Origin of the sequence: Terrimonas alba (assembly GCF_042434975.1) — a bacterium.
GTDB lineage: Bacteria > Bacteroidota > Bacteroidia > Chitinophagales > Chitinophagaceae > Terrimonas_B > Terrimonas_B alba.
Genome location: NZ_JBHMQM010000002.1, coordinates 518453 through 633795, shown reverse-complemented (window position 1 = coordinate 633795; position 115343 = coordinate 518453). Strand labels below are relative to the sequence as shown.

Here is a 115343-nt window from a genome sequence, read left to right as displayed (position 1 = left end):
TCACTTACTTCATAACCATCTTTATATTTTTTAGGAATACCGGCCCAAACGAAAAGACCAACCTGCCCACGGGAGTATTGGCAGTGTAATAGATCCAGCAATTCAAAAACCTTCTCTCTTCTTTCCCGATAAATAGCATTCACTTCATCCTGCCACTCTTTGCCCAATGCAAGTGCTTTTGCTGCTGCCAATTGTACCGGTAAAAACATCCCGCTATCCATATTGCTTTTGAACCGGAGCACTTCTTCAATCCTTTCTTTAGCACCGCAAAGCATACCTACCCGCCAGCCCGCCATATTATGGCTTTTACTTAAAGAGTTTAATTCGATTACCCATTCTTTAGCTCCCTCGATGCTTAATAAACTCAATGGATTATCATTCAAAATGAAGCTATAAGGATTATCATGAACAATAAGTATCTTATGTCTTTTGGCAAAAGCAATAATTTTCTCAAACAACTCTCTTGAAGACGCCTGGCCGGTTGGCATTTGCGGGTAGTTGACAAACATGAGTTTCACCTTTTTCAATCTCTTCTCATCCAGCTTGTCGAAATCAGGCTCGTAGCTATTTTTTTCTCTTAGTTTATAATCAACACATTTACCACCCGCTAATTTTACAGCACTTGTATAAGTCGGATAACCGGGATTAGGCACCAATACTTCATCACCCTTGTCGAGATAGGTCATGCAGATATGCATGATGCCTTCTTTACTACCAATCAGTGGCAATACTTCGGTATCAGGATTCAGTTCCACGTTATACCACCGCTGATACCATTCGCTTATCGCTTTTCTCAACACCGGCGAGCCTTTATAACCCTGGTACGCATGTACATTTGGCTTTGCCGCTTCTTCCTGTAATACTTTGATAACCTCCGGATGTGGTGGCAGATCGGGGCTGCCAATGCCAAGGTTAATGATATTCTTCCCGGCCTTGTTGAGTTCGTCAATTTCTCTCAGCTTTTGCGAAAAATAGTATTCGCCAATTCCTTCTAATCGTTTACTGGTTTGCATATCTTCTTAAATATCTTTTTACATGCCGCTCCTCCGGAGCTTTATACAATTATTACTTTTTCTCTTCCTATTAACATGCCGCCCTTTTGGGGCTCTCCTTCAAATCAATTAATCCACCCAAATCAAGGTTCAGACAGTTTTTCCTCTCTTATAAACACCATATATTTTCAATGCTTCCGTCAGTGGCTTCAGGCTCTCAATCACTTTTTCAAATTGCGCTGCCGAATCAAATTCCATATCCGCATGAAAGCTGTATTTAAAATCACTACCTGGTATCGGAAAACTTTGCAGCTTGCTTAAATTGATTCCGCCTTCTGCAATCTTCGTCAGCACTTTTGCAAGACTACCTCTCGAGTGATCGGTATGAAAATTTACCGAAGCCTTGTCTGCACCTTCCACTGGTTGCGCCGCATCTTCCCGCTGCAACACCAAAAACCTGGTGTAATTATTTTTCATCGTATGGATATTCGGGGCGATCACATCCAGTTCAAATAACTCCGCGGCAAGTTTGCTGGCAATGGCTGCGATATGTTTGCTTTTGTGCTGGTGAATATGTTTGGCACTTAAGGCCGTATCATCAGTCTCCACCAGCTTCCATTTGTATTTGTCTAAAAAATCATAACACTGTTGCAGGGCCATGGTATGCGAATGCACTTCCCGGATATCGTCCAGCCTCACACCAGGATTCACCAGCAGGTTTTGTCTGATGTGGAGATATACTTCGCCGGTTATTTTCAAATTACTTTTTTGCAACAGGTTGTAATTGGGCAAGATACTGCCGGCAATGGAGTTCTCAATAGCCATTACACCACCGTCACTTTCTTTTTTATTGGATGCAATTTTGATCACGTCCCTGAAAGTGGCACACGGCAACACTTCTACGTTTTTACCGAAAAATTGACGGGCGGCGACCTGGTGAAAGCTGCCTTCGTATCCCTGTATGGAAATGGGAAGCCCCCTCCGCCCCCTAAAGGGGGAACTTGCATCCGCACTTTCCTCGCTTTTTGAAGTATTTGATAATTCTTGCACTTCTTTCATTATCTTATTTTTCAAATCAATAATACCATTTCAACTTTCAGACTCTTAAGTCTCCCTTTAGGGAGATTTAGAGGGTTTCATTTCAATTTTCAGACTCTTAAGTCTTCCGCCAGCTGGCGGAGAGATTTAGAGGGGCCTGGCCAAAAAAAATCCCGGCCTTTGAGCCGGGATTTCTTTATGTTGATTTTAGTTGTTCTATTTTGTTTTCAACAAAAGCATTCCCGGCTTCATTCTAAAATAAAAGAAGCTAAAATAAAAACCGAAGAATGTGTTTGCTGTTGTCATGCTTCAACAAATATAATCGCTCATAAAATTCTGAACAATTATTTTTTTTATTTTTTCCGATCAAACGTTTGAATTGTTAACGGTAGATCATCAATCTCTACCTTTCCTTCTGTCACCACCGGTGTTCGCATCATTCATTCTTATCTTACGACCGCGATAATTTTTACCATCCATTGCCTTGATCATCTTCTTACCTGCCGAAGGTTCAATCTCAATCCAGCTGGTCATTTCCTTCATATCGATACGTCCCAACACTTCTTTCTTCAGGTCACTCATATCCAAAATGAATTGCAGGAAACTCGCTTTATAAAAACCATCTTTTGTTCCCAGGTTTACGAACAGTCGTTGATAGTTTCCGTTACCACCAAAACTTCTTCCTTTTGTATCACGATCTCTTTCTCTTGCCGGAGCTCTCTCACCTCTTTCAGTTCTTCTGTCCGTTGCTCGTCTTTCATCACGCATGTTGAGGTCAGCAGCGTTTTCATAATATTTCAGGAAACGATCAAACTCCAGGGCAGCTACCCGTTGCAGGATCTCTTCCTTTTCTACATTTTCAAATTTCTCTTTCAGTAAAGGCAGGTAGGTTTCATATTCACCATGACTAATATCGGCCTGCAACATCTTATCAATAAAATGAAAAAATTGTTTGCGGCAAACATCTTTACCACTCGGTATGTCCATTTTGTGAACACGGGTATTTACCAGCCTTTCAATCTGTCGTAAGCGATAAATCTCCTTGGGCGTTACGATTGAAACAGAGACTCCACTTTTTCCTGCACGGCCAGTACGGCCGCTTCTATGTGTGTACACTTCCACATCATCCGGTAATTCATAATTGATAACATGGGTAATACCAGTAACATCAATACCACGAGCCGCTACGTCTGTAGCAATAAGCAACTGGATACTTTTATCCCGGAACAAACCCATCACTTTGTCACGCTGTTGCTGTGTCAGGTCACCATGAATCGCATCTATATCATAGCCCTCTCTGGTCAATCGCTCCGTTATATCCTGCGTATCGGCCTTGGTGCGGGCAAACACGATACCATATATACCGGGATTGAAATCGATGATACGTTTTAACACCTCGTACCGGTTGTGATGCTGTGTTGCATAATACTGGTGATCAATATTGGCATTGCCTGCATTCACCTTACCAATGGTAATCTCGAAAGGTTGATCCATATAGCGTTTGCTTACCTGCCTGATCTCCGGTGGCATGGTAGCACTGAACAACCAGGTGCTTTGACGGTTGGGGGTATTTTTTAAGATGAACTCAATGTCATCTTTAAAACCCATGTTGAGCATTTCATCTGCTTCATCCAATACCACGTAATGGATCTGTTCCAAATTGATCGCTTTTCTTTCAATCAGGTCGATCAAACGGCCGGGTGTGGCCACCACAATTTGGGTTCCTTTCTTCAAATCCCGGATCTGCATCGAGATAGAAGTACCGCCGTATACCGCTGTAACGGAAATGTGACCTGCATTTTTTTTGAACGTTGTAAGATCACTTGCAATCTGGAGGCAAAGCTCCCGTGTCGGGCAAACGATCAGTGCCTGCGGAAAGCGATTTTCTTTATTAATAAGTTGTAATAAAGGCAAACCAAAAGCAGCGGTTTTGCCAGTACCTGTCTGGGCCAGGCCAATAAAATCTTTTGTGCCTTGTAGTAGAACAGGAATGGCTTTTTCCTGTATGGGGGTTGGCTGTGTAAAGCCGAGGGCGGTGATAGAACGCAAAATGCCTTCTTCAATGCCTAATGATTCAAATGTAACCACTGATTAAACGATTTAAAATTGATTTTCACGGACAGGGGACGCAAAGGTAGATGATTTATCCCTGGCAGCCTCCATTAAGTTGTCTGCCTTACTCCACGAAATCCTTCAAAATCCTTTAATCCGTGATAAAAAAAAGCCGTTCCGGTTAATCGGAACGGCCACCTAACGATTTGCTTGCCGTAAGGGATTTCTTATTTTTTGATAGAATCTTTCACTGCAGAAGCTGTAGAATCGATAGCAGATTTTACAGAATCAGAAGTTACCTCTACAGAATCTTTCTGAGCTGTAGCAGTAGAATCTACTGTGTTAGTCAAACTGTCTTTTACTTCTTCAGTTTTGCTTTCGTTGTTACAAGCTACAAAACCAAGGCTAGCTACTGCTAATACGATAAAAAGCTTTTTCATTGTGATTTTTTAATTTTTATTTTATGAAATATTTCAGTGTTTATACCGCAAGCGGGAAAAGGTAACCCATGTTTTTAAAATAAATTTTTTAGGGGTGGGCAGGGTTACTATTTTTAAAAAAAAGTATTAAATAACGGATAAGTGAACCAAGAGAATAACGAACGAATTTTATTGCAAGGATTAGCCCGCAACGATAAGAAGGCCGTTGAAACGATCTACAAGGAGAATTATAGCACGGTTCAGTCCCTGGTAATCAACAATAACGGCTCGGCCGACGATGCAAAAGATATTTTCCAGGAGGCCATGATCATACTCTATGAAAAAGCAAGATCCGGCACCTTTGAACTAAACTGTTTGATCAAGACCTATGTCTATTCTGTAGCAAGGCGCCTGTGGCTCAAGAAATTACAGCAGGCCAGCCGGTATACTGGTGAGTTAGGAAATGCAGAAGGAGTGGTACAGGTGGAAGACGATATCGAGGGGCATGCCCGCCGCGACGCCGAATTTGAAATGATGGAAAAAGCCATTTCCGGTTTGGGGGAGCCTTGCAAAAGCCTGCTGGAGGCTTTTTACCTGCAAAAAAGAAATATGCAGGAAATCGCAGCCAACTTTGGCTACACCAATGCCGAAAATGCTAAGACACAGAAGTATAAGTGCCTGATGAGATTGAAGAAAATATTTTTTACTCATTATAAAAACGGGAGTGTGTGATGAATGAGCACAATGAAATAATGATTCTCGACGCAGTTGAAAGGTATATCCGTGGCGAAATGAACCCGGATGAGCGATTACATTTTGAAAATCTGCGCAAAACAAATGGTGAAATTGATCAATTAGTAGTTGAGCATACTTTGTTTTTGCAGCAAATGAACCGTTTTGGTGAATGGAAGAAATTTCATTCCACCTTGCATGATGTACATACGGACCTTGCCCAGCAGGGTAAGATCAACGCTGATAAACTGAAAGGCAAAGCCAAAGTGGTGTACATGTGGAACAAGTACAAAAAGGTAGCCGCCATTGCCGCATCAATTGCCGGTGTTACAGCTCTTACTTTTAGTTCGCTGGTTTGGTCATTCTCGCCGGCTACCAGTAATAAGAAGTTGGTGGAGGATCTCAGCCGTGATATCCAAATTGTAAAAGCCGAGCAGCGTTCGCAAAAGAATGCGGTAAATAACCTGAGAAACCAGATCACTGTTGATCCTGCCATTACATATAAATCAGGGGGATCGGGTTTTTTAATTGATGGTAAAGGTTTATTGGTTACCAATGCCCATGTTGTAAGAAATGCCCGCAATATTGCGGTTCAAAATAAGTCAGGCGCCAGCTTTAATGCCAGGATTGTATTGATCGACGAAGTGAAGGACCTGGCGATCTTAAAAATTGAGGATACAGCCTTTAAAGCGTTCGCCTCAGTGCCGTATGCAATCAGCAAATCATCTACCGATTTGGCATCACCCATTTATACATTAGGCTATCCCCGCGATGAAATTGTTTACGGTGAGGGATACCTGAGTGCAAAAACCGGTTTTAATGGTGACACGCTAAGCTGCCAGATCTCTATTCCGGCTAATCCTGGTAACAGTGGCGGACCGGTGCTGAACCAGCAGGGCGAAATCGTTGGTATATTAAGTACAAGAGAGACTGCTGCTGAAGGTGTTGTTTTCGCTTTGCAGGCAAAACATATTCATAAAGCATTAAATGACCTGAAAAAAGATACTTCTTATCAACGGGTGAGGCTGTCTTCAAAATCATCACTGGCCGGCATGGACCGTACACAACAGGTGAAGAAAGTAGAAGATTATGTTTTTATGGTTAAAGTGAACTAAGTCCTTCTCTTTCATAAAAAAGCAAAGCCATTCGCAATGCGGATGGCTTTACTTTTTGAATTCAGTTGATATTATTTTTCAACCCATAATCTCTGGGGATATTCTCCGTCATTAATAAGCTTATTCAAGCTATTCTCAACAAACGGAGCATCTTCTTTATAGGTCACACCAAACCATGAGGAAGTAGTGGGAATAATCTCTACCCTTCCACCCTCTTTGATAAATTGGTCAGCAACAATCGGAATAAAAAATTCAGATTTTAATTCCTGGCCATATTGCTGCAAGAATTCACGAAACAGTTTTTGTGTATACGAAAAGAAAGAAGGATCGAAGCACCAGAAGTTCATCGAAACTCTAGTATCCAGCGAGAGTTCCTTTGGTTCCAAACCGTCATCCACTGTAATCTTATCTCCTTTCTTACCAATATTGATTCTTTCGGTTATACCGGCAAGATGACCAGTTTCATCCAGGCTGCAGACGCCCCTGTTCACTGTACCGTAGTCAGAAAGCGTTTTCAACAAGTCATACCCAACGATTGCATAGTTTTTTTCGTTGCAATCATTTACGAGAAAATCCGCGGCATTTACAAAGGCATCATGACCATAAAAATCATCGGCATTGATCACGGCAAACGGTTCGTTTATCTTATCCTTGGCACATAATACGGCATGTGCAGTTCCCCATGGCTTTTGGCGGTCGGCCGGGTAATCATATCCCTCTGTAAACGCTTCCATATCCTGGTACACATAATCGATAGCGATACGGTCTTTTAATTTGGGTTCAAATATTTCTTTAAAGTCATCAGCAAATTCACGACGGATGATAAATACAACTTTGCCAAATCCTGAGCGGATTGCATCAAAAATTGAGTAATCCATAATTGTCTCGCCACCCGGTCCAAATCCTTGTATCTGTTTCATACTTCCATACCTTGAAGCCATCCCAGCTGCCAATATTACCAATGTCGGTTGCATAGAGTCTTAAAATTTTTGGGCACGAAAATAAACTAAATTCGCTACCTATTCATGCTATTTTAAATGCCTGATCCATCGTTTGACCGAATAACAACTGATCGTATCCATTCTTTTAATAAGCATGACATCGAAATTGAAGTCTTACGCCTGGATAAAATTGACCCGGTCATCTCCGGCAACAAATGGTTCAAACTACGTTACTACATTCATCAGGCCAAAGTCAATAATAAGAAAGGGATACTGACATTTGGGGGTGCGTGGTCTAATCATATCGTTGCCACTGCGGCAGCCTGCCAGCAACACGGACTTCAATCTATTGGCATTATACGGGGAGAAAAGAGCCTTTATCTTTCTAATACCCTGAAAAAGGCGGAAGACTTTGAGATGCAGCTTGTCTTTATTCCACGTTCATCTTATCAAAAAAAAGAGATACCATCAGACTTAGACATCAGTGAATATGCAATCGTAGAAGAGGGCGGCTATGGCCAGTTGGGAGCAAAAGGCGCAGCTACCATTTTAAAATGTTGCAATAAATCGTATGCGCATTATTGTTGCGCAGTTGGCACAGGTACTATGATGGCCGGTATTATTAATGGCGTATCAGGCAATCAACAGGTGATTGGCGTCAGTGTTTTAAAAAATAATTTTTCCCTGGCCACGCAGGTGCAATCGCTCCTGGACAGTGACAAAAAAAATTGGTCCATCCTGCATGACTACTCTTTTAATGGCTATGCTAAACACACACCGGAGTTATTGCAGTTCATGAATGCATTTTACAGACAAACAGGCGTTCCTACTGACTTCGTCTACACCGCCAAATTATTTTACGCCATTACTGACCTGGTTGAGAAAAATTACTTTCCCCCGGGTAGCAAAATCCTTGTAATTCACAGTGGTGGCCTGCAGGGAAATGACTCGTTAAAAGAAGGAACGCTGCTATTTTAACATTCTTGGCCATGTATGGTATATTTGTTGCTTATGGATGCAAACAATCCATATCTTCCGTTTTTGAATTATGAAAAAACTCATCCTGTTTCTCTTTATCATTTCACTTGTAGCGTCCCGCAGTTTAGCCCAGGATACCCTTCCCAAATTTTCAGTAAAAAATGTCGGTAACAACCGTATCGTTGTTGGCTGGGTCAACACTTTTGAAACAGTGAAGCAGATCAGTATTCAACGTTCTTTTGATAGTACAAGAAATTTTAAGACCATACTTACCGTAGCGGATCCCACGCTTCCTGAAAATGGATTTGCCGATACAAAGGCCAATCATGACCAGATGTTTTATCGTCTTTACATCATGCTTGACAAGGGTGCTTACCTTTTCAGTGACTCAAAAAGACCCTTTAAGGATACTATAGTAAAAAAAGATGCCGCGGTGAAAACAGACATGCCCGGGTTGGTAGTGCCGGTGATCATCAGTGACAGTGTTGTAATAGGACCGGTAGCACCTAACAACCGGCCCAAAGCTGATATGTTTATTCCTTCGAAAAGAGTCTTTACTTATAAGGATGGATATGTAAGAGTATTATTACCGGATGAAGAAGAAAAGAAATACAGTATTAAATTCTTCACCCAGGAAAATGAATTGCTTTTTGAATTAAAAGAGGTAAAGGAAAAAGACTTCAAAATTGATAAGGCAAATTTTTACCATGCAGGTTGGTTCAAATTTGAATTGTACCAGGATGGTGAACTGTTGGAGAAAAATAAGTTCTATATACCAAAGGAGTTTTGATCAATTGGCAATAGACAATTAACAAATCAGACTCAATCGCCTATTGCGAATTGTCTATTGATCTTAGCTCTGCCTCAAACACTTTTTCAAAATTTCTTTTCACCTTTTCCTTTGCCTCCCCGAAATCCACCGGTCGTCCCAGTTCTTTTTGTAATGAAGTCACCTGTTTATCCTGTATGCCGCAGGGTATAATGAAATTGAAATAATCGAGATCCGTATTGACATTGAATGCAAACCCATGCATAGTAATCCAGCGGCTACTGCGAACGCCGATTGCGCAAATCTTTCTTTCCCGGCCTTTTTTATCAGCATCCAGCCACACACCCGTTTCTCCTGCAGAACGACCGGAGTCGATACCATATTCTTTCAATGTCAGTATAATCACCTCTTCAATATTGCGCAGGTACTTCCCGATATCGGTATAAAATTTTTCCAGGTCCAGGATGGGATAGCCAACTATTTGTTGCGGCCCATGAAACGTGATATCACCACCACGGTTAGTACGGAAAAAATCAATGCCCCTTGCTTTCAAATTTTCCTCGCTCAGCAACACATTTTCTATATGACCGCTTTTCCCTAATGTATAAACGGGAGGATGCTCTACGAATAAAAGATAGTTGACAGTTGACAGTTGGCAGTTGGCGGTTGGCGGTTGTGAGTCTGAAGGTAGAATTCCGACTTCTGACAACTGACTTCTGATTTCTGACTTTATCCTGACATTTTCCTGCAGGAGACTCTCCTGGTAGTCCCAGGCCGTTTTATAATCCATGCTCCCCAAATCCCTGAAAATAACCAGTTGCTTGCTCATAGTAAACGGCAAATTTACGATCCTGCTTTTAAATTGACTTCTGACAAGAATGCTATAAAAACAAATTGAAATCCGCACCTTTGCAGGATTGCAAAAATGATACGGCACTATGAATGAGGAAAATGAGCTCGAATCCCAGGAAATTATTGACAATAACGATGAACTGTATGAAAGGTTTACCCTGACGGTAGACAAAGGCCAGGAACCGTTACGCATCGATAAATTCCTGATCAACCGGATAGAAAGAGGAACCCGGAATAAGCTGCAACGTGCTATCAATACAGGTATGGTGCTTGTAAATGGTAAAGAAGTAAGGCCTAATTATAAAGTAAAGCCAAACGACGAGATTATTGTTTACTCAGATACAGATCCTGAAGAATCAGAAATAGTTCCGGAGAATATTCCCCTCAATATTGTATATGAAGATGACTCACTGATGGTGATCAATAAACCAGTGGGCATGGTGGTGCACCCGGGCAGCGGCAATTATTCCGGCACATTGCTGAATGGCGTGGCTTATTATCTGCAACAAAAAAATCCAGCTGTTTCAGAAGCTGTCCTACCCCGCTTTGGTTTGGTGCATCGTATCGATAAAAACACCAGCGGCTTACTGGTATTGGCAAAAACGGAACATGCCATGCGGATGTTGGCCAAGCAATTCTTTGATCATACAGTAAAACGGCAGTACGTGGCGTTAGTTTGGGGCGATATGCAGGAAGATGAAGGCACCGTGGTTGCCCATATTGGTCGTCACCTGAGGTTCAGAAAACAGTTTGCTGCCTACCCCGAAGGTGATCATGGCAAAGAAGCGATCACTCATTACAAAGTAATGGAACGTTTTGGCTATGTAACATTAGTACAGTGCGTACTGGAAACCGGCCGCACTCACCAGATCAGGGTGCATATGAAGTATATCGGGCACCCATTGTTCAACGATGATTTTTATGGCGGTGATAAAATTGTAAAGGGAACAGTGTATACTAAATACAAACAGTTTGTCGATAATTGTTTTGCTATTTGTCCCCGCCAGGCTCTGCATGCAAAAACGCTGGGCTTTGTACATCCCGAAACAGGTGAGGAATTATTTTTTGACACGGAACTGGCAGATGATATGAAACAGGTGATCGAGAAATGGAGAAAATATATTAGTGCAGTAGGAAACCAGATGGAGAAATGATGTCAGAGATGGGGAGTCAGAGGTCTGAGATCAAGACATCCGACTTCTGACCTCACTGTTTAAAATCAAATAAGGTCGCAGTAAACACTCCCCTTTCTCTTTTTTTAAACACTACATCCCAATTACCTTTGTAGCGGAGAGTTTTGGGAACCAAATAGTCACCAAATTTTGTCATCTCTACCTCCATACTCACATCAAAATCATATACACCGGCGTCATAACTAAGGCTATAATTGCGGGCCACTACTTCCATGGTCAATGCGTCAAACCAGGTGACCATGTTATCAATGACGATTTTATCTCTTTCCCCACCCGATAAGTCTTCCCTGGCTTTCACCGTAAAAAGATAACAGGGCTTGCCCCCATATTCTATCTGGTCAATCATAAAATCATAATAAGCTGCTACTTCCGGATCGAATACATTTATCTTATTACCGATAAAAGGAATACCGGGGATTTTTTTGCCGGGATTGAAGAACAACATTTTCAATTGTTCTTTATGCCTGGCAATACCTGATTTTCCTTTCGCATCAAAAGAAGTCCCTTTTACAATATTATTTTCACCACAAATTTTTCCATCGGTGAAAAACAAGCCGGCGTATAACCCGGCAGTATAATAGTTGAATTCTTTATCGGAATTATAAAAATCACCCTGCGTAGTTTCGGAAATAGTTTCCATAGTACGGCAACCGTTTTCTCTTACCTGCCTGGTCTTACTCTGCATGCCCGCTTTTTGCCGGTCTTTTTTATCCATGATGCGGATATCATTCAATGCTGTAAAGCCCAGCACATGCAGGTTTTTAAAGGCTTTGTAAAAGGTAGTGTCGTTCTTAACCCGATCGATAAATTTGGGAACATTGATATCCGTTCTTACCACTACTTCGGAAAGGTTAATCATTTTTGCAAGACGCTCATTGTCGAGCGAATCCTTTTGTCCATACATCGGCAGGATGGAAGAAAAAAGTAAGAGTACGAATAAGAGAAGCTTCTTCATACTGCTTATTTATCGGGGAAAAGCATTTTGTAGTCAACGCTTATCTTCCCTTTGGAAATATCGTTTAACCTGCCTTTCATCAGTTTTTTCTTGAGCGGTGAAAGATAATCGATAAAGAGTTTTCCTTCCAGGTGATCATATTCATGCAGGATTACTCTTGCTGAAATCCCGTTGAAAGTTTTTTCCTGTGGCTGAAAATTTTCGTCTACGTATTGAAGCGTCACTGTCTCATGCCGGTAGATATCCTCCCTGATTTTCGGAATACTGAGACAACCTTCGTTATAGGGCCATTCTTCACCGTCAAGCTCTTTTATATGGGCATTGATAAAAACGGATTTGATACCGGGTGCGTCGGGATAATCTTCTTTATCTTTTTCATCCATATTTTCAAACATTTGCACGGTGTCCACCACAAACAGCCGGATGTCCCTGTTAACCTGCGGCGCAGCAAGGCCAACGCCATTGCTGGCATACATGGTTTCCCACATGTCTTCAATAAATTTTGACAAACCGGGATAATCCAGTGTAATATCGGTGGCAAGTTTTCTTAAAACCGGGTGGCCATATGCTACAATCGGGAAGATCAAGTTTAAAAGTTTAAAAGTTTAAAAGTTCACAGGTTCACAAGTTTGAGAGCCTTTAAATGCGCAAATTTAAGTCAACCTCTTCATTATTCTCCACCTGGGCGGACTAGGGGTTCCGGATATACTCCTGCAACATTATGGTGGCGGCTATTTCATCAACAAGTGCTTTATTTCTTCGCTGCATTTTTTTAAGCCCCATTTCCAGCATGGCGTCTTTCGCCATTTTGGAAGTATAGCGTTCATCCACTTTTTTGATGGGAATGGCCGGAAAGTTTTTTTGGAGATCTTTGATGCATTTCTCCACCAGCGGGGTAGCATGGGTGTCGGTATCGTCCCAGTTTTTTGGTTCACCGATGATAATCAGCCCTACCGGCTCCTTGGAAAAATAGTCCTTCAGAAAAGGGATCAACTGTTTTGATTCAACCGTCGTGAGCCCGGTAGCAATAATTTGCAAAGGGTCCGTTACGGCAAGGCCGGTACGTTTGAGACCATAATCGATGGCTATTATCCGGGGCATGAGATTGAACGCTGATTTTTAAGATTTTTACGATTGCGCAGACATGATAACCGAGCATAACGATCATGATAATCTGCGTTCTAATTTATAAACAGATCGGCAATAACGAATATCGCAAACACAACACTGGCTATTCCATTAGCCGTCATAAAAGCCAGGTTTACTTTTCGAAGATCATTGGGTTTGACGATAGAATGCTGGTAGATCAGCATGCCTGCAAACACCGCAATGCCGATCCAATACAGCCAGCCAAAACCTCCATACAAACCCGCACCAATTACACAAGCCGCACTTAATACATGGAGCAATTCTGATACCCGCAATGCTCTTGCCTTGCCTAACCATGCCGGAATAGAATAAAGTTGCTGTGATTTATCAAACTCTTCGTCCTGCAAGGCATAGATAATATCAAATCCACTGACCCAGAATATTACTGCCAGTGAAAAGAGAATAGGCAACAACGAAAACTGTCCCGTCACCGCCAGGTAAGCACCAATAGGTGCCAGTGATAAACCCAATCCCAACACCAAATGGCAAAGCGGCGTAAACCGTTTGGTATAACTGTAACCTAATACAACTGCCAGTGCAATGGGTGAAAGATAAAAGCAAAGTTTATTGATAAAGAAAGTACAAACAATAAACAATAGGCAATTGACAATAGTGAAAAGTAAAACACTATTTGCTTTTAATATACCTGCTGGAATTTCTCTTATTGCGGTCCTGGGATTTTTGGCATCAAAGCTTCGGTCGAGATAACGGTTGAAGGCCATGGCAGCACTGCGGGCAAAGACCATACAGAGGACAACTAAGACCAACAAAATAATACCCTCATAAAAAGCTTTGGTGTCTTCAATATTTAATCGCCATCGGCCAGAATATTTATTATCCGCTTCCCCCAAACCAATCGTTTTATTTAAATTCCATTGCCCCGTTCCATATATAATTTCCATCCCATCAAATGCACCCAAAAAAAACCCAATCATCGCAAAAGGCATTGCGAAAATGGTATGGGAAAATTTTATAAGACTTAAATATTTTTTTACTGTACTCATTTTAAATTTTTAATGTCTGAACTAGGACCTGCCGGCAGGCAGGCAAGTTTGGAAGATGTTTGGAATTATTGGGATTTCATCCTACTAATCCTATCAATCCCATAAATCCCGGTTCAGACAATCTTATTTCGGACAAGTTCCCATAGCACCACTCCTGCCGCCGTCGCAATATTCAACGAATGCTTCATGCCCAATTGTGGAATCTCAATTGTGCCATCACATAAACCAATGGTTGACTGCTCAACACCCGTTACTTCATTGCCGAAGATGACAGCTATTTTTCCTGCCGCATCAAATTTTTCGAGAGAAATACTGTTTTCTACCTGTTCAATGGCAAAAACTTTGTAACCATCCTGCCTCAAATCCTCCACAGCTTCTTTAGCCGAGGGAAAATGTTTCCAGGCAACCGTTTCTTCGGCGCCAAGGGCTGTTTTTTTGATCTCTTTGTGCGGTGGTTTGGCGGTGTATCCGGTGATATAAATGGCTTCAATCAAAAAAGCATCGGCCGTGCGAAAAACACTGCCAACATTATAGGCACTGCGAACATTTTCCAGTACGGCTATAACAGGGGTTTTGGGAGATTCTCTAAATTCTTCTACCGTTTTGCGGCCCAGCTCTTCCATGCTCAGTTTTCGCATGGCGCAAAATTAACCGGTCAGGATGGAAATATAAAACCCTGCAAATGATTACAATTAATTTCAATCAAAACAGGTGAAGTTTCAAATATCGCTGGGGTAAGCTAATTTATACACCAGTTACGCAAGCCGGAACAGTTGAATCAACACTTCCTTATTTTTGCCCTCCCTAAAACGGCGATTTCCCTGATGGCTAAAGCGAAAGTTGAAGAAACTCCCATGATGCAGCAACACCGGGCTATTAAGCAAAAATATCCCGATGCTATCCTGTTGTTTCGTGTGGGGGATTTTTATGAAACCTTTGGCCAGGATGCAGTAATTGCCTCCCAGGTATTGGGCATTACACTGACCAAAAGGAACAACGGCGCAGCTTCTTCCCTTGAACTGGCTGGTTTCCCGCATCATGCCCTGGACACCTACCTGCACAAATTGGTAAAAGCTGGTTACCGTGTGGCTATCTGCGATCAGCTTGAAGATCCCAAACAGGCAAAAGGTGTGGTGAAACGTGGCGTGACGGAAATGGTGACGCCGGGTACCACTGTCAATGATAAATTACTGGAGCATCACAGCAACAACTTTTTGGCGGGGATACATTTTGCCGATAACGAACATTTTGGTCTCGCCTTCCTGGATATTTCAACGGGCGAATTTTTTATTGCCGAAGGTGACAGAGAATATGCGGATAAATTGCTGCAAAGTTTTAAACCGGCCGAAGTCATTTTTCAACGACACAAACAAAAAAATTTCAAAGAATGGTTTGGCGGGAAAATGTACACCTACACGCTGGACGAATGGATCTTTGATAAGGGATATGCAGAGGATGTTTTGCTGAAACATTTCCAGACCCATTCGTTAAAAGGTTTTGGTGTGGACGATCTCGGCAATGGATTAATTGCCGCCAGTTCCATTATTCATTACTTAAAAGACACGGAACATCCCAACCTGCAGCATATCACTTCTATTCAGCGTATCGACCGGGATGATTTTTTATGGATGGATCGTTTCACCATTCGTAATCTCGAGTTGGTGTACGGCAATTCAGATGGCAATCACACTTTATTGAGTGTGTTGGATAATACCGTATCACCGATGGGTGCCCGTTTGCTGAAACGCTGGATCATCTTCCCGTTAAAGGATATTCTCAAGATCAATGAGCGGCTGGAACTGGTGGAATTTTTCATCAAAGAAACTGACCTGCGCAATAAAATTGCACAATCGATCAAACAATGCGGGGATATAGAACGATTAGTTTCGAAAATCCCGATGAAAAAAATTAACCCCAGGGAGGTTTTACAACTGGCCAGGGGTTTGCAACAGGTCGCAACGATCAAGGAACTTTGTCTGACCGCTGGCAATGAATACCTCAAACGATTGGGCGACGCATTGAATCCCTGTCCCTATATCGCTGAAAAAATTTTTAAAGAGATTGTTGACAATCCGCCCGCTGTAGCTGCCAAAGGCGGCATGATCAATAAGCAGGTAAGCGATGAGTTGGATGAACTTCGAAAAATATCGCAGTCGGGAAAAGAATATCTCGTACAACTACAACAAAAGGAAATAGAAAGAACGGGGATCAACTCCCTGAAGATCGGCTTCAACAATGTGTTTGGCTACTACCTCGAAGTAACCAACCTGCATAAGAATAAAGTACCTCCTGAATGGATGCGGAAGCAAACGCTGGCGAATGCGGAACGTTTTATAACGCCGGAGCTGAAAGATTATGAAGAAAAGATAACTGGCGCAGAAGATAAAATCCTGCAATTGGAGTTGCAGCTGTATGAATTATTATTAAACGAATTGTTTGATTACCTCGCACCTGTTCAAAACAATGGTAATATAATCGCTATACTGGATTGCCTTTGCTGCTTTGCACAAAACGCCATTCATTATCAATACAAGAAACCGGTCTTGCATACAGGTCCTGAATGGAAAGTGAAAGAAGGCCGTCACCCGGTGATTGAAAGAAATTTACCGATTGGTGAAACCTATATTCATAATGACCTGGAGCTAAATAAAACGGATCAGCAGATCATTATACTCACCGGTCCGAATATGAGTGGTAAAAGTGCTTTGCTCCGGCAGACGGCGCTGATAACCCTTATGGCACATATCGGAAGTTTTGTGCCGGCTACAGAAGCAAAGATTTCTTTGACGGATAAAATCTTTACCCGTGTTGGTGCATCCGATAATTTGAGCGGTGGTGAGTCCACGTTTATGGTAGAGATGAATGAAACCGCTTCCATCATCAATAATATTACGCCCCGCAGTCTGATCCTGCTGGATGAAATCGGCCGCGGCACTTCTACATATGATGGCATCTCAATTGCCTGGAGCATTGCGGAACATTTGCACAATACCTCGCATCAGCCGATCACTTTATTCGCTACACATTATCATGAACTGAATGAGTTGGAAGATAAGTTTCAGCGCGTCAAGAACTACCATATCACCAACAAGGAAGTGGGCAATAAGATCATTTTCCTTCGTAAACTGGCGCCGGGCGGCAGTACGCACAGTTTTGGTATACATGTGGCGAAAATGGCAGGAATGCCACCTTCGTTGATTGAAAGGGCTAATGAAATATTGTCGCAGTTAGAAAGTAAGCATGTTGAAGGAGAAGAACCGGCTGAGGGAGAAAAGTCAAAGGTGAAAAGTCAAAAGATTTCAGATAAGGTGAAAAATCTTTCATTGCCGCAAATGCAGCTTTCCATCTTTGATGCGCATAGCGAAACCTTTGATGAAATAAGGAAACTGCTGGAATCAACGGACATCAACCGGCTCACTCCCGTAGAAGCTTTATTGAAATTGCAGGAGATCAAGAATAAGTTGAAATAACAATCATACAGCGTTTATTTGTAAATTTGAGAAAAGCCCCGTCACATGAAAGGCATTAGTTATATAACAGATGAAAAAGGTAATAAAACCGCTGTTATCATCAACCTGAAAAACTACCAGGAGGAAGTAGAAGAATTTCTGGACGGACTTGAAGCCCAATCACGATTAAACGAGCCTTCAGTTGATTTTGAAAAGTCTGTGAACAAAATTCTAAAGTCAAAATCCCGACGTGGCAAAGTATCGGCTAAAAATAAAAAGATCAGCTGAGAAAGAACTGGAAGCTTTGCCATCTCCAATAATTGTCAAAATTCAGGCAGAGGTGTTATTATTGGCAGACAATCCTTTTCCTGCCGGCTATAAATAGCTTAAAGGATTTAAAGCCATGTATCGTATCAGGATTGGCGACTATCGGGTGATCTATACGGTGGACCAACAAACTATTACGATTGAAATATTGAAAATCGGGCATCGAAAAGATGTAGATGATTAGCTTTACTTTGCATCAAACCAAAGCGGTTTGTTGTCATTCCACTCACCGTTATAGTTGATGAATAACTCTTCTCCTTCTTTTATATACCTGACCGTTTTGATGCTGATCAGGTCATTATCAAAATCCATCTCGTATTCACAATTGGATTTATAGGAGTGATTATACATCGGCACATAACCCAGGGCCATGCAGCACTGGCCACCTTTTCTTCCCCATTCAAAAATATAGTCATGCAACAGGGTTTTATCCAGCAATTTCCGGTCATCATTACTCATAACAATAACCGGGGACATTTCGATAACCGTGTCTGCTTCAATAGCGGATGACGTGTAAACACCGCGGCCCAGGTCGCCAGAAGGGGCAATAAAAAGAATAGGCAGGATCATGCAGCAAATAATGTTTAAAATAAAAGCCACGAAGTAAGTAAATATTCGTTAATGCAGAAACGGCAGTAGCATCGGGATTTCATAGTTTGTACTTCGTATTTTTGACTCATGTCATTAGAACTCGAACAACCTTCTTTGCAGGAACAATTTAAAGCCGTTATCCAAACGGAAGACAAATTGCAGATCCGTGATTTTTTGAATCACCAGAACATCAGTGATGTAGTGGACCTGGTGTATGAGTTCCCCGATTATGAAAGCCAGATCATTGCCAACATGTCGGTGCACCGGGCTGCCAGTGTTTTCAAGATACTCGAGTTTCCTACACAAAAAAGAATTATCCAAACTCTCCCACCCAATACCGTCGCTTCCCTATTGAATGAATTACCGGCTGATGACCGTACCGATTTTCTCGAAGGATTGCCGAGTAATGTTGTTAGGGAATTGATCAAATTGTTGGATCCTGAAGAACGAAAGATCACTTTATCATTGCTTGGCTATCCTGAAAATAGTATTGGCCGTTTGATGACGCCGGACTATGTGTATGTGTATCCCTATAACACCATTGAAGAAGTTTTTGCCACGATCCGCAAATATGGCAAGACCAGCGAAACCATCAATGTGATCTATGTAATCAATGAAAAAGGAGAGCTACTGGACGATTTGCGGATACATGAATTTATTTTGAATGCACCCGACAAAAAAGTTTCTGAGCTGATGGATGACAGGGTGGTTTCCTTGAACGCATTTGACGACCAGGAAACGGCCAGCGAAGTATTTAAAATGAATAACAGGGTGGCTTTACCCGTTGTCAGTAACAGTAATAAATTATTAGGTATTGTTACCATCGATGACATACTGTGGGTGGCCAGTGAAGAATTTAGCGAAGACATGCAAAAGATGGGTGGTACGGAAGCATTGAATGAGCCTTATTTGGAAATGCCAATTCTCCGCCTTTTCAAAAAAAGAATTGTCTGGCTGGTAATATTGTTTTTAGGCGAAATGTTAACCGCAACGGCGATGGCTTATTTTGAAGATGAGATAGCCAAGGCAGTAGTGCTTGCTTTATTTGTACCATTGATTATTTCCAGCGGTGGCAACAGTGGTTCACAAGCCTCCACACTCATCATACAAGCCATGGCAGTAGGTGAAATAACCGTTTCGGATTGGTGGCGGGTAATGCGGCGTGAAATTTTTTCAGGACTCCTTCTGGGGTCCGTACTCGGCATCATTGGATTTTTTCGTATTGCTGTGTGGCATTCCATATTTCCTGATTTGTATGGAGCGCATTGGGTGGCATTGGGATTGACTGTTGGTATAACATTGTTGGGAGTCGTGCTATGGGGTACCCTGGCCGGAAGTATGCTCCCCATGATGCTAAAACGTTTAGGCGCCGATCCTGCCGTTAGTTCAGCTCCGTTTGTCGCCACGCTTGTTGATGTCACCGGTTTAATTATTTATTTCTCGGTTGCCTTCATGCTGCTGAGCGGCACACTATTATAAATGCCTTTAATGCATATCTGCGACAATCTGCGGCAGCGCTCAATCGTTTGCACAACCTAAACAATTCTATATCTTTACCGCATATAAAAAACCTAAATAATCTATGTGCGGAATCGTTGGATATACCGGCCCAAGAGAAGCCTACCCTATTATTATTAAAGGATTAAAAAGATTAGAATACCGCGGCTATGACAGCACCGGAGTCGCTTTACAAAATGGCGAAGGATTAAATGTGTATAAGAAGAAAGGTAAAGTAGCCGAACTGGAAGAATCGATCGTTGGGAAAAAATTACATGCCCATGCAGGAATCGGTCATACCCGTTGGGCAACCCATGGCGAACCAAGCGATCGCAATGCCCACCCGCACCAGTCAGCCAGTGGTAAATTAGCGATGATCCACAATGGCATTATCGAAAATTACGCCCCGCTCAAAAATGAATTACAAAACAAAGGATATACATTTAAGAGTGATACAGATACCGAGGTTCTTTTAAACTTTATTGAAGAAATTAAGACAAACAATAATTGTTCGCTGGAAGAAGCTGTAAGGATTGCGCTTAAGAGAGTGGTAGGGGCCTATGTTATTCTGCTTATGGATGCAGACGATCCTGAGACGATCATTGCTGCCCGTAAAGGCAGCCCGCTTGTTATCGGCATTGGTAAGGGCGAACATTTCCTGGGTTCCGATGCATCACCCATGCTGGAATACACCAAGGAAGTGGTATATGTCAACGACTATGAATTAGCCATCATAAAACCGGATGAGCTGATCTTAAAAAACCTCGGTAATGAAAAGATCACTCCTTATGTTCAAAAACTTGATCTCGAACTGGCCGCAATTGAAAAAGGTGGCTTTGATCATTTCATGCTGAAGGAAATTTTTGAACAGCCGCAAACTATTTATGATTGTCTCCGTGGAAGATTAGATGCAGAAGCAGGTACCATCACCATGAGCGGCATCCAGCAATACGCTGAACAGATCATGAAAGCCAGGAGAATTGTGATGATAGCATGCGGTACCAGTTGGCATGCTGGCCTCGTAGCAGAATACATTTTTGAAGAGCTCTGCCGCATCAATGTGGAAGTTGAATATGCGTCTGAGTTTCGGTATCGCAATCCTGTAATCCACGAAGGCGATGTAATTATTGCCATTTCACAAAGTGGCGAAACAGCAGATACCCTGGTGGCGATAGAAACGGCCAAACAAAAAGGCGCAATCATTTTGGGCGTCGTAAACGTGGTAGGTTCGTCTATTGCCCGTATGTCGCATGGGGGAGCTTATACACATGCCGGTCCTGAAATTGGCGTAGCAAGTACCAAAGCATTTACAGGGCAGCTGGCTGTTCTTACCATGATTGCGTTGAAGATTGCTCACCTGAAAGGCACTATTTCACAGGAGCGTTACCTGCATTTATTAAATGAATTGAATGATGTACCGGAAAAAGTTGCTTATGTTTTAAAAAGCAGCGACCACATAAAAGCCCTCGCTGAAAAATATAAAGATGCGCGGGATTTTCTCTATCTCGGCCGGGGTTATAATTTTCCTGTGGCGCTGGAAGGCGCATTAAAACTAAAAGAAATTTCCTATATACATGCCGAAGGCTATCCGGCTGCTGAAATGAAACATGGGCCTATTGCCCTGGTTGATGAAACCTTGCCCGTGGTCTTTGTTGCTACCAAAGATTCTTACCATGAAAAAGTAGTTAGCAATATGCAGGAAATAAAAGCGAGGAAAGGAAAAGTTATTTCCGTCATCACCGAAGGGGATGCGCATTCTACCGAACTTTCCAATGACGTGATGATTGTTCCGGCAGCTGACGAAATATTGGCCCCTATGTTGAGCGTTATCCCACTTCAATTATTGGCATATTATATTGGAATTGCAAAGGGTCTTGATGTAGATAAGCCGCGTAATCTTGCCAAGTCTGTTACTGTAGAATAAGGTTGTTTTGCCAGGCACAGAGCTATGAAAATTTGATGGCTCTGCGCTTTAAAATTTTAACATGAATCAAATCACAAAAACTCTGCTATCGGGGTTGGGTTACAATTTCATTGACGAGCAATATATTCCTGAGGGAAAAGACGAATATTATCTTCGAAATATCCAAAATCCCAATCACTCACAATACCGCTCACTGACTGATATCGAGATAAATCAGTTAATCGCTAATGGCAATTGTTCAGACAATTGGAGCAATGTATTAGTAACAAACGGGTTTGACACTTCCCTTGTACGACAATGTAAGTTTTATGGCCTGGTGCGAATTGGCAGACTTGAATCTTATTACCTGGAATTTCATGATATCCGCTTACCTGTTGGGCTTTATAACAGTTCCATTATTAGTTGTGATCTTGGCGATAATGTAGTAATCAATAATGTAAACTATCTCAGCCATTACATCATCGGCAATGAGGTAATCATTGTGAATGTAAACGAGATCGAGGTTTCCAATCATGCTAAATTTGGAAACGGTATTATTAAAAAGGGTGAGAAAGAGTCGGTACGCATCTGGCTGGAACTCTGCAATGAAAATGCTGGCCGCCGTGTGATGCCCTTCGATGGTATGCAGGCAGGTGACGCCTGGCTGTGGACCCGTTATCGCAGCGACGAAACTTTAATGCAAAAATTCAAAGAATTTACAGAAAAGAAATTTGATGACCGCCGTGGTTACTATGGAATGATTGGCGATCGTTCGGTGATAAAGAACAGTCGCATTATTAAGGATACATTTATTGGCACCGATGCTTATATCAAAGGAGCGAATAAATTAAAAAACCTGACGATCAATTCTTCGGCTGAGTCACCCACGCAAATTGGCGAAGGATGCGAACTGGTAAATGGCATTATCGGGTTTGGCTGTAAAGCATTTTATGGTGCGAAAGCGGTTCGCTTTATCCTGGCTTCCCATTCCCAGCTAAAGTATGGCGCCAGGCTGATCAATTCATTTTTGGGCGACAACTCCACTATCTCTTGTTGCGAAGTGCTGAATTCATTGATCTTTCCTGCGCATGAGCAGCATCATAACAATTCCTTCTTATGTGCCTCTATACTAAAAGGTCAAACGAATATGGCCGCCGGCGCTACGATTGGCTCCAACCATAATTCCCGCGGTGCAGACGGTGAAATAATTGCCGGTCGTGGATTTTGGCCGGGCTTATGTGTAAGTTTAAAACACAACTCAAAGTTTGCATCGTTCACTTTGATTGCAAAAGGTGATTTTCCGGCAGAACTAAATATTCCTATCCCCTTTTCATTGGTGAGCAATGATGTAGCTAATGACAAATTGGTTATCATGCCCGGCTACTGGTTTATGTATAATATGTATGCCCTTGCCCGCAATAGCGGAAAATATGAAAGCCGGGATAAGCGTACATTCAAAAACCAATACCTTGAATATGATTTCCTGGCGCCGGATAGTGTAAATGAAATGTTCGATGCCCTGCAATTACTAAAGAAGGCCGTAGGAAAAGCAAAGGCGACAAAAAAAATAAGCGGGGAGCAGGCGGTTCAAAGCGGAGAAAAGTTGCTGGAGCAAAAAAAGAATCTCAGCAAGCTGGAGATACTGATCGATGGTGTTGAAAATACTTCCCGCAAGGTACAGTTGGTAAAGGTCACCGAAGCTTATCACCTGTTTAAAGAACTGATCATTTACTACGGAATTACGCAATTAGTAAATTGGATTGAAGCAGAAAACATCAATTCTTTTGATGATTTGGCTAATTCTATCGGGAAACCTGACCGTGCAACCTGGCTAAACATCGGCAGCCAATTGATTCCTGAACCTTCCGTCAATAAGTTACTCAAAGACATTCACGAAAGCAGGATTAATGATTGGGAGGAAGTGCATACTTTTTATAAACAAAGAAGTGCGCAATACCTGCAGGACAAAAGACAACATGCTATTGCGTCCTTATTTGAACTTCTTGAAATCAAGCCTTCTTCGCTTACCAAAAAAATATTTCTGCAATTGCTGCAACAAGCTGTTGCCACAAAAGAATGGATGGTCAACAACATTTATGAATCAAGAGCAAAAGATTATGCCAATCCATTTCGCCTGATGGTATACGAATCACAAAAGGAAATGGAAAAAGTAATCGGCTGCCTCAAGGACAATGCCTTTATCAAACAACAACAGGAAGAACTACTTGTATTTAAAAAGAAAGTAGCCGAAATCAGCAGGCAGTTTGGTAAATGACCTTATTTTTTTCTGAAAAATAAACGGATCGGCACGCCGGTAAAATCAAAATGCTGGCGGAGTTGATTCTCCAGGTAATTCTGATAAGGCGCTTTTATGTCGTCCGGAAAATTGCAGAAGAAGGCAAACGATGGCACCGCCGTTGGCAATTGCGTTACAAATTTTATTTTAATAGCATGACCCCGAACCACGGGTGCGTGATAGTTTTCCATTGCCTTTTGCATCACATTGTTTAATTCTGATGTAGGCACTTTGCGTTTGCGGTTTTCGTAGACTTCCAATGCCGTTTCAATGGCTTTGAAGATGCGTGTCTTTTCTTTGACAGAGATAAAAAGGATCGGCACATCTTTAAATGGCGCCAGTCTTTTCCTTAAAGTAGCCTCATATTCTTTGGCAGTATTCGTTTCTTTTGCTACCAGGTCCCATTTATTTACCAATACAACTATCCCTTTTCCCTTCCTGGCAGCCAGGGAAAATATATTCAGATCCTGCGCCGCTATTCCTTTTTCAGCATCCAACAAAAGCAGACATACGTCGGCCTCATCCAATGCTTTTATCGCCCGGATGACGGAGTAGAATTCAAGATCCTCATGCACTTTGGATTTTCTCCTGATACCCGCCGTATCAATCAGGACAAATTCTTTTTGATAAAGATTATAATGAGTATGTATCGTATCCCGGGTGGTTCCTGCTATCTCACTAACAATGGTCCGCTCCTGCCCTATCAACGCATTCAATAAGGAAGATTTACCGACATTCGGTTGACCGACGATCGCAAATTTGGGTAAAGCTGTTTCATCCTGTTCTTCATCTTCGTCGGGTGTAGCAGGAATTAACTCAGTGATCGCATCCAATAATTCACCACTACCACTACCACTGGCCGCCGCTATAAAAAATATTTGATCGAATCCAAGGCTGTAAAACTCCGATGCTTCCAGCAATCTTTCGTTATTATCAACCTTGTTCACTGTCAGGAAAACTGGCTTTTTACCCCTTCTTAAAACATGAGCCATTGAATCATCAAGGTCGGTCATGCCGGTGTGAGCATCGACCATAAAGATTATCGCATCCGCTTCATCCACCGCAATTAATACCTGCTTCGCAATCTCTTTTTCAAAAACATCCTCACTGCCAGCCACGAAGCCGCCGGTATCGATGACATTGAAATTTTTCCCATTCCAATCAGCCACGCCATATTGCCTGTCGCGGGTCACGCCGCTCATGTCGTCCACAATCGCTTTACGCTCTTCCAGCAGGCGATTAAAAAATGTACTCTTTCCAACGTTTGGACGACCTACTATTGCTACTGTAAAACTCATACCCTAAATCCGCCGCGGCGGACTATTTAGACTCAGAAATTTGAATATTCACTTCTTATATGAAATTCAATTTTCACAAGCTGTTAAAAAAATATTCTATTACTATTGTGATTTCTTTCCAAAAATAAAAACTCTTCGACCTAGGTCTCTCCGCCGCGGCGGAGGACAGGGGGTTTCTAATAACCGTATTCCTTCAACTGCAAATCATTTTCCCGCCATTTCGGTTTTACTTTTACAAAGAGTTCCAAAAAAACTTTTTGTTGCAAAAACTCTTCGATATCCTTTCTGGCCATCATGCCCAACTTCTTGATCATGCTGCCTTTCTCTCCGATCAATATTGCCTTTTGCGTTTCCCGGTGAACAATGATGTCGGCCACTATTTTTACCAGTGTTGTTTTTTCTTTGAACTCTCTCACCAGTACAGCGGTGTGATAGGGGATTTCATCCGCTGCCAATTCGTAGATTTTTTCCCGTATCAGTTCGCTTACAAAAAACTTGGTTGGCAAGTCGCTGATATCATCTTCTGTATAAAACGGATCGCCTTCCGGCAGTAATTCCAATATCGGTCTTAAAAAATTCTTCAGGTTAATACCGCTGGTAGCTGAAATGGTGATTGTCTTCCGGCAATATTTTTTGCTTTCAAAAAAAGCAATAGCTTCTTTTATCTTTTCCTGGCTTGCTCTGTCGATCTTATTGATGACAACTATTGCCGGTACTTTCAACTTCAGTGCTTCAAATATTGTATTGCACTCTTCCCAATTTTCATTCACATCTACAATCAACAAAGCCACATCCGCATCTTCTAATGCTCCTTTTACGGATTGCATCATTTTTTCATGCAACTTGTATTTCGGTTCAATGATACCCGGCGTATCTGAAAAAATAACCTGGTAATCTTTTTCGGTCATGATCGCCTTTATCCTGTGCCGGGTGGTTTGTACTTTCGGTGAAACAATAGCCAGCTTCTCTCCCATCAGCGCATTTAACAATGTGCTTTTACCCGCATTGGGTCTGCCAAATATGTTTACAAAACCGACTTTCATGATAAACTTGTCCAGTTGATTCCCGGCAAGCCGATGCTTCAAATTGCAAGAAGGAGGAGGTAGTCAATCCTTGCCAGTTGAAACAGCAACTGTTAGGAAAAATTAAATAAGCCATCCGCCGTGGCGGATGGCTTATTATCAGTTGCGAAGGGGAGGATCGAACTCCCGTCCGCCAGCTGGCGGATATGAGCCCAGAACTACTTATCAGTTATCATTTGCCAAATCCATTCTCTGACTCTGGCTGATTTAAGTTCCTTTTCTCGACGCATCGCTTGTGCTTTGCTTTCAAATATCTCTGTATGAACTATTTTCCAAGGTCTTAATTTTATTGTCCAACCCTTTGTCGCAAGTTCGTTATGCGAGTTAAATCATTCGATAAGATTCAATGTATATCCGATACAGATCTTTTTATATCGCTGACTGTATAAGACATATCCCGTGAACATAAGAAAAAATCCGCCACCCGGCGGATTTCCCTGTTGCGAAGGGGAGGATCGAACTCCCGACCTTTGGGTTATGAGCCCAACGAGCTACCGCTGCTCTACTTCGCGGTGCAAATGTAAGGTCATAGAACTTAGCAGCCAAACAAAAATCAAAAAGCTGTTGTGTTTATTTTCACAACAGCTTTTTCTACAAATAATTTCATTGATTATGATCTTCTTGAAATGCTGCTGGCACCGCTTGTTTTGATGTCGCGGATCAGGCCGGCACCTTTATACTTCACGTCGCTGGCACCACTGGCCTCGGCCGATAACTCTTTATTAACAGTAATTTTAATATCACTTGCACCGCTGGCCTTTGCATTACAATAGTCAACTGCCAGGTCAAATCCCTTAAAGTCACTGGCGCCGCTGGCTTCAATATTTAATTGACCAACATCGCCTGTCAGCGTAAGATCGGAAGCGCCGCTCAGGTCAATCATCAGTTTTTGTGCGGTGATTTTACCCTTTAAATTGCTGGCGCCAGACATATCCAGTTTTAAATTCTCAGCTTTCCAGGCATCCACAATGTAAACGTCGCAGGCGCCACTAACATTTAGTTTATCAAGCTGCTTGAATGATATATAAGCCTTTAGTTTTTTGTTGCCCGAATTCCACTTGCCCTTATTATCATAACGAATGATAAGTACGCCTCCTTTTACTTCCACTTTTATATTTTCCCGGTATTTGCTTTCAGAAGCACTTACGGCCACTGATTCTTCATTAGACTGGGTGAGGTATACATCAAAAGCACTGGATAATTCAATCGCTCTGAAATTTTTAGCCTCCCGCATCTCTGCATTGGGATCATTAATAGTTTTTTGCGACCAGCCGGCAACAGCAAAAGCAGTGACAAGCAAAAGTGACAATATAGTTTTTTTCATAAACCTGTTGATTTTGAGTAGTACGAAGGATGCAGTATGAAAGTTACAGCGGTACAATTTTATTTTATTCTTACTTTTGCCGCAGCTCTTATACTTTCAATACGAAAGCTTTAAAGTTTTCAGTGTTCCCGGGGTGTTTGTGCCAACCTGATGAAAGGGCCCTTCGACAAGTTGGCGACAATCTGAGATTATACCCGTAAACCTGATCAGGGTAATGCCTGCGCAGGGAAGGATGGCAGCCTACTGCCCTTTCTCCTACAGCATTTCCCTCTCATTTTTAACCGTTTAAACTTAAAAAAATGAAGAGGATTGCAATCACAAGCTGTATTTTATTTTCAGCCTCTGTTTTATTTGCACAACAAGTCCCGGCAAATCGGGAAGAAGTTCCAACAGAACAAAAACAAGCAACCAGCGACAGTTTTTATTTACTTACGCCAATCGAAGTAAAAGCTATCCGGGCCGGCGAAAAAGCACCGTTTACCAAAACCAATTTGTCGAAAAAAGAAATTCAGAAAAACAATCTTGGCCAGGACATCCCCTTTATCCTGAACCAAACTCCGTCAGTGGTCGTTAATTCCGATGCAGGTGCTGGGATTGGTTACACCGGCATGCGGATCCGCGGAACCGACGGTACCCGCATCAATGTCACATTGAATGGCATTCCATATAATGATGCAGAATCACAAGGAAGTTATTTTGTTGATTTGCCCGATTTTGTCTCATCTGTGAGTTCCATCCAAATTCAACGGGGTGTAGGTACATCATCAAACGGTATGGGAGCATTCGGTGCAACCGTCAGTTTATCTACCAATGAGGTCAACCTGAAATCGTACGCTGAACTGAACAACAGCTATGGCTCCTTTAATTCCTGGAAGAATACCGTTAAAGCCGGAACAGGTTTAATTGACAATCATTTTACGATTGATGCCAGGCTGAGCCAGATAACCAGCGATGGGTATATCGATAGGGCCAGCAGCAATTTGCAGGCGTTTTATTTATCCGGCGCATATATGACTAAAAAATCGTCGCTTAGATTGAATGTTTTCTCCGGAAAAGAAAAAACCTACCAGGCCTGGAATGGTCTTCCCGAATATTTATTGAAAACGGACCGCACTTTGAATTCGAGTGGCACTGAGAAACCCGGTGTTCCTTACGATAATGAAACCGATAATTACAGGCAAACACATTACCAGTTATTTTTTAATCATGCTGTTAATGACCGCTGGAATTTTAATACCGCAGTTTTCCTGTCGAGAGGGTTAGGCTATTATGAAAATTATAAAGCACAGGAAAGTTTTGCTGATTATGGTCAGCCTGACCTCGTTTTGGGTGATACTACTATTGAAAAAACTGACCTGGTCCGTCAGAAATGGCTCGATAACTATTACTATGGCCAAATAATTTCTGCTCAATATAAAAAGGATAAACATGCTGTAACAATTGGTGGTGGTTGGACTGTCTATGATGGCATACATCATGGAGACGTTATTTGGGCACAGTTTGGATTTGATAAGGGTTTCCGTTATTATGATCTCGATGCATTAAAATCGGACATAAATTTTTATACCAAATGGCAATACGAGTTTATGCCGTACTGGAACTTGTTTGCAGATTTGCAATACCGGCATGTGCAGCATAAGATGAATGGCTTTGCAAATAATCCCGGTCTTTTTATTAATCGCCAGTTTGACTTTATCAATCCTAAAGCAGGCATTCAATACAGTAAGAATGGCTGGCAGTCTTACTTAAGTTATGCGGTAGCTAATAAAGAGCCTAACCGTGATGATTTTGAAGCAGGTACTACCAACCAACCCAAAAAAGAAACACTGCATGATTTTGAAGCAGGCATTGAAAAAAGAAGCACCAAAGCTTATGCCGGTGCTACTCTTTATTATATGTTGTACAAAGATCAGTTGGTGTTAACAGGAATGATCAATGACGTAGGAGCCTATACAAGGATCAATGTTCCCAACAGTTATCGCACGGGAATTGAATTACAAGGCGGATACACGTTTGCAAAATGGCTCAATGCGGCCGCTAATCTTAGCCTTAGTCAAAACAAAATAAAAGCGTTTACAGAATACTTGGATGAATATGATGTAGACTGGAATCCGATCGGGCAAAAGCCCATAGCACACAAAAAGACGGACATCGCCTTTTCGCCTGCTATAATCGCCGGAGGCACTATCAATATTTTACCTGTAAAAAATTTCGAGATCAGCTTGCTGAATAAATATGTAGGCAAACAATATCTTGACAATACCGAAAATGAAGCGAGAAAATTAAATGGCTTTTATACCATGGATGCGCGGGCAATATTGACTTTAAAAAACAAGATTTTTTCGGAGTGGAATATTATCGGCCAGGTAAGTAATGTTTTTGACAAAAAATATGAGCCCAACGGTTATACATATAGCTACGTCCTCGACGGGGCCATCACAGCGGACAATTATTATTTTCCAATGGCCGGAACGAATTTCATGATCGGGTTGAATATAAAACTATAGAACAGAACCACGATTCGCATGATTAAAATGATTTGAGGTGAAATGGCAACACTCTATTAAAAATCAAAGCCGCTTCAAAGTTTGAAGCGGCTTTGATTTCCGTATAATTTTTTTCAAATCCAAAGAATCGTGGCTCTTTATTAATCGTGGTTCTTTATCTTCTCCTGCCAGGCCAGCATTCCGCCAACGAGGTTCTTGGTGTTTTTAAAACCCAACGTGTCTAAAATAAGACAAGCTTGTCCGCTCCGGTTCCCACTACGGCAATACACGATCACTTCCTGGTCCTTTAAAGGTTCTAATTCATCCACCATCATCGTTTGCACTTTCCCCAGGGGATATAAAATGCCCCCGATATTAAATTCTGCATTTTCATGTGGCTCACGAACATCAACAATGTTCAATTTTTCGCCGGCATCCAGGCGGCTTTTCAATTCTTCAACGGTTATATTTTGCATGGCGCAAAGTTAGTTTATTCAGGTAATTCTTCCTCTTCCAATGGAGCAGCAACACTGTCAGTGACAGGTTTGTCCTTTTGCAACCAGATATCCATTAATTGGCCGGAACGGATATACCTGAAACGTTTACCAGCATCATACCGCTCCGGACTTTGTTTATAAATATAAGCATTAACAGTGTCGTCGATGTCCGGGGCAATGACAACACCTAAGTTCAGGCCATGTGACTCCAGTAAGGACTTGGCTTGCCCATAGGTCATGCCTATCAAAGTTGGTACAACAAATTGACGCTCCCCTACTCCATTGCCCAGCACCAGCGAAATTTTGCTGCCCATCCGGATTTTGGTACCCGGTGTAATAACCGATCCGTTATAATGCTGTTCCAAAACGGCATTTTTTGCAAAATCTGCTTTGAAAGATGTATCTCCCACCCTGAGATTAGAATTCTTCAACGCCATTTCAGCACTGCGGTAACTATAGCCAACAAGGTTCGGCATATCTACCATTGGCGGAACAGAACGGTTTATAGTCAGGTATACCGTTCGGTTCACTTTCACATTTTCATCCGCTTCAGGTACTTGTTTCAACACATGCATGGGTTTAGAAGTATCAACGTAAAGGGAATCTTGTATTTCCACTTCAAATCCACCTTGTTCCAATAATTCCCTGGCTGCCTCGAATGATTTGCCAACAACGGAAGGAACAGTCTTTGACTGGTCATGATGTGTAAACCAATTGAGCGAAAAAATAAAAATGAAAAAAAGAATAACAGCAATAAGAATCCCGGCAAGGATATTAGCCCATAATGGCTTGTGTGTAATGAATTTGAACATGCAGATAAATTTCTCTTGTAAATTTTATTATTGATATTGTCAAGAGTAACCTTTGATTAAATTTTTCAACCCTTCTTTGCGTAATTCCAGGACGAAAAGTTTTAATGTCGGTTTGTAATGGGAAATCATTTGCTCTCCTATCGGTCTAAATTTCAAAATTAACCTTCAAACGCTTCTTCCACCAACTTAGTATAAAACTCCTTCAGACTCCATCCCATTGCTTTTACCTGTTGCGGCACTATGCTCGCTTCGCTTTGACCGGGAATGGTATTAATCTCCAGCATATAGGGCTGTCCGCTTTCTTCATTGTAAATAAAATCAATTCTGACTACTCCCCGGCAATTAAATACCGAATATATCTTTTTTGCCGCATCCCTTATTTTATCTGCAATTGCTTCATCCACCTGCGCCGGTGTTGTTTCCGTTGACTTACCCTGGTATTTAGCCTCGAAATCAAAAAAAGCTTTATCATCATGCGCCTTTACTTCTGTAATGGGTAATACAACAATATTGCCTTTTGTTTTAAAAACACCGACCGTAAACTCGCGGCCTTTAATCATTTCTTCCACCAGCACCTGGTCGTCTTCTTTAAACGCTTTTTCAATCGCCCCATCAAGATCTTCCTTCTTATCCACCTTGCTCATGCCAATGCTTGAACCACCATTATTGGGTTTAACAAACACAGGCAATTTTAATTGATCAGCTATCTGTAAGGAAGAAACTGGCAGGTGTTTAAATAAATGAACGGAATTAGCTACAGCCACCCCGGCCATTTTTGCAATGGCTACCGTGTATCGCTTATTAAAAGTGATAGCAGAAGTTGCAGCGTTGCAACTGGTGTAGGGAATTTTAAGTGTATCAAAATAGCCCTGCAATTTTCCATCCTCACCAGGTGTTCCATGCATGCCAATAAACACCGCATCAAAATCAATCTTTTTATTATCCAACTGCAGTGAGAAATCATTTTTATCAACTTCCACTTTCCTGCCATCAGTCATTTCATAAAACCAACCATTTGGATTGACATCAATTTTGTACACATTGAAGATTTCGGGGTCGAGATTGTTACCAATCGTAGTGGCACTTTTATAGGAAATAACTGCTTCGCCTGAGAAACCGCCCGTTACGAGGGCTATATTCTTCTTCATAATAATATAGGACTGCTTTTTTGAAGCACAAATATTGAGGAAAAATTGCTTAGCAGGAAATTTAGATCGCTAAAATTGATTTATTTCTCAAAATGTAAACTGGTGAGTGGTTAATCGTGCGTTGTGAGGCGATGAAATACTTATACTTATAACGAAGTGGACTGTGATATTTTTTTCCAATAATCTCAAAAACCCAGGTTCAGACAATAAGAAAGGTGAAGGCCGTTTCTCCTTCACCTTTTTACGACGGGAAATATCACCCGCCTGAAAATTAGCAGTATTACCTGCTTTATTATGCTGTCGTAAGTTATAGAAAATATGTGCCAATTGCTTTTTTATCAGCAGCTTTTTTTGCACATCAAATATGCAGGCTTTCCTTTTTAGCCATTAGTTGTTCCACCGTTTCCTGGTACATTTCATCAGGCACACAGCAGTCTACCGGACAAACAGCCGCACATTGGGGCTCTTCATGAAAACCCTGGCATTCCGTACACTTGTTAGGTGTGATGTAATACGTGTCAACACTGACCGGGGCATTTTTTTGATCTGCATCCACAATAGTTCCATCCAATAATGTAAAAGAGCCTTTTACAGAGGTACCATCTGAAATAGCCCATTCTACCCCGCCTTCATAAATGGCGTTATTCGGGCATTCAGGTTCACATGCTCCACAATTAATACATTCATCAGTTATCTTAATAGCCATACAATTATGATTAAATGAGTGATCTTATTTTTGCCAAACAAAATTAATCTTTGCAGATGAATTTACAACAACGCATCGATTTATTGGTAAGGCTCGGCGAATATATAAAATCTGACAACAACTTTTGGCAGCAAACAAAAGAAAAAGCCAGTCGGGAAAATGGATGGTTCATTCCTGAATTCATTGAATTATCCACTGATAATATTGCCACTTCTTTTTTACAAAAAGATAAACTTGAAACCTGGTGCAAAACTTATCAACTACCCCATGAAAACCCATCACCAAAAAAGGTTGGGATCGTTATGGCAGGAAATATTCCGCTGGTTGGATTTCATGATATGCTCTGCGTGTTCATCACGGGTCATATTGCCTGTATCAAGCTTTCGTCAAAAGACCAGGTTTTATTAAAGCACCTGGTTGAAATAATGGCTTCCTGGAATGAGGAAGTACGCAGTCTTATCATTTTTTCGGAGATGCTGAAAGGTTGCGATGCCTACATTGCCACAGGCAGCAATAACTCTGCGGGCCACTTTGAATATTATTTTGGAAAGTACGCTAATATTATCCGTCGCAACAGAACATCCGTGGCCGTATTAACCGGAAAAGAAACTACTGATGAATTGGAAAAACTGGCAGATGATGTTTACCTGTATTTTGGCTTAGGCTGTAGAAACGTAACGAAGATATTTGTGCCGGAAAATTATGACTTCATCAAATTGCTGACCGTCTTTAAAAAATATAATTACCTCGCTGACCACCATAAATACAAAAACAACTACGATTATAACCTGGCAATTCTCTTACTCAATAAAAAGGTTTATATGAGTACCGAATCTGTTCTGCTCGCTGAAGAATCTTCCATTTTTTCACCCATCAGCCAGTTGAATTATGAGTATTACGCTAACGAAACCGATCTTGCTGAATCATTAAAACAGAACGATTCCCTGCAATGTATCGTGGGAAAAAATTTTACCCCCTTTGGCCAGGCGCAAAATCCTTCCTTAACTGATTTTGCCGATGGAATTGATACAATTCGCTTCCTTCTTTCGCTCTAAGTCATAACAGCGTAATTTTCTCCGCAAACTTGGTTAAATTTGTATTGAAGTACGAAAGGCTTAGTAAATGATTTGTTAAACTGAACTGACGGTAAGAGAACTTGTTATGACAGTTTGTTATTTTGTGTGGCTAAGGCATACAATTTGAGTTAACCCTTGCTGAGCTTATTACTGAATAAAATAAAAATTAATAAAGAATATGAAATGGAAACAACTTCTACTGATTGTTGGTGTTAGTGCCGCTTCAGCCGTTGGCAGTGTGTGGACCTATGGAAAGCTTACTCATGAAAAAACAGCATTCGTACAATCCACCAATGGCAAACTTCCTGTCAACTATGCAGGTTTCAATGAAAATATTGCCGGCGCCCCGGCCGATGCGATTGACTTTACAAAAGCTGCTAATGCTGCAGTTCCCGCCGTCGTGCATATAAAAACAAAAATTCCTGCAAAAAAAATCAGCAATGATCTTCCACGTAACCGCAGAAACAGCGCTGAGGATTGGTTTGAGCAGTTTTTCAATTTTGGTCCGCAAATACAACCTGAGCAAAGAGCATCCGGAAGCGGTGTAATCATTAGCGATGACGGTTATATCGTAACCAATAACCACGTAATCTCTGATGGTGGAGCGGGTGTTGCCGACGAGATTACTGTAACATTGAGCAATAAGAAAGTTTATAAAGCTAAGCTGATTGGTAAAGATCCAAGCAGTGACCTGGCCGTATTGAAAATTGACGGTACTAACTTCCCATATATGATTTATGGCAACTCAGATAACCTGAAATTGGCACAGTGGGTTTTGGCAGTTGGTTATCCCTTGACATTAGAAACAACCGTAACAGCCGGTATTGTGAGTGCAAAAGGAAGGGCGATCGGCATCAATGCAAGACAAAGCCAGACACCGATTGAGTCGTTTATTCAAACAGATGCAGCCGTAAACCAGGGAAATAGTGGTGGTGCTTTAATCACTACTGATGGACAGCTCGTGGGTATTAATTCAGCTATATTGGCTCCTTCCGGTACGTACGCCGGTTACTCATTCGCCATACCTGTAAACCTGGTAAAGAAAATTGTGAATGACCTGATCAAATTTGGCGATGTTAAAAGGCCTTATTTGGGTGTGCAGGTTGATGAAACAAAAATTGAAGCTGGTGGTGGTGCACATATAGGTGCGGTGCCAAAAGATGGTGCAGCTGCAACAATCGGCTTGAGAAAGGGCGACATTATTACTGGTATTAACGATATTCCTATTAATTCATGGACTGAATTGCAGGGAACAATTGCCTCTTACAATGCTGGCGATAAGGTGAAGATTTCTTACAAGAGAGACGGTAAAGATTATTCGTCTACCGTAACATTAAGCTCCAAAGTTGGCACTTATGATGAAACCGCCTCTAACAGTAGCATCGGTGAAATGTTAGGCGCAGACCTGGAGACTCTCGACAAGAAAAAAGCAGAGCAGTATGAAGTGGATGGTGGCGTGGTCGTTAAGAAAATTAAAGATGGAGGTTCGATAAGCCGCACAAGAATGCAGGAAGGTTTTGTTATATTAAGTGTGAATGGCCAGGACGTTCGCAATGTACAGGCCCTTGGAAGAATGTTATCTGCTATGGAAGGAACTGTTCAATTAGAAGGTATTTACCCCGGATATGATGGCACTTATCGTTATCCATTGAATTTGGAAAGTCAATAAACTGATCACTGTAATTATAAAAAAATAAGAAAGCTCCGAAATCGGGGCTTTCTTATTTTAATATTCCGGCCAACTATCTTTCAAAGACAAAATAGTCCCATGCTTTCACAGTCAAATCATGTCCCGTAATAAATCTTTCGCCGCCAGCAGACAATGCATTATTGAATTCTCCTCTCAAATGTGTGTCAGTTATTGAAAGATCAAATGATGCGGATGATAAGTTCAGCACAATTAATACTTCTTTGTCATCGTGCTTGCGAAGATAAGCCAAAACATTTTCCCGGTGAGATGTTTGCAGCATATAGGTCGCAACATTCTTGTCGCCACCACGCAATGCAGGATGACTGGAATGAAGATTCAGTAATGCTTTATAAAAATCATGCAGCTCATATTTTCCGTTCCACTCAATCGTATCTTTTTCAAAAAACTCCAACCGCTTATTATTCGGTAGTTCCTGCCCGCTATAAATAAGCGGCACACCGTTCCATGTAGTGCTGAACACTGCCAATGCCTTCGCCATTTGTCCATACTTTTCATATTCGGTGCCGTTCCAGCTATTTTCGTCATGATTGCTGGTAAACCAGGCCCGCATGGAGCCATCGCCCAATTGGCTATACTGTTGCAGTAGCGAAGTCAAAACAGTCAGCGGTTTATGATGCTGGTAAAAATCTCTCGTTGTATGCATCCATTTCCAACTGTAACTGGCATCAAATACTTTTCCGTAATCAGGATTTTCCAGCTCATCAAATTCACCCAACCAAAACAAATGTTTCAATGAGTCAACCTGCGGTCTTGCTTCCTGCCAAAAGTCTACCTCTACCCAGGCAGCCAGATCACAACGGAAACCATCGATGTCTGCCTCTCTCACCCAATATTTCATCGCATCAATCATAGCCTTACGCATTAACTGATTGCTGTAATCGAGTTCAATGATGTCATCCATTCCACTGGCCATCAAAAAATCATTGGTGGATTCATCTTTCAGGTAATACTCCGGGTGTTCTTTCGTCCAAACATGATCCCATCCCGTATGATTAGCTACCCAATCAATCAACACTTTAAAGCCCTGTCGATGCGATTCTTTTACAAGTGCTTTGAAGTCATCCAATGTTCCAAACTCGGGATTAATGGCCGTATAATCCGAACAGGCATACTGGCTGCCCATTGAGCCTTTTTTGTTTTTTTGGGCTATGGGCGTTATTGGCATAAACCAAAGTGTTTTGATGCCCATATTCTTCAATCTTGGCAATTCATTTAGAAATGCGAGAAAAGTCCCCTCTGTAGTGTATTGTCGCAGGTTCACCTCATAAATATTTGTTGTATGTGCCCATGCCACAGTTTTTGCTATTGCCATCATATCGCCTTTTCCTGTTGTTTTTGTTTTTAAAGAATTATCGCCACAGCCCGCCAGCAGCACGGCAATCACAATAATTATACTATGGCGCATTTTCAGTACCATTTGGGTGAAAATAAGAACTTGAGGCGGCATGATGAAAAATAGTTACTGGTTCCATGCTATCAGTTGGCAGTAGGCAATTGCCGGTGCATTCTACTTCGGACAAAATTGGTAACTTGCGTCCCGATTTTCCTCCTAATCCCTGTCTGCCGTCAGGCAGACCTTCAATCCGGAAAATCATGGTTCTGCATGAAAAGTTTTGAAGTACCTATCATATACAGAAGTCCATTGATCACCGCTATCAAAAAAAAGCGGAAAGAAATGGATAAAATGAAAAAGCCTGCCTCGCCGTCAGGCAGGGATTTTACGCCTACCCTTTTGGACTTTGGACCCATTCATATTTACTTAGCACGCCATTTTGGATTTTGCTATGGAGTAGAAAATGCCATTGAAATAGCCTTCAGAACAGTAAATGAAAATCCGGGTAAAAGGATTTTTTTGTTGAGTGAAATGATCCATAACCCGCAGGTAAATGCCGATCTGCAGTCTCACGGAGTTGAATTCTTACAGGACACTTATGGCAAACAATTGGTACCCTTTTCCGCTTTGACGGCTGATGACATTGTAATCATTCCTGCATTTGGTACTACCCTTGCCATTGAACAACAATTAAAAAAGATCGGTATACAGATTGAAAAATACAACACCACCTGTCCCTTTGTAGAAAAAGTATGGAACCGCAGTGAAGCTATCGCTAAAAAAAATTACAGCATCATTATTCATGGCAAGCCCAATCATGAAGAAACAAGAGCTACTTTTTCTCATGCAGCCATCAATGCACCTTCAGTGGTGGTGAAAGACATGCAGCAAACAAAAGAGCTGGCAAAATATATAACCGGCGAAAAACCGGGTGAACAATTTTATTCCGAATTCAAAGGACAATACTCGGAAGGCTTTTCCATTGAGAAAGACCTGCAAAGAATTGGAGTGGTCAACCAAACCACCATGCTCGCTAGCGACACACAGGCTATCGCCGATTACCTGAAACAAGTGATGATGGATCATTACCAGTTAAACACTTCAACTATCGCGGAGCGATTTGCCGACACAAGAGATACTCTTTGCTATGCCACCAATGACAACCAAACAGCCGTCACCGGCATGTTGGAAACCGACGCTGATTTAGCGATCGTTGTTGGCGGCTACAATTCTTCCAATACCTCTCACCTTGTAGAATTGTGCGAGGAAAAACTACCTACTTATTTTATAAACAACGAGGAAAAGATTATTTCAGCTAAAGATATTCTTCATTATAATTTTCATACCAAAGAAGAATTATTGACCACGGGATATCTTCCGGATGAGGAGCCTGTAAAAATTCTTATCACCAGCGGGGCATCTTGTCCGGATGCAATTGTAGAAGGAGTTATAACAAGGTTGGTAAGTTTCTACAATGCTCCTAAAACCGTTGAGGATTTGATTGATAAGTTTCAGTAAAAAAATACCTCTAAAAGAAAAGTGACCTCGCATTAAGGTCACTTTTCTTTATTCCCTTATTCAGTCTTTTCTTTACTTATACAACAAATCATAATACTCATGCGCCATACGGTTGCTATCGAAACGGAAGCGAACATCCTCCATTCCATTTTTCATGATCTGGCGCCAGGTATTGTAATTGTCATAGTAAACAGGAAGGATTTCTTTTTCCAGTATTTCATACAATTTGTTTAGGTCATACTGATCCTGCTCATGCGTAGCCATATTAGCATAATCCGCTTTGGGCACCACAAAGCCATTGTGTCCATGGTTGATAAATTCGGGTATCCAACCATCATCAGTTGAAAAATTGACTGCGCCGTTCATGGCTGCCGTCATGCCACTGGTACCTGAAGCTTCGCGGGGCACACGGGGATTATTTAACCAACAGTCCGCTGCCTGTTTCAATCGTTTGGATAAAGCTAACTCGTAACCCGTAAGAACAGCTACATTCTTATGCTGTTTGCTTAAATACACCAGTTGGTTGAATTCGCTGATAGCAGGATGATCAACGGGGTAAGGCTTTCCGGCCCAGATAATTTGAACAGGATGCTTTGGATTGTTCAACAATTTTTTGAAACGTCCTTCATTGGTGGTAATAAGCCCGGCCCGCTTATAGCCCGCAAAACGTCGTGCCCATACTATCGTGAATACATCCGGATTAAATATTTTACCGGTTTGATCAGCTACAATATCAAAAGCTCTCTTTTTAAGATATTTTTTCCTGTCATCGATTCCATAATCATCACCGGCCTCTCTAAAGCGATACAATTGCTTATCCGCCCAATAACGATAATTCTGCGCATTGGTAATCGAAATGATCGGGCAAATGTCGTCGTATTTACTCCACATAGCCCTCGACACATGTCCGTGCAATTCAGATACACCATTGGCCAAATGAGCAAAGCGTAGGGCCACGAGGGAGTGATTGAAGGCGTCATCATTAATGCCTGTCAGTTTCTTTACTTCATCAACACTCAGCCCGCAGAAATAACTCATTTTATGACAGAGATAGATATCATGTTTTTCATTGCCCGCTTCTTCCGGTGTATGAGTTGTAAACACCAGTCTTTTCTTTACCTCATCTATCTTCCGGTTGAATTTGCCATAGAGATAAAACGCCGCCGACAAGCCATGCGCTTCATTCAGATGGTAAAGCTCCGGGTTAAAGCCCAATACATCCATCAATTTGGCGCCACCAACACCCAGTAAAATATATTGAGCCACTTTCGTAGCGACATTTGCATCATACAACCGGTGAGTAATCGTTTGTGATACATAATCATTCTCAGGCGTATCAGTTGATAAAAGAAATAATGGCGCCGATTTAAATGTTTCGGGATTCAGGTAAAATACTTTTACCCAAACCGGGTGTTCATGCACATTGATCTGGAATTTTATGTTCGTATCCTCGAGGAAACTATAGTTTTTTTCATTCCAGGCAACATCCAGGGTTTGATCCTGGTTTCGCTCCTGGTCGTAATACCCATATTTCCATAAAATACCTACACCAATTAAATTTTGTTTTAATTCATACGCACTACGCAAGTGTGAACCGGCAAGAAAACCTAAACCACCGCTGTAGATCTTCAACGGTTGATGCACAGCAAACTCCATGGAGAAATAAGCAACCCGTTTGGAATAATTCTGCTCGACAGGATATGGAACCTTAAAATTGGTAAAACTCATCTTTAAAAATTTAGTTTTTGGCAAGTTTTGAATTACTTCAAAAAAACGCTGAAACACCATCAAAATAGTGTCTCAACACTGTGTTGATTTTACACGAGGGCGCAAGATAAAGGTTAATTTGGAAATGGCTATTATTTGGGCTTTTTGGCCTTTACTGGCTTGGGTTTTGCTTCCTTTTTTCTTGGATAAATTCCGTCGAAAGAGCATCGCAATCCCCGTCGCGAACCACAGGCGTCAATTTCTTTTATCGTAACCGCTGAAGAAGAAAATTTGAATTGTAAAACACAGGGATCGCCTCCTTCCCTGTATTCTGCCAAGGTTGGTGATTTGATGATGGCCTCACCTTTTAGCTCACCGGTACATTCTCCGTTGTTTTTTTCAAAATGAATAAAAAAGCTGAGCCGGTCATTCTTTCGTCCATCCCTGAATGAAACGAGGTTCATTTTACCACTGCCATAATCAGCGGTATATTTTTGTTTGCGGGAAAATGTATCGATCGGGTTGGTCAACTCGCTTACCCTGTCGTCGAGTGCATCTGTCATAATCAGCATAAAACTTTTAGACCCGCTATTCAGCACATACACATCCTTTCCTTCACTCACCGTCCCATTCGCATTTTTTTTAAGTATTGTTTTATAAATCGAATAACGGGTGTCTATACTCGCTGCCTGCTGCGTAGCCGCCAGGTCATCTTGCTTTAAAAAAGGCATCCCGGCAATAAACTGTTGCTTTTTATCGAATCCGAGGATTAAAGCCGCTCTCTTATTTCCTGCAATAGTTTTTGCAAAAAGATAGGTTTCATCGCCATCAATTCTTGCCAGCGGATAAATTTTAATTTTAGTTGTTTTACCCAATGCCTGTGTCAGTATAGAATCAGGTACAAATTGTGTAAATACTTTGTAGCTGATCAGCAGCGAATCTTTTTCTTTCCTTAATAGCGTGCTGTCAGCAACCTGGTATGGAAGTTTTGCTGCCGGAAAAAAATCAATGAAATCAGCTATTTCAACCGGGTCTTCTCCCGAAAGTGATGGCTTTTTTGATTTGCAGCTTACCATCATGACAGCAAAAAGAACAAACAGGCAATACTTGCGAAATAGCAGCATAGTGACTCAATTGTAACGGCAAATTAACGGTTTCCGCCTTTATACTCAACAGAAAATTTGGATGGCTGATAATAATATTTTAGGTTTGTCTAAAAATAATTTTAGCTGTGTTGAATTATTCCACGAGTGAAGAAAATTACATCAAGGCTATTTTTCATCTGCAGAAAGGAGGAACAGTGACCACGAATGAACTGGCTGCCGAACTTCAAACAAAGCCTGCTTCCGTAACTGATATGATGAAAAAATTGAGCAGCAAAAAACTGGTTCATTACAAGGCTTATCATGGTTTCAATCTGACAAGTGAAGGTCGTAAAGTGGCATTGCTTATTATCCGCCGTCACCGGCTATGGGAATATTTTTTAGCGGAAAAATTAAAATTCAATTGGGATGAAGTACATGCCGTAGCGGAAGACCTGGAACATGTGAGCAGCAAAAAACTGATTGACAAACTGGATGAATACCTGGGGTTCCCCCGCTACGATCCGCATGGTGATCCAATTCCGGATGCCAGCGGAAAAATTGAAACCAGCAGGCAGGTTTGCCTGGCAAATTTGCCCTTAAATAAAATGGCAACTGTTTGTTATGTCAGCGATCAATCTACCGAAATGCTGGAATTGCTTAGCCATAAAAAAATTGGCATTGGCACAAAGTTGGAAACAAAAAAGAAATTCAATTTTGACAGCTCGCTTGAAATAAAAATCCGCCAGCAATCTCCTACCAATATCAGTGGCGAACTCGCCAAAAATATTTTTGTGAAATACGATGACTAAGAATTTACCCGATACATCATTGAGTGAAGTTCACGAAAGTGTCGACACTACTTCAGCCCATCGCCCCACGTGGAGACGTATTCTTTCTTTTTTTGGACCAGCTTACCTGGTTAGTGTGGGTTACATGGATCCTGGCAACTGGGCCACTGACCTCGCCGGTGGAAGTAAATATGGGTACAGTTTAATTTGGGTTTTGCTGATGAGCAATATCATGGCGCTGTTGCTGCAAAGCTTAAGTGCAAGATTGGGGATTGTAAGAGGTCGTGACCTTGCACAAGCCAACCGGGAAACATACCCCAAGCGAATGAATTTTGTGCTGTGGTTATTAGCTGAAATTGCGATTGCCGCAACAGATCTTGCAGAAATATTGGGAATGGCCATTGGCATCCAATTATTGACTGGCCTCCCATTGATATGGGGGGTTTCAATTACCGTGTTCGATACTTTCCTCCTTTTGTACCTGCAACGTCTGGGTATCCGCAAGATGGAGGCCTTTATTATCGGCTTAATTGGAGTGATAGGCATTTGTTTTCTGTTCAATATCATCATTGCACAACCTCAATTGCATGAAGTATTGAAAGGTTTCATTCCCTCGCTGCCAGAAGCCGCTGATCTTTATAAGACAAAAGGGATCACTAACGCATTACCCAAAGAAACTGCATTGTATTTAGCCATTGGTATAATTGGTGCCACCGTGATGCCGCATAATTTATACCTGCATTCGGCCCTCGTACAAACAAGGAAAATCAAAAAAAATCAACAGGGAATTAAACAAGCTTTAAAATGGAGTCTTATTGACAGCGCCGTTGCATTGAATATCGCTTTTTTGATCAATGCTGCTATCCTGATTTTGGCGGCCACAGTTTTTTTTCAAACGGGCAGAACCGAAGTAGGCGAAATAAAACAGGCTCATGAATTGTTGTCTCCTATGTTGGGTTCATCCATTGCCTCTACCTTGTTTGCCGTTGCCCTCATTGCATCGGGCCAGAGTTCCACGGTGACGGGTACGTTAGCAGGACAAATTGTAATGGAAGGCTACCTGCGTTTACGTATCAATCCCATTATGCGCCGGCTGATCACCCGCTTAGTAGCGATTATCCCTGCAATTATCGTCATTGCAGTTTTTGGCGAAGATGAGGTAGATAGTCTTTTAGTCTTTAGCCAGGTGGTGTTGAGCCTGCAACTGGGTTTTGCCATTATACCACTCATACATTTTGTAAGTGATAAAAAGACGATGGGCAGTTTTGCCATCAAACCCATTGTACAACTATTTGCCTGGTTGGTAGCGTCTGTATTGGTATATTTAAATTTAAAAATGCTGACACAGGAAGCTGTTGCTTTCTTTACCTCATCTGACAATATATTAGCTAAGGCTTTCATTGTAATAGCGGGGATTTTGTTCGTAGCCCTATTGGTCTTTTCTTTCATGTACCCCTTATCTGTAAAAACAAAAAGAGCAGCTTCAATTCAAATGCATCCTGAAATTCATGGCTTACAAAACATCCAGATCCCGGCTTATAAAAAGATCGCCGTTGCTTTGGACTTTAGCGAAAACGACATCCGGTTGTTGGCCTCTGCTATCGGGCAGGCAAGGCAGGATACCAGTTTTGTCTTAATACATATTGTAGAAAGCCCCACTGCCCGGATATTGGGTAACGAAACAGATGACTATGAAACTTTAAATGATCAGCAACGACTGGACACATTTGTAAGCCAGCTAAAAGAAAAAGGTTTTGATTCAAAAGGCATTTTGGGTTTTCAAAGCAGGGCCAAAGAAATTGTCAGAATCGTGCAGGAAGAAAACGCGGATATGCTGATCGTGGGAGCACATGGACACTCGGGATTAAAAGATTTTATTTATGGCGAAACGATCAATGCCGTTCGTCACGATTTAAAAATACCGGTGCTGATCGTGCATCTCTGACAATTAGCAAATGGCAATAGGCAAAGAACCTGATAGCCCTTAATCTTGCTAATTGCCAATTGTCTATTGCCGTTGACTCAGGCTGCATTATTTTTCGAGTGATTTCTAAGTAAATGCTTAAACCGGCTAAAGGTCTCAGGCTTGATATTAAGATAGCTGGCAAGATATTTTTGAGGTACCCGTTGCATTAGTTCGGGGTTCTTCATTACAAAATTTAAAAAACGTTCACGGGGAGTCATTTTTACCATTTGCATTTGCCAGCGATCACTAATCACCATGATATAAGTAACTACCAGACGACCCAGGTGTTCCATCTTTTTTGACTTCTTGTACAATTCTTCCAAATGTTCGTACTTAATAGAAACAACCACAGTCGGCTCGATGGCTTCAATATGATATTCGGAAGGATAGCGCCCCAGGAATGATTGCTGGCTCATGATGATCTGTCCTTCACGGGAAATTTGAGTATTGATTTCCTGGTGGCCCTTTTTATAATATTTGCGAACCAGCCCCTTTATAACAAAGTTGAAATATGGCTCTACTTCACCTGATTTGATAAGATATTCCTTCTTTCCAAAACGCCTGACTTTAATAATAGGCATGAAGTATTGCTCAAACTCTTCGTCTGTTATATTAACAAACTTATTCAGGTATTGGTGAAAAAGTCTTGTAGTATCCATGATTATTGTACCAAGAAAAGTTACGCAATAAATTGACCAAAATCAACCCCCTCTGAAAAAATTGTTTGCCTATCCTTAAAATTAACCCCCTGAGAATTGATTATAATACTTCGTGATAAATTGTAGATTTGCGGCCCTGTACCGCCAGTACAGCCATTGAATATTAACCTTAAAAAAAGTATTATGGCCCAAAAGATCAAAGTTGCAAAGCCGGTCGTTGAATTAGACGGAGATGAAATGACAAGAATCATCTGGAAGTTTATTAAGGACAAACTAATCCTGCCATATGTAGAACTGGATATAAAATATTATGACCTCGGAGTTGAATACCGGGATCAGACCAATGACCAGGTGACCATTGATGCGGCCAACGCCATCAAAGAACATGGAGTAGGTATCAAGTGCGCCACCATCACCCCTGATGAAGCAAGGGTAAAAGAGTTTAATCTGAAGCAAATGTGGAAGAGCCCGAACGGCACTATCCGCAATATCCTGGATGGAACGGTGTTTCGTGAGCCAATTGTGATCAGCAATATTCCAAGATTGGTTACCAACTGGACGGCTCCGATCATTGTTGGTCGTCATGCCTTCGGCGATCAATACCGGGCAACAGATACGGTCATCAAGGGCAAAGGAAAATTGACCATGACCTTTACGCCTGAAGGCGGTGGAGAGCCACAGACTTTCGAAGTATTCAACTACAAGGGAGATGGCGTCGCAATGACGATGTATAATACCGATGAAAGTATTATAGGTTTTGCAAGAAGCTGTTTCAATATGGCCCTGAGCAAAAAATGGCCGCTGTATTTGTCTACTAAAAACACTATTCTCAAAAAATATGATGGTCGTTTTAAAGATATTTTTGAAGACATCTATCAAAAAGAATTTAAAGCACAATTTGACGCCGCAGGTATCGTGTACGAGCACCGCCTCATCGATGACATGGTGGCTAGTGCTTTAAAATGGAACGGCAACTTTGTTTGGGCTTGTAAAAACTACGACGGCGACGTGCAAAGTGATACTGTAGCACAAGGTTTTGGCTCTTTAGGATTGATGACTTCTGTTTTGATTACTCCTGATGGTAAAACCATGGAGGCAGAAGCTGCACATGGAACGGTTACCCGTCACTATCGTGAACACCAGGCCGGCAAACCCACCAGCACCAATCCTATCGCATCCATCTTTGCGTGGACCAGGGGGCTTGCCTTTCGCGGTAAATTAGACGGCAACCAGGCCTTGATTGATTTCAGTAATGCATTAGAAGCAGTTTGTATTGAAACAGTAGAGCAGGGTAAAATGACAAAAGACCTGGCTGTCTGCATACACGGCAATAAAGTAAAACATGGTGAGCATTATTTGTATACCGAAGAATTTTTAGATGCTATTGATGCTAACCTGAAAAAGAAAATGGGATTATAATTCACCCGAGATTACCACAAATAGTCTTTCAGAATAAACCAAACAAAGGCGTTTCAGCAATGAGACGTCTTTTTTTTATCCCTGGCATGTTTATGATGAAGCCCCATGGTCGTCTTTACTGGTATGCTTACTTTCGTGGCTGGTAAATTATTGCAAGCATGACGATACGAAAAGCCTTGCCGGAAGATGTTTCGCTGATACATGATCTCGCCTGCCAAATATGGCCCTCTGCCTATGGCCATATCTTAACCCAGGAGCAGATTGATTATATGCTCAATAAAATGTACAATGAAAAGACTCTCCTTGAACAACTACAAAACAAGATAGATTTTGTCATTGTGTATGATGGAACGCAACCAGTAGGTTTCGCCGCTTTTGGACTTGAAAAGCCCGGTACTTACAAACTGCATAAGATATATGTCCTTCCATCCCAACAGGGCAAAGGCACGGGGCGTTTTCTATTGGATGAAATTGAAAAAACAATAGTGCAGCGGGGTGCACTAGGTTTATTACTGAATGTAAACCGGCAAAACAAAGCCAGGTTCTTTTACGAAAAATTGGGCTTCAGGGTCATAAAAGAAGAAGACATTGATATAGGCAATGGTTTTTTTATGAATGACTATGTGATGGAGAAGATATTGAGTCAGGAGTCAGGAGTTCGGAGCCCATCTAATGATTCCTGACTCCCCGACTCCAATCTCCCGACTCACTTTCCGCAGTGCATATATTTTTTCGGGTCGATCGGTGTTTCAAAATCATAAAGCAATAATTCCAACTTTTGCCCTGGTTGCAATATCCCGATAGCATCACCTGTTTTTACCTTTTGATCTTTTCTGACCGATGGTTTAGATACACCCGAGAGCCAAAACCAATAATCCTTATGATAAAAAACGATTTCCCATTTGCCCTCTTCATCCTTTTGTACATTACTGATTGTTGCATCGATGCAGGCTTTGACAAGGGTATCAGTCGTACTTGACAAGATAATTTTTGGTTCAGGTTGACCGACATTGATTGCCGCTTTTTCCGGGGCGTGCTGAACAGGATCAGTTAAAAAGCAGGACAGTTGAGGTAAGTCTTTCTTTTGTGCCGTCAGACTAAGGGGTAAACAAATAATCAGCAGGTACAGAAATTTAAGCATAACTTATTTTAATGAGTATGTATTTCCAATTTTTTAGCCATTTCCGAGCCCATGGCATCTGATGACGGTCCATAGCCATTTACCAATACGCCTTTATGACCGCGGTTACTTTCAATTGCGTACACAATCGCTTCGTCCGCCGGGTCACTGTTCCCTTCAAACCGGTAAACTTCTACGATCTCAAAATCCTCCGGATTTAATTTATCCTCGCGGCATACCAGGGAATTTTCATCCAGGTTAAAGTCAATGGTATAGCCTCTTTTCTTAAGGCCATTTACAGCCCCGGAAACCGTATCGTAGGTGTACATAAATGGTTGTTTTGAGTATTCCAAAGTTAACAAAGTCTGAGCCATATTCCCTGCCCAATCATATATAGAAAGTCTCACAGCTCATAGTTGATGGCTCGCAGCTTTCCCTTACCTTTGCCCCCGAAAAAAACTTATAAAATGTCTACACAAACTAAGTCCATTGACTTTTCACTCCCATATAAAGTAGCTGATATTTCATTAGCTGAATGGGGCCGTAAAGAAATTCGTTTAGCCGAAGCTGAAATGCCCGGCCTTATGTCGATTCGTGCTGAATACGGTCCTTCCCAACCACTGAAAGGCGCCCGTGTTGCCGGTTGTTTACACATGACCATTCAAACAGCCGTGCTCATCGAAACATTGGTGGCATTGGGTGCTGAAGTAAAATGGAGTTCTTGCAATATCTTCTCAACACAGGATCACGCCGCGGCTGCTATTGCTGCTGCCGGTATCGGCGTTTTTGCGTGGAAAGGCCAATCGCAGGAAGAAGCGGATTGGTGTATTGAACAAACCCTGTTCTTTGGTGGTAAAGACAGACCCCTGAACATGATCCTTGATGATGGTGGCGACTTGACTAATATGGTACTGGACACTTATCCTGAATTAGTACAACATGTAAAAGGTATCTCTGAAGAAACTACTACCGGTGTTCACCGTTTGTATGAAAGAGTAGCGAAAGGTACATTGCCGATGCCTGCTATCAATGTGAATGATTCTGTTACCAAATCTAAATTCGATAATAAATACGGCTGTAAAGAATCATTGGTTGATTCTATCCGTCGTGCTACGGATGTAATGCTGGCTGGTAAAATAGCAGTTGTTGGTGGTTATGGTGATGTTGGTAAAGGTTCTGCCGCTTCATTAGCAGGCGCCGGTTGCCGTGTTATCGTTACCGAAATCGATCCTATCTGCGCATTACAGGCTGCCATGGATGGCTTTGAAGTAAAGAAAATGATCGATGCCGTGAAAGAAGCTGACATTATTGTAACAGCTTCTGGCTGCCGCGACCTCATTACCGGTGCACACTTCAAACTGATGAAAGATAAAGCCATCGTTTGTAATATCGGTCACTTTGATATTGAAATTGATATTGCCTGGTTGAATACCAACTATGGTCATACAAAAGACACCATCAAACCACAGGTTGACATTTACAATATAGATGGTAAAGACATCATCATCCTGGCTGAGGGCCGCTTGGTAAACCTGGGTTGTGCCACAGGACACCCAAGCTTCGTAATGAGTAATTCTTTCAGTAACCAAACTTTGGCGCAAATAGAATTGTGGACCAACCACAAAAGCTACGAGAACAAAGTATATGTGTTGCCAAAAGTATTAGACGAAAAAGTTGCCCGCCTGCACCTGGCAAAAATTGGTGTTGTGCTGGATGAATTAACTACCGCACAATCTGAGTATTTAGGTATTAAGAAAGAAGGTCCGTTTAAGCCGGAATTGTATAGGTATTAAACCCATTTCCCCTAAAGGATAATGAATATAGGCCAGTCTCTTTTGGAGATTGGCTTTTTTATTTTACTAACCGCAGTATTGTTATTGCTATTATCAATTTCAGTTGACTTTTATTAACCAGGAATACAATGTCACCCCACGTCTGTTAAGGAGAAATTTCCTCCTTTTCCACCAATTTTTCTAACTTTCATAAAATGACCATTTATGAAAAACAGGATCGTGACCCTTATCTTGTCTGTTTGTTTTCTTCACCAAACAGCATTTTGCTTTCCCCATTTTTCAGACGAACCGAAGACATTGCCCATCGGCTCAACAGCTCCTGACTTTAAATTAAAAGGGATAGATAATAAAATTTATTCGCTGGCATCATTCAGCAAATACAATCTTCTTGTCATCATTTTCACTTGCAACCACTGCCCTACTGCTCAGGCTTATGAAGACCGTATCATTCAACTGGCAAAGGATTATACTCCCCAAAATGTGGGTATTGTTGCTGTTTCTCCAAACGATCCCGCTGCTGTTCGCCTGGATGAGCTGGGCTATACGGACATGAGTGATTCGTTTGAAGAAATGAAGATCCGGGCCAAACAAAAAAAGTTCAACTTTCCTTATCTCTATGATGGTAATAAACAAAGCATGTCAAAAGCTTATGGTCCGGTGGTAACGCCCCATGTTTTTATTTTTGATAAGCAACGAAAACTTCGCTACCAGGGCCGCATTGATGATGTAGAAAAGCCCGGCAAAACACCCAATCATTTTGATACGAGAAATGCGTTGGATGAACTGTTGCAAAACAAGGAAGTAACCAATCCTACTACCAAAGTATTTGGCTGCTCCATCAAATGGGCCGATAAAAATGATTGGGTAAAAAAAGGATTTGAAGACTGGGCAAAAGAGCCGGTATCACTCGAACTGATTGATGAAGCCGGGATAAAAGACCTGCTAAAAAATAATTCCGGCAAACTACGCCTCATCAATGTCTGGGCCACCTGGTGCGGTCCGTGCCTTATTGAATTTCCTGAATTCATTACTATTAACCGGATGTACCGCGAAAGAGATTTCGAATTCATCAGCATTTGCCTGGATGACACCGCCCGAAAACAAAAAGCATTAAGTTTTTTAAAGAACCGGCAGGCATCGAATAAAAATTATCTTTTCAATATTGACAACAAGTATGCTTTGATTGAAGCTGTTGACCCCAACTGGCAGGGAGCTCTTCCTTATACGTTAATTGTGGAGCCAGGTGGAAAAATTTTCTATGCAAAACAATACCTGATCGATCCGGCAAAAATGAAAAAGATGATTGTGGATCATCCTTTGATCGGGAGGTATTATTAAGAATCTATGTCTTCTATTTTTCCTGAGCATTGAAAATTGAGCGATGAGCATTGGAGATTTAATTCAGCAGAAAAAATGTTCAATATTCTCCCGATAATCATCGGGATCAATGCTTAATGCTCAATAACGCTACCCTCAGAAATACCTAACTTTGATCTGCGATCACTGCAAGTCATCTCACAAATTTCTCATCGCATAAACGGATTCATTTTTAAAAAACTTTATGTATGAGAGTCACAAAGCTGATCATATTATCCATCTGGCTTTTGCCTGTGCAGCAGGATATTCATGTGAAGCGGCGGGAAGAGATGGTAAAACGACAGATAGAAGAACGTGGCATCCATGATGCTGCAACATTGGCGTCATTGAGAAAGGTTCCCCGACATTTGTTTGTTCCCAAAAACAGTATCGATGATGCCTATGACGATCGTCCCCTCCCTATTGGTTTCGGACAAACGATATCCCAGCCTTATATTGTTGCCTACATGACTGAGATTGTAAGACCACAAGCGAGCCATCGTGTGTTGGAAATCGGAACTGGATCAGGTTACCAGGCCGCCATACTTTCAAACATTGTCAAGGAAGTGTATACGATCGAGATCATTGATACGTTGAGCAAGCGGGCAAGATCCCTTTTCACCCAACTCAATTATAAAAATATCTCGGCAAAAACGGATGACGGATACTATGGCTGGAAAGAGAAGGCACCCTTTGATGCTATCATTGTCACCGCTGCAGCAGAACATATTCCCCCACCACTGATAGAACAGTTGAAGGAAAACGGACGAATGATCATACCCGTTGGCTCACCCTTTATGGTGCAGCAACTAATGCTCGTGGAGAAAAAAAATGGGAAAGTCCGTACCACCAGTATGATGCCTGTTCGCTTTGTTCCTTTTAAAAGAAGTCAATGAGCCGGCTGCTTTCTTATCACAACAGACTATTGACAGCCGTGGCTCTGCTTTCCGTGGCACTTATCGCTTACCAGGTTGCTATCATTCAATTACTTTCTTATGTGCAATGGTATCATTATGCCAATATGGTTATATCCATAGCCTTGCTGGGCTTTGGCGCTGCGGGAACAGTTCTGTCGCTGCTGCGAAAACAGCTGCTTAATCACAGCAACCTGTTACTGCCGCTATTGATGATTGCAAGCGGTCTTATGATGGTGTTGGCGGTATGGCTTAGCCGGAGCGGCTTTGCACGTTTCGATTCTTATCTTCTTTTTGTGAACCGTAGTCAGTGGCTATCGCTCCTCATAAATTACCTGCTTTTCTTTTTTCCTTTTTTCTTTGGTGCGCTGGCATTAGGGATCATTTTTGTAAAATATGTTGCAGGCATTGGCAAAGCGTACTTTTTTAATCTTTTAGGTTCCGGTATTGGAGCGATAATAGCCGCGTTTCTTGCGGGATATTTTTTCCCCGCTGTGTTACCCATGGTAATAGCACTAATAGCTGTACTTGCAGGTCTCTTCTTATTGCAGCGCAACAATCGTTTTCTGGTCATTTCATTTGCCCTTATCACGGTGCTGCTGACATTTTACAGAATCATACAGCCTGTTAACCTTACAATGTCTGAATACAAAAATTTGAGTCGCACACTTAATTTACCGGCTGCGCAAATTACCCTGAGAAAAGCAAGTCCTTATGGCTTTGTTGAAATGGTTTCGGCTGATGCACTGCGCTATGCCCCCGGATTAAGCCTCGCTTTTACCGGGGAAGTAGCCGTAAAAAAAGCCGTGTTTAGTAATGGCGACTGGCTCGGCCCAATGATTTCATTGAAGCAAAAAGATACCTCGCACCTGCTTGACTACACGACCATGGCACTTCCGTACATATTAAAAAAAAGGGACAGAGTTCTTGTGTTGCATGCAGGAACGGGATTATCGGTTTCCCATGCCATCAGCAGGAATGCTTCAACTATTGATGCCGTTGAGCCTCACAAAACCATTAACGATCTTTTACTTCATGAACTTGCTGACGACAGTGATTCACTTTACCATCATCCGGCAGTGAAGATTCACAGCATCGAGCCCCGAACTTTTTTATCTGCCACGCAAAAAAAATTTGACCTGATACAACTGCCGATGATTGGCTCCTTCGGCGGCAGTGCAGGCTTATACGCCATGCGGGAAGAATACAGCCTCACCAAAGAAGCCTTCCTGCAAATGTGGAATTTATTAGCAGATGATGGAGTGATCAGCATCAACGCCTGGATGGATTATCCTTTCCGAAATCCTTTAAAGATTGCGGCAACTATTACCGAAACAGCAGAAGCAGCAGGCCTGGCATCTATTCATTCACATATAACAGCCGTCCGAAGTTGGGGCACTATTAGTTTCCTGTTAAAAAAATCGCCTTTCACTTCATCAGACACATCCGCTACCCGTCAATTTTGCAATACGCTTTTTTTTGATCCTGTTTTTCTTCCGGGAATAACAGCGGAAGAACGTACATTTTATAATGGGATGACCGATACTTCTTTCTTTTCTTACATGGATGAGTTGTTGTCAGGAAACAGGGACCGTTTGTATAAAGAATATGATTTTTATCTACAGCCCGCCACAGATGATAAACCTTATTTTTCACAATACCTGCGTGTCAAAAGTCTTCCTCATCTTACCAGCATCTTTGGCTCCCAATCAGTTCCCTTTTTAGAGTTGGGTTGGCTTATATCCATTGTTACGTTTTTACAATTATCCGTGTTGGCCTTACTCCTCATTATTCTACCCTTGTTTAAAATTGGCTGGAAAGGGAACTACAAGTTCGGGACATTTTTATATTTCAGCGGCATCGGTATTGGCTATATGTTTTTGGAAATCGTTTTGCTCCAAAAATTCATCCTGTTTTTTGGCAATCCTGTACATACGGCTGCAGGTGTGATCGGCGTAATGCTTATTGCATCAGGCATTGGCAGTTATTATTCATCAGGGTTCGGAACAAACACGTCTACTATAAAAAAAATATTGCTATTGATTGCCGGCATTTTATTACTATACTCGTTCGTACTGCCAGCATTCCTGCAAAATATCGTTGGGCTTGGCCTTGCCCCAAAGTCCGTCATTTCAATTATCATCATTGCCGTGCCTTCCTTATTGATGGGCATACCTTTTCCGATGGGTCTAAGATTATTATCCCGCATAGAGGAAAAAAATATTCCCTGGGCCTGGGGCATCAATGGTTGCATGTCGGTGATCAGCGCTGCATTGGCCGCTTTACTTGCTGTAGAGGCGGGTTTTACTATGGTGATGTTGTTATCAGCCCTTGCCTATGCATTAAGTTTGTTTGCAGTATTTAACCTTCGTTTGCAGGGATAATTAAACTAAAGCCAACTCCTTGATTATTGTTTAAAACTATGGCATGTATTCTTTCATTCGCGTCGTATCATCCCCGAATTTCCAATAATTACTGGTCAGAATTCAACGGGTAGTTTTATTTTCTTCACCAACCTATCCAGGTTCTCCAATGATTTTTTAAACCGGTCTTCCATTTTCTTTTTCATCAGCAGGTTGAACGTTAGTTGTAAAGGCAGGCTTCTCCTCAGATAAAATTCAAGCGTCAGCTTTGACTTTCTCTCTCCTAATTTCTCCAAAATAAAATATAAAGAGCTTCTTTTGTTTTCCTCTGTTTCGCTAAACACAATTTTACTATCAGGATCATACAAAAAACTGCTGCTGATCATAAACACTTCTTCTTTTTCCAGCACACAACGATGCCTCGTACCCACACCCGGCAGCAAATGATCAACCTCGTCGATCGCCTTAACGCCTTCCTGCCATTGAGGTCGCAGTTCAAAATGTCCGGCAGTATAAAACAAGGTTTTGATATCAACATCGTATTCCCGGGACACCACTATCATCTTCACCCTATTCTCAATTTCCAGGGCTGGAGGTGTTTCAGGTGGTAGTTCATTCCTTAGCTCACTCAACTGAGTATAATGGAAGGGTATTTCCCCGGTTTCGGTTTGTTTGGAACTGCTGTCCCACTTCATCCAATGCGCATAGCCGGAGGGCTTGCCGTTATGGCTGACACTATTTGTTACCAGCCAATATTCATGTTGCTCAATATCATTTTTCAAGAGTTGGTGTGCAACAATTACATCTTTACCAATTAGCTTATAAAAATTCTTAACCGTGTACCCGGTAAATTCACCGTAATGCGTAACTATTTTTAAAGAGAGGTTGACAGCTGATATGCAAGCTTTGCATTGACAAAAGCGACGATGTTCGTAGCCCAGGAGGTGGCTGTGAAAAGAGCAAAACATTTTTTTTACCTGCTGATAAATTGCATCCAGATCCGGAGACTCACCAAATTTGTAAAACAAAATAGCATCGCCTTCTACTTCTGAAACTTCTAATCCAAGCTGGTTTGAATCGATCAGTATTTCCAGCAATTCCTGGATGATATGACGGCTATGCTCTATCTCCATATCCGTAACAAAGCGGGTAAATCCACTTATATCCGGGATAAAAAGCAAGCCTTTATTTTCCATTTTTTATCTAAAGTTACCTTCAATTTAGCTTTCCTAAGGAAAATACAAAAGCATCATTTATCTTTTTTAATTCATCCTATTTTCACTGATAACCCGTGATTTGCATGTGATTTGAAGACAATGCTGCCAAATAAGCATGACTTATTTTCAGCCAGCTATTTTCATATGTATTCTTTTGGTTTTCATTAACCTATACATGGCAAGTATATTTCCTAAGGCCAAAAAGTTATGAGATTCGGTTTTTGCTGAGTACGTTTGATCCCGGTTGTAATAACAACACACCAGTACATCGCTGCGGATTAAATGAAAAGCCTCATTACCGTACCCTCCGTAGCAATTCAAGTACTCATATTTCCAATATTCTATCGTTAAAATTCCTTCCTCTCTCCTATGCTGAACATTTAATCCAAACCTTCGGGTCGGCATTGTTTTACCCTAAAAAAGAAAACGATGTTGAAAAGAAAGCTACTCCGATCAGGTCTTTTTGCAAATGGATTGTTGGTTATTCTCGCTGCAGTACATGCAACAGGTACACAACAATCATCCGGCGCTCCACAACAAGCTACCACAGATTCGGCCATGCAATGGCTGACGCTTGATGAAGAATTGTTACAGTTTTCCGGCCTTACAGCAACAATCGCTGAAGATGTTCCCCGGATCAAACTAAATAAAGAAGCCGCCAGGTTCACTAAAACTTACATTGCAGATAACAGCGAAATGCTTGAAAAAGTCAAACAGCGAAGTCCTGCCTTTTTCAAGATCATGGACACAATTTTCAGCAAGTACAAGTTGCCATTAGAACTAAAACACCTGGCCATAGTGGAATCGCAATTGAACACCACTGCAAGGTCACGTGTTGGTGCAGTAGGTACCTGGCAACTGATGGCCACCACTGCCCGTTTACTTAAACTCAAAGTGACAAGCAGGTATGATGAACGTAAGCATCTGTTCAAGAGCACTGTGGCCGCTGCTAAATACCTGCGTGATCTCCACGGTTTATTTGATGACTGGTTGCTGACGATTGCCGCCTACAATTGTGGTCCCGCCCCTGTATATGCTGCTATACGAAAGTCTGGTAGCAGAAATTTTTGGAAGTTGCAGTATTTTTTGCCGAAAGAAACAAGAGGGCATGTAAAAAAATTCATTAGCACTCATTATTATTTTGAAGGGCAGGGAAGCATTACCACCGTTACCAAACAGGAAGCACATATGTATAGAAAAACAATGCTTGCTTTTGCTGAAAAACATAACCGTCTCTTAAAGGAAAAACAAATGGCAGATGCTGCAACAGTCACTACAGATACTACCTGTGTTGAAGATAAAATAGTAGCCCGGGCCAATTTGATTGCTGAAAAATAACTATCAATCACCGTTACCTGTTACCGGCTTATCAGCTACATAAAAACTGATAACCGGTACCTTTCTAGACATTGCCCATTGCGGGATCGGTACGGCTCATTTCGCCTGTCTCAACATGACCTGCATATCGTTTGGCAAAGGATTTATTACCGGCTATTGTAATAGTGAAATCGTACCAGCCAAAACTATTCTGCAAGTTGAGAATAATTGTTACCATGTCCTTACCTGATCCCTTGCTACCTACCAACCTGGTTAATTTATCTTTTTTGTAAGCATTATCTTTTATTTCAACGGAATAAGATTGATCAGCATTCTTGTTACTTATTTTTATCAACAGGTTGCCGGAAAGTTTTCCAGCATTTATTTTTTTTCTTTCATACCCCAGTGAAATAACAACTGCAGGGTCTTTATCGCTTCCCTTAAACTCACGGAAGAATCCGTTTGGTCCATTTAACTCCAAATGGTACTTATTGTTTTCAAAATCATCCAAAGACCATTGATCGGTTAATTCATCACCGGCTTTCACCGCATAGTTTCGAATGTTCAACCCTTTTGACGAACGGGCATATACATTGAATGGCGAGCCCGCAGCCTTCTCACCGAATAACTCGTTGGAAACTGACATTTTCAATTCAATTTCTTTCTTATCGTCACTTAGCTGACCGTCTGCATACAATTGGTATGGCAATGGGCAGGACGAACGGGTTCCCTTTTCTTGTCGTGCCATTAAGGGAGAAGAGTGTGGCTTTTGATTTATTGCATGAACTTCTTCCCTTGTCAACTTTTTGTAACCAACGGGATCTTTCTTAAACTGTGCCTTATGAATGCTTTCATAAAAAGGTTCTTTTTTCACCACTATCGGCGCCGCTATTTTCTCACCGTTATACGGCCGGAATACAGAGGTGAGGTCGCCACAAACAGTGCGTCGCCAGGAAGAAATATTAGTTTCCTCAATTTTTTTCCCGGTCCTGGCTGTTAAAAATTTTTCCATGAACTGGAGTATCGAAGTATGATCAAAGACCTGTGAACATACGGCGCCGCCGCGGCTCCAGGGTGAGGCAATCACAAGCGGCACTCTATACCCCAATCCTATCGGACTCTCCCGTGCATACTTCTCCTTTGTTCGTTTAATATCCTGCTCCCATGTCACAAACTCCATGGCTGCATCAATGCCTTTTGAAACCAGGCCCGTCTTCTCTTTGCCAGGATGCGGCGGTACATAAGGAGGCACATGATCGAAATAACCATCATTCTCATCATAACAAAGTATGAAGATCGTTTTCTTCCACACTTCCGGTTTTTTTGTTAATATATCCAGCACTTCAGACACATACCAGGCGCCATACCATGGTGACCCCGGGTGATCGGAAAAATTTGCAGAACCAACTACCCATGATACCGTCGGCAAATTGCCGCTATTCACATCTTCCCGAAACTGGTGTAGAATGTCGCCCTTTGGTATAGTCATTTCCCTTTCAGTATTATCGTCCTGATAAGTAAGTGTAGTTAGTTCACGATAATGAGGATCTTTATAATTAGTGTCAAAAGCTTTATTGTGCAAATTCTTTTCATGCTGCGACAGCTTTTCAAAATTTTCCGCAGACCATTTGTGCCGATCCTTCACTTTTAACCACAGAGATTGTTTGTCCTGCAATTTTCTTTTTAGTTCTTCTGCTTCTTTACTTTTTTCGTCCAGTCCCTTCAACTTGTTTTCGAGTTCATTTATTTCAGTGGGCAAGATGGCTTCCATCTTTTCCAAATATTTCCGATAAGATGGTGAGAACCGTACATTGAATTGTGAAAACCATTCGAGAGGATTATCAGTAAAATTGGCGAGCCATGCATCTTCATCACCCGTCAGGCCAGATTCAAGACTTATTTCATTTTGATAGATCTTCCAGGAAATTCCATTTTCTTCCAAACGCTCCGGGAATGTTTTCCAGTTTTTCTCTTTATCATAATCTGTATCCCCATTCGAAACATTGGCCTGTGCATTGGCATCCTGCTTATCCCTTATTGTTCCCGTCCATAGATGCAAACGGTTAGGAGTGGTACCAGTTAGCGAAGAACAAAAATTTTGATCACATACAGTAAATGCGTCAGCCAACGAATAATAAAAAGGAATGTCCCCACGGTTATAAAAACCCATTGTCAATGGCACATTTTCAAACCCTTCATGACCCGAAGCCTTTGCAATCAGCCACTGATCGTATTTACCACCGTTTCTTGCATCCACCTGGTCGCCCCAGGAATGAGGAAGTGAACCCAACCAGGTGGCCTTTGTTTCTTTTATATTCAACCGGAAAGGCGCATAAGTTTCACCAGCAGCATTTGTTTGAAGCCAAACAAGATTTTTATCAGGTTGTTGTATTGCCCGTGGATCGTTAAATCCCCTTACCCCCTGCAAGCTGCCATAACAATGATCAAAAGAGCGGTTTTCCTGCATCAATATCACAATGTGCTCTGCATCCAGGTAGGTGCTGCCGGTTTCAGGATCGATAGCCAGTGCTTTATGAATAGAAGATGGCAATGCCTGAAATAATCCTGCACCACCGGATAATAGGGTCGCTTTTTTTATAAACTCTCTCCTGGAATCCATATGTTTCGAATGATAAATTGAATAACTAATCTAAAATTATTTGCTCCGGTTACTCTTGCTTGAGAATAACCTTTGGTATATTTCAAATGTAACTACTGAAAGATGAAATGCCTCATTTAGCCCATTAAAATATTGTGATGATGACTGGTCAATCGGTTGAACCGGCTCAATAAAATACCAATAGTTAAATCAATAATTGGAGAACCGGTAAAGCAATTTGATACCATGAATAAAATACCAGTCGTTAACACCTGTGTTGCCACGCTGATCCCCTTCACCCTGGGGAAATGGAGGCTTAGCCCTATAAGCCAGTTCCACCGCCTTAGGTCCTTTTGCCGCTAATAATTTTTGAGGATCTACATAGGTACCGCTGACGTCATCGAGGTAATCAGTGAATAAAGCCCTGTATCCTATCTCGTAAACAAAATCCCAATTCTTGTTTACATTCACTTTCCACCCTACTCCAAATGGAATACAAAATTGTGTTTTGGAGTACTTCTTCTTGTACGGATAATCTGGCAGCCCCTGTCCTTCTGTACTTAACGGCCGCAGAAAAACTTTATCGCCGTTTGCATCATGGGTGAATGGATTGAAATGAAATATGCCGACACCAGCAAATGCATATGGATACGCATAAAAAATATCGGGCTCCAACAAATTGACTTCTGCACAAATATTAGCCTCAAAAATGTTGCTTTGGAAATTCAGGTTGCGGGCTTTTAAATCCGCCTGCTTGTTGTATTTGTCATTACCAGTCACCTTTCCAACGACAATGCCGGTGCGTAGCACTACCATGTTTCCGATATTATACCTGATATTAACATTCGTAGCAGGTCGCAATGTTCTTAAGGCAAAATGTCTTTTGGTGAGGTCACCCTGGTAACCGGCTATACCAATCATTATTTCAGCCTCCCAATCCTGCGCATAGCAAGATGAAGCCGCCATCATTAAAGCAAGCATACTTAACTTCATAGCAATAACATTCGGACACTAAAAAAACAGGCTTCCGGTTTCTCACTTTTGCGGATAGTGACCTGGGTGGGGATGGGGTATTTTAAAAATAGGATTTTTTTTCATCTCCGGAGTGAATCCGGATGTGCTGGACCGAAAATAGCCTTCTAATGCGCTGCTAACTCAATGAATTGTCATCGGTTGGAAAACTGGCACAGTTTTTTTCTATATAAAACAAAATTATAAGCCATGGCTAAGTCCAGGAAAAAACTACCCGAAGAAAGCATTGATTCCGAATCGTACACCTTTAACGATGATGCTACAAAAAATAAGATCAAAAAGCACATCCACGACATTAAAGATGTGATCACGGAAGACGATATTGCCAACGCTAAAGTGCCGGGAGAAGAAGATAATTTGCCAGAACCTCCAAAAGAAGAAGAAGAAGAAAAGGAGACGCCCCATTCTGAAGGTAAGCCTGTCACCCCATGGGATATCGTTAATTGAGGTTTTGAAAGCCTTTTTACTAAAAATGTCCCGGGACATTTATTTTCACTAAACTTGCGGCAATGAAGCGGATACAGCAATCTATCAAAAAACAGTTGGCCAGTATTGCCTTATTGTCTGTCGAATTAATTATCGTCCTCATCCTTTTTATTTGTGCCCTGATAGCTTTCACACTTATAGCCTACCGCATTTTCAATCTTGAAAACGATAGTTTCGATTTTCTCGTTTTTGATAAGGTCAATACAATTGTAAGTTTGTCCACAACCAGGTTCATGCAATTCATCACCTTTTTTGGTAATCATAAATTTCTCATCCCCGCAAACGTCCTGCTAATTGTATACTTTCTTTTTATTAAAAAGCACCGATGGTATTCTATCAAAGTACCCGTCATCGCTCTCGGCGGACTTTTATTAATGTTCTTTCTAAAACAGATATTTAATCGTCCCCGGCCGCTTGTGCCATTGCTGGAACCAGTAAAAGGCCTGAGTTTTCCCAGTGGCCATGCATTAATGAGTATGTCCTTTTATGGTCTGCTTATCTTTCTTGTCTGGGAAAATATTACCAATCGATTCTGGAAATGGCTTTTTACTGCATTGCTCCTGCTCTTCATCTTACTAATTGGCTTTAGCAGGATCTACCTTCGGTTGCATTATTTCAGCGATGTAATGGCAGGGTTTGCGGCGGGAATTATCTGGCTATCCTTGTCGATATGGTCAGTTCGCCGGATGGAGCAATATAGCCGACGGAAAATTGACCCTGTTGTGGCTGAAATAAACAATTAACTTTTTTAAACTATATGAGAAATTTTTGTCTGCTACTGTTGTTCCTTTCTCTTTCATCGTGCGCCCGTTATTTCTACGTGGTTCGTCATGCGGAGAAAGCGGTTGCCAATAGTAGTGACAATATGATGAGCGGCGATCCGGTCTTAACTGAAAAGGGACAACAACGTGCTGAAGCTTTAAAAACAGAATTAGCAAACAAGAAAATCGGCTACATTTTTTCAACAAACACCATCCGGGCGAAATCAACAGCTGAACCAACCCGGGCCTGGTTTAACCTGACTGTAGAAACATATCCGTCTTTTCCTGATTCGGTTTTTTTTGATCGCCTTCAATTACTCAAAAAAAATACGCTTATCATTGGTCATAGCAACACAGTAGATGATATAGTAAACAGGCTGTGCGGTACAGTAAAATTACCAGCCGACCTGGCCGATACTGAATACGATAACCTCTACATAATAAAAAAATCGGGAAGGAATTTCCGTTTTGAACAAAAGAAATATGGGGTGCCTTCCACACCCAATCGATAATTGGTTGGCCCCTGCTTTGTATATAATTATCAATTCTATACTTTAGTAAAATCAAATTTTTAAAGAACATAAGTCGTTTGCTTATTCAATATCCATACACAAAACCAATAACCGTCGCCCTCCTGGTGCTGGCCTTACCGTTCAGCTTAAGGGCGTCTCCTGCGTTACATCCGACCGACACTTTAAAGTTATCCAGTCAGCAACAGGCCATCGATTTCCTGGATAGTTTGAAAAAATTACAGCCCAGCAAGCATTGGCCAAATGTAGATCCGGAGCTCTTTTTACAAAACCTGAAAACATTTGCGACCGAGCCTTTAAAATTTTATGAAGGCAAAGGCACTAACTTTTGCGCTTATTCGGCTCTCACCTACATTCCTTTAAATTATGATCCCTTAGGGTTTTCCCGTTTCATGGTAGCGCTTTACCAGAAAGGAAGAGCCAGGATGGGCAAAGTTTTATTTACACCCAGTAGAGCCATTAAGAAAGAAGCAGGCCTGTTAAAATATAAAGGGGCTTTAGATATTAGCCCTGCCGGACAAATTTGGTTTCTTTCATTAGCCGATAAATTCAAAGGATATCTCAACTTTTTTAACCGGCGTTTTAAGACTGGCGATGAAAATACACTGTGGGCATCTACCAATTATGCCAAATTCAACCGGATGCTACGCAAGTTATTCCCGGTTAAAGTTCATGCAAGAGGATCTGATCTTATCAGGCCCTGGATCGGCGATACCTATACATACCTAAGTGAGCGAATGAAACAGCGGCCTGTTTTTATTTTCCTCAACAACCGGCTTTTGTATAAGAAAAAACACGTGGTTACTACCAGGTTTGGCATACCCACCCATTTCGTGGTGCTCATGAACATCACAAAAACACCGGATAATCTCATCACAATTATCTATTGGGACTATGGGAAAAAAACATTGCAACAGGTAAATCCAAAGCTGCTTCGCAAAATTATATTTGGCATCACCGACTATACTTTTAAAACAAAATGAACTGCATCGTCTATATACCTGTTTTGTTACTTATTTGGATACTTACCTGTTGTTCGCCTTCCAAAAAATTTACGCAGAGCTACTATAGCACCAACGAAACAACCATCCAATCGATATTGCATCAATACAAGAAGATATATGCCAGCCGGCCTTTTTCATTGGAATTTAAAAATGAAGCTCAAAGCCGTATCGCCATAGAAATTCATACCGATAGCATCAAGTATATCTACAACTTCAGACTGGCTGAGCCCTTTTTACAGGACACCTTGCAAAAATATAATTTTGATGTCCGGGCCGTGGATCAACTAATCATTGACATGCAAAAAGCACATTGCACCTGGATTAACAATCTCGACTACTATGAAAAGCGGCAAAAAAAATATCTTGTTTTTTTGTCAGTAAGAGATAAAAAGCTTGATGCCTTTTTGAGTTCAGAAAAATATTTTACACTTATTTTTTTTGAGCAAAAACAACCATCGGATGAAAAAGGAAGATTACTGGACAACGATGACCGAAAAAAAATGCGGCGGATAAACGGTGGAATTTTCCGGCGAATTAATGATAAAGTATTTTACGCGGTAACGGGTCATTTCAGGTAAGGCTATCCTGGTCACTACTAGCAGGAGGTCTGCGTGTCGGGAAAGCTAAACGACACTGTTGCTTCTCTTTGCTGAGCCCCATAAATATTGATGTCGCCGCCAACATGCCTGGCAGATTGGCCTACAGACAGCAGGCTGAACTGCAATGCATAACCGTTGTAATTATTAGGGTCCTCAAAATTTAAAATTACAATATCAGAATATCTCTCCGCTGTAATACTAATGCTTGTATTGCGTGCATTAGATACAACCGTATTTAATACCTCATCGATCACGGGTACAATTTTGTCCCTGTCTGCATTCATTTTGAATTCAGCAGCAACTTTATTTTTTACCGAAATTTTATTACGAAAAATTGTTTCGGGTAAATTATTCACCAGGTTGTTTAAGAGAAGTTGTAGTGAGACCTCGTTGGTGGAAACGTGATCAATATGCTGACTCTGCGGGTTCATCATAAAATGGATATCAATTGCAATTCGTAAAAAGGATCGTTCACAAATAAAATAAAATGCGGCCGGACTTTGAAGTAAGTCTGCCGCATTTATTTTGCAAAAAGTAAAAATACTGTTGTCGACAAATATTTATACCTATAGCCGGTAAGAGTTTCCCTAAACCAGTGTAGTTACTTATATACTGATCAGGATCAATTGCCTTTATTGGGCGTTTAATCTTATAATCGAACAGCAGTTCCGGAGGCAATCACCATCAGCATGCTCCCATTACCGCCGATGGTTTCAAAATCAAGATCTACGCCAACGATTGCATTCGCACCAATACCCTGTGCTTTCTCGGCCAATTCTCTTAGTGCATCTTCTTTCGCTTGCTCAATTACTTTTTCATAAGTTTTACTGCGGCCACCAAATACATCTCTCAAACCACCTAAAAAGTCTTTAAAGATATTGGCGCCGATAATGCTCTGCGCATTGATAACGCCCAGGTACTCTCGTACAGGCCGGCCTTCAACGAAACCGGTAGTTGTAATGATCATTTGCTTATAGTTTGTTTTAAGTTTTCAAAAATAGTTTTTAACTCCATATTTTCCTTCACTACCGAATTTTTACCGGCTTCCTGTATGTAAGCGATTCTGTTGTCAATATCGGGATGGCTGGCCAGGAACTCAGGGACAGAAGAAGAGGTGGTTGATGATTTTAGCTGTTGAAATAAACCGGTGAAACCGGCTGGATCAATCCCACGTTCCTTTAACAGCAATAACCCTTGCATATCGGCCTCCCTTTCCAACGACCGGGAATACGTTAAGGATTTAAATTCATCGGCTTTATCAATTAGTATAGACGTAACCGAGCCAAACTTACCAAATAACAAGCTTAAAAAAATCCTGGAGCCCAACTGACGAAATATTGATCTTGTAGAATGCTTATTATTTACGTGTACAAACTCATGACTTAACAAAGCTGCCAGTTCAGGATAGGAAACCAGCTTTTGTAGTAAAGCTGTGTATACTACAATATTTCCACCGGGCAGCGCAAAGGCATTGATCACATCTCCTTTTACAACCGTGATCTTAACGTTGTAAGCGGTTTGGATTTTCATGGACCTGAAAAACTCGTTCAGCACTGCGGTAGCATTTTTATCTTCCTGCGATGCGATATCTAATGCATTGTAAACCGCATTACCAAACTGTTCTTCTCTTTGTATGGAAACACCTGAAGCTAATCTGCCGGAGATCCAGGGAACCACTAAAAAGTATGTTCCTACCAGTACGCCGACAACCATAAGAAATATCGTAAGATTTCTTGTCCATTCTCTTGTCCGGCCCTTCTTATGCCATGGTTTGTTTTTTTCCGTATGTATTTCCTGCAAAAAATTTAGGGCATCTTTTCCCTGGATGATAAGCCTGCTGTTCGGTTCTTGTGTGTTCGTGAGCCTGGTAGCCTGTTCGCTATTATCAAAACCGGCCCGGACATCGATAATATCCCATGACTTTGTATTCACCACACCATTGGCATCGCGAAACCCGATCGTAATATTTTTCTCCCCAGCCAGTACTGTAACTTCAATGGGCTCAGCATTTGTCGCTGAATAAAAAGATCCGAACCAGGATTTCATTATCTATCGATTTTTTTGTTGCTCCTAATTGCCGTACTATGGTGTTGATCCCGTATCAATGCGTTTGAAACTTCTTTTGAAATTAAAAGTTTATCACTGGAATAATCCACAAGTTTACAATTTTTCCAATTCAATCATTTCCTTGACATTTGCCTCTCAAATTGTCATCATGCGCAAAACACCTGCTGGATTTTTTTTAAGAACGGTTTTTGTCTTCTCTTTTATCCTGATTGTAAACAAGGCTTTTAGCTGGGGACTACTGGGGCACCGGATCATTGGTGAAATAGCCCAACAACACCTCACAAAAAAAGCCAAGAAAGGCCTGGATAAACTGATAGGAAGAGAAACACTGGCATGGTGGGCTAACTGGCCCGATTTTATTAAATCAGATTCTACCTGGAACCATGCGTCACCCTGGCACTATGTAGACCTACCTGGCCATATAGCAAAAGATAGTTTTGTAGCAGGATTGAAAAAATTGCCCGGGAAAAATTTATACACCCAAATTCCGGCAATGATGCAGGAAATCAGCGACGAATCCCTTTCGGTGGAAAAGAGGAGAACATCTCTATATTTTCTTATTCACCTGGTAGGGGACCTTCACCAGCCCCTGCATGTGGGAAGAGACGAAGATGCCGGCGGAAATAAAATCGTCGTGTATTGGTTTGATAAGAAAACAAATCTTCACTCACTTTGGGATAGTATGTTACTGGAATTTCAGCAATATAGTTACACCGAATATTCATCGCTCTTAAACATTCGTAGTGAGGAGCAGGTGAAAGCGTGGCAATCCGGTTCGCTGGAGGATTGGTTCTACGAATCACATGTATTGTCCGATGCTATTTATGATGCAACACCTAATGAATCGAAACTGAGCTATCGTTATAACTACCAGTTTCAAAAACTGATGGAGGAGCAACTGGTAAAGGGCGGTGTCCGCCTCGCAGCTTTATTAAATCAATGTTTCGAGTAAACTATAAAGAGATTTTTTACTGTTTGATCAGTGTCTTTGACTCGGCAATCATACAGGCTGTAATATCCATGAGGATTTTTTGTTGATCAGGCAACAAATCCACCGTCGTTTCTTTTTTATCATTGCCGATAAAAATAAAATGAGCCGCTTTTTGTGTCGCCAGTTTTTGCAATACTGTTGGCGTGGTGATGCCATTTCTGAATTTAAAATGAAAAAAACCGTCGCAGTTCATGCTGCCATTATTGCGATAAGTGGTTTTGACCTTACTTCCTTCGAAATAGATATACACCGTGGATGCATCTGAAAAACATTTGTCAGGAACCGTAAAAAAGAAGTCAATTTCCTTGCTATCTGCATCAACAGTTAATGACGCCCCTTGCAGGGTCATAAACCCGGATGACAGTTTTGTCTCTTTTGTGTAAGGGTCAGTTTCCCTCACCAATTTACAATCAGCAGGAGCCGGCTGCTGCGCCGACAAAAACAAGGGCAGTAAGAACAGGAAGGTCATTAAATATTTCATGCAGGTCACGTTTGTTGAATAAGAACTAAAAATAAGATTTTCCTTTTTACCTGTTTGCATATTAACATTTTATCAGTCAAATGTCCAGGTCTTTACGATGATAATGCCTTTACTTTGGTGGCATTCTTCATGAGTCAAAGTGATTTATTTTCTTGATTATTTATCGTTGAAGAAGAAAAAATGTAAAAGAGGGATAATAACAGCCCCCGACGCGGGGTAACAGGATCAGAACAGCGTTCAAGCAATTCTTCAAAGATTGAGACTTTACCAAAATCACTGATATTCGACGGCTGTTCATTCAACACTCTTCAAAATCCCGGCGCTTTTTTGAGGCAACTTCAGCTTCCCTCCAACCGATATTCATAAGAATGACCCGGCTTACAAACCCGGGATTATTGGTATATTCATAGAGGGTATTTATTTCTCTCATTTGGGGCACCGGAAAAAGAAGGCTGCATGAGAATTTTTGTTTCCATATTCTTCTTTGTTGTTTTTTCTTTTGTGGCTAAAGCCGATCATATTACCGGCGGGGAAATGTATTATACTTACATCGGCAGTTCTAATGGAGTAAATAATTATGATGTCACATTGAAGCTTTTTATGCGCTGCAACTCGGGTCGTCAATTTCCGGATCCGGCGATTGTCTCAGTATTCGACCTGAGTACTACGTTGCGTATAAACGACATCAGCGTCGATCTGCAAAATCAACGCACAATACAAATAGTGAATCATGACCCTTGTATTACCAATCCGCCTGATGTTTGCTATGAAGTAGCACTATACCAGTTTTCCGTTTCATTGCCGGCAAATGCCTCAGGTTATCTATTAGCCAGCCAGGTCAATTATCGTATCAATGGCATCAGCAATCTCGATGGCAGCACACAGATTGGCGCCACTTATACTTGTCGTATTCCCGGTACCCAGCCACAGGGCAACGGCTTCTCCAACAACAGCGCCATGTTTACTGGTTCAGACCTGGTAGAAGTTTGTGCTGGTAATTATTTTTCCTACAGCTTTGCGGCCAAAGATGCGGACAATGATGTACTGCGCTATTCTTTTTGTGCTGCTTACAGGAGTAGTGCTCCCGGTGTCAATGGAGTACCGGCCGGCGATCCGCCTTATTATCCTGTTCCTTATAATTCACCTGATTTTTCTGATATGGTTCCCCTGGGCAAAAAAGTTTCCATTAATTCAAACACAGGCTTAATAACCGGTATAGCGCCATCGCAGGGCGTTTACGTAGTAACGGTCTGCGTGGATGAAATCAGGAATGGCTCCGTGATCGCCAGCCAACGAAAAGACGTCCAGATAAGCGTGGCCGACTGCAGTGTTGCCGCCGCTTTGCTTGATGATGATTACATGGTTTGTGGTGATACCCGGAATCTATCGGTAAAAAATAATTCAAACAGCCCCCTTATCAATACTTATGACTGGACAGTTTTCAATCCTGCCGGCAATAGCATTTATACCAGCAAAGAAAAAATATTGAACTATAGCTTTGCTACTAATGGAAAATATTCAATAGAGTTAATTGTCAACAGAGGTGCTCCATGCTCCGACACCACCATAGCACCTGTGTTTGTTTATCCCGGCCTGGCCGCTGACTTTACTTTCACAGGCATTTGTAATAACAAGCCTACGGTCTTTTCAGACCAAACGACACTGCTCACGGGTATGGTCAACGCCTGGAAATGGGATTTTGGGGAATTGTCCACCACAGCTGATGTTTCAATTGAACAAAATGCCTCCTATACCTACCCAAGTCGCGGAGCAAAACTCACTCAACTGATTGTCACCACGACGGAAGGCTGCCGTGATACAGCCACGCAACTTATACAAGTGATCGACAAACCACCGCTTACAGTTGCGTTTCCTGATACATTGATCTGTATTAACGACCAGGTACAATTGCAGGCAACGGGTACCGGCAATTTTTCCTGGTCACCTGCTTTTCATATCACCAATGCGAATAGCCCCGGTCCATTAGTGTCACCACCGATGAATACAACTTATTATGTCAATCTTGAAACAGAAGGATGCATTAATACGGATTCTGTTTTGGTAATGGTAACAGATCATGTGAATCTGCAAGTAATGCAGGACACCATTATTTGCAGTGGTGATACCATTCAACTTCGCGTGGAATCGGACGGCCGAAGCTATGCATGGTCACCCGCCGCTCAATTCATAGATCCCTTTGCAAAAAATCCATTTGCAATCACTGATATAACAACGCAATACCGGGTTACAGCTTCCATTGGCGGATGTTCGGCAACACGGGATATCCTTGTCACTTCAGTTCCTTATCCAATTGCTGATGCGGGCAGGGATACGATTATCTGTTACGCTACAACTGCGAACATGCAGGCTATCACAAATGGCAATTCATGGCAGTGGTCACCCACTTCACATTTGAGCAATCCATCTCTATTGACTCCAACTGCTACGCTGATTCAAACAACCACCTATATTTTTGCAGCGTACGATCACAGAGGTTGTCCCAAGCCTGGTGTTGATACCGTCGTGATAACAGTATTGCCAAAGATTATAGCTTCTGCAGGAAATGATACTGCCATTGTGGTGGGGCAACCGTTACAATTGAACGCATCGGGCGGTGACAATTATTTTTGGTCCCCTGCTTACAATTTATCTTCTACAGTCATTGCCAATCCCGTGGCAGTATTCAATGAACCTTCCGGGGGATTAAGGTATAAAGTAGAGGCCTTCAATATTGCCGGTTGTGTTGACTCAGCTTTCATTACAATAAAAATATTTTCCACCAGACCTGCCATTTTTGTACCCACCGCTTTTACCCCTAATCACGACGGCAAAAATGATATTCTTCGGCCCATCCTTGCAGGCATGAAACGGTTTGATTATTTCCAGGTGTATAACCGTTGGGGGCAATTGGTATTTAGCACCTCGCAGGATGGACATGGTTGGGATGGAACGATCAACGGTCAGCCGCAGGCCAACAACACCTATGTCTGGTTGGTAAAAGCTACTGATTATACCGGGTCCCCTTATTTTAAAAAGGGAACTGTCACCCTCATCAGGTAAGAAGCAAATCATCACAATCGCTGATATTTAATTAATTTGCCCCCTTATATAAAAAAAATATAATGGCTAAATCTGTAAAATCAAAAAAGAAGGCAAAGAAATCCATTTTGACCGATGAGTCTTTTCAATTCTTACGTAGTTATATCAACAATGCTTCACCGGTAGGTTTTGAAACGTGGGGACAAAAGCTATGGCTTGAATATTTAAAACCCTATGTTGATACTCACTATGTTGATCCTTATGGAACTGCTGTCGGTGTACTTAATCCTGAGAATACCTTCAAAGTAGTAATTGAGGCACATGCTGACGAGATCAGCTGGTTCGTAAATTATGTTACTGCTGAGGGGTTGATCTATTTAAAACGTAATGGAGGTGTTGATCATCAAACAGCACCGGCCTCAAGAGTATTTATTCATGGAAAAAAAGGCCAGGTAAAAGCTGTCTTTGGCTGGCCCGCTATTCATACACGGATTGGTGGAGATAATAAAGAAACACAACCTAAAACAGATAATCTTTGGCTTGATTGCGGCGCAAGAAACCGAAAAGAAGTAGAAGATCTCGGTATTCATATTGGCGCTGTCGTTACTTACCAGGATGGCTTTGATGAACTGGCTAATGGCAACTATGTCGGCCGTGCATTTGATAACCGCATTGGCGGTTTTATGATCGCCGAAGTTGCCAGGCTATTAAAAGAAAATAAAAAGAATTTACCCTTTGGCTTATACATCGTAAACGCTGTGCAGGAAGAAATCGGTTTACGTGGTGCTGAAATGATTGCCCGCCGCATAAAACCCAATATTGCTATTGTAACGGATGTAACGCATGATACTACTACACCCATGATCAACAAAAACGTGGAAGGCGATGTACTGTCCGGTAAAGGTCCTTCGCTGTCCTATGCACCAGCCGTACACAATAAATTACTTGGCCTCGTCGAAAAAGTAGCTGCGGATAAAAAAATCGCGGTGCAATGGAGAGCCTTAAGCCGCAGCACCGGGACAGATACGGACTCGTTCGCTTACTCCAACGATGGCTGCCCTTCAGTATTGATATCCATTCCACTTCGCTACATGCATACAACAGTTGAAATGCTTCATCGGGACGATATCGAAAACACTATTCAGCTGATGTATGAAACTTTGCTAACTTTATCGCCAAAGACAAATCTTAGTTACTTATAATGCATTTATTTTTATTATACATTGATCCCGGCAGCGGCAGCTATCTCGCACAGGTAATTGCTGCTGCTGTACTGGGTGTTGCTTTCTTTTTTAAGAATAAAAGCGATGTACTATGAAACGCTTTGGGGAAGAATTAAAAAGGATATTTACTGGGACCTTGCAGTAAGTATGCCCGGATATAAAAAAATTAGACCCGCAGATATCCATTTCATAAATAGAGACCAAAGGAACTATGCTAGCTTTCTACGTGAACTCGTCAAAGAAGGTCATCCAAAATTTGTTTATTGACATGTTCTTATTCCTCGCAGACCCGCTTGTGTTGACAGACATGGCAACCCAAGAATGGTATCCGACGATGATTTTACGGACGCCAATCATGACAAACTTTATGTAGAACAGGTAATTTATGTAAATACATGGATTGATTCGCTTGCAAAAGCAGCCACTACTATTAAACGTTCCCGGCCACTGGTCCTGATAATTGAAGGTGATCACGGGAACCGTTATGCAGCGTGGGGGCGCACCTATACGGGAAAAACAATTCATGAACCTGAACGCCTATTATTTTTCTGATAAAGATTACACCATGCTATATGACCGTATCAGCCCCGTGAACAGCTTTAGGGTAGTTTTAAATAAATATTTTCAAACAAGGTTGCCATTACTAAAGGATTCCACGATCAGGCTCGCTGATTAAACCTATCCCTTTACCACCCAATTCGCTCGCCCAACTTTCCTAATCCAAAATATTTGTTCAACGGCATACTCAATCCGAACTGGTTGTAAGCCGTGTTATTTTGGTAATGCGACCGGGCATACCTCACCTGGAGTTTGTTTAATATCAATGAAACACCCATAGAAAAGCCGGTAAGACCATTGCCTCCGCTGCCAATGTTTAATTCTTTTCTCCGCAAATAATTGTAACCAGCCTGCAATTCAACTTTATCACCCAGGTAAATAGTAGTAGCAAAGACAAAATGCCGGAACAGCTTATCCATAGTAAATTTTTTCGTGCTGTCACTTTCCAAATCATTGTCAGCGTCATAAACAGCATCGTCATGTCTTAGATCAAACCGGTGCAGATGATGTGCAGTCACGGAAAACTCAAACGGCGAATTTTCCAATCTTTTGGAAACACCCACCTGCAGATCGAATGGAAGTTCATCAGGATCTGTGCCATCATATTTTCTTAATTGAGTGCCCATGTTCCTGGCCAATAAGCTGGCGGAGAAAAGTTTTGAACTGTCATGATACAACACGCCAACATCGGCGGCGATTCCGTTTGAACGGTATTGCCCATAATTTGAAGAAATGTATTTAAACGTGGCACCGTAATTCCACTTGCTTAAATAGCTGCGGGAGGCGGATACCTGCATCACCCAGTCGGTGGGCTTAAAACGTCCCATGAGATTTCCGGCCGCATCAGTTTGCTGAATATTTCCATAGTCCAGGTAATTGAGCGCCCATAAGAAATTTGTTTTGCTTTTTTCATGCCGGTAAGCTAATGCCAGGCTATAAGAATTAATATCATCATACAATGAATTAAAAACCGCATTCATTTGTGTATGCATTTGCGGGCTAAGCAAAGAAGGGTTATTGACGGCTAAGCCCACATCATTGGATAAATGCGACGTATTGACGCCTCCCAACGCGGTTAACTGCGGTGTGTTGGGCAGCCGAAGAAAATTGAAAACAGAATTTCCTCCCAGTGTCTGTGCCTGCAATTGTACAGATACTCCGCAAAGCAGTATGAATGCAAAAAATCGCAAAGTCTTACGAAGATAGGCGTCCGGCAGCGATACATTGATATGATTACTGCCAAGAAAAAGCCCAACTCGGTTGGGCACTTATCAAATGTCTTTTCCTGAAAATTTATATCAACGCCATGTCCAGCACTTCCTTCATTGTCTTCACATAATGGAATTTGATCCCTTTTATGAATGTTGAATCAATTTCCTGTACATCCTTTTCATTTTGCCAGCAAAGAATAATCTCTTTTAAGCCCGCCCGTTTGGCTGCGAGCACTTTTTCCTTAATACCTCCCACGGGCAATACCTGGCCACGTAAGGTGATCTCACCCGTCATAGCTAAAAAAGGTTTTACCTTCTTCCCTGTCAAAGCCGAAGCGATGGCGGTCATCATGGTGATACCGGCACTCGGCCCATCTTTCGGCACAGCACCTTCAGGTATATGAATATGGATATTTCTTTTCTCAAATAATTTCTGATCGATGTTATACTTCTTAGTATTGGACTGCAAATAGGTCAAGGCTGTACTGGCACTCTCTTTCATCACATTGCCCAGGTTACCGGTAAGTTTCAGTTCGCCTTTCCCATCGCTGATACTCGTTTCGATAAAAAGAATTTCTCCACCAACATAGGTCCAGGCCAGACCCACAGCGACGCCGGGCATATTGGCCGTCTTATAAATTTCGTTGCTATATTTAGGTTTACCGATTATTTTTTCGATGTCTTCCGGAGCCAACGTCGGCTTCAAACTTCCGTTCATGGCAAGTTCCTTGGCCTGGTAGCGCATGATGGAGGCCAGTTGCCTGTCCAGTTCACGTACGCCACTTTCTCTGGTGTGATCCTGTATCAATTTTTCCAGCACCTTATCGCTTATCTTGAAATTGGTGCTCTTAAGTCCATGTGCTTCCTTTTGTTTAGGCAACAAATGCCGTTTCGCGATTTCCAATTTTTCCTCTACTGCATAACCACTAAGATCAATGATCTCTAAACGATCACGCAATGCCGGTTGAATATTTTGGATATTATTAGCTGTGGCAATAAACAACACCTTACTCAGGTCATACTCCATTTCGAGGTAGTTATCATAAAAGGTATTGTTTTGCTCAGGATCCAATACTTCTAACAGCGCACTGCTGGGATCGCCACGATGGTCGCTGCCTACTTTATCAATCTCATCCAGTATAATAACAGGGTTGGATGATTTCACTTTCCGGAGTGATTGCAAAATACGACCTGGCATGGCGCCGATATATGTTTTCCGATGCCCTCTTATTTCACTTTCATCATGCAAGCCACCCAGACTTAGCCGGACATATTTTCTGCCGATAGCATTGGCAATACTTTTACCCAATGAGGTTTTACCGATTCCGGGAGGACCAATAAAACAAAGGATCGGGCTTTTCATATCCCCTTTTAATTTCAATACGGCGAGATATTCCAATATCCGTTCTTTAATTTTTTGCATCCCATAATGATCATCATCCAGCGTTTTCTTCGCCTTCTTCAGGTCATAATGATCTTCCGTATAGGTTTCCCATGGCAGATCCAGCATCAGGTCAAGATGGTTGTACACCACCGAATAATCAGGCGTGCTCGGGTGCATTCTTTCCAACTTCTCAGCGCCTTTCTTGAACATCTCCTTTGCAGCAACAGGCCATTTCATGGTTTCTGCTTTCTTCTGCATTTCTTTTACTTCCTGCGCATTGGTATCACCACCCAGTTCATCCTTGATACTTTTTAATTGTTGTTGTAAAAAGTATTCCCGTTGTTGCTTATCCAATTCTGTTCTTGTCTTGGTGGTTACTTTATTCTTCAGCTCGGCAAACTGCAATTCTTTTTGCAGCATCTGCATCAGCAGGTCTGCTCTTTCACGAATATTGTCAATCACCAGGAGTCGTTGCTTTTCTTTGATATCCGTATTCAGGTTGCTGGATACAAAATGAATCAGGAACGAAGGGTTTTCTATATTCTTTAAAATAATAGAAGCTTCAGCGGGCAAATTGGGCGAAAGCTGGATGATCTCGGTAGCCAGGTCCTTAATATTAGCAACATAGGCATCAAAGTCTGCGTCTTTTGGCAGTTCATCCTCCTCGAGGCGGAGAATCTTCGCTTTAAAATAAGGCTCCTCATTTACAATAGATTCGATAGAAAAGCGGCTTTTTCCCTGAATGATGATCGTTGTGCCGCCATCCGGCATTTTTATTTGCTTCACGATTTTGGCCACCGTACCAACATTCTCTAAGTCTTTAACAGCAGGATCCTCCACCGTACTGTCTTTTTGTGCCACCACACCTATCAATTTGTCAGTCTTGTAAGCATCATTTACAGCCTTAATGCTCTTATCTCTGCCTACGGTGATGGGTAACACCACCCCGGGAAATAAAACGGTATTACGAAGGGGTAGCAAAGCAATCTCTGCAGGAACTTCAATACCATTCGCATCATCCTGGTCACTTTCATTAAGAGGAATGATTGGCATGAAATCCATCTCATCTTCCGGTCGCAGCAAAAATTTATTAAAACTCATACTTATCCAACTTTAGACAATATGTCACTCCGCAACTGGCGGAATTTAAAACACATTGAGAATGACTAGTTGTCAAGTTTCGTGCCGCCAGGGGAAACCTGACAAAGCTGTAAAAAAAAGCCCTCCCGCCAAAGCGAAAGGGCATTTTTATTTGTACATTTTTTTTATAATGCCAGGCCTAATGACAACTGGAATCCCTGGCTTTTCCATTGGTCTTTATTATCCAGATCGCTGATATTATTCAGGCCTACCGCATACCGGCCGGTAATCCGGATAGCACTCAATTTCAGCTGTACGCCACCCAACATCGAGAAATCGCCATTTTTGAATGCATCTCCCCCGTTTTGCAAGAGAGTTTTATCCTGCTTCATTAAAACACTAAACTGGGGACCTGCCTGCAGGGAAAGAAAATTGCCCAGCAACTTATAATTTAACAAAATAGGAATAGAGAGATAGTTCAACTTAACATCCCGTTGCCCCTGCGTGAAGATATTTTCATAAACATGATTGTAATTACTGTCAAGCGTCGTGGAGTATTGATTGAACAATACCTCAGGTTGTAATCCAAATTTCTCCCCAAGACCTATCTCCGCAAAACCTCCCAGGTGATATCCATAGGTAAACTTGTCCTTAAATGAATGCCCGTCTATTTTAGTAATGTTAGCACCACCCTTCATACCAATATGAAACTGCGCCATAAGTGAGGATGATACAAATAATGCTGCGAGCAATGGAAGAAAAAATTTTGCTTTCATGTGTTTTAATTTTAGTGTTTGATTTTTTGTTCATCAAAGGGTGGCGCAACAATGTAAACTGGGTTTGTATTAAATTATTGCAACACCAATGTGAATGTTATCTAAAAACGGATCGTATTCCCGATAGACCTGTTTACAGGAAAAGAAGTTTATAGAATGGTAGTTAAAATTTTTGAAATAAAATTCAATACATAGATACTACCCGGCATAACTCTTCTTTCAACATCTCTTCAGAATTGACAACTGGCAGGAGTTACACCCCTATCCGTTTTGAAATAAATCGTTTGAAATTTTGCTAAAGTCCTTTAACACTTAAAAAATAAATCCTGTTCCCAGGGAAAAAAGAGTAGAAAACTTTTCGGCGGGGAAGTAATAATCAAGAATTACCTGGGGCTGTATAAAAAACTTACCAATATTATATTCCGGACGCAGGTATAATGATAATGACAAAGGCTGAAAGTCCAATTTATTGTCGATGGTAACATCTCCGCTATTGTATAAAAGATAGGAGGCTAGTCTGGTATTAACGGCGTAGGCAGAAGTAGTGCGGTTAAATCCAAATTTTTGTGTACCGGCTGAAAAAACAAATTGGGGAGTAAATTTTGCATAACCCTTTTCACTCAACACATGCATCCAATAAAAACTATGTCTTAAAGTTGCCGATAACGAAAAATCAGCAATTTCCTCGGTAGTTTGCTGGTCAATGAGAATGGATCCCCTTTTTCTAAGCCTTAAAAGCCTGATATATCTTATTCTTTCTTCATATCCCGTCTTACTTCCCCAGCCGTAGCTGGCGGTAATGCCGGGCTGAAGCCACGACTTTCTCCACAAAAAATAAGCATTGACTTCATTTTTCAATGGAGAGGTATAAAAAGGCAATGAATCTTTGGTAAAATAATGAACATAGGAAACACCGGCGATCCAGTTCTGATTTTGAATAAGATCAAAAGAAGGAGCTACTGAAAACTGGTAAAAATCCAACTGCTGCTGGTCATTAATGATATTACCGGATAATGTTATACCCGGGCCCGACTTGTGATAGTAACCGATCGTAGGTGTATAAACACTTCTTCTTTTTGATTCAATTTTTGTATTTGTCTTTGGATAATTGAAATAACCACTGCCGGCTGAAGCACTGATCAAAAAATAGCTTCTCGGCGCCAGCAACGAATCTAAAAACACATCCAGCTCACTCATCAGGTCATCATAATCCATAGTAGTATCCATGGCTAACAGATCGTCTGTCACGGCAGGAATTGTGTCTTTAGGCGTGACCTGGGAAAATGATGTGAATGACAGCAAAACAACTCCAATGGCGATGAAATATTTTTTTAGCATGAGCAGTATTCAAAAGTTTTAGAATGTGTTTTGCAATCGCAGGTTAAGACTTCTAACGGATATGATAGTTTAAAAATTATAATCGTCAGGCTAACTCCAGCACCGTGATCTCCGGCAGAATACCTACCCTGCCCGGGTAGCCGATAAATCCATAGCCCCTGTTCACATACAATTTTTGGGCAGCCTGTTCATATAGCCCCGCCCACTGCTGGTACACATATTGAACAGGGCTCCAGCGAAACCATGGCAGTTCAACACCAAATTGCATCCCGTGAGTATGCCCCGAAAGCATCAGGTCAATATCCCTGTATTTTGTTCTTACTTCTGCATCCCAATGCGACGGATCATGGCTCATCAATATTTTAAAGGGATACCCATCAGCACCTGCATATGCCTTTGCCATATTGCCATATTTTGGAAACCTTGCTTTGGCACTCCAGTTCTCGATTCCCAGCAACGCAATTTTATCATTTCCTCTTTCTAACACTACATGCTCATTCATTAATAAACGCCAGCCCATGTCGGCATGAATTTGTTTCAGCCTGTCGAGATTAGCCGTCTTTTCTTCGTGAGTATTCCATTCAACATAATCACCATAATCATGATTGCCCAAAGTTGAATAAACACCCATCGGCGCATTCAATTTTCCAAAAATCTCGACATAATCTTTCATCTCGTCGGCGGTATTATTTACGAGATCACCGGTAAAAAGGATGAGATCGGGCTTCTCATTCAATATTTTTTCCACACCCTTAAATACCGCATGTTTGTCCATCAGGCTGCCGGAATGGATATCAGATATATGAATAATTTTTAATCCCTTAAACGCTTCCGGAAGATTGCCGAAAGCCAGCGGCACCCTCTTTACCTGGTAATGGTATTTGTTTCCAAAACCATTCATGAGTGTAGCAAACAATCCACCACCAGCAATCATGCCTGTCCAGCTTAAAAAAACTGACCGGGATATTTTTTCAGACTCTAAAGCACCGGACCCTTTATTGCCCTGAAAAACCTTACCGCCCGTCCATTGAAGCAGGCGCCGGATATCATCGATTAAAAAGAATAAAGCCGCTATCAACTTAGCAATGAACAGCCCCAGGATAATAGCAAATATCGTGGTGCGCAGAAACCGGGCCTGGTGAGCAAAATGCAAGTAGGGAAGAATTAGTAATACCACTATCGCCGATACTGAGATTACCCAATAGCCTGAATAAATAAAAGTTCTGATCCGACCACTTGCCGGCGAGGCAATGACTTTAATTGCCTGGAACACATAAAAGTCCAGCAATACCATCAACATGATTAAGATCCACCAGACCGGAGAGTTTCGCATGAATAAGAATTTGAGTGCAAAGATAACCGGGAAATATCCCTATTGTTTTGCCGAACACTTATTTTTGCCTGATTGACTGCCGGGAATGGGCAAAACTTAATTTTGCGGTTTTGGTAATCAGCGACAATTTTACTATAAACTGCCTGGCTTATAATTTTTAATTAAAAAACTGCAGGAAAAACCCCGATGGCAAGAATAATTGGTGTAGCAAATCAAAAAGGAGGCGTTGGCAAAACCACGACCGCTATTAACCTGGCGGCAAGTTTTGCAGTGTTGGAATTCAAAACCCTGCTGGTGGACGGTGATCCGCAGGCCAATAGCACTACCGGCGTAGGCTTTGACCTTCATAATATTACCCAAAGTTTGTATGACTGCATGGTCAACCAGGCTGCGGCCAGGGACGTGATTCTGAAAAGCGATATCCCCAACCTGGATCTTCTCCCCTCCCATATTGACCTGGTAGGTGCTGAAATTGAAATGATAAACTATCCCAGCCGGGAAATGGTGATGAAAAACCTGTTGGATGCCGTAAAAAATGAATATGATTTTATCATCATCGATTGCTCACCTTCGCTTGGCCTGATAACGGTAAATGCCCTAACCGCTTCAGATTCGGTGGTAGTGCCTGTTCAATGCGAGTTTTTTGCGTTGGAAGGTTTGGGAAAACTGTTGAATACGATTAAAATTGTCCAAAGCCGCTTGAATACAGCGTTGGTAATTGAAGGAATATTGATGACCATGTATGATGGCAGATTACGTCTTTGCAACCAGGTGGTGAGTGAGGTCAGACGCCATTTTGAAGATATGGTATTTAATACCATAGTACATCGAAATGCCCGGTTGGCGGAAGCACCCAGCGTAGGTAAGCCTGTAATATTATATGATGCCAATAGCAAAGGCTCGATGAACTACCTGAATCTTGCCAAGGAGATATTGCAGAAAAACGATATGACAAAAATTAAAAACGAAGAAAGAATACTTGAACTATAAGGGAAGGTAACGGGTGCAGGGAGTGTGTCAGGACGCAAACCTTCAACCTCAAGCCTTCAACCTTAAACCTCTTATGATGACGAACCCCAAACAAAATAAAGAAGCCCTGGGTAAAGGAATCCGTTCATTGCTGCAAGGTATTGATAGTGATCTGAAAACCGGAACCGGTGCTTTGAAGCCTGCTGTAGTAGAAAATGTTACCGGTATCAACCGCATCCCTGTTGACCAGGTAGAAGCTAACCCCAAACAACCCCGCCGTGACTTTGATGAGCAGGCTTTGAAAGAATTAGCTGAGTCGATCAAACTACACGACATCATTCAACCGATAACGGTTACCAAACTGCCATCAGGTAAGTACAGGCTTGTCGCAGGTGAACGTCGCTGGCGGGCATCAAAAATGGCCGGATTAAAAGACATCCCGGCATATCTGCGCCAAAGCAATGACCAGGATCTGCTGGAATTGGCATTGTTAGAAAATCTGCAGCGGGAAGATTTGAATGCCATGGAAATTGCCCTCAGCTATAAGCGGATGATGGAAGAATTGGACTATACCCAGGAACAGGTTGCAGAAAGAATGGGCAAAGACAGAAGTACAGTTGCCAATTTTATCCGCTTATTAAAACTTCCACCCGATATTCAATTGGCAGTTCGCAACGGCCAATTAAGCATGGGACATGCAAGAGCATTGATCAATGTGGATACGGTTGACAAACAACTTTACATTTATAAAGAAATAAAGGATAAAGGTCTTTCTGTACGACAAACAGAAGACCTGGTTCGCAATCTTTACAAACAAAGTGGCGCTGTTAAAAAAACTTCAAAAAGCTCCCTGGCTCCTGCCTACCAAAAAATTGAAGATAACTTAGCGTCCTATTTCAGCACAAGGGTTAAACTAAAACACAGCCGTAATGGTAATGGACAGATCATTATCGACTACTACTCGCAGGAAGAATTGAATAAGATCCTGGAACAAATGGATGTGCGGGTTAGCTAACCGGATGCAGATTTATGGCGTGCTGTCATCATTATCATAAATGGAATGAGAAATAAAAAAGTTTCGGGTTGTCTTTTGCTTTTGTTGATTTGTCTTACAACAATTCCTTTCCCACTTTTTGCCCAGGAAAAAGAAGTTTTAAAGTCAGCTGACTCATTAAAAACAGTAACCGCTGTCATTGATACTACTTCACCGGAAGGGAAAAAGGTAAAGAAGATAAATGTGTACAATCCTAAAAAAGCAGCCTTGCGGTCTGCTATTATTCCGGGCTGGGGACAGATTTACAATAAAAAATATTGGAAGCTGCCAATTGTCTACGGTGCGTTAGGAATTACAGGCTATATTTTTTTTGACAACATAAACACGTATCGGGAATATCGACATGCCTATGCTGCAAGATACACAGCAGCATTACCGAAACCTCTTAACGACTCCACTGAATATAATAAGTTAAAAGAAATTTATAAAATAATAGAACCTAATTCTATCCGGGCGGCCCGGGATGAATTCAGGCGTTATATTGATTACTCTGTTCTATTCTTTATTCTTTTTTGGGGACTAAATGTCGTAGATGCCGCAGTAGATTCCCATTTAAAAAGTTTTGATGTGAGTCCCGATCTTAGCTTTCGTTTTAAACCAGGCCATAGTGAAATGGCCGGAACTACCGGGCTAAGTTTTGTAATGAATATAGGAAAGAAGAAACCTGCTCTTCTGCCTTCAAGGTTCTAGAATTAACCTTGTAAGAATAGAATTTCCCATCAAGGTTTAATCAAAAAATAAATATTTTTATACAGTGCTCGTTGGGGGCTTTTCCTATTTCAATAAATGGGCTATGGCATATAATTTGAAACCAAGCCTGAAAAAAACCCCATGAAAAAACTTTTTTTTCTTAGCACCTCGCTTTCTTTAATTATCAGTTTAGCTTTTTTTTCTTCCTGTACCAAAAATGATACGAAAACAGATGGCAAAGCAAAGCTAGCAGTCTATCTTACGGATGACCCGGGTGATTACGACGAAGTCAATGTAGACATACAGGATGTACAAATCAATCTTACTACCGATACTGAAGGTGGATGGCAAAGTTTACCTGGTGTTGCCAAAGGCGTTTACAATTTATTAGACCTTGTTGACAACAATGATACCTTATTGGTAGATGCAGATATCCCTGCCGGTAAAATTCAGCAGATAAGACTGGTATTGGGAAATGACAATACAATTGTAGTGGATGGCGTGGAATCATCGCTTGAAACGCCCAGTGCACAACAATCAGGTTTGAAACTTAATATACACCAGGATGTAGAAGCGGGCCTTGTTTATAAAATGATACTGGACTTTGATGCATCCAGGTCAATAGTTCATACTGGCAGCAATAAATACATACTGAAACCTGTTATCCGTACTTCACTTGAATCGGTTGGTGGCAGCTTACGCGGCGTAGTTGTTCCCTCTGATTCACTGACAAATGTTTTAGCTATTCAGGGAACCGACACTGTTGCCGGAACTTATACAGGACCAACGGGTGGTTATTGGATCGGGGGCCTGGCCGCAGGTTCTTATTCCTTACATTTTCTTCCTTCAGCCAGCTTTGCTGATACTGTAAGAAATGATATTGTTGTTACCAACGGATCGGTGACGGTAGTAGACACCATGTTCCTGAAATAATTATATCGCCCAACCTTGATTTGAAACCATGCACCTTTCGTGCATGGTTTTCTTTTTATATCAACCATTTTTACCAGTAAAAGGCTGCATGACTACATAAACTATCATTAACTTCACAGCCTTAAAAATCAAACTGAACTTCACCATGAATATTGCTTTGATCGGGTACGGAAAAATGGGAAAAGCTATTGAAGAAATTGCCATCGCCCGGGGACATACCATTGTTTTAAAGATCAACGATGAAAACCTGCAGGATTTCACCAAAGAAAAGGTTTCGAAAGCGGATGTAGCCATTGAATTTACCAGCCCTCATAGTGCCTTTGATAATGTAAAAAAGCTACTCGGGTACGGAACCCCTGTAGTTTGCGGTTCTACGGGTTGGACGGAAAAAATCGGCGAGATCAATGATTACTGCAATAAACAAAACGGAAGTTTTTTATACGCCAGCAATTTTAGCGTTGGGGTCAACATTTTTTTTGAACTGAATAAAAAATTAGCTGCACTGATGTCGCCTCATGCCGAATACGAGGTCAGCATGGAGGAAATACATCATACACAAAAAAAAGATGCACCGAGTGGTACTGCCATTACATTGGCGGAACAGATATTGAAGGAAGTGCCGCGAAAAACAAAATGGGTAAATAACCCGGCGACGGCTGCGTCTGATCTTCCTATTATCAGTAAACGAGAAGATCCTGCTCCCGGCACACACAGTATTAAATATTCATCGTCGATTGATGATATTGAAATCATTCATACTGCTCATAACCGGCAGGGCTTTGCGTTGGGGGCCGTGCTGGCCGCTGAATTTATCAAAGACAAGAAAGGCGTTTTCAGCATGCAGCAAGTACTGGGCCTGTAAAAGCTTCTCACAACTTTAGATATCCATCAACCTGCTATTGACTTTTGCCAAGCTCTCCCATCCATATGAAATATCGATTCGTTATTTTATTGCTGATATGGGTTTCCCTGCGGGCAAATTCTCAACATCATCAAATTGATTCGCTTTCTACCCTTGCGCAAAAAACAATGGGCACGAAACAAGTGGAAGCTTATGTGTCATTAGTCACTCTTACCCGTAATTCTGATCCTGACACTGCTATCTTTTTTGCAAAAAAAGCTTATGCAATAGCGGAAGAATCCGGGAATGCCTGGTCCAAAATGATCGCCTACAATGCGATGGGCAGCATACTGCATGTGCGTGGCAGCTACGATCTTTCCTTAAAATATTACCGGCAGGCATATGAACTAGCCGAAGCCGCAAAAAATGATTCACTAAAAGCAAGTGCCCTTACCGGCATAGGAGCATCGCTGTGGCAGGTGGGTAAACATGCTGAATCATTAGAGCATCATTTCCGGTCACTTCGCATCAGGGAAAGGATGAATGATACCAAAGGCATCATCATTGCCAAAAACAGTATTGGCATGGTGTACCAAAGCCAGGAGAAATTACCATTGGCAGAAAAATATGTAAGCGAAGCCCTGGAGTTGCTTAAAACTTATAGCGACCCGAGTCTGCAGATCAACACCATGCATACCTTGGCAAATATTTACGGCATGCAGGGAAAAATCAAAGAAGCATTCGCCATTGACCAGCAGGGATTGGAACTAGCTGAAAAAACGAACAGCGAACTGGCCAAATCATTATTCTATGATAACATGGGTAATTGTTACCTGTATGGCAACCCTCCCAACTATCCTAAGGCAATTGAATTTTTTACAAAGACATTAAAAATAGACTCTGCTTTCGATAACAAAAAACAAATGAGCGACAGCTATGTAAACCTTGGAGATGTTTTTTTCCAGCAAAAAAAATATGCCGAAACTATTCCCTATCTCCAACGCTGTATTGTTTTAGCTGATGAATCTGGTTATGTGCAGGGAAAACTAAAAGCGTTGCAAATGCTGTCAACAGCCTACCAGCAGTCAGGACAACTCAACGAAGCTTATCTATCGTTGAAAAACGCCATGCGGGTTAAAGACAGCCTCGTCAATACCAGTAGTGAAAACCGGATAGCTGAAATGCAGACCTTGTATGAAACAGAGAAAAAACAACAACAGATCAATCTCCAACACGAACAATTAAGTAAAAAGAATTTTATCCTGGTTGGTACAATCCTTTTGTTTTTGTTACTGGGGTTGCTTGCATTGTCAGGCTGGTTACGCTACCGCCTGAAACAAAAAGCAAAATTGCAGAATGAAATCATCCGCCACCAGGAATTGTCAACAAAAGCAGTGATAAAGGCGGAAGAAGATGAGCGTCAACGGATAGCCCGTGATCTGCACGATGGTGTTGGACAAATGATGAGTGCCACCAAAATGAACCTATCGGCACTGGAGTCGGATATTAAATTTGAGACAAAAGAACAACAAGTATCTTTTGAAAAAATCATCAATTTGGTAGACGACAGTTGCAAAGAAATACGCAGTGTCTCCCATAACATGATGCCCAATGCCCTGTTGAAAAAAAATCTTTCATCGGCCATCAGGAATTTTGTAGATAAGATGGATAAAAAATCACTGGAGGTTCATTTGTATACGGAGGGTTTGGATGAAAAGCTCGATTCAAATGTGGAAACCGTATTGTATCGTGTGATACAGGAGTGTGTGAATAATGTGATCAAACATGCTGAAGCAACAACATTGGATATATCTATAGTAAAAGACAACAACAGCATCAGCGCTACCATTGAAGACAACGGAAAAGGATTTGACATTAGTGACAAGGAAAAAATAGAAGGCATTGGATTAAAAAATATTTTAACCCGGGTAAATTATCTCAAGGGCACGGTTGACTTCGATTCTGCTCCTGGCAGGGGAACCCTGGTGGCTCTGCATATACCGTTGCCAGGTTGATATTTTTTAAAATATTTATTTTTTATAATGCGGCATATTTCTTGATTCTGAATAGTCTGATGCAAGGCAATTTTACAACACTAAATTTTTCAGTTTAGTTTTGCAGCCATTTTATAGTATTTTGGAAACGAATGAAGAATGGCAAAATCATACTGGCCCTTGTGGACGATCACCAGATCGTAATCGACGGTTTGGTTTCTTTATTGAAAGGCGTTGACAAATTCAGTTTTGCCTTTGCGACCACCGATCCGGGAGAAGTATTAAAAAAGCTGGAAGAACAACCCGTAGATATTTTACTCACTGATATCATGATGCCCGGTATGCCGGGTAACCTGTTGGCCAAACAGGTGAAAGAAAAATTTCCCGCCACGCAGATCCTTGCTCTTTCAATGAATGGAAGTGCTGACCTGGTCAATGAAATGATCAATGAAGCAAATATTTCAGGCTACGTGTTGAAAAATATCGGTAAGCAGGAACTGATAGAAGCACTTGAAAAAATTGCCAGCGGTGGTATTTATTTCAGTGAAGAAGTATTGGCAGGCTTGCAAACTAAGCAAAGTGTAAAAAAAGAAAATTCGGCCGCTCATCTTACCGACAGGGAAATGGAGATTATTCGCCTCATAGAAAAGGAGTACAACAACAGGCAAATCGCTGAAGCCCTCTTCATTAGCGAACGAACAGTAGAAACACACCGGAAAAATATATTCCGAAAGACAAATACCGGCAGTGTAATCGGTCTGGTGAAGTATGCCTATGAGCATAAACTGATCTGATCATCTTTTTGTTACATCGCCTCACATCCTTCTTCCATACACTTTATCCTTTCGCCAATTCGTTTATAAAAAATCCGGTAAGCATACATTATTTCTGCCTAGCTTTTTGGCTTAAAACCCAATTGCATGAACAGGAAAATTGTTTTACTGGCCTTTGGCCTTTTTATCACTATTCTCGGATTAGCACAAATACCATTGATCGTAGCTCCCAGCGGCGGCAATAAGAAAGCCTCGGTAAGTGAACGCATCGGTCTCACGGATGTAACGATTCATTATGACCGCCCGGGTGTAAAAGGAAGAGAAGGAAAAGTGTGGGGACAACTCGTACACATAGGATTTATCGATCAGCAATTTGGCAGCAGCAAATCGGCCCCATGGAGAGCCGGCGCCAATGAAAACACGACGGTTGAGTTTTCTACTCCTGTTAAGATCGAAGGACAAGATTTACCAGCAGGTACCTATGGATTCTTTATCGCTTACTCGCCGGAAGAATGCACGTTGATATTTTCCAAAAATTCCACATCGTGGGGTAGTTATTTTTACAATGATGGGGAAGATGCATTGCGGGTAAAAGTAAAACCGGCAGTATTGGATAAAAGTGTAGAGTGGCTGAAATATGAATTCATGAATCAAACAGAAAACACTGCAACCATCGCTTTGCTTTGGGAAAAACTGATGATCCCGTTTACGGTTGAAGTAGATTATGTAAATGCACAACTCGAATCGTTCCGCAAAGAATTGAGAACCGAAAAAGGATTTATCTGGGAAAGCTGGAACCAGGCGGCTGCATGGTGTTTGCAACGTAATGTAAATCTCGACCAGGCACTTCTCTGGGCCGACTCCGCTACCAGTACTAATTTTGGTGGCGATAAATCATTCCAGGCATGGAGCACCAAGGCTCAGCTATTGGATAAGCTCAACCGCTCTGCCGAAGCGGCTGAGATCATGAAAAAATCAATGGCTTTTGCAGGCATGAATGAAATACATCAATACGGCCGGCAACTGTTGCAACAAAAAAAGAACAAAGAAGCGTTGGAAATATTTAAAACCAATTTTCAAAAAAATCCGAACCAGTTTACAACGCTGATGGGATTGACAAGAGGTCATTCCGCAAATGGCGATTATAAAGCAGCATTGAAATATGCCAACCAGGCCTTGGCGCTGGCGCCTGATACCAACAATAAAAACAATGTATCAACGATGATCGATAAGTTGAAAGCAGGGGAAGATGCTAATTAAGAACGAAGTCAGAGGTACGAGGTCAGATGTCAGATGTCTGACTTCTGACCTCAGCCTTTTAGTTAATTACAACCTATTACTTCACACAGTTTTTGTTCCAATGCCGGGCCACGCAGGTTCTTGGCAATGATCTTTCCATCGGGACCAATCAAAAAGTTTTGGGGTATGCTCTGCACCCGGTATTGTTGGGCGACCGCATTATTCCAAAACTGCAAATCGCTGACATGCGTCCAGGTCAATTCATCTTTATAAATCGCCTGCAGCCACCTTTCTTTTTGCCCGGGCCTGTCAAGCGAAACACCTAACACTGTAAAATTTTTGCTGTTGAACTTTTTAAAATTGGCCACTACATTCGGATTTTCCTGGCGGCAGGGGCCGCACCAGCTGGCCCAAAAATCAAGCAGCACATATTTTCCCCTGAAAGATGAAAGCGAAACGGGAACACCAGAGGTATCCGCTTGTGTGAAATCCATTGCCATGGTTCCCACAGCGTTAATCCTTGCTTCTGCAATATTTTCTTTGAGATAAGTACCGTACATATTTTCCAATGCGGCGGGTTTTAAGCTATTCAACCTTTGCTCCGTTACCATAACATCTTCATTCAACTGCATGGTTGCCGCTATTAAAAACGCACTGACGGGTGATGATTTTCTTTTAGTGATAAACTGATCAATTGACTGCTGGATATCTGCTTTGATTGTCCTTGTAGCAGCTTCAAGGCTATCTGACCGTACACCCATCTGCAACTGCTGATTTATTTTCATCAGCTTTTCAAACTTAGGATCGAATGTTTTTTTGAAATCTGCAAAATCATTGTGAGTTTTTGAACCGCTGATTCTGATATTCTTCAACTGGTCTATATCGCCTGAAACTCTGACTGATGAATTATCCAAAAAGGTCATAACCGTTTTACCACTACCCATTCCCAAATTAAGCAGCATAGGTTCCTTCAACTCGTGGGTAAGCACAAATGCACCTTGCTTAGCGTTCGCTTTTGCCAGCGTATCTGCAGGACGGTTTACATCTGAAATCGAAACAATGGCACCATCTTTAAGCCCTTTCACTTTACCGGTAATAACGAGCTTTTTCTGGGCATTTGCCAGCAAGGGAAGCATTGCTAAAACGACTACTAATCTTTTCATATTCATGCACATCAATTTTTGTCTGCAAACAAAGATAATTTCTTTTTTTAGCCGGTAAAAGCAAGCCAGCTTACGAAATGACAGACTTAAGGAATTGTTTAACAGAAACTTCCTCGTTTGTACTGCCTTCCAACGCCTTTACAAAAGCACTCCCAATAATAGCGCCGTTGGCATAGCGGCAGGCTTCATCAAATGTTTGCTTGTTTTTAATCCCAAATCCTACCAATACAGAATTACGAAGTTGAAGACTTTTAAGTTTTTGTAAATAACTGGCAACAGCAGTCATATTTTTATCACTGCCTGTTGTAGAGGATGAAGACACAGCATATAAAAACCCGGTGCTTAGTTCATCCAGCTTTTTTATCCTTTCATCGGATGTTTCAGGGGTTACCAGGAAAATAAAATCAAGACCTTGCTTTTTTATGATGTTCCCGTATTCTGTCTCAAATTCATATTCGGGCAGGTCGGGAAGAATCAGGCCGTCAATACCTGCTGCTGCCGCATCCACACAAAATTTTTCAAAGCCATATTGCAACACTGGGTTCATATAGCCCATTAATATCACAGGGATACTAATGTCTTTTCTAAAATCTTTTAACTGCTCAAAAAGCTTCTTTATTGTCATCCCATTGGCGAGAGCAACGGTGCTGCTGGCCTGTATCACGGGACCATCAGCTAACGGATCGCTGTATGGCATCCCCAATTCGATGATATCGGCGCCATTTTGCTGCAGGGCCTTCATTACCGGCACTGTGCTATCAAGCGTGGGATAACCCGCGGTACAGTAAACATTCAGTATGCGTTCATTTTTCTTTTTAAACAATGCTTCAATCCTGCTCATTCAAACTATTTTTCTGAAGATGTAATAGAATAGGTTTCGTCATCAATCGTCAGGTAATTATACCGCGGATAGCTATCAATATCTAAAGTAAGATGGTAGACACTTCCGGTTTGCACCGAAGGAGTAATTTTAAAACTTACCAACACGGTGTCCCCTCTTCTTTCAGTTACGAGTTGTTCTTTCTTAAAATCCGCAGGTAAACATTTTTCAAACTCATAGCGTTCGCCACCAAAGTTGGAATTCATCCGGAAATAAGTTTGTTGCTCATTACAATCATCAGCTACCTTTTCAAATTTCAATTTATGCTCGACATAGGGCTTACGGCCGCAGCAAATAAAACAAAAGTTAATTACAACAAGTAAGGCCGGTATAATCCTGTTCATTCGGGTTATTTTATATATTTCATATAAGTGGCAAGATCCTTATCTCCTCTCCCGCTCAGGCAAACAACGACGATATCATCCTTTTTAAATGTCATTTGTTTGAGTGCTGCCAATGCGTGGGCACTTTCGAGGGCCGGAATAATTCCCTCCAGTTTTGCCAGATTAAAAGCAGCTTCCAACGCCTCATCATCTGTTGCACTTAAAAATTTTGCCCTGCCGCTGTCAAACAGGTAAGCATGTAAAGGACCGATGCCCGGATAATCCAATCCAGCCGAAATACTATGCGGCTCTACTACCTGTCCATCCTTTGTTTGCATTACCAGACTTTTACTTCCGTGCAAAATGCCGGGCCTGCCCAATTGCGATGTGGCTGCACTATGACCACTTTGAACACCCATGCCGGCTGCCTCTACAGCTATCAGCTCAACTTTCGGCTCTTCTAAAAAATGATAGAATGCACCGGCGGCATTACTACCACCACCAACACAGGCAATAACATGCGATGGTAATTCCGATCCCGTTTTTTCTCTTAATTGAACTCTTGCCTCTTTACTGATCACACTTTGAAACCTGCCCACCATATCCGGATAGGGATGAGGTCCTACTACCGATCCAATGATATAATAAGTATCATTCGGATTATTGATCCAATCGCGGATCGCTTCGTTGGTGGCATCTTTTAATGTTTTGCTTCCACTGGTAGCGGGTATTACGGTAGCACCCAGCATTTTCATTCTCGCTACATTGGGAGCTTGCCGCTCGATATCTTTCTCACCCATGTAAACGATACACTCCACACCTTTCAAAGCACATACAGTGGCAGTGGCTACACCATGTTGCCCTGCTCCTGTTTCCGCAATGATTCTTTTTTTGCCTAACCGCTGCGCCAATAAAATTTGCCCGATGGTATTATTGATCTTATGAGCGCCGGTATGACAAAGATCTTCCCGCTTGAGGTATATAGTAGTACCGTGTTGTTCGCTCAATCGCCTTGCATGATACAATGGAGTAGGTCGGCCGGCATAATCCTTCAACAGTTCCTGGAATTCTTTTTGAAATGAATCAGACTGAATGATCTCAAGATATTGGGTTCTCAGTTCTTCCACATTTCTATGCAGCATTTCAGGAATATAAGCTCCCCCGAATTTTCCATAGTATCCCTGCTTGTTGGGATGAGTATATTGTTTTGTTTCCATTTATTTTTATGTCCCCTTTTTATTTTTCATTGCTTGATTCGCTCTGCGAAGTCTCCGACTTCGCAGCTTATATGCCAAAAGTCGCAGACTTTTATATACACTCCACATCAATTATCCCTTTGCCCAAAATATAATTCGACGCACTGGAATAAATATAGTCTTCCGGACTATGCACAATTCCTGCTCTTACAGGATTCTCATGAATATAATCAAGCTTGGTTTTCGTAAACTCATAACTATAACACTCTTCCGGGTGACTATCATTTACCCATATTTGCTTGATCTCGTTATTAGGATTGATGCGACCATAATAGTTAAACTGGTGCACCATCCACTTCCTCCTGCTTTCCGCGTCGCTTTCAATAATAGGCATCATCACATGATGTGTATATTTTTTAAAATCCCTGACAATATCACATAATGATTTCTTTTGTTTATCATTAGCCCTAGCAATCAGGTGAATATGATTGCTCATAATCACATAAGCATTTAAAATAAGCTGCCCGTTTTGTTGAGCAAAGCGGAATGAGTCCATAACAATATCGCGGTACACTTTTCTTGTAAACAGATCAATCCAGCCACATACAGTAAAGGTTAAAAAATGAGTGGCGAACTGATCCCTTATTGCATAGCCCTCCCGAAATTGTGCTCCACTCATATTTTACTTTTTATTTTCATGTCTGCGACATGAGTCATTGTGACTGCGAAGTCGGAGACTTCGCAGAGCTATTTCTTCAATGCCTGCAAAAATTTCAACAGGAGGGCCATATCTTTTTCACCCGGCTCTTTATCAAACTGGCTGTTAAGATTTATTCCATAAAAATCGGAGTGACGAAAAGCTTTTATATCCGCAGCATCCTTAAGACTGATTCCCCCGCTTAAGAAAAAAGGCTTTTCTATGCTGCATTTGTCCAGCAGCGACCAATCAAACTGGTGGGTGGTACCGCCAATATCTTTCCTGGAAGATCCGGCATCGAAAAGATAATAATCACAAACCGCATCATACGGTTCAATCATTTTATCAATGTTAAGATTAGCACTACCACCCAGTTGAAAGGCCTTGATCACTTCTACTTCGCTGCTCAGGTCCTCACACATTTCAGGACTTTCATTTCCATGCAACTGCACTACATCCAAACCGTAGTCGTCGATAGCATCGAGTACATCGATCATCTCCGGGTCCGCAAATACTCCCACTTTTTTGATGTCGAAATCTGCCTTCTTTAATTCTTTTTTTGATAGCTTATCGCCGGGATACTGCGGCAGATCTTTCAAAAAAATAAATCCTGCATAGTCAATATTCAGTCCATCCAGTTGTTTCAACTGTTTTAATGAAGTAATACCACAAACTTTTATGTTCATAATTTCATTCCAGGTTTTTTGGGGCTAATCAGCCCTTCAGGTTCTTTACAAATCGCTTCACCTTTTCAATGTCCTTCACACCTGCTGCTATTTCAAACCGACTGTTGATATCGATAGAAAACATTTTTTTTGCCACCAGTTCCTGTGAAAATAGTTTCAGATTTTCTTCATCGCCAGGTTCAATACCCCCGCTTAATACGAACAGCTTTTTTATATCTGCATCCTTCAGGACGTTCCAGTCGAATTTTTTTCCTGTACCACCATACCCCGCTCCCATCGTGTCAAACATATACATATCGGTGCCTTCATGGTAAGGCCGGGTGATCCACTCTATCGGATCGTTATCAGACAAGCGAAATGCTTTAACCACTGTCACGTAATTCGCTACCTTTTCACAAAAGAAAGGTGTTTCATCACCATGCAACTGCACCATGTCAAGCCGGTAATCTTCCACCGTCTTCATCAGCTCTTCATAAGCCATATTCACAAACACACCCACTTTGGCAATATGACCTTTTATCTGCTTCATTTTCTCCGGCGATATCTTATTGGCCACATAGCGGGGCGACTTATGATAGAAAATAAAGCCGGCGAAATCAACCCCCATTTCATCCAGTGCCCTAACCTGTTCAGGCAAAGTCATGCCACAGACCTTGATCCTGAAATCTGCCTTCTGTTTGCCAGGGGACGAACCCATTTGATTGGTTGTTGTGTTATTCATAGTTTGACCAGTTTTAAATAGTAACTGGCTAAACAATCGTTATCCATTCAGCGCTGCTACAAACTCAGCAAAAGCTTTACCGGGCTCTGCTTCTTTCATAAAAGTTTCTCCGATCAAAAATCCTTTAAATCCTGCCTGCCGCAGAGTCGCCAGCGTTTTAGCACTGCTGATCCCGCTTTCGGCCACGGCCGGTTTGTCCTTCGGTATTTTATCAATCAGCTGCAAAGAAGTATTAATATCTACTTCAAAGGTTTTCAGGTTACGGTTGTTCACCCCAACCAAATCTACTTCATCGCAAATATGCTCCAATTCTTCCTCATTGTGAATTTCCAACAGCGTTTCCAGGCCAATACTTTTGGTGAAGGTTGCTAATTGTTTTACCTCACCCGGTGTCAAACAGGCTGCAATCAGCAAGATAACATCGGCCCCAAAAGCCTTCGCCTCCGCTATTTGCCATTCATCAATGATAAAATCTTTTCTCAACACAGGTATATCTGTCACCACTTTTGTTTGGATCAGGTCATCCAGGTCGCCGCCAAAAAAAACATCATCCGTTAACACAGAGATACCAGCCGCTCCTTTATTGTTATACCATGTCACCACTTTTTCTACCTCCAGTTCTTTTGTTTTGAACCAACCCTTGCTGGGACTCTTTCGCTTGAATTCCGCAATAATACCCGTGCTACCTTCAGCCAGCAAGCTTTGTTTCAGCGAACGATTAGTTACTTCCCAAAAAAAACCTTTTTTACTAAACCGCTCAATACTGCTTAACGGTTTAAACTTTTCAATCTCTTTCCGTTTATTCGCAATAATTTTTTCTAAAATATCCATGCTATAAATTTCAAACTCAAAAATCGTAATACTATCAGACTCGTGAAAGTCCCCCTTTAGGGGGATTTAGGGGGTTTGTAATGCTATTAATTTTTGTAAAGACCGGTAGGCTTTTCCACTTTCCAAGCTGTCAACCGCCGCATGATACGCATCATCATATGTTTTATATTTCCCGGTACAATGCAAAGCCATGGCAGCATTGGCCAGCACCACGGCATTTTGTGCCCAATTTCCTTCTCCTTTTATTATCGTTGAAAATATTTTTGCAGCTTCTTCTACTGTTCTGCCGCCATAAATATCTGTAGCAGCTACCGTTCTTCTCCCCAATTGCTCAGGTGTCATGATCTTTTCTCCCTCATTGGTAATCACCTTGGTATCATTGGTCAGAGATATTTCATCATAACCATCCAGGCTATGAATGATGGTAAACGGCTTGCCGCCTAATTGCAACAGGTAGTTGTATATCCGCGCCATTTCCAAACTATAAACACCTACCAACTGAAATTGTGGCGAAGCAGGATTTACCATTGGCCCCAGCATATTAAAAAAGGTTCGCATGGCCAGGTTGCGGCGGATGGGCCCCACTGTTTTTAATGCAGGATGGAACAGCGGCGCATGCAAAAAACAAATATTCGCTTCTTCCACTTCTTTCTTTAAACGGTCATTGTCATTTTTGAATTTATAGCCTAACTGCTCCATCACATTGGAAGCGCCGCTTACGGAAGAAGCGCCGTAGTTGCCGTGCTTGGCCACTTTTTGTCCCGTACCTGCTACAATAAAGCAGGCAAGTGTTGAAATATTGAACGTATCCTTCCCATCTCCGCCCGTACCGACAATGTCCATTGTTTGATGTCCATTGAGATCAACCGGCACACAAAGCTCCAGCAATGCATCCTGGAACCCCTGCAATTCCGGCAATGTAATGCTGCGCATGAGAAACACCGTCATAAAAGCCGTCACTTCATGTTCGTTGAAGGCGCCCTTGCCAATATTGACCAATACGTCTTTAGCCGCTTCACGGCTTAATGTTTTATGCTCAAATAAATATTGTAGAATCTTTTTCATTTGCACATTTTCAAATTTTCAAATTTGCACATCATTGATTTAACCAATTAAAAAGTATCCTCTCCCCCATCGGCGTCAACACACTTTCAGGATGAAACTGCACACCCTGTACATCATAAGTCTTATGTTGCAGCGCCATGATATACCCATTATCATCCCTGGCAGTAACTTCCAGTTCTTTCGGAAAATTATCATCCGATACGATCCATGAATGATAGCGTCCCACTTCTATTTCATCGGGCAAGCCTTTGAATAGTTTACAATTGGCGGTTTGCAGTCTACAGTTTGTGGCTACGCCATGGTAGACCGTAGATAGATTTTTCAGCGTACCGCCGAATGCCTCACCAATTGCCTGCTCACCCAGGCAAACTCCCAATATGGGCTTGCTGGACGCATATTCTTTTATCAGTGGCAACAACAAACCCGCTTCTTCGGGTATACCCGGCCCCGGAGATAAAATGATCTTATCATACTCCTTTGCTTTTTCCAGCGGCAGTTCATCATTCCGATACACATCTACTTTCTCATGCAATATCTTTTCTACCAGGTGCACCAGGTTGTAGGTAAAAGAATCGTAATTATCGAATACTAATATTTTCATACCCCAAATCCGCCGCGGCGGAGGTTTATAGTTTTAAGTTTTGTAATGTTTCTCATGGCCAGGACACTTCGTAAGTCTCCCCTTTAGCCCCGATGGAAATCGGGGTAGGAAGAGATTTAGAGGGTTTCCGCCATCACAATGGCCTTCTTTAAGGCCCCCAACTTATTATTCACTTCCTGCAATTCACTTTCCGGTTTTGACGCCGCTACTACTCCGGCACCGGCCTGGTAAACCAGCGTATTGTTCCGGCTTAAAAAAGTCCGGATCATGATCGCATGGTTACAACTGCCATCAAAACCCATAAAGCCGATACCACCACCATAATAACTTCTTGATGTCGGCTCATAACTATCGATGAGTTCCATGGCTTTGAATTTAGGTGCGCCGCTCAATGTGCCGGCTGGAAATGTTTTTGCCAGCAACTCAAACGGATTACTGGCGGGTCTTACTTTACCTGTTACTTCACTCACCAGGTGAATGACATGAGAAAAGTATTGCACCTGCCGGTAGTGACTTACCACTACATCATCACATAAGCGGCTCAAATCATTTCTTGCCAGGTCCACCAGCATCACGTGTTCTGCATTTTCTTTCGCATCTTCCAATAATCTATCTGCTGATTGCTGGTCCAGGTCATCATCACCTGTTCTTTTAAATGTACCGGCGATAGGGTGAACAACGGCCTTTCCGTTTTTTATCACCAGTTGCGCCTCCGGTGATGAGCCCATCAGTTTATAGTCACCGTAATCAAAAAAGAATAAATAGGGTGATGGATTGATATTACGTAACGCCCTGTACACATTGAATTCATCACCGCGGAATTTTTGCTCGAAGCGCCGGCTCAACACAATCTGAAAAACATCACCACGATGACTGCTGGCAATTCCTTTTTTCACCATGTCCATGTATTCTTCATTGGTCAGGTTCGATTTTTCATCGTCGTAAGCCTGGAAAGGATAAACAGGTAGATCTTTACTCCGAATCAATGATTCTAAAACGGCCAGCTCCGATTCAACCCCAGCCATTTTGTTTTCGCAGATAAACAATTCATCTTTGAAATGATTGATGGCAATGACGTATTGATAGAGACGATAGCGCATGAGAGGAATGGGAGTCGTGAGTTTGGAGTCATGAGTCGTGAGTTTTATTGTATCAAAAAACTGAACGGCATCATAAGTAGTATAACCAAATAATCCCTGGGCAAATTTACCTTCCTTTGTCTCCGGGGTTTTTGGGTCAAAGCGCTGCATAAAATCCCAAAGCAGTTGTGGCACTTCATTCACATGATTGATCGCCATCTTCTCCGGCTTTTGTCCCGGCAGTTTGAATTCAATGCTTTTGGCCGTGCTGATTTCCATACCGGCGATAGCATTGATACCAATAAAGGAATAACTGTTTTCAGCCGAATGGAAGTCGGAGCTTTCCAGCAAGATGGTATCCCTGAAACGATCACGCAACCGCAGGTAAATACCAACCGGCGTAAACACATCCGCCAACAATTTTTTACAAGATGTTTGAATTTCAATTTTCTTCATAATAACCCTCCTAAATCCTCCCTAAAGGGAGGACTTTGTAACCTCCCTTTCAAGAAATCTTTTTATTCGTAGTTTATCTGACCTTAAGTTCACCAAAGCCCCCTTCAGGGGGTTGGGGGTAATAAAAAACCCCGACTTTGTCGGGGCTTCTTGATAATACGTTTATTTACAAAATAGTAATAGCATTACATCACCCCTGAAGAGCCAGCATGCCACCACCACTGAATATTTTTTATCATTTGCTTCATTGCATTGCAAATATGCGGGAGAAATTTTAGTTGAACAAACTTTTATTCCGAAAATCATGGGCTAATTTTAATTTTTATCAATAGTGCTATGATTTCAAAATATAAGGAACACATATTTACGGTGCCCGGCTTATACAATTCCGGCCCGGAACATTGGCAATCTCACTGGGAGCAGGAGTTTGGTTTTGTACGCATTGAACAAAAAGATTGGGAAACACCTGTTTGCAACGACTGGATACAAACGATTGATAGTACAGTAACGCAATACCTGCTGCAGGAAGTGATATTGATCGGTCATAGTCTTGCCTGTTGCACCATTGTGAGATGGGCTGAAAAATATCAACGCATTATCAAAGGGGCATTATTGGTGGGACCCAGTGACGTGGAAGCTCCTTCTTATCCGCCGGGCACAACAGGTTTCTCACCAATGCCATTATTCAGGATTCCCTTTCCATCTATTGTTATCGCCAGCAGCAATGATGAATACGTAACAATGGCAAGAGCAAAAGAATTTGCCATGAATTGGGGAAGTGAATTGATTAACGCGGGTGAACTGGGGCATATCAATTCAAGCTCGGGATTGAATAAGTGGCCCTTTGGAAAATCAATTCTACAGAAGCTGATATAACCATCGTTATTTAAACTGTAAAAATGGTAAGCGAATTAAAAGAGCAAATCCATAACAATGGTTTTGCAATAATAAATGATGTTTTCTCAGAAGAGGAAATAGAAAGTATGTTGGATGCGATTTCAAGAGTTGATACAGCAAAGCAAACTGTTCGTAAGAACGCCGATTTGTTTGCCATCAGGCAATTTTTGAAAGAAATACCAGAAGCAGCTACTACCATTTTTAACGATAACCTTAAGACACTAATCCAGGAACTATTTGGTAATAATTTTTTCGTTGTAAAATCAATCTATTTCGATAAACCTGAAACATCAAACTGGTTTGTTTCCTATCACCAGGATCTGACAATCTCAGTTGATAAAAAGCTTGATTTAAGCGGCTTTGGGCCCTGGACAACAAAACAAAATCAATATGCCGTTCAACCGCCGATAGAAATTTTGCAAGATAATTTCACAGTTCGAATACATCTTGATAATACAACGGAAGATAATGGTGCTTTAAAAATTGTTCCAAAATCCCATTTAAAAGGAATTTACAGACCGGAAACAATTGATTGGACGGTTGAAAAAGAAAATATTTGCTGCGTTAATAAAGGCGGAATAATGTTTATGAAGCCGCTACTTCTTCATTCATCAGCCAAGACAATAAATAGCAGTAAAAGACGAGTTATACATATTGAATTTAGTAGGAGTTCCTTACCAGCAAATTTAAACTGGTCAGAGTTTATGAAAGTTGATTATTATTCAACTTCATGATAAGGAAAACTCCCAGCGCCTCTTTTTCGCCATTATTGAAACAACTCTAACTGCGTAAATAACCAGGCGAAAAAGCAGCGTTTTTCGTTGCTTCGCATAACACGAAGCGGAGTCTTTGTCCAATCACTACGAAAAGAAAACGACTTTAAAATTATCGGAGTCTATTGTGCGTTGGCCGGACAAACGGCGGAGCATTCGTTTGTCCTTGATTTTTTTGTTTCTTTTTTTATCAAGAAAAAAAGAAAATTGTCATTAAAATTTTTCATTCAACTGCCCCAATGCCACAGTGATTCTCTCCTGTTGCTGTTGTTTCAAAATTTCTACAGGCTCGGCGGCTCTTTCTTTACAATCCATAATGCCACAGCGTTCACAGGTGGTATGCACGGTTCGCACGGGTATCGAGGGGTCATTGACAAATGGCATGGTCTGTAATAATTTCTGATCGATCAGTAAGCCGATGGTAACACTCACCATTTCATCACTGCCTTTCGCCGCCGGTTTACCGATGGAAATGCACAGGTAGCGGTTATGTGTTTGCCAGTATTGCGAGATCTGCACATCTACCACAGGGTGACGGTATTTCTTTTTTTCTACCAGTTCCGCCACATGTTTAATGCTGTTGATCAGTATCCATCGCCGGCAATAGTGCTCATGCAACACATTCGCATAGGGATTGTGCAACTGCGAAAGATGCAGCTCCTTGGTTATTTCATATTCGTCTATTTTAGGATCACCGGACATACGCAGGAAAAACAAGTGATCGATGCCGAAATGGTTAGGCAATAAATTGGTCAAGCGTTGCATCATCATTTCCGGTGTCACATCGTAACGCTCATAAAGCTCCGTCCATGCTTTATCATTCCATTTAGGCTGCATCACGATGCGCTTTACATCTTCTACGACATTCTCTTCCGGCATCAATAACGCTACTGCAAAATAGGAGGCTTTAAAATTGTTCAGCAGCATATCAAATGAATCGCTGTGCTGGATAATGGTTTCATAGGGCCGCTGTGTAATGCCCATGAATTGAAAAGCGATCTCCCGGCTCAATAAAAATTTTTCCTGCGCCGGGCTCAACCCCTTATTGAGATAAAGTATCCTGTTTGCAGCTGAATAATAAGAACGCAAATTTCTCAGGGGCTCCAGGCCGGTCATCCGCTTACGGTTCACCTGGATTTTCATTTTTATCAACACGGCTTCCAGTGCGGCAATCTCAACCGGCAAACTATTTTTCCATTTATACTCCTCCCTGAATTTTTTAACGGCTTCTTCTGTTTCCTCAAAATAATTATCCTGCAGGTCCTGGTAAGAACGTAGTGCCGAATTATAAAAACTCTCTTTTGACAATTGATAACTCCGGAAAATTTTTAACAGCGTACTGATAAAAGCTGTCACCTTATCCGGGGTGTTGGAAAAAAGATCCAGCAGGGCGGCGGGTGTCAATCCAAAATGCTCCCAGGGAATGGCATTGATAAAATCAGAATTGATCAGGTCAATGATCGGTTGGAGTTTTTTACTGGCCCTTAATGAAACGAGGTAATCATAATCTACACCGAGGGCTTTAGCCAGGGCCAATATCTTATCGGCCTTCGGAAATTTTTTCCCGGTCTCAATATCGTGCACATACGAAAGAGACATACCTGTCTTCTCAGCCAGCTGCTGGTAGGACAATCCTTTCTCCTGCCGCAGGGCTTTCACCTTTAAACCAAAAATGAGGCGAACGCTGTCGTTATCTGTCATCATGCACCCAAAGTAAGAAAAACCTTCATTTTTCGAAAAAAAAATATTCAGCGAAATTTTCGCTTTTAAAGAATTTTACTATTTTAGTAGAAATTATTTTACCATGGCAGCTATTATCACCCACCCCGGCACCCGGTACACTACACCGGAAGGCATGGCGATCAAGGCCCCGTTCCATGCACCCTACACACAAATTCTTACACCGGAAGCCCTTTATTTTATCCGGGCTCTTCATCTCCGGTTTAACCCGCATCGGCTCAAACTACTCGACGAACGAAAACAGGTGCAGGTGAAAATAGATGCCAGCTGGAAACCCGGCCTTCTGCCCGAAACAGAAATCATCCGCAGCAGCGACTGGAGAATCCCTGCCCTTCCGGCCGATCTTGCGGATCGCCGCGTAGAGATCACCGGGCCCGTTGACCGCAAAATGATCATTAACGCTATGAACTCCGGCGCCAATGTTTTTATGGCAGATTTTGAAGACAGCAATTCGCCGGGCTGGGATAATAACATGAATGGCCAGCTCAACCTGCGGGATGCTATTAACAAAACCATCAGCTTCATCAACGAAGCCGGTAAAGAATATTCGCTGAGTGAAAAAACTGCAACACTTTTTGTGCGTCCCCGCGGCTGGCATCTCGAAGAAAAACATGTAGAGATCAATGGTGAACCCATCAGCGCCAGTCTATTTGATTTCGGCCTTTACTTTTTTCACAATGCCAAAACCCTGCTGAAAAAAGGATCCGGACCTTATTTCTATTTACCTAAAATTGAAAGCTATAAGGAAGCTAGACTTTGGGATGACATATTTGTGTTTTCTCAAAATTATTGCGGCGTGCCCTATGGAAGCATTAAGGCCACGGTGTTGGTGGAAACCATTTTGGCCAGCTTCCAGTTACATGAAATTTTATGGGAACTAAAAGATCATTCTGCCGGGTTGAACTGCGGCCGCTGGGATTATATTTTTTCGTTCATCAAAAAATTCAGGAATATCCCCGGCCATATTTTCCCCGATCGTTCGGAAGTAACGATGACCGTTCCTTTTATGCGGGCCTACACGCAACTGGTGATACAAACCTGTCATCGCCGCGGTGCACCGGCTATCGGCGGTATGGCGGCACAGATACCGGTTAAGAATGATGATGAAGCCAACCGCGGTGCACTGGAAAAAGTAAAATCCGATAAACTGCGTGAAGTGAAAGATGGTCATGATGGCACCTGGGTGGCTCATCCCGGTCTTGTATTATTAGCGAAAGAAGTTTTTGATGAACACATGAAAACACCCAATCAAATTCATGTGAATCGGGAGGATTTCCATTGCACCGAAGAAGAACTATTGGCTGTGCCTCAAGGAACGATCACAGAAAAAGGTTTGCGGCATAATATCAATGTAGGCATACTCTATCTCGAAAGCTGGTTAAGGGGAAATGGCGCCGCTGCTATTTACAACCTGATGGAAGATGCCGCTACGGCAGAAATATGCCGCACACAGGTTTGGCAATGGATACATGGTCATGCTCAACTGGATGATGGAAGAGAGATTACACTGAGCCTGTATGAAGACATGCGGGATGATGAAATTGAAAATATCCGCCATGCAGTAGGCAGCAAGGTCTATCAGGATGGTTTTTATGTACAAGCCATTTGCCTGTTCAATAAGTTGGTGGTACAGGATAAATGGGAAGATTTCTTAACCCTGTCGGCGTACGAACTTATCCTTGCCAATGATGATAAAAAAGTTTGTGCAACGATGGACGAAAGCGAAACAACAGAAACGTCTATATTGGTTAGCCTTGACAAAGAAAAAGCGGGATAGAGAGAAGGTCACCGGTTGCCAGTTTTCGGTTAATGGAAACCAGATTTTCATTTTTCACTTCTCAATTTTCACTTCTCATCTCTCACTTCAAAACCTCATCACCATGACAAAGCATCCAAAATCAACACAATTATTTTTTGATTGGCAAACCAATCCCCGCTGGAAAAATATTAAACGTCCATATAATCCTGAAGACGTACTTCGATTACGCAGTAAAGTAGAAATTGAATACAGCCTCGCAAGAAGAGGCGCCGAAAAATTGTGGAAGAAACTGCTATCACAATCTTATGTAGCCGCCTTGGGCGCACTCACCGGCAACCAGGCCGTGCAGGAAGTGGCCGCAGGTCTTGAAGCCATCTATCTCAGCGGCTGGCAGGTAGCCGCGGATGCAAATCTTTCGGGCACCATGTACCCCGATCAGTCATTGTATCCTGTGAACTCTGTACCCGAAGTAGTGAAACGCATCAACAATGCTTTATTACGCAGTGAGCAAATCGATTCGGTAAATGGTGATAACAGTAAAGACTGGATGGCGCCCATCATTGCCGATGCTGAAGCGGGCTTTGGTGGTAATCTCAACGCTTTTGAATTGATGAAAGCAATGATAGAAGCCGGCGCCGCTGCGGTTCATTTCGAGGACCAATTATCATCAGCTAAAAAATGCGGTCACCTTGGTGGCAAAGTGTTAGTGCCAACACAGGAAGCGATCAATAAATTGGTAGCGGCAAGATTAGCTGCTGACGTGATGAATGTACCCACACTTATCATTGCACGTACAGACGCGGAGGCCGCCAACCTGCTTACTTCCGATATTGATGAAAGGGATCAATGTTTTATTACGGGTGAAAGAACAAACGAAGGATTTTATGGGGTACGAAACGGGATAGATCAATGTATATCCCGCGGCCTCTCCTATGCACCGTATGCAGATATACTCTGGATGGAAACATCACATCCCGACCTGGGCATAGCGAAAGAATTTGCCAAAGCCATTCATGCCAAATATCCCGGCAAGCTGTTGGCGTATAACTGTTCGCCATCGTTTAACTGGAACAAACATTTAACGGAAGCTGAGATGGAATGTTTCCGCGAAGAACTGGCGAAGCTGGGTTACAGGTTTCAGTTTATTACGCTGGCCGGTTTTCATGCACTCAATACATCGATGTTCGAACTAAGCAAAGCATACAAAGAAAAAGGCATGGCTGGTTTCTCCGAATTGCAGCAGCGGGAGTTTGCCTTGCAGGAACATGGTTTCAAAGCCGTGAAGCATCAAAGCTTTGTAGGCACCGGTTATTTTGACTATGTGCAAAATGCTGTGCAACAGGGTATGGCTTCCACCGTAGCGATGAAGAACAGTACAGAGATGGCACAGTTTCATTAGCGTGATGTCATGGTGAGTTTATCGAAGCATGACTTATCGAAGCATGAGCTTGCCTGTCATGCTGAGCTTGCAGAAGTGTGAGCTTGCCGAAGCATGACCTGCCAATGAACCAAAATATCTCAGCGCTTACCACACCTCCACTCAATGCCGGTTTTCCGTAGGACGGTTAGGTTTACAGGCTCTGATTGTAGCACCTAATGTTTTACCGGGGCCGGCATTTTATTTTTCCCGATTATGGAGCCAGCGTTCTGTTCCCTGGTTGGGCTTTTGTTGCGGCGCACAGCCTGCACTGAGCGAAGTCGAAGTGTTCGGGGTTGATCAACATTTCATTTATTTGAAAAAATAACTCCGACAAAAAAATTTTGCGACAGTACAAAATGTATGTTGATAAATGATTAGGCATCATGGCGAAGGCAATAAAAAATTACCCCGGGATATTTTTATAGCTTCACCCAATGAAATACAATCCGCAGCATACAGGCGGAGATAAGCCTCGCCACCACCGTCGGTCAATCAGATTAAAAGGATATGACTATTCACGGGAAGGCGCCTATTTCATTACCATTTGTTGCCAGGACAGAAAATACCGGTTCGGTAAAATCGTGGGAACGTCGCCTGCCAACAGGCGAATGGAATTGAATGAATATGGAATCATTGCCCATGATGAATGGATTAAATTGACAGAACGGTTTTTTAATTTCGAATTAGACGTGTTTCAAATAATGCCCAACCACATGCATGGAATAATTGTTTTGAAAAAATCCACCGTAGGGGCAACCCTTGCGGTTGCCCCTGGGACAGGGGTGAACCCTGCCCCTACAAATACCGCCATCATATCGGTTGGCAACATTGTTGGCGCATACAAATCAATGGTGGCAAATGCCTGCCTGGAAAAATATAAATCGAAAAATCAAACGATGGGAAAATTCTGGCAACGGAATTATTATGAACACATCATCCGCGATGAACAATCTTATCAACGCATTTCCAATTATATCACCAATAATCCGTCAAATTGGGAAAATGATAAATTTTATAATCATAAAATAGAGACTTTTTCTACCTTATCAGATTCTTCCAAAAGAAAGAATTTTTCCCCTTGGCAGGTATTCGCCAAAAAAACACGCCGTGGCCGGTGTACTGAACCTGTCTGTCGGCAGGCTTGTCGAAGTATTTCCACCGGCCACACGGACTAAGGGCATCTTACAGTACCTTTATGAAAATTGAAGTACATGATACAACCCGTTCTCTTATGGGCCTTAGGTGTCAGGGAGCTGATTATTATCCTGGCTGTTATTATCCTCTTGTTTGGCGGCCGCAAAATCCCCGAACTGATACGGGGAATAGGTCGGGGAATCCGCGAATTCAGAGACGCTAAACACGATAAAAAAGAGAACCCCCATACAAGCAATAAATCTTAACGATTGAATTTCCGCTAATGCTTTTATTTCGGCCATGGCCAGTGTACTGCTTGCCGAAGTATCTTCTACCTGCTATACGAACTAAGATTTCACTGATGCATGTCTTTATAAGATGAAACTTTTGTTGAGTAAAACGTTCACCAGGGTATTCAGTGATTTATATGACGACGCTATTTCTTAGCCGGCTTCCTCATCTCTCGCACAATCCTTACCACCAGTGGTATCGTTACCACCAGGATAAAAACGGTGACAATATATTTCAGCCAGGGTCGCAAAACCGGCAGGCTGCCTATTAAATATCCCGTCAGCACAAACACCAGTATAAAGATCACCGATCCTGTAACGGTGTAGAGAAGAAACCGCTGAAATTTCATCCTGATAATACCTGCCAGTACCGGTGCAAATGTGCGGATGATGGGTAAAAAATAACCTGCTACCAGTGTCAGGGCGCCGTATTTCTTATAAAATTCTTCGGTAGCAAGTAAGTATTTGCGGCGGAAAAAACGGGAATCCTTCCGGGTATAAAAAAAGTTTCCTGTACTGCGGCCCAATCCATAACCCGTTAGACTGCCTGCAACACTGGAAAGGATCAGCAGCCAACAAATGGTGAACACAGGTTGAACCAGGTCGCCTGTTGCGGCAAATATCCCGGCTGTAAACAAGATACCTCCAATGGGCAAAAAGAAACAAAAGAATACACCGACAGAACAAAACACCAGCAGGCATACGATAAATACGCCGCCATACCTGATCAGCGATTCCGCATCCAGGTATAACAGCATCTGCGGCATGATTGATATAAACTGAGTGGCTGCCATTTTCAGAATATGTCAAATTACGTTGTTACACGTTACCAGGATGGGACTGAATACCGCAGGAAAATGACTGCGAGGAACTTTAAAACCCTATGTGTACAGACGAGCGATTTTTTTAAATATACTGGTTTGCAGGAAGTACAATCCTATGCTGCGTACCTCAGGGCAAAAGACGATTAATCGCCTCATTGAATTCTTCCAATGAAAAAGGCTTTTCAAAAAATACATCCGCCCCATTTTCCAAAGCCACGTCACGGGCAGAACCAAAACCGGAGATCATAATGATCTTGAGTGAAGGATATTTCTTCTTGAGATAGCTGATAAAATCTACCCCATATCCATCCGGGAGCTTATTATCCAAAATGATGGCCAGCGGTTGCTGTGTCTTAAGATATTCATCAGCCGCTAATAGGCTGTTGACATAATCCAGTTCAAATTTTGTGTCATGAAGTACCATATCCAGCACTAACCCCATTTGACCATCGTCATCAACAGCCAATATCTTACTTGTTATATGTTGATCCTGCTGAGCTGCTTTTGCCATAAGTTTTTTTTGATCGGTGAGCACAGACTTCTCAAATTTAGGGCCGAAGTTCATCGTACGGCATCTTTATTACAAACCTTCTTCAACTCAATACTTGAATCGTTTGACACCTTCCAGCTTGCTGTCCTTTTCACTGAAACCATCATGATAATCTATGTTAACTTTTACGGATCCTCCTTCCTGCAATTCGAACACCGCTTTCAGGTTGTCCGTTCCCTCTGCTCCGCCGGTAAACGTATTATTACCGCTATACCGGAGCCCTTCTATGATCTGCCCGTTTCTTTTTACAAACAATAGGTCGCCGTCTTTATAAAACTCTGCCATTGAGTGGTCGTTCAGCTGATAAATGCCACTGATCTTTCTATATACTTCCGGGGCCGGTTTAAATTCTTTTTGCATCACCACATCGAACTCAACCATTTTTTCTTTTTTGTTGTTCTCCTTCACCTGCAGGATGCGGTTGATCGCATCGGGCGATTTGGACGAAGGATCCTTTTCGATATAGGGATCATTTTTGAAATAGACCTGGGTGATCAGGTCCTGCTGTCCGTCCCCAGAGATGCGCATGTGAATATGAGCCGGCCGGTATATACCATCTCCGCTAATAGGATAAGGAACAGGATGTGTAGTAATAAAATGATATTTGCCATTTTTGCCTACCCGTTGTGATCCCCGGTACCGAAAATCATCCGTGGTATTATCATATACTTTGTGTTCGTCGCATTGCCATATCTCCACCAGGCAATCCGGGAAAACAGTTTTACCATCTGCTTTATATACCGTGCCGGAAAGATGGAACAGCGGTCCGGTATAGCCTGCCGGATTGATATTTACCCGCAGCGGTGCATTGGGTCGATAAAATGGCCCCAGCATATCCGTTGTAGTGGCTGTGTCACCAATATATTTTTCATTGTCCCAACTGATTGTTCCAAATACACCCACGCCGAAAGCTACCATACCAGTATGTTGAATGAATTTTCTTCGTTGCATAAAACTGTTTTTGAAGTGAGGAGTAACTTTTACTGTTTCAGCTGGTACCGCCAATCAGTTTCATGGGGAAGAGCGGGAACGAATATCAGGCGACTCACCTTCAGGAGTAGAAAGCATACTGAAAGTAATCAAAAAATTAAAACTTGCTTTATTTTTTTGATTTTACTGCTTTGGTTCCTGGGTAAACTTGACCCTGCCGGACATTGAAAGCAGCCCTTGCTATCAGGGATAATATAGCAAAATGTAACATCATAGCAGGAGTTAAAAAGGAAATAATTAAATTGATGATTAAAAAAAATCTATGACCGCAAAAACAACCAACCTGCTTTACTGGATCTTTACCATCCTGTTTGCCGGGCTCATGGCATTCACCGCCGTGCCCAACCTGTTGAAATCACCTGAATCCATACAGCTGATCCACGATAGTTTGGGATATCCAATTTATTTTATTCCCTATATCGGTTTGACCAAGTTATTAGGCAGCATTGCCATTTTAATTCCGGGCCTGAAAAAAATAAAAGAGTGGGCCTATGCGGGATTGTTTTTCGACCTGGTCAGCTCCGTTTATTCAGGCATAGCCGCATACGGCAAATTTGATCCAATGATGCTGATGATGCTAATATGGTTTGTGCCTGGTATTTTGTCCTATATTTTTTGGAATAAAAAAATGAAGGCAACTACTACAACCACATAAACAAAAACCCCACATCATGTCTGCGGGGCCTTGTTGATCACTTTCAAAATTTTATTTAATCGGCAGCCGGTGGCATATAAGCCGGCACCGCATTCGATATAGGCTTTATACTTTTGAGGTAGGCAAAAATTGCTTTCAACTCATCATCAGAAAAATGTTTAATGCTTGGCCATGGCATCGGTGGCAATAATGGTCGTGAACCGGCAACGCCCTTGTAAATACCATTCCGCAGAGCATAGATAAATTGTTCTTCTTTCCATGACCCGATTCCCGTTGAATCGGGGGTAAGATTGGCGGCAAAAGAAACGCCCCATGGGCCCACCCATGCGGTCAGCGTTTGACTGGCAAATACTCCTTTCTTTTGAAGGTCCACCCTGTCTACAGGTGGTATCGGCATCTGAGCCGGGTGTCCTGATAATAACAAAGTGCTGTCATCGGCAGGACCACGATCGGTTATCTTCTTGGGGGTATGGCAGTCGCCACAGCCACCAGTCAAGACAAGATGTTCACCCCATTTGACCTGGGTGCCGTAGCCCCCAAACTCATCAGTGGTGGTTGCAGTGTTTTTATCATCCTCTTTTTTTTCATTGGCACATTGCGTTAAAAAGAAAAGTGCACCCGCTAGTGCAAAAACGATGGTGGTGATTCGTTTCATAAATTTTTAGTTTTAGTTGAGGGGGATACTATAAGGTATGACTTTTTTAACCTATACTGAAATTCAATAACCGGATTTTTTTCACCTTCACTTTTATGCAACCGTCTTTTTGAGCCTGCCTGCAAAAGCAGTCATCAATACCATAACTTCATAGTTGCAACGATATTTTTTGGACTTTACTTTGAAGCTCCTTACAGCCAATTGAATAACTTAATAAATCATTTACCATGATGCAACTTAGAAAATTCGACCGGGAAGACTACGACAACCTGATTACCTGGATTGACAGCGAAGAAATGCTGATACGCATCGCCGGCCGGCAAATGACATTTCCGGTCACCAAAGAACAACTGGATATCTCTCAAAGCGATGGCAAAAGAAATGCGTTCAGTATTATTAATTCAGCAACAGGTAAATCCATTGGTCATTGTGAACTTTATCTCCTGGAAAATTCGGCTAAGATTGATCGGGTAATTATTGGCGATCCTTCGATGAAGGGAAAAGGTCTTTGCAATCCATTGATGAAACTGCTATTGGACTATGGGTTTAATATCTTAAAACAACCCGTAATCGAATTAAATGTGTTTGACTGGAACACTGCTGCAATACGTTGCTATGAAAAAGCTGGGCTTACAAAGAACACCGATAAAACAATGGAATTCGAATCCAATGGTGAAAAATGGATCGCTTTTAATATGTCTATTGACAGAAAAACCTATGAACAAAACAAGATGACCTCCGCTACACAGGGTGTTTTGTAATCAACATCCCACTTACCAGGAAATAATGACAGGCACAAAAAAAATAAATAGGATAATTAATCTAAGCCGCAATTTGTTTAGACACCGGCCTCGGAAAAAATGCGTTAAGAAAATTTAGCTGGTCCGCCGCGGCGGATTAAAAATGAAATGAATGTTACCATTGCCTGGCTTTATTCTTAGCTGGTAAAGTCGCACAGTGCTTGGCTTTGCACTGCAGCCGGAGCTTATTTCATTTTAGCCTGACAGGTAAATTTTTAGCATTTTTTCCGGAGCCTTGACTTTTTTTGTTACTCTTTTGTGTCAAGACAAAAAAGTAAATAATGTCTTCAGGACTTCTCGCTCTAAGTATATTATCCCGAAAATAAAATTCCCCACCATATTAAGTTTGGCTAACTTTTAGTAACCTTATTTATTTCAACCTAAATCAAAAACCATGTTAGACAACTTAATGGACCTTGTCCGCAAATACACGGGAAGTGCCGTCAACAGCAACCCGGCTATTCCAAACGAAAAGAATGAAGCTGTGACAGAACAGGCCGGTAACTCTATAGTGGATACACTAAAGAATGCATTGAGCTCGGGAAGAATTGCCGATGTAATGCGGTATTTTAAGAAAGGCGGCGCTGACAAAGATGATGTCGTCAACGAAGCCACTTCCAATTACGCACAGGACCTGCAAACTAAGCACGGACTTGATGCTGCGCAGGCACAGGAAGTAGCGGGTAAAGTGATTCCGCAGACGATGAACGAACTGGCTGCCAGGACTTCTGACCCCAATGATAAAAGTTTCAACATCCAGGATATCTTTAATAAACTGAGTGGCGGAAAAACAAGCGGCTTCAATATGGAAAAAGCCATGAATAAATTTACCGGTGGCAAATTCGATAAAGACGGCGATGGCGATCTCGACCTGCAGGATCTGAAAACGATTTTTACCGGCGGTGGCGGCATAGCCGATAAAGTAAAAGGCTTCTTTAGTTAATGCTTGTTGTTATAAATGACCATAAGAAAAGCGGGGTACATGCTCCCCGCTTTGTATTAAATCCACGAATGATTTCTTTTTTACAAGGCGCCCTGTAAATATTGCAAGGCCACTGCTCCCCTGATGGCCCATGTCTGCCGCGTCTTTGGCTGACCAGCGAAAATAACACCGGTAAAGCGATAGACTACCTGGTTATTGGCATCCCGGAACTTACCAAAAACAGGAGCCCCGGAATAACCCTGCGCTGCATAGGGCTTGATAAAATAATAATAGCGGGCAGTGCCGCCGAGGATGATTCTTGCGCTATCCGATGTAGCGGGAAAATTTAAACGCAGTGACGCATCATAATCTGTAAAGCCATCGGGATTCACTTTGCCCTCCAGCCGCTGCTGCCTTGAATAAAAAGGCGGTATGCTGCCGGGATTGGTAGGATAGCCGAACACCACTATTTCCTCCGGCTCTGCATCCAGGTAATGTTCATCTACCAGTTCATTGATAAAAACTATATCGGCATCGGCGGGAAGCTGTATAGGAATTTTCAACAGGTCGATACGGTCCACCATGCTGAATATCTCCGTTTCACCGGTCACCTCCTCACTGACATCAACCGGCATGATTTTCAGCTCGCCTGAATTTTTTAACGGGTATTTCAGGTACAGGGTATCGGCGGTGAAGGTGATAGCTTGCTTCAAAGGACTCATGCCTTTTATCGCATGATAATTACTCACTAAAAAACTCGTATCACCCGATTGAAAAAAGAAAGCAGTACCGGTATATTGCTGGCCGCCGGTAACAACAAATATGGGATAACTGTATTTGGCCAGTTCTTCCCCGTCGCTCATTTTTGCGGCCGAAAAATGGGATTGTGCCAATGACGCCAGCAGGCTAAAAAAAGGAAGGTATAAGGTTCTCATAGTGCGATGTAATTTACCGGAACACCCATCGAAAAAAGGTTATGAAAATGCAAATATTGCCAGCTGCTTTTTATAAACCTCAAACGCAAAAGACCTTTGCCCTGGTATGCAGTATCCCTGTCTTAGGCTGTATTTTTTTCACGAACCCTGAAAAATTGACAAGCGGGTTTGTCTTTTTTTCATTCCAGAAACGGCTGGCATTGAATTGGCTAACGCATTTTTAAAACTAAAAAAAGGAGGTTTGTATGACAACCGCAATTGCAAAAAAACAAAATGGTAATCCATCCGTTAGTTTTGGAAATGTAGTTGATAACATCTTCCAAAACAGCTTACGTCATTTCTTTGATGACAATTTTTGGGATAACCGCGGCAGCCTCGCCAGTGGCCAGGTGCCGGTGAATGTCCGGGAAACAGAACAACACTATGAAATGGATGTAGTGGCTCCGGGTTGCCGCAAAGAGGATTTCAACATTCGCCTCGAGGACAACCTGCTTACCATCTCCATGGACCGCAAAGAAAAAGATCGTCAGCAGGATGAAAAGACAAGCTGGGTGCGCAATGAATACCTGCAACCTTCTTTTTCAAGAACATTTACCCTCGATGAAACAGTTGATGTAAATAATATCAACGCATCTTACATCGATGGTATCCTGCACTTACAGCTCCCAAAAAATGAAAAGGCAAAAAAAATTGCCCGGACCGTTGAAATCAAATAGCTTTATTAACGGATGAAACACAAAGGTGGGAAATACATTCCCACCTTTTGTTACCAGCATGAAAACAGCTTTCTATATCGACCTCTCCCTCAAGACACCCAACGGGCCTGAACCTTATGCCCGTTTTTTTATCGGTGACGACCGCAAAAAAGCACAGGAATTATTCGACCGGCTCATCGGTAACCAACAGGTCCAGGAAACAGATATGCTGTATTTGGATTTTATGGAAATGCAGCAGGAGCTGCCATTGAATCTTAAAATGATTTCCTGCACACTGGAACAACTCTGCGAAAATTGTAAGATCATCACCCGCGGACTGTTTCAACTGGCCAACCTGAAGCTCTGAAGAATTCATTCCCTGTATTACTCACCACATGGAGCAAATCCGGAAATATTTTGAAACGATCACTACCCTCACCGATGCTGACTGGCAACTATTTTCCTCCAAACTCCGGCACCGGGAGTTTCCCAAAAAGACAGTTCTCTTAAGAGCCGGACAAACCGAAAACTATCTTTCTTTTATTGAGAAAGGCATTATCCGCTTTTACCTGCCAAAGGAGGAAAACGATCTCACCTTCAGTTTTACTTTTCATAACAATTTCGTAAGCGCTTATGAATCCTTTCTCACCCAAAACGCTTCTCAATACCAGGTTGAAACATTAAGCGATACCACTCTCTGGCGTGTAACCTATAAGGACCTGCAGGAGATTTACCGTGAATCAGCGGCAGGTAACCGCATCGGCCGCCATGCAAGTGAAGAGCTTTTTCTGAAAAAATCAAAACGTGAACTTTCTCTCCTGAATGATACAGCCGAAGAGCGGTATTTAAACCTAATGAACGAACAGCCGAATTTAATTCAGCAAATTCCATTAAAATATCTCGCCTCTTATATTGGCATCACACCGCAGGCATTAAGCAGGATCCGCAAACGAATTTATTAACCCGGGTTCATTGTTTTGCACCTCATCGCCGGTGATCTTTGCTTTCATAAAAAGAATGAAATTAAAAGATGTATGCTCTTACCAACCGGTACCGGGCAATATTCAATGAAAGAAATAAAACAGATGCCATGAAACCCTTATTCGTATTACTGCTCGTTTTTATCATCGCAGTTGTTGTGTTGAAATTAACAACCGGCAACTACCAGCTTCCGCTATCGGCCCGCATTGCCATGTGTGTCATGCTTTGCTTTACCGCCATCGCCCATTTTGTATTTTCGAAGGGCATGACGATGATGGTTCCCGGTTTTATCCCTTATAAAAAAGAACTGGTTTATTTCACCGGTGTCCTGGAAATAGTATTGGGAATTGGTTTATTGATTCCTTCGTTCAGGGTAGTTGCTGCGTGGCTATTGATAGGATTTTTTATCCTCATGCTTCCCGCCAATATCCATGCTGCGATACATAAAATAGATTACCAAAAAGGAAGTTTGAACGGTCCCGGCCTCACCTATTTATGGTTCAGGGTACCATTGCAGTTATTGTTTATCAGCTGGACCTATTTCTCAACGATCATGAAGTAGAAAAAAATTGGATGATCGTCAATGCATCCAGGCCTTGCGAGAAACTACTTTTGAATTTCTCGCAACGAACGCAAAGTGAACAGCGACGCAAAGCAGCATGAATAGCTTTCAAATCGTTGCGTTCTTTGCTTTCTTTGCGCCCTCTGCGAGAAACTACTTTTGAGATTCTACACTTCGGGTAACCTCCTTCTTAAAACTTTTGCAGAAAACTAAGCGGGTTGCCTGTTCCATTCAGCTTTAAGTAAATAGCATTGGTACCACTGGTTTCTATGCCGGTTGTGTAGGTATAATTGGAAGTGGCCGTCAATTCGCTTTGTGCCAAATCTCTTTCCTCCAGCGTCTGCCCGTTTTTGGTTCTTTTGTAATGAGCAGAAAAAGCATGGGTAATAATGGAATGATTGGCTTCATTGATTTCCACCGTGCCTTTAGTTACCGATTGCTGGTAAGTAGTAACACCGCCGGTGACAGAACTGGAAGTAAAATACTGCTCATAAGTACCATTGGCATTAAACTTAAACGCAATGGCAAACTGAAGAGCGTTGCCCAAATAATCACCGGGATTTTGGTTCCAGTATTCCGTCATGGAAAAATTACCGTACATCCAGTTGCCCTGTAAACTGGCAGGTACATTGGTTCGGGGGCCATCGCCATAATTATCCGCCTGCGATTTTGTTTTGTCTTTCTGGCAGGAGCCTAAAAAAGTGGTAGCCACTACGGCTGTTAATAATAGAATTTTTTTCATGTTGATAACGTTGTTTTTATTTTGATAGGTTATTTACGATCAGGTTATACTGTTCCTGCTGCCCTTTGTGCCTGCGGCTAAGAGCTTCCGCTTCTTTTGTAAGGCGAATCATTTCATCATATAAGCTTACCACTGCTTTGGCTACCTGTGGCTCCGTATAAGAACCATCCAGCACATTCGCATTTTTTGATTTTCCCCAGGGATAGGCGCCGATGAAATCATTGAATTCACCAAAGGCGATTTTGGTTCTTGCTTTCAGGCTGGTCCATAAAATAGTACGGGTTGCCGCTTCCTTCTTATGCAGCCGGTACAGCACCGCAGCTTTAAATTTATCAAGCTGTGACAAACCAACTTTTATATGGCCCTCTCCCATTACTTGTAGAGGCAAT

The 115343-nt window shown here is 41.9% G+C and carries 110 protein-coding genes, 1 tRNA gene, 1 pseudogene and 1 riboswitch (2 of these 113 running past the window's edge); of the genes and pseudogenes, 54 read left to right on the top strand and 58 right to left on the bottom strand.

The features are described 5' to 3' along the window. From ACFEL9_RS07560 to ACFEL9_RS07545, 4 genes are all read right to left on the bottom strand, one after another. On the bottom strand, nt 1–1013 hold the 5' portion of the coding sequence (locus ACFEL9_RS07560) for a pyridoxal phosphate-dependent aminotransferase (protein WP_385887888.1). It extends 142 nt beyond the left edge of the window; 1013 of the gene's 1155 nt are visible here — the first part of the coding sequence; its start codon is at nt 1011–1013; its stop codon lies off the left edge, out of view. A gap of 129 nt (nt 1014–1142) precedes the next feature. Further along, nucleotides 1143–2051 carry a prephenate dehydratase gene (locus tag ACFEL9_RS07555; protein ID WP_385887885.1) on the bottom strand — a complete coding sequence of 303 codons (909 nt, stop codon included), beginning with the start codon at nt 2049–2051 and terminating at the stop codon, nt 1143–1145. A 375-nt stretch (nt 2052–2426) separates the two neighbouring features. Next, nucleotides 2427–4118, bottom strand: a complete 1692-nt coding sequence (locus ACFEL9_RS07550; RefSeq protein WP_385887882.1) for a DEAD/DEAH box helicase — start codon at nt 4116–4118, stop codon at nt 2427–2429. A gap of 191 nt (nt 4119–4309) precedes the next feature. Then, nucleotides 4310–4522, bottom strand: a complete 213-nt coding sequence (locus ACFEL9_RS07545) for a hypothetical protein (protein ID WP_385887879.1) — start codon at nt 4520–4522, stop codon at nt 4310–4312. Between the two features lie 141 nt (nt 4523–4663). Here ACFEL9_RS07545 and ACFEL9_RS07540 point away from each other — a divergent pair, with 141 nt between their 5' ends. Together ACFEL9_RS07540 and ACFEL9_RS07535 are read left to right on the top strand one after the other, a co-directional pair. Then, nucleotides 4664–5233, top strand: a complete 570-nt coding sequence (locus ACFEL9_RS07540; RefSeq protein ID WP_385887876.1) for an RNA polymerase sigma factor — start codon at nt 4664–4666, stop codon at nt 5231–5233. After that, nucleotides 5233–6348, top strand: a complete 1116-nt coding sequence (locus ACFEL9_RS07535; RefSeq protein WP_385887873.1) for a S1C family serine protease — start codon at nt 5233–5235, stop codon at nt 6346–6348. The genes ACFEL9_RS07540 and ACFEL9_RS07535 overlap by 1 nt, the downstream gene beginning before the upstream one ends. Before the next feature lie 71 nt (nt 6349–6419). Here ACFEL9_RS07535 and ACFEL9_RS07530 read toward each other — a convergent pair whose 3' ends face one another. Then, entirely contained in the window at nt 6420–7322 is a 903-nt protein-coding gene (locus tag ACFEL9_RS07530; RefSeq protein ID WP_385887870.1) for a nucleotidyltransferase family protein, read from the bottom strand. Between the two features lie 63 nt (nt 7323–7385). On the opposite strand from ACFEL9_RS07530, the gene ACFEL9_RS07525 reads away from it, so the two are divergent. Both ACFEL9_RS07525 and ACFEL9_RS07520 read left to right on the top strand, forming a co-directional pair. Next, nucleotides 7386–8267 (top strand): 1-aminocyclopropane-1-carboxylate deaminase/D-cysteine desulfhydrase, encoded by an 882-nt coding sequence (locus tag ACFEL9_RS07525; protein ID WP_385887868.1) that lies wholly within the window; start codon nt 7386–7388, stop codon nt 8265–8267. A gap of 70 nt (nt 8268–8337) precedes the next feature. Further along, nucleotides 8338–9057: a hypothetical protein gene (locus ACFEL9_RS07520; RefSeq protein ID WP_385887866.1), complete on the top strand. Its 720-nt coding sequence runs from the start codon at nt 8338–8340 to the stop codon at nt 9055–9057. 40 nt (nt 9058–9097) lie between these two features. Here ACFEL9_RS07520 and lipB read toward each other — a convergent pair whose 3' ends face one another. Beyond that, nucleotides 9098–9865 carry a lipoyl(octanoyl) transferase LipB gene (gene lipB / locus ACFEL9_RS07515; protein ID WP_385887864.1) on the bottom strand — a complete coding sequence of 256 codons (768 nt, stop codon included), beginning with the start codon at nt 9863–9865 and terminating at the stop codon, nt 9098–9100. Between the two features lie 109 nt (nt 9866–9974). On the opposite strand from lipB, the gene ACFEL9_RS07510 reads away from it, so the two are divergent. Further along, nucleotides 9975–11042, top strand: coding sequence for an RluA family pseudouridine synthase (locus ACFEL9_RS07510; protein WP_385887862.1), 1068 nt, complete (start codon nt 9975–9977; stop codon nt 11040–11042). Nucleotides 11043–11094: 52 nt separating this feature from the next. On the opposite strand, the gene ACFEL9_RS07505 is transcribed toward ACFEL9_RS07510, so the two are convergent. The 5 genes from ACFEL9_RS07505 to ACFEL9_RS07485 form a co-directional block, all read right to left on the bottom strand. Continuing rightward, nucleotides 11095–12036, bottom strand: coding sequence for a hypothetical protein (locus tag ACFEL9_RS07505; protein ID WP_385887860.1), 942 nt, complete (start codon nt 12034–12036; stop codon nt 11095–11097). A gap of 5 nt (nt 12037–12041) precedes the next feature. Beyond that, entirely contained in the window at nt 12042–12623 is a 582-nt protein-coding gene (gene def / locus ACFEL9_RS07500) for a peptide deformylase (protein ID WP_385887858.1), read from the bottom strand. A gap of 103 nt (nt 12624–12726) precedes the next feature. After that, nucleotides 12727–13137, bottom strand: a complete 411-nt coding sequence (gene ruvX, locus ACFEL9_RS07495; protein WP_385887855.1) for a Holliday junction resolvase RuvX — start codon at nt 13135–13137, stop codon at nt 12727–12729. A gap of 80 nt (nt 13138–13217) precedes the next feature. Further along, nucleotides 13218–14189, bottom strand: coding sequence for a UbiA-like polyprenyltransferase (locus tag ACFEL9_RS07490; RefSeq protein WP_385887853.1), 972 nt, complete (start codon nt 14187–14189; stop codon nt 13218–13220). 113 nt (nt 14190–14302) lie between these two features. Continuing rightward, nucleotides 14303–14827, bottom strand: a complete 525-nt coding sequence (locus ACFEL9_RS07485) for an RNA methyltransferase (RefSeq protein ID WP_385887850.1) — start codon at nt 14825–14827, stop codon at nt 14303–14305. A 186-nt stretch (nt 14828–15013) separates the two neighbouring features. Between ACFEL9_RS07485 and mutS the strand changes: the two genes are divergently transcribed. From mutS to ACFEL9_RS07470, 3 genes are all read left to right on the top strand, one after another. Continuing rightward, nucleotides 15014–17659: a DNA mismatch repair protein MutS gene (mutS, locus tag ACFEL9_RS07480; protein ID WP_385887847.1), complete on the top strand. Its 2646-nt coding sequence runs from the start codon at nt 15014–15016 to the stop codon at nt 17657–17659. Between the two features lie 45 nt (nt 17660–17704). Further along, on the top strand, nt 17705–17926 hold the full coding sequence (locus tag ACFEL9_RS07475; protein ID WP_385887844.1) for a hypothetical protein: 222 nt from the start codon (nt 17705–17707) through the stop codon (nt 17924–17926). A gap of 115 nt (nt 17927–18041) precedes the next feature. Continuing rightward, the gene (locus tag ACFEL9_RS07470; RefSeq protein ID WP_385887841.1) at nt 18042–18149 is read left to right on the top strand and encodes a type II toxin-antitoxin system RelE family toxin; all 108 of its coding nucleotides are present in this window, start codon (nt 18042–18044) and stop codon (nt 18147–18149) included. Between the two features lie 2 nt (nt 18150–18151). Here the strand turns inward: ACFEL9_RS07470 and ACFEL9_RS07465 are convergent, their stop codons facing one another. After that, nucleotides 18152–18535: an SET domain-containing protein gene (locus ACFEL9_RS07465; RefSeq protein ID WP_385887838.1), complete on the bottom strand. Its 384-nt coding sequence runs from the start codon at nt 18533–18535 to the stop codon at nt 18152–18154. 108 nt (nt 18536–18643) lie between these two features. On the opposite strand from ACFEL9_RS07465, the gene mgtE reads away from it, so the two are divergent. The 3 genes from mgtE to ACFEL9_RS07450 all read left to right on the top strand — a co-directional run bounded on the left by mgtE (nt 18644) and on the right by ACFEL9_RS07450 (nt 24231). Then, entirely contained in the window at nt 18644–20035 is a 1392-nt protein-coding gene (gene mgtE / locus ACFEL9_RS07460) for a magnesium transporter (protein WP_385887836.1), read from the top strand. A 103-nt stretch (nt 20036–20138) separates the two neighbouring features. Further along, complete coding sequence (gene glmS, locus ACFEL9_RS07455; RefSeq protein ID WP_385887833.1) at nt 20139–21977, top strand: glutamine--fructose-6-phosphate transaminase (isomerizing); 1839 nt, start codon at nt 20139–20141, stop codon at nt 21975–21977. Between the two features lie 61 nt (nt 21978–22038). Then, nucleotides 22039–24231, top strand: a complete 2193-nt coding sequence (locus ACFEL9_RS07450) for a DUF4954 family protein (protein WP_385887832.1) — start codon at nt 22039–22041, stop codon at nt 24229–24231. A 2-nt stretch (nt 24232–24233) separates the two neighbouring features. On the opposite strand, the gene der is transcribed toward ACFEL9_RS07450, so the two are convergent. The 5 genes and pseudogenes from der to ACFEL9_RS07425 all read right to left on the bottom strand — a co-directional run bounded on the left by der (nt 24234) and on the right by ACFEL9_RS07425 (nt 27956). Next, nucleotides 24234–25550 carry a ribosome biogenesis GTPase Der gene (gene der, locus ACFEL9_RS07445; protein ID WP_385887829.1) on the bottom strand — a complete coding sequence of 439 codons (1317 nt, stop codon included), beginning with the start codon at nt 25548–25550 and terminating at the stop codon, nt 24234–24236. Between the two features lie 176 nt (nt 25551–25726). Continuing rightward, nucleotides 25727–26593: a GTPase Era gene (gene era / locus ACFEL9_RS07440; protein ID WP_385887827.1), complete on the bottom strand. Its 867-nt coding sequence runs from the start codon at nt 26591–26593 to the stop codon at nt 25727–25729. A gap of 197 nt (nt 26594–26790) precedes the next feature. Next, nucleotides 26791–26949, bottom strand: a pseudogene (locus ACFEL9_RS07435) (GIY-YIG nuclease family protein); the annotation flags it as partial. A gap of 123 nt (nt 26950–27072) precedes the next feature. Further along, nucleotides 27073–27144, bottom strand: a tRNA-Met gene (locus ACFEL9_RS07430). 98 nt (nt 27145–27242) lie between these two features. Beyond that, nucleotides 27243–27956: a head GIN domain-containing protein gene (locus tag ACFEL9_RS07425; RefSeq protein ID WP_385887825.1), complete on the bottom strand. Its 714-nt coding sequence runs from the start codon at nt 27954–27956 to the stop codon at nt 27243–27245. A 119-nt stretch (nt 27957–28075) separates the two neighbouring features. Continuing rightward, a riboswitch (TPP riboswitch) is annotated at nt 28076–28202 on the top strand. Between the two features lie 53 nt (nt 28203–28255). Between ACFEL9_RS07425 and ACFEL9_RS07420 the strand changes: the two genes are divergently transcribed. Beyond that, on the top strand, nt 28256–30463 hold the full coding sequence (locus ACFEL9_RS07420) for a TonB-dependent receptor (RefSeq protein ID WP_385887822.1): 2208 nt from the start codon (nt 28256–28258) through the stop codon (nt 30461–30463). Nucleotides 30464–30603: 140 nt separating this feature from the next. Here ACFEL9_RS07420 and ACFEL9_RS07415 read toward each other — a convergent pair whose 3' ends face one another. From ACFEL9_RS07415 to ACFEL9_RS07400, 4 genes are all read right to left on the bottom strand, one after another. Continuing rightward, the gene (locus tag ACFEL9_RS07415) at nt 30604–30918 is read right to left on the bottom strand and encodes a rhodanese-like domain-containing protein (RefSeq protein WP_385887819.1); all 315 of its coding nucleotides are present in this window, start codon (nt 30916–30918) and stop codon (nt 30604–30606) included. 14 nt (nt 30919–30932) lie between these two features. After that, nucleotides 30933–31751: a PASTA domain-containing protein gene (locus ACFEL9_RS07410; RefSeq protein WP_385887816.1), complete on the bottom strand. Its 819-nt coding sequence runs from the start codon at nt 31749–31751 to the stop codon at nt 30933–30935. Between the two features lie 158 nt (nt 31752–31909). Further along, the gene (locus ACFEL9_RS07405) at nt 31910–32899 is read right to left on the bottom strand and encodes a D-alanine--D-alanine ligase (protein WP_385887813.1); all 990 of its coding nucleotides are present in this window, start codon (nt 32897–32899) and stop codon (nt 31910–31912) included. A gap of 358 nt (nt 32900–33257) precedes the next feature. Continuing rightward, nucleotides 33258–33605 carry a 4Fe-4S dicluster domain-containing protein gene (locus ACFEL9_RS07400; RefSeq protein WP_385887811.1) on the bottom strand — a complete coding sequence of 116 codons (348 nt, stop codon included), beginning with the start codon at nt 33603–33605 and terminating at the stop codon, nt 33258–33260. A 56-nt stretch (nt 33606–33661) separates the two neighbouring features. On the opposite strand from ACFEL9_RS07400, the gene ACFEL9_RS07395 reads away from it, so the two are divergent. Next, nucleotides 33662–34660: an acyl-CoA reductase gene (locus tag ACFEL9_RS07395; protein ID WP_385887808.1), complete on the top strand. Its 999-nt coding sequence runs from the start codon at nt 33662–33664 to the stop codon at nt 34658–34660. A 199-nt stretch (nt 34661–34859) separates the two neighbouring features. Then, nucleotides 34860–36350, top strand: a complete 1491-nt coding sequence (locus ACFEL9_RS07390; RefSeq protein ID WP_385887806.1) for a trypsin-like peptidase domain-containing protein — start codon at nt 34860–34862, stop codon at nt 36348–36350. Between the two features lie 73 nt (nt 36351–36423). Here the strand turns inward: ACFEL9_RS07390 and ACFEL9_RS07385 are convergent, their stop codons facing one another. After that, nucleotides 36424–37797 (bottom strand): alpha-amylase family glycosyl hydrolase, encoded by a 1374-nt coding sequence (locus ACFEL9_RS07385; protein WP_385887804.1) that lies wholly within the window; start codon nt 37795–37797, stop codon nt 36424–36426. A gap of 198 nt (nt 37798–37995) precedes the next feature. Between ACFEL9_RS07385 and ACFEL9_RS07380 the strand changes: the two genes are divergently transcribed. Beyond that, nucleotides 37996–39243, top strand: coding sequence for a 4-hydroxy-3-methylbut-2-enyl diphosphate reductase (locus tag ACFEL9_RS07380; RefSeq protein WP_385887801.1), 1248 nt, complete (start codon nt 37996–37998; stop codon nt 39241–39243). Nucleotides 39244–39315: 72 nt separating this feature from the next. Here ACFEL9_RS07380 and glgP read toward each other — a convergent pair whose 3' ends face one another. Next, on the bottom strand, nt 39316–40971 hold the full coding sequence (gene glgP / locus ACFEL9_RS07375) for an alpha-glucan family phosphorylase (RefSeq protein WP_385887798.1): 1656 nt from the start codon (nt 40969–40971) through the stop codon (nt 39316–39318). Nucleotides 40972–41102: 131 nt separating this feature from the next. Further along, nucleotides 41103–42074 carry a hypothetical protein gene (locus tag ACFEL9_RS07370; RefSeq protein ID WP_385887795.1) on the bottom strand — a complete coding sequence of 324 codons (972 nt, stop codon included), beginning with the start codon at nt 42072–42074 and terminating at the stop codon, nt 41103–41105. 107 nt (nt 42075–42181) lie between these two features. Between ACFEL9_RS07370 and ACFEL9_RS07365 the strand changes: the two genes are divergently transcribed. Continuing rightward, nucleotides 42182–42844, top strand: a complete 663-nt coding sequence (locus ACFEL9_RS07365; RefSeq protein WP_385887793.1) for a metal-dependent transcriptional regulator — start codon at nt 42182–42184, stop codon at nt 42842–42844. Beyond that, nucleotides 42837–44768 carry an Nramp family divalent metal transporter gene (locus ACFEL9_RS07360; RefSeq protein WP_385887790.1) on the top strand — a complete coding sequence of 644 codons (1932 nt, stop codon included), beginning with the start codon at nt 42837–42839 and terminating at the stop codon, nt 44766–44768. Before ACFEL9_RS07365 ends, ACFEL9_RS07360 begins: the two co-directional genes overlap by 8 nt. Before the next feature lie 77 nt (nt 44769–44845). On the opposite strand, the gene ACFEL9_RS07355 is transcribed toward ACFEL9_RS07360, so the two are convergent. Next, a complete protein-coding gene (locus ACFEL9_RS07355; RefSeq protein ID WP_385887787.1) occupies nt 44846–45448 on the bottom strand; it encodes a Crp/Fnr family transcriptional regulator in 603 nt (200 codons plus the stop codon). Between the two features lie 183 nt (nt 45449–45631). On the opposite strand from ACFEL9_RS07355, the gene ACFEL9_RS07350 reads away from it, so the two are divergent. Both ACFEL9_RS07350 and ACFEL9_RS07345 read left to right on the top strand, forming a co-directional pair. Further along, nucleotides 45632–46867 (top strand): isocitrate dehydrogenase (NADP(+)), encoded by a 1236-nt coding sequence (locus ACFEL9_RS07350; RefSeq protein WP_385887784.1) that lies wholly within the window; start codon nt 45632–45634, stop codon nt 46865–46867. A 158-nt stretch (nt 46868–47025) separates the two neighbouring features. After that, entirely contained in the window at nt 47026–47550 is a 525-nt protein-coding gene (locus tag ACFEL9_RS07345) for a GNAT family N-acetyltransferase (protein ID WP_385887782.1), read from the top strand. A 23-nt stretch (nt 47551–47573) separates the two neighbouring features. On the opposite strand, the gene ACFEL9_RS07340 is transcribed toward ACFEL9_RS07345, so the two are convergent. Both ACFEL9_RS07340 and ACFEL9_RS07335 read right to left on the bottom strand, forming a co-directional pair. Further along, nucleotides 47574–48008: a M23 family metallopeptidase gene (locus ACFEL9_RS07340; protein WP_385887779.1), complete on the bottom strand. Its 435-nt coding sequence runs from the start codon at nt 48006–48008 to the stop codon at nt 47574–47576. Between the two features lie 8 nt (nt 48009–48016). Further along, on the bottom strand, nt 48017–48394 hold the full coding sequence (locus tag ACFEL9_RS07335; protein ID WP_385887776.1) for a hypothetical protein: 378 nt from the start codon (nt 48392–48394) through the stop codon (nt 48017–48019). Between the two features lie 60 nt (nt 48395–48454). Between ACFEL9_RS07335 and ahcY the strand changes: the two genes are divergently transcribed. The 4 genes from ahcY (at nt 48455) to ACFEL9_RS07315 (ending at nt 54434) form a co-directional block, all read left to right on the top strand. Beyond that, the gene (gene ahcY / locus ACFEL9_RS07330) at nt 48455–49780 is read left to right on the top strand and encodes an adenosylhomocysteinase (RefSeq protein ID WP_385887774.1); all 1326 of its coding nucleotides are present in this window, start codon (nt 48455–48457) and stop codon (nt 49778–49780) included. Between the two features lie 204 nt (nt 49781–49984). Next, nucleotides 49985–51118 carry a redoxin family protein gene (locus ACFEL9_RS07325; protein WP_385887771.1) on the top strand — a complete coding sequence of 378 codons (1134 nt, stop codon included), beginning with the start codon at nt 49985–49987 and terminating at the stop codon, nt 51116–51118. 227 nt (nt 51119–51345) lie between these two features. Beyond that, nucleotides 51346–52032, top strand: a complete 687-nt coding sequence (locus tag ACFEL9_RS07320; protein WP_385887768.1) for a protein-L-isoaspartate(D-aspartate) O-methyltransferase — start codon at nt 51346–51348, stop codon at nt 52030–52032. Next, nucleotides 52029–54434, top strand: coding sequence for a spermidine synthase family protein (locus tag ACFEL9_RS07315; RefSeq protein ID WP_385887765.1), 2406 nt, complete (start codon nt 52029–52031; stop codon nt 54432–54434). Before ACFEL9_RS07320 ends, ACFEL9_RS07315 begins: the two co-directional genes overlap by 4 nt. Before the next feature lie 95 nt (nt 54435–54529). Here the strand turns inward: ACFEL9_RS07315 and ACFEL9_RS07310 are convergent, their stop codons facing one another. After that, on the bottom strand, nt 54530–55609 hold the full coding sequence (locus ACFEL9_RS07310; RefSeq protein WP_385887763.1) for a DUF2652 domain-containing protein: 1080 nt from the start codon (nt 55607–55609) through the stop codon (nt 54530–54532). 450 nt (nt 55610–56059) lie between these two features. Here ACFEL9_RS07310 and ACFEL9_RS07305 point away from each other — a divergent pair, with 450 nt between their 5' ends. Further along, nucleotides 56060–56968 (top strand): lytic transglycosylase domain-containing protein, encoded by a 909-nt coding sequence (locus tag ACFEL9_RS07305; protein ID WP_385887760.1) that lies wholly within the window; start codon nt 56060–56062, stop codon nt 56966–56968. A 64-nt stretch (nt 56969–57032) separates the two neighbouring features. On the opposite strand, the gene ACFEL9_RS07300 is transcribed toward ACFEL9_RS07305, so the two are convergent. Together ACFEL9_RS07300 and ACFEL9_RS07295 are read right to left on the bottom strand one after the other, a co-directional pair. Further along, nucleotides 57033–59567 (bottom strand): phosphocholine-specific phospholipase C, encoded by a 2535-nt coding sequence (locus ACFEL9_RS07300; RefSeq protein WP_385887758.1) that lies wholly within the window; start codon nt 59565–59567, stop codon nt 57033–57035. Nucleotides 59568–59756: 189 nt separating this feature from the next. Beyond that, entirely contained in the window at nt 59757–60539 is a 783-nt protein-coding gene (locus tag ACFEL9_RS07295; protein WP_385887755.1) for a DUF6089 family protein, read from the bottom strand. Nucleotides 60540–60767: 228 nt separating this feature from the next. Here ACFEL9_RS07295 and ACFEL9_RS07290 point away from each other — a divergent pair, with 228 nt between their 5' ends. The 5 genes from ACFEL9_RS07290 to ACFEL9_RS07270 all read left to right on the top strand — a co-directional run bounded on the left by ACFEL9_RS07290 (nt 60768) and on the right by ACFEL9_RS07270 (nt 63937). Next, entirely contained in the window at nt 60768–61025 is a 258-nt protein-coding gene (locus tag ACFEL9_RS07290; protein WP_385887753.1) for a hypothetical protein, read from the top strand. Between the two features lie 62 nt (nt 61026–61087). Continuing rightward, nucleotides 61088–61807: a phosphatase PAP2 family protein gene (locus ACFEL9_RS07285; RefSeq protein WP_385887750.1), complete on the top strand. Its 720-nt coding sequence runs from the start codon at nt 61088–61090 to the stop codon at nt 61805–61807. 14 nt (nt 61808–61821) lie between these two features. Beyond that, nucleotides 61822–62337: a SixA phosphatase family protein gene (locus ACFEL9_RS07280; RefSeq protein ID WP_385887747.1), complete on the top strand. Its 516-nt coding sequence runs from the start codon at nt 61822–61824 to the stop codon at nt 62335–62337. Between the two features lie 77 nt (nt 62338–62414). Continuing rightward, complete coding sequence (locus ACFEL9_RS07275; protein ID WP_385887746.1) at nt 62415–63338, top strand: hypothetical protein; 924 nt, start codon at nt 62415–62417, stop codon at nt 63336–63338. Further along, complete coding sequence (locus ACFEL9_RS07270) at nt 63335–63937, top strand: hypothetical protein (RefSeq protein WP_385887743.1); 603 nt, start codon at nt 63335–63337, stop codon at nt 63935–63937. The genes ACFEL9_RS07275 and ACFEL9_RS07270 overlap by 4 nt, the downstream gene beginning before the upstream one ends. A gap of 17 nt (nt 63938–63954) precedes the next feature. Here the strand turns inward: ACFEL9_RS07270 and ACFEL9_RS07265 are convergent, their stop codons facing one another. The 3 genes from ACFEL9_RS07265 to ACFEL9_RS07255 all read right to left on the bottom strand — a co-directional run bounded on the left by ACFEL9_RS07265 (nt 63955) and on the right by ACFEL9_RS07255 (nt 66004). Then, complete coding sequence (locus tag ACFEL9_RS07265; RefSeq protein WP_385887740.1) at nt 63955–64392, bottom strand: hypothetical protein; 438 nt, start codon at nt 64390–64392, stop codon at nt 63955–63957. 215 nt (nt 64393–64607) lie between these two features. Then, a complete protein-coding gene (locus tag ACFEL9_RS07260; protein WP_385887737.1) occupies nt 64608–64925 on the bottom strand; it encodes a heavy metal-binding domain-containing protein in 318 nt (105 codons plus the stop codon). After that, complete coding sequence (locus tag ACFEL9_RS07255) at nt 64922–66004, bottom strand: M48 family metallopeptidase (RefSeq protein WP_385887735.1); 1083 nt, start codon at nt 66002–66004, stop codon at nt 64922–64924. Before ACFEL9_RS07255 ends, ACFEL9_RS07260 begins: the two co-directional genes overlap by 4 nt. A 169-nt stretch (nt 66005–66173) precedes the next feature. On the opposite strand from ACFEL9_RS07255, the gene ACFEL9_RS07250 reads away from it, so the two are divergent. Beyond that, complete coding sequence (locus ACFEL9_RS07250) at nt 66174–66977, top strand: S1/P1 nuclease (protein WP_385887733.1); 804 nt, start codon at nt 66174–66176, stop codon at nt 66975–66977. Nucleotides 66978–66993: 16 nt separating this feature from the next. Here ACFEL9_RS07250 and ACFEL9_RS07245 read toward each other — a convergent pair whose 3' ends face one another. Further along, the gene (locus tag ACFEL9_RS07245; RefSeq protein ID WP_385887730.1) at nt 66994–67557 is read right to left on the bottom strand and encodes a hypothetical protein; all 564 of its coding nucleotides are present in this window, start codon (nt 67555–67557) and stop codon (nt 66994–66996) included. Between the two features lie 396 nt (nt 67558–67953). Between ACFEL9_RS07245 and ACFEL9_RS07240 the strand changes: the two genes are divergently transcribed. From ACFEL9_RS07240 to ACFEL9_RS07230, 3 genes are all read left to right on the top strand, one after another. Next, nucleotides 67954–70557 carry a T9SS type B sorting domain-containing protein gene (locus tag ACFEL9_RS07240; RefSeq protein WP_385887728.1) on the top strand — a complete coding sequence of 868 codons (2604 nt, stop codon included), beginning with the start codon at nt 67954–67956 and terminating at the stop codon, nt 70555–70557. A 62-nt stretch (nt 70558–70619) separates the two neighbouring features. Further along, on the top strand, nt 70620–71738 hold the full coding sequence (locus ACFEL9_RS07235; protein ID WP_385887726.1) for a M20/M25/M40 family metallo-hydrolase: 1119 nt from the start codon (nt 70620–70622) through the stop codon (nt 71736–71738). Nucleotides 71739–72080: 342 nt separating this feature from the next. Then, nucleotides 72081–72311, top strand: coding sequence for a hypothetical protein (locus tag ACFEL9_RS07230; RefSeq protein WP_385887723.1), 231 nt, complete (start codon nt 72081–72083; stop codon nt 72309–72311). Between the two features lie 134 nt (nt 72312–72445). On the opposite strand, the gene porQ is transcribed toward ACFEL9_RS07230, so the two are convergent. The 5 genes from porQ to ACFEL9_RS07205 form a co-directional block, all read right to left on the bottom strand. Next, nucleotides 72446–73585, bottom strand: a complete 1140-nt coding sequence (gene porQ / locus ACFEL9_RS07225) for a type IX secretion system protein PorQ (protein WP_385887720.1) — start codon at nt 73583–73585, stop codon at nt 72446–72448. 25 nt (nt 73586–73610) lie between these two features. Beyond that, entirely contained in the window at nt 73611–76013 is a 2403-nt protein-coding gene (gene lon / locus ACFEL9_RS07220; protein ID WP_385887718.1) for an endopeptidase La, read from the bottom strand. 164 nt (nt 76014–76177) lie between these two features. Next, a complete protein-coding gene (locus tag ACFEL9_RS07215; protein ID WP_385887715.1) occupies nt 76178–76768 on the bottom strand; it encodes a porin family protein in 591 nt (196 codons plus the stop codon). 312 nt (nt 76769–77080) lie between these two features. After that, a complete protein-coding gene (locus tag ACFEL9_RS07210; protein ID WP_385887713.1) occupies nt 77081–78106 on the bottom strand; it encodes a hypothetical protein in 1026 nt (341 codons plus the stop codon). An 85-nt stretch (nt 78107–78191) separates the two neighbouring features. Next, nucleotides 78192–79439, bottom strand: coding sequence for a metallophosphoesterase (locus ACFEL9_RS07205; protein ID WP_385887710.1), 1248 nt, complete (start codon nt 79437–79439; stop codon nt 78192–78194). Between the two features lie 186 nt (nt 79440–79625). Here ACFEL9_RS07205 and ACFEL9_RS07200 point away from each other — a divergent pair, with 186 nt between their 5' ends. The 8 genes from ACFEL9_RS07200 to ACFEL9_RS07165 all read left to right on the top strand — a co-directional run bounded on the left by ACFEL9_RS07200 (nt 79626) and on the right by ACFEL9_RS07165 (nt 87953). Further along, nucleotides 79626–80429: a ParA family protein gene (locus ACFEL9_RS07200; RefSeq protein ID WP_385887707.1), complete on the top strand. Its 804-nt coding sequence runs from the start codon at nt 79626–79628 to the stop codon at nt 80427–80429. Nucleotides 80430–80505: 76 nt separating this feature from the next. After that, nucleotides 80506–81423: a ParB/RepB/Spo0J family partition protein gene (locus ACFEL9_RS07195; protein ID WP_385887705.1), complete on the top strand. Its 918-nt coding sequence runs from the start codon at nt 80506–80508 to the stop codon at nt 81421–81423. Nucleotides 81424–81468: 45 nt separating this feature from the next. Then, a complete protein-coding gene (locus tag ACFEL9_RS07190) occupies nt 81469–82152 on the top strand; it encodes a DUF5683 domain-containing protein (RefSeq protein WP_385887702.1) in 684 nt (227 codons plus the stop codon). 141 nt (nt 82153–82293) lie between these two features. Next, nucleotides 82294–83085: a DUF4382 domain-containing protein gene (locus tag ACFEL9_RS07185; protein WP_385887700.1), complete on the top strand. Its 792-nt coding sequence runs from the start codon at nt 82294–82296 to the stop codon at nt 83083–83085. A gap of 145 nt (nt 83086–83230) precedes the next feature. After that, nucleotides 83231–83947 carry a 4-hydroxy-tetrahydrodipicolinate reductase gene (gene dapB / locus ACFEL9_RS07180; protein WP_385887697.1) on the top strand — a complete coding sequence of 239 codons (717 nt, stop codon included), beginning with the start codon at nt 83231–83233 and terminating at the stop codon, nt 83945–83947. A 167-nt stretch (nt 83948–84114) separates the two neighbouring features. Continuing rightward, complete coding sequence (locus tag ACFEL9_RS07175) at nt 84115–85941, top strand: tetratricopeptide repeat-containing sensor histidine kinase (protein WP_385887694.1); 1827 nt, start codon at nt 84115–84117, stop codon at nt 85939–85941. Between the two features lie 131 nt (nt 85942–86072). Next, nucleotides 86073–86714 (top strand): response regulator, encoded by a 642-nt coding sequence (locus tag ACFEL9_RS07170; protein WP_385887691.1) that lies wholly within the window; start codon nt 86073–86075, stop codon nt 86712–86714. A gap of 126 nt (nt 86715–86840) precedes the next feature. Next, a complete protein-coding gene (locus tag ACFEL9_RS07165) occupies nt 86841–87953 on the top strand; it encodes a DUF2911 domain-containing protein (RefSeq protein WP_385887689.1) in 1113 nt (370 codons plus the stop codon). 62 nt (nt 87954–88015) lie between these two features. On the opposite strand, the gene ACFEL9_RS07160 is transcribed toward ACFEL9_RS07165, so the two are convergent. From ACFEL9_RS07160 to ACFEL9_RS07110, 11 genes are all read right to left on the bottom strand, one after another. Next, entirely contained in the window at nt 88016–89095 is a 1080-nt protein-coding gene (locus ACFEL9_RS07160; RefSeq protein WP_385887686.1) for a redoxin domain-containing protein, read from the bottom strand. Nucleotides 89096–89165: 70 nt separating this feature from the next. Beyond that, entirely contained in the window at nt 89166–89936 is a 771-nt protein-coding gene (trpA, locus tag ACFEL9_RS07155; protein WP_385887683.1) for a tryptophan synthase subunit alpha, read from the bottom strand. 5 nt (nt 89937–89941) lie between these two features. Then, nucleotides 89942–90319 (bottom strand): hypothetical protein, encoded by a 378-nt coding sequence (locus tag ACFEL9_RS07150; protein WP_385887681.1) that lies wholly within the window; start codon nt 90317–90319, stop codon nt 89942–89944. A 5-nt stretch (nt 90320–90324) separates the two neighbouring features. Next, nucleotides 90325–91515, bottom strand: a complete 1191-nt coding sequence (trpB, locus tag ACFEL9_RS07145) for a tryptophan synthase subunit beta (protein WP_385887678.1) — start codon at nt 91513–91515, stop codon at nt 90325–90327. A 91-nt stretch (nt 91516–91606) separates the two neighbouring features. Beyond that, nucleotides 91607–92173, bottom strand: a complete 567-nt coding sequence (locus ACFEL9_RS07140; protein ID WP_385887675.1) for an REP-associated tyrosine transposase — start codon at nt 92171–92173, stop codon at nt 91607–91609. A gap of 68 nt (nt 92174–92241) precedes the next feature. Then, the gene (locus tag ACFEL9_RS07135) at nt 92242–92877 is read right to left on the bottom strand and encodes a phosphoribosylanthranilate isomerase (protein WP_385887672.1); all 636 of its coding nucleotides are present in this window, start codon (nt 92875–92877) and stop codon (nt 92242–92244) included. A gap of 28 nt (nt 92878–92905) precedes the next feature. After that, complete coding sequence (locus tag ACFEL9_RS07130; protein ID WP_385887669.1) at nt 92906–93598, bottom strand: phosphoribosylanthranilate isomerase; 693 nt, start codon at nt 93596–93598, stop codon at nt 92906–92908. A 39-nt stretch (nt 93599–93637) separates the two neighbouring features. Further along, nucleotides 93638–94429 (bottom strand): indole-3-glycerol phosphate synthase TrpC, encoded by a 792-nt coding sequence (gene trpC / locus ACFEL9_RS07125; protein WP_385887666.1) that lies wholly within the window; start codon nt 94427–94429, stop codon nt 93638–93640. 66 nt (nt 94430–94495) lie between these two features. Beyond that, a complete protein-coding gene (gene trpD, locus ACFEL9_RS07120; protein ID WP_385887663.1) occupies nt 94496–95494 on the bottom strand; it encodes an anthranilate phosphoribosyltransferase in 999 nt (332 codons plus the stop codon). A gap of 31 nt (nt 95495–95525) precedes the next feature. Continuing rightward, a complete protein-coding gene (locus ACFEL9_RS07115) occupies nt 95526–96095 on the bottom strand; it encodes an anthranilate synthase component II (protein ID WP_385887660.1) in 570 nt (189 codons plus the stop codon). Between the two features lie 116 nt (nt 96096–96211). Then, nucleotides 96212–97630 carry an anthranilate synthase component I family protein gene (locus ACFEL9_RS07110; RefSeq protein ID WP_385887657.1) on the bottom strand — a complete coding sequence of 473 codons (1419 nt, stop codon included), beginning with the start codon at nt 97628–97630 and terminating at the stop codon, nt 96212–96214. A 336-nt stretch (nt 97631–97966) separates the two neighbouring features. Between ACFEL9_RS07110 and ACFEL9_RS07105 the strand changes: the two genes are divergently transcribed. Together ACFEL9_RS07105 and ACFEL9_RS07100 are read left to right on the top strand one after the other, a co-directional pair. Continuing rightward, on the top strand, nt 97967–98506 hold the full coding sequence (locus ACFEL9_RS07105; protein WP_385887654.1) for an RBBP9/YdeN family alpha/beta hydrolase: 540 nt from the start codon (nt 97967–97969) through the stop codon (nt 98504–98506). Between the two features lie 23 nt (nt 98507–98529). Next, the gene (locus ACFEL9_RS07100; protein ID WP_385887651.1) at nt 98530–99261 is read left to right on the top strand and encodes a phytanoyl-CoA dioxygenase family protein; all 732 of its coding nucleotides are present in this window, start codon (nt 98530–98532) and stop codon (nt 99259–99261) included. Between the two features lie 252 nt (nt 99262–99513). Here ACFEL9_RS07100 and ACFEL9_RS07095 read toward each other — a convergent pair whose 3' ends face one another. Next, the gene (locus ACFEL9_RS07095) at nt 99514–101004 is read right to left on the bottom strand and encodes a helix-turn-helix domain-containing protein (protein WP_385887648.1); all 1491 of its coding nucleotides are present in this window, start codon (nt 101002–101004) and stop codon (nt 99514–99516) included. A gap of 100 nt (nt 101005–101104) precedes the next feature. Here ACFEL9_RS07095 and aceB point away from each other — a divergent pair, with 100 nt between their 5' ends. The 4 genes from aceB to ACFEL9_RS07075 all read left to right on the top strand — a co-directional run bounded on the left by aceB (nt 101105) and on the right by ACFEL9_RS07075 (nt 105619). Then, the gene (aceB, locus tag ACFEL9_RS07090; protein ID WP_385887645.1) at nt 101105–102817 is read left to right on the top strand and encodes a malate synthase A; all 1713 of its coding nucleotides are present in this window, start codon (nt 101105–101107) and stop codon (nt 102815–102817) included. Nucleotides 102818–102920: 103 nt separating this feature from the next. Further along, on the top strand, nt 102921–104198 hold the full coding sequence (gene aceA, locus ACFEL9_RS07085; protein ID WP_446753363.1) for an isocitrate lyase: 1278 nt from the start codon (nt 102921–102923) through the stop codon (nt 104196–104198). Nucleotides 104199–104653: 455 nt separating this feature from the next. Beyond that, entirely contained in the window at nt 104654–105394 is a 741-nt protein-coding gene (locus ACFEL9_RS07080) for a transposase (protein ID WP_385887643.1), read from the top strand. A 36-nt stretch (nt 105395–105430) separates the two neighbouring features. Next, on the top strand, nt 105431–105619 hold the full coding sequence (locus tag ACFEL9_RS07075) for a Sec-independent protein translocase subunit TatA/TatB (protein WP_385887640.1): 189 nt from the start codon (nt 105431–105433) through the stop codon (nt 105617–105619). A 170-nt stretch (nt 105620–105789) separates the two neighbouring features. Here the strand turns inward: ACFEL9_RS07075 and ACFEL9_RS07070 are convergent, their stop codons facing one another. From ACFEL9_RS07070 to ACFEL9_RS07060, 3 genes are all read right to left on the bottom strand, one after another. After that, nucleotides 105790–106410 (bottom strand): DedA family protein, encoded by a 621-nt coding sequence (locus ACFEL9_RS07070; protein ID WP_385887639.1) that lies wholly within the window; start codon nt 106408–106410, stop codon nt 105790–105792. Nucleotides 106411–106594: 184 nt separating this feature from the next. Continuing rightward, nucleotides 106595–106978 (bottom strand): response regulator, encoded by a 384-nt coding sequence (locus ACFEL9_RS07065; RefSeq protein WP_385887636.1) that lies wholly within the window; start codon nt 106976–106978, stop codon nt 106595–106597. 87 nt (nt 106979–107065) lie between these two features. Beyond that, nucleotides 107066–107968 (bottom strand): dioxygenase family protein, encoded by a 903-nt coding sequence (locus tag ACFEL9_RS07060; protein ID WP_385887633.1) that lies wholly within the window; start codon nt 107966–107968, stop codon nt 107066–107068. Nucleotides 107969–108269: 301 nt separating this feature from the next. Here ACFEL9_RS07060 and ACFEL9_RS07055 point away from each other — a divergent pair, with 301 nt between their 5' ends. Beyond that, nucleotides 108270–108662 (top strand): DoxX family protein, encoded by a 393-nt coding sequence (locus tag ACFEL9_RS07055; protein WP_385887630.1) that lies wholly within the window; start codon nt 108270–108272, stop codon nt 108660–108662. 55 nt (nt 108663–108717) lie between these two features. On the opposite strand, the gene ACFEL9_RS07050 is transcribed toward ACFEL9_RS07055, so the two are convergent. After that, a complete protein-coding gene (locus ACFEL9_RS07050; RefSeq protein WP_385887628.1) occupies nt 108718–109317 on the bottom strand; it encodes a c-type cytochrome in 600 nt (199 codons plus the stop codon). 227 nt (nt 109318–109544) lie between these two features. On the opposite strand from ACFEL9_RS07050, the gene ACFEL9_RS07045 reads away from it, so the two are divergent. Next, nucleotides 109545–110078: a GNAT family N-acetyltransferase gene (locus ACFEL9_RS07045; RefSeq protein WP_385887626.1), complete on the top strand. Its 534-nt coding sequence runs from the start codon at nt 109545–109547 to the stop codon at nt 110076–110078. A 433-nt stretch (nt 110079–110511) separates the two neighbouring features. Next, nucleotides 110512–111060: a hypothetical protein gene (locus tag ACFEL9_RS07040; RefSeq protein ID WP_385887625.1), complete on the top strand. Its 549-nt coding sequence runs from the start codon at nt 110512–110514 to the stop codon at nt 111058–111060. Between the two features lie 80 nt (nt 111061–111140). Here ACFEL9_RS07040 and ACFEL9_RS07035 read toward each other — a convergent pair whose 3' ends face one another. Further along, nucleotides 111141–111974 carry a hypothetical protein gene (locus ACFEL9_RS07035; RefSeq protein WP_385887623.1) on the bottom strand — a complete coding sequence of 278 codons (834 nt, stop codon included), beginning with the start codon at nt 111972–111974 and terminating at the stop codon, nt 111141–111143. 245 nt (nt 111975–112219) lie between these two features. Between ACFEL9_RS07035 and ACFEL9_RS07030 the strand changes: the two genes are divergently transcribed. The 4 genes from ACFEL9_RS07030 (at nt 112220) to ACFEL9_RS07015 (ending at nt 114212) form a co-directional block, all read left to right on the top strand. Further along, complete coding sequence (locus ACFEL9_RS07030; protein WP_385887621.1) at nt 112220–112690, top strand: Hsp20/alpha crystallin family protein; 471 nt, start codon at nt 112220–112222, stop codon at nt 112688–112690. Nucleotides 112691–112748: 58 nt separating this feature from the next. Further along, nucleotides 112749–113036 carry a hypothetical protein gene (locus ACFEL9_RS07025; RefSeq protein WP_385887619.1) on the top strand — a complete coding sequence of 96 codons (288 nt, stop codon included), beginning with the start codon at nt 112749–112751 and terminating at the stop codon, nt 113034–113036. Nucleotides 113037–113064: 28 nt separating this feature from the next. Further along, nucleotides 113065–113631: a Crp/Fnr family transcriptional regulator gene (locus ACFEL9_RS07020; RefSeq protein ID WP_385887617.1), complete on the top strand. Its 567-nt coding sequence runs from the start codon at nt 113065–113067 to the stop codon at nt 113629–113631. Between the two features lie 128 nt (nt 113632–113759). Then, a complete protein-coding gene (locus tag ACFEL9_RS07015) occupies nt 113760–114212 on the top strand; it encodes a DoxX family protein (protein WP_385887615.1) in 453 nt (150 codons plus the stop codon). Nucleotides 114213–114402: 190 nt separating this feature from the next. On the opposite strand, the gene ACFEL9_RS07010 is transcribed toward ACFEL9_RS07015, so the two are convergent. Both ACFEL9_RS07010 and ACFEL9_RS07005 read right to left on the bottom strand, forming a co-directional pair. Next, complete coding sequence (locus tag ACFEL9_RS07010; protein ID WP_385887613.1) at nt 114403–114954, bottom strand: hypothetical protein; 552 nt, start codon at nt 114952–114954, stop codon at nt 114403–114405. A gap of 16 nt (nt 114955–114970) precedes the next feature. Further along, a protein-coding gene (locus tag ACFEL9_RS07005) for a hypothetical protein (RefSeq protein ID WP_385887611.1) crosses the window boundary here: on the bottom strand, nt 114971–115343 show its 3' end. It continues 953 nt past the right edge of the window; only the last 373 of its 1326 coding nucleotides appear in the window; its start codon lies beyond the right edge, outside the window — the gene reads right to left on this strand; its stop codon occupies nt 114971–114973.

Coding starts and splice junctions, on each gene's coding strand:
- ACFEL9_RS07555 (WP_385887885.1), bottom strand. CDS start 2,051: ATGAAAGAAGTGCAAGAATTATCAAATACTTCAAAAAGCGAGGAAAGT.
- ACFEL9_RS07545 (WP_385887879.1), bottom strand. CDS start 4,522: ATGAAAAAGCTTTTTATCGTATTAGCAGTAGCTAGCCTTGGTTTTGTA.
- ACFEL9_RS07535 (WP_385887873.1), top strand. CDS start 5,233: ATGAATGAGCACAATGAAATAATGATTCTCGACGCAGTTGAAAGGTAT.
- ACFEL9_RS07530 (WP_385887870.1), bottom strand. CDS start 7,322: ATGCAACCGACATTGGTAATATTGGCAGCTGGGATGGCTTCAAGGTAT.
- ACFEL9_RS07525 (WP_385887868.1), top strand. CDS start 7,386: ATGCCTGATCCATCGTTTGACCGAATAACAACTGATCGTATCCATTCT.
- ACFEL9_RS07520 (WP_385887866.1), top strand. CDS start 8,338: ATGAAAAAACTCATCCTGTTTCTCTTTATCATTTCACTTGTAGCGTCC.
- lipB (WP_385887864.1), bottom strand. CDS start 9,865: ATGAGCAAGCAACTGGTTATTTTCAGGGATTTGGGGAGCATGGATTAT.
- ACFEL9_RS07510 (WP_385887862.1), top strand. CDS start 9,975: ATGAATGAGGAAAATGAGCTCGAATCCCAGGAAATTATTGACAATAAC.
- ACFEL9_RS07505 (WP_385887860.1), bottom strand. CDS start 12,036: ATGAAGAAGCTTCTCTTATTCGTACTCTTACTTTTTTCTTCCATCCTG.
- ruvX (WP_385887855.1), bottom strand. CDS start 13,137: ATGCCCCGGATAATAGCCATCGATTATGGTCTCAAACGTACCGGCCTT.
- ACFEL9_RS07490 (WP_385887853.1), bottom strand. CDS start 14,189: ATGAGTACAGTAAAAAAATATTTAAGTCTTATAAAATTTTCCCATACC.
- ACFEL9_RS07485 (WP_385887850.1), bottom strand. CDS start 14,827: ATGCGAAAACTGAGCATGGAAGAGCTGGGCCGCAAAACGGTAGAAGAA.
- mutS (WP_385887847.1), top strand. CDS start 15,014: ATGGCTAAAGCGAAAGTTGAAGAAACTCCCATGATGCAGCAACACCGG.
- ACFEL9_RS07475 (WP_385887844.1), top strand. CDS start 17,705: ATGAAAGGCATTAGTTATATAACAGATGAAAAAGGTAATAAAACCGCT.
- ACFEL9_RS07470 (WP_385887841.1), top strand. CDS start 18,042: ATGTATCGTATCAGGATTGGCGACTATCGGGTGATCTATACGGTGGAC.
- ACFEL9_RS07465 (WP_385887838.1), bottom strand. CDS start 18,535: ATGATCCTGCCTATTCTTTTTATTGCCCCTTCTGGCGACCTGGGCCGC.
- mgtE (WP_385887836.1), top strand. CDS start 18,644: ATGTCATTAGAACTCGAACAACCTTCTTTGCAGGAACAATTTAAAGCC.
- glmS (WP_385887833.1), top strand. CDS start 20,139: ATGTGCGGAATCGTTGGATATACCGGCCCAAGAGAAGCCTACCCTATT.
- ACFEL9_RS07450 (WP_385887832.1), top strand. CDS start 22,039: ATGAATCAAATCACAAAAACTCTGCTATCGGGGTTGGGTTACAATTTC.
- der (WP_385887829.1), bottom strand. CDS start 25,550: ATGAGTTTTACAGTAGCAATAGTAGGTCGTCCAAACGTTGGAAAGAGT.
- era (WP_385887827.1), bottom strand. CDS start 26,593: ATGAAAGTCGGTTTTGTAAACATATTTGGCAGACCCAATGCGGGTAAA.
- ACFEL9_RS07425 (WP_385887825.1), bottom strand. CDS start 27,956: ATGAAAAAAACTATATTGTCACTTTTGCTTGTCACTGCTTTTGCTGTT.
- ACFEL9_RS07420 (WP_385887822.1), top strand. CDS start 28,256: ATGAAGAGGATTGCAATCACAAGCTGTATTTTATTTTCAGCCTCTGTT.
- ACFEL9_RS07415 (WP_385887819.1), bottom strand. CDS start 30,918: ATGCAAAATATAACCGTTGAAGAATTGAAAAGCCGCCTGGATGCCGGC.
- ACFEL9_RS07410 (WP_385887816.1), bottom strand. CDS start 31,751: ATGTTCAAATTCATTACACACAAGCCATTATGGGCTAATATCCTTGCC.
- ACFEL9_RS07405 (WP_385887813.1), bottom strand. CDS start 32,899: ATGAAGAAGAATATAGCCCTCGTAACGGGCGGTTTCTCAGGCGAAGCA.
- ACFEL9_RS07400 (WP_385887811.1), bottom strand. CDS start 33,605: ATGGCTATTAAGATAACTGATGAATGTATTAATTGTGGAGCATGTGAA.
- ACFEL9_RS07395 (WP_385887808.1), top strand. CDS start 33,662: ATGAATTTACAACAACGCATCGATTTATTGGTAAGGCTCGGCGAATAT.
- ACFEL9_RS07390 (WP_385887806.1), top strand. CDS start 34,860: ATGAAATGGAAACAACTTCTACTGATTGTTGGTGTTAGTGCCGCTTCA.
- ACFEL9_RS07385 (WP_385887804.1), bottom strand. CDS start 37,797: ATGCGCCATAGTATAATTATTGTGATTGCCGTGCTGCTGGCGGGCTGT.
- ACFEL9_RS07380 (WP_385887801.1), top strand. CDS start 37,996: ATGAAAAGTTTTGAAGTACCTATCATATACAGAAGTCCATTGATCACC.
- glgP (WP_385887798.1), bottom strand. CDS start 40,971: ATGAGTTTTACCAATTTTAAGGTTCCATATCCTGTCGAGCAGAATTAT.
- ACFEL9_RS07370 (WP_385887795.1), bottom strand. CDS start 42,074: ATGCTGCTATTTCGCAAGTATTGCCTGTTTGTTCTTTTTGCTGTCATG.
- ACFEL9_RS07360 (WP_385887790.1), top strand. CDS start 42,837: ATGACTAAGAATTTACCCGATACATCATTGAGTGAAGTTCACGAAAGT.
- ACFEL9_RS07355 (WP_385887787.1), bottom strand. CDS start 45,448: ATGGATACTACAAGACTTTTTCACCAATACCTGAATAAGTTTGTTAAT.
- ACFEL9_RS07350 (WP_385887784.1), top strand. CDS start 45,632: ATGGCCCAAAAGATCAAAGTTGCAAAGCCGGTCGTTGAATTAGACGGA.
- ACFEL9_RS07345 (WP_385887782.1), top strand. CDS start 47,026: ATGACGATACGAAAAGCCTTGCCGGAAGATGTTTCGCTGATACATGAT.
- ACFEL9_RS07340 (WP_385887779.1), bottom strand. CDS start 48,008: ATGCTTAAATTTCTGTACCTGCTGATTATTTGTTTACCCCTTAGTCTG.
- ahcY (WP_385887774.1), top strand. CDS start 48,455: ATGTCTACACAAACTAAGTCCATTGACTTTTCACTCCCATATAAAGTA.
- ACFEL9_RS07325 (WP_385887771.1), top strand. CDS start 49,985: ATGAAAAACAGGATCGTGACCCTTATCTTGTCTGTTTGTTTTCTTCAC.
- ACFEL9_RS07320 (WP_385887768.1), top strand. CDS start 51,346: ATGAGAGTCACAAAGCTGATCATATTATCCATCTGGCTTTTGCCTGTG.
- ACFEL9_RS07315 (WP_385887765.1), top strand. CDS start 52,029: ATGAGCCGGCTGCTTTCTTATCACAACAGACTATTGACAGCCGTGGCT.
- ACFEL9_RS07310 (WP_385887763.1), bottom strand. CDS start 55,609: ATGGAAAATAAAGGCTTGCTTTTTATCCCGGATATAAGTGGATTTACC.
- ACFEL9_RS07305 (WP_385887760.1), top strand. CDS start 56,060: ATGTTGAAAAGAAAGCTACTCCGATCAGGTCTTTTTGCAAATGGATTG.
- ACFEL9_RS07300 (WP_385887758.1), bottom strand. CDS start 59,567: ATGGATTCCAGGAGAGAGTTTATAAAAAAAGCGACCCTATTATCCGGT.
- ACFEL9_RS07295 (WP_385887755.1), bottom strand. CDS start 60,539: ATGAAGTTAAGTATGCTTGCTTTAATGATGGCGGCTTCATCTTGCTAT.
- ACFEL9_RS07290 (WP_385887753.1), top strand. CDS start 60,768: ATGGCTAAGTCCAGGAAAAAACTACCCGAAGAAAGCATTGATTCCGAA.
- ACFEL9_RS07285 (WP_385887750.1), top strand. CDS start 61,088: ATGAAGCGGATACAGCAATCTATCAAAAAACAGTTGGCCAGTATTGCC.
- ACFEL9_RS07280 (WP_385887747.1), top strand. CDS start 61,822: ATGAGAAATTTTTGTCTGCTACTGTTGTTCCTTTCTCTTTCATCGTGC.
- ACFEL9_RS07270 (WP_385887743.1), top strand. CDS start 63,335: ATGAACTGCATCGTCTATATACCTGTTTTGTTACTTATTTGGATACTT.
- ACFEL9_RS07265 (WP_385887740.1), bottom strand. CDS start 64,392: ATGATGAACCCGCAGAGTCAGCATATTGATCACGTTTCCACCAACGAG.
- ACFEL9_RS07260 (WP_385887737.1), bottom strand. CDS start 64,925: ATGATCATTACAACTACCGGTTTCGTTGAAGGCCGGCCTGTACGAGAG.
- ACFEL9_RS07255 (WP_385887735.1), bottom strand. CDS start 66,004: ATGAAATCCTGGTTCGGATCTTTTTATTCAGCGACAAATGCTGAGCCC.
- ACFEL9_RS07250 (WP_385887733.1), top strand. CDS start 66,174: ATGCGCAAAACACCTGCTGGATTTTTTTTAAGAACGGTTTTTGTCTTC.
- ACFEL9_RS07245 (WP_385887730.1), bottom strand. CDS start 67,557: ATGCAAACAGGTAAAAAGGAAAATCTTATTTTTAGTTCTTATTCAACA.
- ACFEL9_RS07240 (WP_385887728.1), top strand. CDS start 67,954: ATGAGAATTTTTGTTTCCATATTCTTCTTTGTTGTTTTTTCTTTTGTG.
- ACFEL9_RS07235 (WP_385887726.1), top strand. CDS start 70,620: ATGGCTAAATCTGTAAAATCAAAAAAGAAGGCAAAGAAATCCATTTTG.
- ACFEL9_RS07230 (WP_385887723.1), top strand. CDS start 72,081: ATGGTATCCGACGATGATTTTACGGACGCCAATCATGACAAACTTTAT.
- lon (WP_385887718.1), bottom strand. CDS start 76,013: ATGAGTTTTAATAAATTTTTGCTGCGACCGGAAGATGAGATGGATTTC.
- ACFEL9_RS07215 (WP_385887715.1), bottom strand. CDS start 76,768: ATGAAAGCAAAATTTTTTCTTCCATTGCTCGCAGCATTATTTGTATCA.
- ACFEL9_RS07210 (WP_385887713.1), bottom strand. CDS start 78,106: ATGCTAAAAAAATATTTCATCGCCATTGGAGTTGTTTTGCTGTCATTC.
- ACFEL9_RS07205 (WP_385887710.1), bottom strand. CDS start 79,439: ATGCGAAACTCTCCGGTCTGGTGGATCTTAATCATGTTGATGGTATTG.
- ACFEL9_RS07200 (WP_385887707.1), top strand. CDS start 79,626: ATGGCAAGAATAATTGGTGTAGCAAATCAAAAAGGAGGCGTTGGCAAA.
- ACFEL9_RS07195 (WP_385887705.1), top strand. CDS start 80,506: ATGACGAACCCCAAACAAAATAAAGAAGCCCTGGGTAAAGGAATCCGT.
- ACFEL9_RS07190 (WP_385887702.1), top strand. CDS start 81,469: ATGAGAAATAAAAAAGTTTCGGGTTGTCTTTTGCTTTTGTTGATTTGT.
- ACFEL9_RS07185 (WP_385887700.1), top strand. CDS start 82,294: ATGAAAAAACTTTTTTTTCTTAGCACCTCGCTTTCTTTAATTATCAGT.
- dapB (WP_385887697.1), top strand. CDS start 83,231: ATGAATATTGCTTTGATCGGGTACGGAAAAATGGGAAAAGCTATTGAA.
- ACFEL9_RS07175 (WP_385887694.1), top strand. CDS start 84,115: ATGGGCACGAAACAAGTGGAAGCTTATGTGTCATTAGTCACTCTTACC.
- ACFEL9_RS07170 (WP_385887691.1), top strand. CDS start 86,073: ATGAAGAATGGCAAAATCATACTGGCCCTTGTGGACGATCACCAGATC.
- ACFEL9_RS07165 (WP_385887689.1), top strand. CDS start 86,841: ATGAACAGGAAAATTGTTTTACTGGCCTTTGGCCTTTTTATCACTATT.
- ACFEL9_RS07160 (WP_385887686.1), bottom strand. CDS start 89,095: ATGAAAAGATTAGTAGTCGTTTTAGCAATGCTTCCCTTGCTGGCAAAT.
- trpA (WP_385887683.1), bottom strand. CDS start 89,936: ATGAGCAGGATTGAAGCATTGTTTAAAAAGAAAAATGAACGCATACTG.
- ACFEL9_RS07150 (WP_385887681.1), bottom strand. CDS start 90,319: ATGAACAGGATTATACCGGCCTTACTTGTTGTAATTAACTTTTGTTTT.
- trpB (WP_385887678.1), bottom strand. CDS start 91,515: ATGGAAACAAAACAATATACTCATCCCAACAAGCAGGGATACTATGGA.
- ACFEL9_RS07140 (WP_385887675.1), bottom strand. CDS start 92,173: ATGAGTGGAGCACAATTTCGGGAGGGCTATGCAATAAGGGATCAGTTC.
- ACFEL9_RS07135 (WP_385887672.1), bottom strand. CDS start 92,877: ATGAACATAAAAGTTTGTGGTATTACTTCATTAAAACAGTTGAAACAA.
- ACFEL9_RS07130 (WP_385887669.1), bottom strand. CDS start 93,598: ATGAATAACACAACAACCAATCAAATGGGTTCGTCCCCTGGCAAACAG.
- trpC (WP_385887666.1), bottom strand. CDS start 94,429: ATGGATATTTTAGAAAAAATTATTGCGAATAAACGGAAAGAGATTGAA.
- trpD (WP_385887663.1), bottom strand. CDS start 95,494: ATGAAAAAGATTCTACAATATTTATTTGAGCATAAAACATTAAGCCGT.
- ACFEL9_RS07115 (WP_385887660.1), bottom strand. CDS start 96,095: ATGAAAATATTAGTATTCGATAATTACGATTCTTTTACCTACAACCTG.
- ACFEL9_RS07110 (WP_385887657.1), bottom strand. CDS start 97,630: ATGAAGAAAATTGAAATTCAAACATCTTGTAAAAAATTGTTGGCGGAT.
- ACFEL9_RS07105 (WP_385887654.1), top strand. CDS start 97,967: ATGATTTCAAAATATAAGGAACACATATTTACGGTGCCCGGCTTATAC.
- ACFEL9_RS07100 (WP_385887651.1), top strand. CDS start 98,530: ATGGTAAGCGAATTAAAAGAGCAAATCCATAACAATGGTTTTGCAATA.
- ACFEL9_RS07095 (WP_385887648.1), bottom strand. CDS start 101,004: ATGATGACAGATAACGACAGCGTTCGCCTCATTTTTGGTTTAAAGGTG.
- aceB (WP_385887645.1), top strand. CDS start 101,105: ATGGCAGCTATTATCACCCACCCCGGCACCCGGTACACTACACCGGAA.
- aceA (WP_446753363.1), top strand. CDS start 102,921: ATGACAAAGCATCCAAAATCAACACAATTATTTTTTGATTGGCAAACC.
- ACFEL9_RS07080 (WP_385887643.1), top strand. CDS start 104,654: ATGAAATACAATCCGCAGCATACAGGCGGAGATAAGCCTCGCCACCAC.
- ACFEL9_RS07075 (WP_385887640.1), top strand. CDS start 105,431: ATGATACAACCCGTTCTCTTATGGGCCTTAGGTGTCAGGGAGCTGATT.
- ACFEL9_RS07070 (WP_385887639.1), bottom strand. CDS start 106,410: ATGCCGCAGATGCTGTTATACCTGGATGCGGAATCGCTGATCAGGTAT.
- ACFEL9_RS07065 (WP_385887636.1), bottom strand. CDS start 106,978: ATGGCAAAAGCAGCTCAGCAGGATCAACATATAACAAGTAAGATATTG.
- ACFEL9_RS07060 (WP_385887633.1), bottom strand. CDS start 107,968: ATGCAACGAAGAAAATTCATTCAACATACTGGTATGGTAGCTTTCGGC.
- ACFEL9_RS07055 (WP_385887630.1), top strand. CDS start 108,270: ATGACCGCAAAAACAACCAACCTGCTTTACTGGATCTTTACCATCCTG.
- ACFEL9_RS07050 (WP_385887628.1), bottom strand. CDS start 109,317: ATGAAACGAATCACCACCATCGTTTTTGCACTAGCGGGTGCACTTTTC.
- ACFEL9_RS07045 (WP_385887626.1), top strand. CDS start 109,545: ATGATGCAACTTAGAAAATTCGACCGGGAAGACTACGACAACCTGATT.
- ACFEL9_RS07040 (WP_385887625.1), top strand. CDS start 110,512: ATGTTAGACAACTTAATGGACCTTGTCCGCAAATACACGGGAAGTGCC.
- ACFEL9_RS07035 (WP_385887623.1), bottom strand. CDS start 111,974: ATGAGAACCTTATACCTTCCTTTTTTTAGCCTGCTGGCGTCATTGGCA.
- ACFEL9_RS07030 (WP_385887621.1), top strand. CDS start 112,220: ATGACAACCGCAATTGCAAAAAAACAAAATGGTAATCCATCCGTTAGT.
- ACFEL9_RS07025 (WP_385887619.1), top strand. CDS start 112,749: ATGAAAACAGCTTTCTATATCGACCTCTCCCTCAAGACACCCAACGGG.
- ACFEL9_RS07020 (WP_385887617.1), top strand. CDS start 113,065: ATGGAGCAAATCCGGAAATATTTTGAAACGATCACTACCCTCACCGAT.
- ACFEL9_RS07015 (WP_385887615.1), top strand. CDS start 113,760: ATGAAACCCTTATTCGTATTACTGCTCGTTTTTATCATCGCAGTTGTT.
- ACFEL9_RS07010 (WP_385887613.1), bottom strand. CDS start 114,954: ATGAAAAAAATTCTATTATTAACAGCCGTAGTGGCTACCACTTTTTTA.